Annotated in this window: 99 protein-coding genes (1 of these 99 only partly in view); 76 read left to right on the top strand and 23 right to left on the bottom strand. The window is 35.9% G+C overall.

The features are described 5' to 3' along the window. The first annotated feature begins 5 nt into the window (after positions 1-5). Positions 6-416 (top strand): DUF5684 domain-containing protein, encoded by a 411-nt coding sequence (locus ACTB0X_RS13200; RefSeq protein ID WP_463025508.1) that lies wholly within the window; start codon positions 6-8, stop codon positions 414-416. Positions 417-459: 43 nt separating this feature from the next. On the opposite strand, the gene bshC is transcribed toward ACTB0X_RS13200, so the two are convergent. Further along, positions 460-2,064: a bacillithiol biosynthesis cysteine-adding enzyme BshC gene (gene bshC, locus ACTB0X_RS13195; protein ID WP_463025507.1), complete on the bottom strand. Its 1,605-nt coding sequence runs from the start codon at positions 2,062-2,064 to the stop codon at positions 460-462. An 8-nt stretch (positions 2,065-2,072) separates the two neighbouring features. Beyond that, on the bottom strand, positions 2,073-3,386 hold the full coding sequence (rimO, locus tag ACTB0X_RS13190; RefSeq protein ID WP_463025506.1) for a 30S ribosomal protein S12 methylthiotransferase RimO: 1,314 nt from the start codon (positions 3,384-3,386) through the stop codon (positions 2,073-2,075). Between the two features lie 244 nt (positions 3,387-3,630). On the opposite strand from rimO, the gene ACTB0X_RS13185 reads away from it, so the two are divergent. From ACTB0X_RS13185 to ACTB0X_RS13165, 5 genes are all read left to right on the top strand, one after another. Continuing rightward, positions 3,631-4,080, top strand: coding sequence for a hypothetical protein (locus tag ACTB0X_RS13185; protein ID WP_463025505.1), 450 nt, complete (start codon positions 3,631-3,633; stop codon positions 4,078-4,080). A 99-nt stretch (positions 4,081-4,179) separates the two neighbouring features. Then, positions 4,180-4,551 (top strand): BlaI/MecI/CopY family transcriptional regulator, encoded by a 372-nt coding sequence (locus ACTB0X_RS13180; protein WP_463025504.1) that lies wholly within the window; start codon positions 4,180-4,182, stop codon positions 4,549-4,551. A 5-nt stretch (positions 4,552-4,556) separates the two neighbouring features. Continuing rightward, positions 4,557-5,990, top strand: a complete 1,434-nt coding sequence (locus ACTB0X_RS13175) for an N-acetylmuramoyl-L-alanine amidase (protein ID WP_463025503.1) — start codon at positions 4,557-4,559, stop codon at positions 5,988-5,990. Between the two features lie 211 nt (positions 5,991-6,201). Continuing rightward, complete coding sequence (locus tag ACTB0X_RS13170) at positions 6,202-9,096, top strand: sensor histidine kinase (protein ID WP_463025502.1); 2,895 nt, start codon at positions 6,202-6,204, stop codon at positions 9,094-9,096. 52 nt (positions 9,097-9,148) lie between these two features. After that, positions 9,149-9,889, top strand: a complete 741-nt coding sequence (locus ACTB0X_RS13165) for a LytR/AlgR family response regulator transcription factor (RefSeq protein ID WP_463025501.1) — start codon at positions 9,149-9,151, stop codon at positions 9,887-9,889. A 51-nt stretch (positions 9,890-9,940) separates the two neighbouring features. On the opposite strand, the gene ACTB0X_RS13160 is transcribed toward ACTB0X_RS13165, so the two are convergent. Beyond that, a complete protein-coding gene (locus tag ACTB0X_RS13160) occupies positions 9,941-15,598 on the bottom strand; it encodes a PKD domain-containing protein (protein WP_463025500.1) in 5,658 nt (1,885 codons plus the stop codon). A gap of 268 nt (positions 15,599-15,866) precedes the next feature. Between ACTB0X_RS13160 and ACTB0X_RS13155 the strand changes: the two genes are divergently transcribed. The 7 genes from ACTB0X_RS13155 (at position 15,867) to ACTB0X_RS13125 (ending at position 32,120) form a co-directional block, all read left to right on the top strand. Beyond that, positions 15,867-20,651: a M4 family metallopeptidase gene (locus ACTB0X_RS13155; protein WP_463025499.1), complete on the top strand. Its 4,785-nt coding sequence runs from the start codon at positions 15,867-15,869 to the stop codon at positions 20,649-20,651. Positions 20,652-21,042: 391 nt separating this feature from the next. Further along, positions 21,043-22,812, top strand: a complete 1,770-nt coding sequence (locus ACTB0X_RS13150) for a tetratricopeptide repeat protein (RefSeq protein ID WP_463025498.1) — start codon at positions 21,043-21,045, stop codon at positions 22,810-22,812. Between the two features lie 140 nt (positions 22,813-22,952). Next, positions 22,953-28,493, top strand: coding sequence for an HYR domain-containing protein (locus ACTB0X_RS13145; protein ID WP_463025497.1), 5,541 nt, complete (start codon positions 22,953-22,955; stop codon positions 28,491-28,493). Positions 28,494-28,511: 18 nt separating this feature from the next. After that, positions 28,512-30,014 carry a PorP/SprF family type IX secretion system membrane protein gene (locus ACTB0X_RS13140; protein WP_463025496.1) on the top strand — a complete coding sequence of 501 codons (1,503 nt, stop codon included), beginning with the start codon at positions 28,512-28,514 and terminating at the stop codon, positions 30,012-30,014. A gap of 380 nt (positions 30,015-30,394) precedes the next feature. Then, entirely contained in the window at positions 30,395-30,766 is a 372-nt protein-coding gene (locus tag ACTB0X_RS13135) for a DUF1304 domain-containing protein (RefSeq protein ID WP_463025495.1), read from the top strand. A 97-nt stretch (positions 30,767-30,863) separates the two neighbouring features. Further along, positions 30,864-31,145 (top strand): hypothetical protein, encoded by a 282-nt coding sequence (locus tag ACTB0X_RS13130; RefSeq protein WP_463025494.1) that lies wholly within the window; start codon positions 30,864-30,866, stop codon positions 31,143-31,145. Positions 31,146-31,148: 3 nt separating this feature from the next. Further along, on the top strand, positions 31,149-32,120 hold the full coding sequence (locus tag ACTB0X_RS13125; protein WP_463025646.1) for a glycosyltransferase 87 family protein: 972 nt from the start codon (positions 31,149-31,151) through the stop codon (positions 32,118-32,120). Positions 32,121-32,207: 87 nt separating this feature from the next. Here ACTB0X_RS13125 and ychF read toward each other — a convergent pair whose 3' ends face one another. After that, positions 32,208-33,299, bottom strand: a complete 1,092-nt coding sequence (gene ychF, locus ACTB0X_RS13120; protein ID WP_463025645.1) for a redox-regulated ATPase YchF — start codon at positions 33,297-33,299, stop codon at positions 32,208-32,210. A gap of 169 nt (positions 33,300-33,468) precedes the next feature. On the opposite strand from ychF, the gene ACTB0X_RS13115 reads away from it, so the two are divergent. The 14 genes from ACTB0X_RS13115 (at position 33,469) to ACTB0X_RS13050 (ending at position 46,748) form a co-directional block, all read left to right on the top strand. Then, the gene (locus tag ACTB0X_RS13115; protein ID WP_463025493.1) at positions 33,469-34,311 is read left to right on the top strand and encodes a transketolase; all 843 of its coding nucleotides are present in this window, start codon (positions 33,469-33,471) and stop codon (positions 34,309-34,311) included. Positions 34,312-34,356: 45 nt separating this feature from the next. Continuing rightward, the gene (locus ACTB0X_RS13110; RefSeq protein ID WP_463025492.1) at positions 34,357-35,751 is read left to right on the top strand and encodes a vWA domain-containing protein; all 1,395 of its coding nucleotides are present in this window, start codon (positions 34,357-34,359) and stop codon (positions 35,749-35,751) included. 7 nt (positions 35,752-35,758) lie between these two features. Further along, positions 35,759-36,712, top strand: coding sequence for a transketolase family protein (locus ACTB0X_RS13105; protein WP_463025491.1), 954 nt, complete (start codon positions 35,759-35,761; stop codon positions 36,710-36,712). A 79-nt stretch (positions 36,713-36,791) separates the two neighbouring features. Then, the gene (locus ACTB0X_RS13100) at positions 36,792-37,343 is read left to right on the top strand and encodes an RNA polymerase sigma factor (RefSeq protein WP_463025490.1); all 552 of its coding nucleotides are present in this window, start codon (positions 36,792-36,794) and stop codon (positions 37,341-37,343) included. A gap of 33 nt (positions 37,344-37,376) precedes the next feature. Continuing rightward, complete coding sequence (locus ACTB0X_RS13095; protein ID WP_463025489.1) at positions 37,377-37,787, top strand: hypothetical protein; 411 nt, start codon at positions 37,377-37,379, stop codon at positions 37,785-37,787. A 19-nt stretch (positions 37,788-37,806) separates the two neighbouring features. Further along, positions 37,807-38,313, top strand: a complete 507-nt coding sequence (locus tag ACTB0X_RS13090) for a hypothetical protein (RefSeq protein ID WP_463025488.1) — start codon at positions 37,807-37,809, stop codon at positions 38,311-38,313. A 502-nt stretch (positions 38,314-38,815) separates the two neighbouring features. Continuing rightward, positions 38,816-39,238, top strand: coding sequence for a VOC family protein (locus ACTB0X_RS13085; protein WP_463025487.1), 423 nt, complete (start codon positions 38,816-38,818; stop codon positions 39,236-39,238). A 90-nt stretch (positions 39,239-39,328) separates the two neighbouring features. Beyond that, entirely contained in the window at positions 39,329-40,438 is a 1,110-nt protein-coding gene (locus tag ACTB0X_RS13080) for a sensor histidine kinase (protein WP_463025486.1), read from the top strand. Then, positions 40,428-41,756: a sigma-54-dependent transcriptional regulator gene (locus ACTB0X_RS13075; protein WP_463025485.1), complete on the top strand. Its 1,329-nt coding sequence runs from the start codon at positions 40,428-40,430 to the stop codon at positions 41,754-41,756. Before ACTB0X_RS13080 ends, ACTB0X_RS13075 begins: the two co-directional genes overlap by 11 nt. Positions 41,757-42,219: 463 nt before the next feature. Then, positions 42,220-43,503, top strand: coding sequence for a Glu/Leu/Phe/Val family dehydrogenase (locus ACTB0X_RS13070; protein ID WP_463025484.1), 1,284 nt, complete (start codon positions 42,220-42,222; stop codon positions 43,501-43,503). A gap of 10 nt (positions 43,504-43,513) precedes the next feature. Beyond that, positions 43,514-44,632: an NAD(P) transhydrogenase subunit alpha gene (locus ACTB0X_RS13065; RefSeq protein ID WP_463025483.1), complete on the top strand. Its 1,119-nt coding sequence runs from the start codon at positions 43,514-43,516 to the stop codon at positions 44,630-44,632. Between the two features lie 9 nt (positions 44,633-44,641). Further along, complete coding sequence (locus ACTB0X_RS13060) at positions 44,642-44,947, top strand: NAD(P) transhydrogenase subunit alpha part 2 (RefSeq protein ID WP_463025482.1); 306 nt, start codon at positions 44,642-44,644, stop codon at positions 44,945-44,947. A 2-nt stretch (positions 44,948-44,949) separates the two neighbouring features. Continuing rightward, entirely contained in the window at positions 44,950-46,341 is a 1,392-nt protein-coding gene (locus tag ACTB0X_RS13055) for an NAD(P)(+) transhydrogenase (Re/Si-specific) subunit beta (RefSeq protein ID WP_463025481.1), read from the top strand. A 2-nt stretch (positions 46,342-46,343) separates the two neighbouring features. Next, on the top strand, positions 46,344-46,748 hold the full coding sequence (locus ACTB0X_RS13050; RefSeq protein ID WP_463025480.1) for a GreA/GreB family elongation factor: 405 nt from the start codon (positions 46,344-46,346) through the stop codon (positions 46,746-46,748). 131 nt (positions 46,749-46,879) lie between these two features. Here ACTB0X_RS13050 and ACTB0X_RS13045 read toward each other — a convergent pair whose 3' ends face one another. After that, complete coding sequence (locus ACTB0X_RS13045) at positions 46,880-47,416, bottom strand: hypothetical protein (RefSeq protein ID WP_463025479.1); 537 nt, start codon at positions 47,414-47,416, stop codon at positions 46,880-46,882. A 386-nt stretch (positions 47,417-47,802) separates the two neighbouring features. Beyond that, the gene (locus tag ACTB0X_RS13040) at positions 47,803-48,612 is read right to left on the bottom strand and encodes a hypothetical protein (RefSeq protein ID WP_463025478.1); all 810 of its coding nucleotides are present in this window, start codon (positions 48,610-48,612) and stop codon (positions 47,803-47,805) included. 186 nt (positions 48,613-48,798) lie between these two features. Here ACTB0X_RS13040 and ACTB0X_RS13035 point away from each other — a divergent pair, with 186 nt between their 5' ends. From ACTB0X_RS13035 to ACTB0X_RS12985, 11 genes are all read left to right on the top strand, one after another. Continuing rightward, positions 48,799-50,271: a vanadium-dependent haloperoxidase gene (locus ACTB0X_RS13035; RefSeq protein ID WP_463025477.1), complete on the top strand. Its 1,473-nt coding sequence runs from the start codon at positions 48,799-48,801 to the stop codon at positions 50,269-50,271. A 279-nt stretch (positions 50,272-50,550) separates the two neighbouring features. After that, a complete protein-coding gene (locus ACTB0X_RS13030) occupies positions 50,551-51,051 on the top strand; it encodes an outer membrane beta-barrel protein (RefSeq protein WP_463025476.1) in 501 nt (166 codons plus the stop codon). A gap of 208 nt (positions 51,052-51,259) precedes the next feature. Continuing rightward, complete coding sequence (locus tag ACTB0X_RS13025) at positions 51,260-51,799, top strand: NADPH-dependent FMN reductase (protein ID WP_463025475.1); 540 nt, start codon at positions 51,260-51,262, stop codon at positions 51,797-51,799. A gap of 150 nt (positions 51,800-51,949) precedes the next feature. Next, positions 51,950-52,987 carry a DUF2846 domain-containing protein gene (locus ACTB0X_RS13020; protein WP_463025474.1) on the top strand — a complete coding sequence of 346 codons (1,038 nt, stop codon included), beginning with the start codon at positions 51,950-51,952 and terminating at the stop codon, positions 52,985-52,987. Between the two features lie 285 nt (positions 52,988-53,272). Then, complete coding sequence (locus tag ACTB0X_RS13015) at positions 53,273-55,891, top strand: DUF5686 family protein (RefSeq protein WP_463025473.1); 2,619 nt, start codon at positions 53,273-53,275, stop codon at positions 55,889-55,891. 118 nt (positions 55,892-56,009) lie between these two features. Continuing rightward, complete coding sequence (locus ACTB0X_RS13010; protein WP_463025472.1) at positions 56,010-56,210, top strand: hypothetical protein; 201 nt, start codon at positions 56,010-56,012, stop codon at positions 56,208-56,210. 146 nt (positions 56,211-56,356) lie between these two features. Next, positions 56,357-56,524 (top strand): hypothetical protein, encoded by a 168-nt coding sequence (locus tag ACTB0X_RS13005; protein WP_463025471.1) that lies wholly within the window; start codon positions 56,357-56,359, stop codon positions 56,522-56,524. Further along, complete coding sequence (locus ACTB0X_RS13000) at positions 56,524-56,769, top strand: death-on-curing protein (RefSeq protein WP_463025470.1); 246 nt, start codon at positions 56,524-56,526, stop codon at positions 56,767-56,769. The genes ACTB0X_RS13005 and ACTB0X_RS13000 overlap by 1 nt, the downstream gene beginning before the upstream one ends. Before the next feature lie 284 nt (positions 56,770-57,053). Next, on the top strand, positions 57,054-57,194 hold the full coding sequence (locus ACTB0X_RS12995; RefSeq protein WP_463025469.1) for a hypothetical protein: 141 nt from the start codon (positions 57,054-57,056) through the stop codon (positions 57,192-57,194). A 369-nt stretch (positions 57,195-57,563) separates the two neighbouring features. Then, entirely contained in the window at positions 57,564-59,297 is a 1,734-nt protein-coding gene (locus ACTB0X_RS12990; protein ID WP_463025468.1) for an AIPR family protein, read from the top strand. Between the two features lie 92 nt (positions 59,298-59,389). Next, on the top strand, positions 59,390-59,848 hold the full coding sequence (locus ACTB0X_RS12985; RefSeq protein WP_463025467.1) for a hypothetical protein: 459 nt from the start codon (positions 59,390-59,392) through the stop codon (positions 59,846-59,848). 142 nt (positions 59,849-59,990) lie between these two features. Here the strand turns inward: ACTB0X_RS12985 and ACTB0X_RS12980 are convergent, their stop codons facing one another. The 5 genes from ACTB0X_RS12980 to ACTB0X_RS12960 all read right to left on the bottom strand — a co-directional run bounded on the left by ACTB0X_RS12980 (position 59,991) and on the right by ACTB0X_RS12960 (position 69,594). Next, the gene (locus ACTB0X_RS12980) at positions 59,991-62,066 is read right to left on the bottom strand and encodes a M16 family metallopeptidase (RefSeq protein ID WP_463025466.1); all 2,076 of its coding nucleotides are present in this window, start codon (positions 62,064-62,066) and stop codon (positions 59,991-59,993) included. Between the two features lie 36 nt (positions 62,067-62,102). Then, positions 62,103-63,431, bottom strand: coding sequence for a M16 family metallopeptidase (locus ACTB0X_RS12975; protein ID WP_463025465.1), 1,329 nt, complete (start codon positions 63,429-63,431; stop codon positions 62,103-62,105). A gap of 530 nt (positions 63,432-63,961) precedes the next feature. Then, positions 63,962-67,246, bottom strand: coding sequence for a tetratricopeptide repeat protein (locus ACTB0X_RS12970; protein ID WP_463025464.1), 3,285 nt, complete (start codon positions 67,244-67,246; stop codon positions 63,962-63,964). Positions 67,247-67,360: 114 nt separating this feature from the next. Then, a complete protein-coding gene (locus ACTB0X_RS12965; protein ID WP_463025463.1) occupies positions 67,361-68,506 on the bottom strand; it encodes a SiaB family protein kinase in 1,146 nt (381 codons plus the stop codon). 131 nt (positions 68,507-68,637) lie between these two features. Beyond that, positions 68,638-69,594 (bottom strand): lysylphosphatidylglycerol synthase transmembrane domain-containing protein, encoded by a 957-nt coding sequence (locus ACTB0X_RS12960; RefSeq protein ID WP_463025462.1) that lies wholly within the window; start codon positions 69,592-69,594, stop codon positions 68,638-68,640. Positions 69,595-69,695: 101 nt separating this feature from the next. Here ACTB0X_RS12960 and ACTB0X_RS12955 point away from each other — a divergent pair, with 101 nt between their 5' ends. Together ACTB0X_RS12955 and ACTB0X_RS12950 are read left to right on the top strand one after the other, a co-directional pair. Further along, positions 69,696-72,131 carry a TonB-dependent receptor gene (locus ACTB0X_RS12955; RefSeq protein ID WP_463025461.1) on the top strand — a complete coding sequence of 812 codons (2,436 nt, stop codon included), beginning with the start codon at positions 69,696-69,698 and terminating at the stop codon, positions 72,129-72,131. 35 nt (positions 72,132-72,166) lie between these two features. Further along, complete coding sequence (locus ACTB0X_RS12950; RefSeq protein ID WP_463025460.1) at positions 72,167-72,967, top strand: RsiV family protein; 801 nt, start codon at positions 72,167-72,169, stop codon at positions 72,965-72,967. On the opposite strand, the gene ruvX is transcribed toward ACTB0X_RS12950, so the two are convergent. Then, positions 72,961-73,377: a Holliday junction resolvase RuvX gene (gene ruvX, locus ACTB0X_RS12945; protein ID WP_463025459.1), complete on the bottom strand. Its 417-nt coding sequence runs from the start codon at positions 73,375-73,377 to the stop codon at positions 72,961-72,963. The two genes, ACTB0X_RS12950 and ruvX, sit on opposite strands and share 7 nt — an antisense overlap. A gap of 117 nt (positions 73,378-73,494) precedes the next feature. On the opposite strand from ruvX, the gene ACTB0X_RS12940 reads away from it, so the two are divergent. The 4 genes from ACTB0X_RS12940 (at position 73,495) to ACTB0X_RS12925 (ending at position 80,236) form a co-directional block, all read left to right on the top strand. Next, a complete protein-coding gene (locus ACTB0X_RS12940) occupies positions 73,495-74,706 on the top strand; it encodes a bifunctional 3,4-dihydroxy-2-butanone-4-phosphate synthase/GTP cyclohydrolase II (RefSeq protein WP_463025458.1) in 1,212 nt (403 codons plus the stop codon). Positions 74,707-74,713: 7 nt separating this feature from the next. After that, the gene (locus ACTB0X_RS12935) at positions 74,714-75,817 is read left to right on the top strand and encodes an endonuclease/exonuclease/phosphatase family protein (RefSeq protein ID WP_463025457.1); all 1,104 of its coding nucleotides are present in this window, start codon (positions 74,714-74,716) and stop codon (positions 75,815-75,817) included. A 266-nt stretch (positions 75,818-76,083) separates the two neighbouring features. After that, on the top strand, positions 76,084-77,694 hold the full coding sequence (locus ACTB0X_RS12930) for a proton-conducting transporter transmembrane domain-containing protein (RefSeq protein WP_463025456.1): 1,611 nt from the start codon (positions 76,084-76,086) through the stop codon (positions 77,692-77,694). A gap of 52 nt (positions 77,695-77,746) precedes the next feature. Continuing rightward, the gene (locus ACTB0X_RS12925) at positions 77,747-80,236 is read left to right on the top strand and encodes a YbcC family protein (protein WP_463025455.1); all 2,490 of its coding nucleotides are present in this window, start codon (positions 77,747-77,749) and stop codon (positions 80,234-80,236) included. 133 nt (positions 80,237-80,369) lie between these two features. Here ACTB0X_RS12925 and ACTB0X_RS12920 read toward each other — a convergent pair whose 3' ends face one another. Continuing rightward, positions 80,370-81,641, bottom strand: a complete 1,272-nt coding sequence (locus tag ACTB0X_RS12920) for an NAD(P)/FAD-dependent oxidoreductase (RefSeq protein WP_463025454.1) — start codon at positions 81,639-81,641, stop codon at positions 80,370-80,372. A gap of 32 nt (positions 81,642-81,673) precedes the next feature. Next, the gene (locus ACTB0X_RS12915) at positions 81,674-82,321 is read right to left on the bottom strand and encodes an NAD-dependent epimerase/dehydratase family protein (protein WP_463025453.1); all 648 of its coding nucleotides are present in this window, start codon (positions 82,319-82,321) and stop codon (positions 81,674-81,676) included. Positions 82,322-82,362: 41 nt separating this feature from the next. Between ACTB0X_RS12915 and ACTB0X_RS12910 the strand changes: the two genes are divergently transcribed. The 14 genes from ACTB0X_RS12910 (at position 82,363) to ACTB0X_RS12845 (ending at position 91,662) form a co-directional block, all read left to right on the top strand. Further along, a complete protein-coding gene (locus tag ACTB0X_RS12910) occupies positions 82,363-82,980 on the top strand; it encodes a tetratricopeptide repeat protein (RefSeq protein WP_463025452.1) in 618 nt (205 codons plus the stop codon). A 17-nt stretch (positions 82,981-82,997) separates the two neighbouring features. Continuing rightward, on the top strand, positions 82,998-83,513 hold the full coding sequence (locus ACTB0X_RS12905) for an outer membrane protein (RefSeq protein ID WP_463025451.1): 516 nt from the start codon (positions 82,998-83,000) through the stop codon (positions 83,511-83,513). Positions 83,514-83,768: 255 nt separating this feature from the next. Next, positions 83,769-84,572 carry an ion transporter gene (locus ACTB0X_RS12900; protein WP_463025450.1) on the top strand — a complete coding sequence of 268 codons (804 nt, stop codon included), beginning with the start codon at positions 83,769-83,771 and terminating at the stop codon, positions 84,570-84,572. 3 nt (positions 84,573-84,575) lie between these two features. Beyond that, positions 84,576-85,487 (top strand): mechanosensitive ion channel family protein, encoded by a 912-nt coding sequence (locus tag ACTB0X_RS12895; RefSeq protein WP_463025449.1) that lies wholly within the window; start codon positions 84,576-84,578, stop codon positions 85,485-85,487. 2 nt (positions 85,488-85,489) lie between these two features. Beyond that, the gene (locus ACTB0X_RS12890; protein ID WP_463025448.1) at positions 85,490-86,107 is read left to right on the top strand and encodes an alpha-ketoglutarate-dependent dioxygenase AlkB family protein; all 618 of its coding nucleotides are present in this window, start codon (positions 85,490-85,492) and stop codon (positions 86,105-86,107) included. Positions 86,108-86,494: 387 nt separating this feature from the next. After that, on the top strand, positions 86,495-86,704 hold the full coding sequence (locus ACTB0X_RS12885; RefSeq protein WP_463025447.1) for a DUF6132 family protein: 210 nt from the start codon (positions 86,495-86,497) through the stop codon (positions 86,702-86,704). Continuing rightward, a complete protein-coding gene (locus ACTB0X_RS12880) occupies positions 86,701-86,982 on the top strand; it encodes a rhodanese-like domain-containing protein (RefSeq protein ID WP_463025446.1) in 282 nt (93 codons plus the stop codon). The genes ACTB0X_RS12885 and ACTB0X_RS12880 overlap by 4 nt, the downstream gene beginning before the upstream one ends. Continuing rightward, a complete protein-coding gene (locus ACTB0X_RS12875; RefSeq protein ID WP_463025445.1) occupies positions 86,979-87,296 on the top strand; it encodes a rhodanese-like domain-containing protein in 318 nt (105 codons plus the stop codon). Before ACTB0X_RS12880 ends, ACTB0X_RS12875 begins: the two co-directional genes overlap by 4 nt. Beyond that, positions 87,293-87,532, top strand: a complete 240-nt coding sequence (locus tag ACTB0X_RS12870; RefSeq protein ID WP_463025444.1) for a hypothetical protein — start codon at positions 87,293-87,295, stop codon at positions 87,530-87,532. The genes ACTB0X_RS12875 and ACTB0X_RS12870 overlap by 4 nt, the downstream gene beginning before the upstream one ends. Before the next feature lie 5 nt (positions 87,533-87,537). Then, positions 87,538-87,840: a thioredoxin gene (gene trxA / locus ACTB0X_RS12865; protein WP_463025443.1), complete on the top strand. Its 303-nt coding sequence runs from the start codon at positions 87,538-87,540 to the stop codon at positions 87,838-87,840. 51 nt (positions 87,841-87,891) lie between these two features. Continuing rightward, a complete protein-coding gene (locus tag ACTB0X_RS12860; protein WP_463025442.1) occupies positions 87,892-88,488 on the top strand; it encodes a Crp/Fnr family transcriptional regulator in 597 nt (198 codons plus the stop codon). 61 nt (positions 88,489-88,549) lie between these two features. After that, positions 88,550-89,428 (top strand): pirin family protein, encoded by an 879-nt coding sequence (locus tag ACTB0X_RS12855; RefSeq protein WP_463025441.1) that lies wholly within the window; start codon positions 88,550-88,552, stop codon positions 89,426-89,428. 85 nt (positions 89,429-89,513) lie between these two features. Next, a complete protein-coding gene (locus ACTB0X_RS12850) occupies positions 89,514-89,975 on the top strand; it encodes an RrF2 family transcriptional regulator (protein ID WP_463025440.1) in 462 nt (153 codons plus the stop codon). A 112-nt stretch (positions 89,976-90,087) separates the two neighbouring features. Next, a complete protein-coding gene (locus ACTB0X_RS12845) occupies positions 90,088-91,662 on the top strand; it encodes a SulP family inorganic anion transporter (RefSeq protein WP_463025439.1) in 1,575 nt (524 codons plus the stop codon). On the opposite strand, the gene ACTB0X_RS12840 is transcribed toward ACTB0X_RS12845, so the two are convergent. Next, entirely contained in the window at positions 91,659-92,582 is a 924-nt protein-coding gene (locus tag ACTB0X_RS12840) for a LysR family transcriptional regulator (protein WP_463025438.1), read from the bottom strand. The two genes, ACTB0X_RS12845 and ACTB0X_RS12840, sit on opposite strands and share 4 nt — an antisense overlap. Positions 92,583-92,678: 96 nt before the next feature. Here ACTB0X_RS12840 and ACTB0X_RS12835 point away from each other — a divergent pair, with 96 nt between their 5' ends. From ACTB0X_RS12835 to ACTB0X_RS12820, 4 genes are read left to right on the top strand one after another with little or no spacing between them, the layout of a single operon-like run. Further along, positions 92,679-94,115, top strand: a complete 1,437-nt coding sequence (locus ACTB0X_RS12835; RefSeq protein WP_463025437.1) for an NADP-dependent isocitrate dehydrogenase — start codon at positions 92,679-92,681, stop codon at positions 94,113-94,115. A gap of 20 nt (positions 94,116-94,135) precedes the next feature. Then, complete coding sequence (locus ACTB0X_RS12830; RefSeq protein ID WP_463025436.1) at positions 94,136-94,330, top strand: hypothetical protein; 195 nt, start codon at positions 94,136-94,138, stop codon at positions 94,328-94,330. After that, a complete protein-coding gene (locus ACTB0X_RS12825; RefSeq protein ID WP_463025435.1) occupies positions 94,320-94,616 on the top strand; it encodes a hypothetical protein in 297 nt (98 codons plus the stop codon). The genes ACTB0X_RS12830 and ACTB0X_RS12825 overlap by 11 nt, the downstream gene beginning before the upstream one ends. 1 nt (position 94,617) lies before the next feature. Further along, positions 94,618-95,574, top strand: coding sequence for an L-threonylcarbamoyladenylate synthase (locus ACTB0X_RS12820; protein ID WP_463025434.1), 957 nt, complete (start codon positions 94,618-94,620; stop codon positions 95,572-95,574). Positions 95,575-95,718: 144 nt separating this feature from the next. On the opposite strand, the gene ACTB0X_RS12815 is transcribed toward ACTB0X_RS12820, so the two are convergent. Continuing rightward, positions 95,719-96,459: a DUF4197 domain-containing protein gene (locus tag ACTB0X_RS12815; protein WP_463025433.1), complete on the bottom strand. Its 741-nt coding sequence runs from the start codon at positions 96,457-96,459 to the stop codon at positions 95,719-95,721. A gap of 192 nt (positions 96,460-96,651) precedes the next feature. Between ACTB0X_RS12815 and ACTB0X_RS12810 the strand changes: the two genes are divergently transcribed. From ACTB0X_RS12810 to ACTB0X_RS12785, 6 genes are all read left to right on the top strand, one after another. Continuing rightward, complete coding sequence (locus ACTB0X_RS12810) at positions 96,652-97,059, top strand: potassium channel family protein (protein WP_463025432.1); 408 nt, start codon at positions 96,652-96,654, stop codon at positions 97,057-97,059. Continuing rightward, positions 97,052-97,921: a LytR/AlgR family response regulator transcription factor gene (locus ACTB0X_RS12805; RefSeq protein WP_463025431.1), complete on the top strand. Its 870-nt coding sequence runs from the start codon at positions 97,052-97,054 to the stop codon at positions 97,919-97,921. The genes ACTB0X_RS12810 and ACTB0X_RS12805 overlap by 8 nt, the downstream gene beginning before the upstream one ends. Positions 97,922-98,031: 110 nt before the next feature. Next, on the top strand, positions 98,032-98,667 hold the full coding sequence (locus tag ACTB0X_RS12800) for a DUF2306 domain-containing protein (RefSeq protein WP_463025430.1): 636 nt from the start codon (positions 98,032-98,034) through the stop codon (positions 98,665-98,667). A gap of 23 nt (positions 98,668-98,690) precedes the next feature. After that, positions 98,691-99,920 (top strand): hypothetical protein, encoded by a 1,230-nt coding sequence (locus tag ACTB0X_RS12795; protein ID WP_463025429.1) that lies wholly within the window; start codon positions 98,691-98,693, stop codon positions 99,918-99,920. A gap of 135 nt (positions 99,921-100,055) precedes the next feature. Beyond that, positions 100,056-100,823: a hypothetical protein gene (locus ACTB0X_RS12790; RefSeq protein ID WP_463025428.1), complete on the top strand. Its 768-nt coding sequence runs from the start codon at positions 100,056-100,058 to the stop codon at positions 100,821-100,823. After that, complete coding sequence (locus ACTB0X_RS12785) at positions 100,820-101,419, top strand: DUF1684 domain-containing protein (protein WP_463025427.1); 600 nt, start codon at positions 100,820-100,822, stop codon at positions 101,417-101,419. Before ACTB0X_RS12790 ends, ACTB0X_RS12785 begins: the two co-directional genes overlap by 4 nt. A gap of 10 nt (positions 101,420-101,429) precedes the next feature. Here the strand turns inward: ACTB0X_RS12785 and ACTB0X_RS12780 are convergent, their stop codons facing one another. Next, positions 101,430-101,678: a DUF4235 domain-containing protein gene (locus tag ACTB0X_RS12780; RefSeq protein WP_463025426.1), complete on the bottom strand. Its 249-nt coding sequence runs from the start codon at positions 101,676-101,678 to the stop codon at positions 101,430-101,432. A gap of 293 nt (positions 101,679-101,971) precedes the next feature. On the opposite strand from ACTB0X_RS12780, the gene ACTB0X_RS12775 reads away from it, so the two are divergent. From ACTB0X_RS12775 to ACTB0X_RS12760, 4 genes are all read left to right on the top strand, one after another. Beyond that, positions 101,972-102,325: a helix-turn-helix domain-containing protein gene (locus tag ACTB0X_RS12775; RefSeq protein WP_463025425.1), complete on the top strand. Its 354-nt coding sequence runs from the start codon at positions 101,972-101,974 to the stop codon at positions 102,323-102,325. Continuing rightward, positions 102,319-103,608 (top strand): type II toxin-antitoxin system HipA family toxin, encoded by a 1,290-nt coding sequence (locus tag ACTB0X_RS12770; RefSeq protein ID WP_463025424.1) that lies wholly within the window; start codon positions 102,319-102,321, stop codon positions 103,606-103,608. The genes ACTB0X_RS12775 and ACTB0X_RS12770 overlap by 7 nt, the downstream gene beginning before the upstream one ends. Then, the gene (locus ACTB0X_RS12765) at positions 103,608-104,147 is read left to right on the top strand and encodes a methylated-DNA--[protein]-cysteine S-methyltransferase (protein ID WP_463025423.1); all 540 of its coding nucleotides are present in this window, start codon (positions 103,608-103,610) and stop codon (positions 104,145-104,147) included. The genes ACTB0X_RS12770 and ACTB0X_RS12765 overlap by 1 nt, the downstream gene beginning before the upstream one ends. Positions 104,148-104,295: 148 nt before the next feature. Further along, on the top strand, positions 104,296-105,372 hold the full coding sequence (locus tag ACTB0X_RS12760; protein WP_463025422.1) for an alkene reductase: 1,077 nt from the start codon (positions 104,296-104,298) through the stop codon (positions 105,370-105,372). A gap of 67 nt (positions 105,373-105,439) precedes the next feature. Here ACTB0X_RS12760 and ACTB0X_RS12755 read toward each other — a convergent pair whose 3' ends face one another. Further along, positions 105,440-105,811, bottom strand: a complete 372-nt coding sequence (locus tag ACTB0X_RS12755; protein ID WP_463025421.1) for a hypothetical protein — start codon at positions 105,809-105,811, stop codon at positions 105,440-105,442. Between the two features lie 140 nt (positions 105,812-105,951). On the opposite strand from ACTB0X_RS12755, the gene ACTB0X_RS12750 reads away from it, so the two are divergent. Further along, positions 105,952-107,550: a peptide chain release factor 3 gene (locus ACTB0X_RS12750; RefSeq protein WP_463025420.1), complete on the top strand. Its 1,599-nt coding sequence runs from the start codon at positions 105,952-105,954 to the stop codon at positions 107,548-107,550. Here the strand turns inward: ACTB0X_RS12750 and ACTB0X_RS12745 are convergent. Then, positions 107,547-108,350: an alpha/beta hydrolase gene (locus tag ACTB0X_RS12745; RefSeq protein ID WP_463025419.1), complete on the bottom strand. Its 804-nt coding sequence runs from the start codon at positions 108,348-108,350 to the stop codon at positions 107,547-107,549. The two genes, ACTB0X_RS12750 and ACTB0X_RS12745, sit on opposite strands and share 4 nt — an antisense overlap. Positions 108,351-108,534: 184 nt before the next feature. Between ACTB0X_RS12745 and ACTB0X_RS12740 the strand changes: the two genes are divergently transcribed. The 3 genes from ACTB0X_RS12740 to ACTB0X_RS12730 are packed head-to-tail and all read left to right on the top strand — an operon-like array spanning position 108,535 to position 110,807. Then, a complete protein-coding gene (locus tag ACTB0X_RS12740; RefSeq protein WP_463025418.1) occupies positions 108,535-109,953 on the top strand; it encodes a thioredoxin-like domain-containing protein in 1,419 nt (472 codons plus the stop codon). Continuing rightward, positions 109,943-110,596, top strand: a complete 654-nt coding sequence (locus tag ACTB0X_RS12735) for an SCO family protein (protein WP_463025417.1) — start codon at positions 109,943-109,945, stop codon at positions 110,594-110,596. The genes ACTB0X_RS12740 and ACTB0X_RS12735 overlap by 11 nt, the downstream gene beginning before the upstream one ends. Next, entirely contained in the window at positions 110,586-110,807 is a 222-nt protein-coding gene (locus ACTB0X_RS12730) for a hypothetical protein (RefSeq protein WP_463025416.1), read from the top strand. The genes ACTB0X_RS12735 and ACTB0X_RS12730 overlap by 11 nt, the downstream gene beginning before the upstream one ends. Here the strand turns inward: ACTB0X_RS12730 and ACTB0X_RS12725 are convergent. The 4 genes in view from ACTB0X_RS12725 to ACTB0X_RS12710 are tightly spaced (at most 2 nt apart) and all read right to left on the bottom strand, a layout consistent with a single transcriptional unit that may run on beyond the window. Then, the gene (locus ACTB0X_RS12725; protein WP_463025415.1) at positions 110,797-111,588 is read right to left on the bottom strand and encodes an ABC transporter ATP-binding protein; all 792 of its coding nucleotides are present in this window, start codon (positions 111,586-111,588) and stop codon (positions 110,797-110,799) included. The genes ACTB0X_RS12730 and ACTB0X_RS12725 overlap by 11 nt on opposite strands. Next, positions 111,585-112,607 (bottom strand): FecCD family ABC transporter permease, encoded by a 1,023-nt coding sequence (locus ACTB0X_RS12720; protein WP_463025414.1) that lies wholly within the window; start codon positions 112,605-112,607, stop codon positions 111,585-111,587. The genes ACTB0X_RS12725 and ACTB0X_RS12720 overlap by 4 nt, the downstream gene beginning before the upstream one ends. A 2-nt stretch (positions 112,608-112,609) precedes the next feature. Then, positions 112,610-113,743 carry an ABC transporter substrate-binding protein gene (locus tag ACTB0X_RS12715; protein ID WP_463025413.1) on the bottom strand — a complete coding sequence of 378 codons (1,134 nt, stop codon included), beginning with the start codon at positions 113,741-113,743 and terminating at the stop codon, positions 112,610-112,612. Between the two features lies 1 nt (position 113,744). After that, positions 113,745-115,343, bottom strand: the end of a protein-coding gene (locus tag ACTB0X_RS12710) for a hypothetical protein (RefSeq protein WP_463025412.1). The gene runs 4,206 nt beyond the window's last position; the window shows 1,599 of its 5,805 coding nt (coding positions 4,207-5,805); its start codon lies off the right edge, out of view; the stop codon is at positions 113,745-113,747.

Genomic DNA, 115,343 nt, shown 5'->3' with positions numbered 1-115,343 from the left:
TAAAAATGGAACCAATTGAAACCCTTATTGCCGGACTAGGAGCTATGTTTCTACTGTTTATATTACTATTCAGTTGCATAGTAGGAATTCTCTTAATTATCTCCCAGTGGAAGATCTTCACGAAAGCAGGTCAACCGGGCTGGGCAAGCATTATTCCTATTTATAATTTTTATATCCTTCTTAAAATCATAGGCAAACCGTCATGGTGGCTCATCTTATTATTCATTCCCATTGCTAATTTTATTATCGCCATATGGTCTGCCAACCTATTGGCAAAGCGTTTCGGAAAAGATGAATTGTACACTGTTGGGTTACTCTTATTGCCTTTTATTTTCTATCCTATTTTAGGATTTGGAAGTGCACAATACATTCCTATTGGAAGCAATCAATCGGGAGATTATTTTGGAAATAAGTAATTAACCAAAAAATTAAAATTCAGTCTTTTATGTTGCGGTTTTTTTATTTCTGCCCGTCTATAAAAACTGAGAAATCAGCCGATGGCAAACTGAAGTTGGTATAAAGCTCAGTAAAAAACGCTTGACCATATTGGTAATAAATGGAAGAGAAATTATCCTTTCGCTCTTGTAATCCTCCATTTGGAAATAAGTCTTGTTTCAATCGCTCAATGCGATCTACCAAAGTAGCTTGCTTGCGTTTTTCAGCGCGCATCAATTTCTTGCTGCTGTGATCTAAGTCATTTAGATGTTTGGCCAATCGCGCTTTAAAATGAGGAATATACGTTTCGTCTAAATCAGCTGCTTTATCCAATAAAGAAGCATACGCCTTTCCAATTAACTCTTTTTCTTTAGAAATGGATAAATCGTAATTGGAATCTCGCTGCACCAATAACTTCACTAAATCCACCGTAGGGGTGAATAATTCAGTCAAGTTGATTGACAATTCTTGGTACAATTTACTTTGTTTATTGTCTAAAACTGCTGCGGAATTTCTCAAAATCAATGCTGGAAATTGAACTTTAAAGTTTTCAAATACAGACTTCAACTGGAACCAATACGCTAACTCACCACCTCCACCTATGTAGGCTAGGTTAGGTAATATGGTTTCTTGGTACAATGGTCGCAATACCACATTGGGGCTGAATCGTTCTGGATTTGTTTCCAACAACTTCATCATTTCTGCTTCTGAAAAAGTTAATTCCGTATCGTTGATTTGGAATCCCTCTTCTGTTTTTACAATCCGTTCACGAATATCGTTCTCGATGTAAAACAAGTTGATGTCTCTGGGATTTACTTGAATCTTATAGTGCTTCGCCAGTTCGATATTGGTCTGCTCTATAGAATCGGAAGACACTTCTTTCAACAATTCTTCTTTAAAAGCAGGAATTACCGCTTTTTTCAATGCAGCGCTATCTCCATCGATAATTACCAATCCTTCCGATTTGAACAACTCATGCACCAATACTCTAGTCGCATCCGCTAGATTAGACTGTTGAAAATAAGCTTTCTTGAACAATTCTTTGATGTAGGTTGTATTCTCGTTGTAATCGCCCAATAAGGTTTCAAACTCAACAAATACTTCCTCTATTCCTTCTAAATGAAACCGTCCCACAGCACCGGTCTGTCCTGAATTCCATTGTAGTTTCTTTCCTTTGAAGTTGAAATGATTGATTTCAGCAAAATCATGATCTTCAGTCGCCATCCAATAAACTGGAACAAAATTTTGTTCTGGATAAGCTGCTTTCAGTTGCTTGCACAAATTAATAATACTGACAATCTTGTAGACAAAATACAACGGCCCAGTGAACAAACACAACTGGTGACCAGTGGTCACAGTGAACGTATTGGATTCACTCAATTGAGCTATTTTCTCAAACGTCTCGGGAGCTTTTTTGATTTTAGCTTTTGCATATTGAGCAGTTAACTCAGCAACTAAGACCTCACGATCTATCGGTTCCTTGCTTTTAGCATCAATAATTCCTTTAAAATTCTCAATACTCGGAAAGACACCATAAAACGGTTTTAGTCGTTCCGATTGATTCAAATAATCAATAACTATTGGCGAAAAATATCCGGTAGCCTGAAAAGGAATGGTTTGATGTAGCATAGTCTCTTTTATGAAATTGGGTCAGCATAAAGGTCAAAATGGTCGGCATCTCTCACCTTAACGGTTACAAAATCACCTACTCTAACAAAATGATCTTTCTTAAGAATCAATACTTCATTGTCTACTTCAGGAGAATCAAATTCAGTACGACCAATAAAATACTCCCCTTCTACCCTATCTATCAATACCTTAAACTCTTTTCCGATTTTCTCTTGGTTCAACTCAAATGAAATTCCACTTTGCAAATCCATGATTCGTTCAGCACGAGATTCTTTTACTTCCTGAGGAACATCGTCCTCCAATAAATGAGCATGTGTATTTTCTTCATGAGAATAAGTAAATGCCCCTAAACGATCAAATCTGCTCTCCTCTACCCACTTCAACATTTCCTCGAAGTTCTCTTCTGTTTCTCCCGGATAACCAACAATTAACGTAGTTCGAATAGCCAAACCTGGAACTTCTTTTCTAAACTTTTCAATCAGTGCTGTTGTCTTCGCTTTGGTCGTTCCTCTACGCATTGATTTCAATACAGAATCACTAATGTGTTGCAACGGAATATCCATGTAATTACAGATATTATCTCGCTCACGAATCACTTCCAATACATCTTCAGGAAATCCTGTTGGGAAAGCATAATGCAAACGAATCCATTCGATTCCTTCCACATCAGACAATTTGCGAAGCAATTCAGCTAAGTTTCTTTTCTTATATATATCTAATCCGTAATAAGTCAAATCTTGAGCAATCAAAATCAACTCTTTTACGCCTTGTGCGGCCAATGATTGTGCATTCTTTACCAATTGTTCGATTGGTGTAGAAACGTGTTTTCCACGCATTAACGGAATCGCACAGAATGAACAAGGGCGATCGCAACCTTCCGCAATCTTAAAATAGGCGTAATGATTTGGAGTCGTCAATAAACGCTCACCAACCAATTCATGCTTGTAATCAGCTTTCAAAGTTTTCAATAAACGAGGCAACTCACGTGTTCCAAAAAATGAATCCACTTCAGGCATTTCTTCTTGCAACTCCTCACGGTAGCGCTCAGACAGGCATCCTGTTACATACACTTTATCAACTCTTCCGTCTTTCTTCGCTTCCACATAACTGATGATGGTATCAATCGACTCTTGCTTTGCATTGTCGATAAATCCACAAGTATTGATGATCACAATCTCTGAATCATCTTGCTTGGCTTCGTGCTCCACCTCAAAATTGTTCGCTTTTAGCTGACCCATCATCACTTCTGAGTCAAATATGTTTTTCGAGCAACCTAGTGTAACTACGTTGACTTTGTTTTTCTTTAATGTCTTTGTCTTCATGTATGCAATTGTAGGCCGCAAAATTACAGAAAAAAGAGGTGCTTACAGAATGGATAAACGCTAGAGTTTCGTTAATGTTTGTTTAATGGGAATGGGTAATTTATCAGTATCTATAATTCTTCCAAATTAATTTTCTTTAACCAAACTAAGCCATATAAATTAAATACCTTTAATCCAACCAATTAATTAAAAGGTAATAGAACATAAAACCCCTCGAGATTAAGAAAGTTAAATACATAGTATCATGAAAAGTCTACTAATTACAATCTTGAGTCTAAACTTGCTGCTTTTAAGTTCTTGTTCCACTGCTATTTTTAGCCGTGAAACGGAATGCTATAAGAAAGTAAACAAATACGCAAAAAAGCATTGGATCTATAAAGGGGAAGAAGGAACTGATGAAAAGATAATTTTAGAAAATAAAGGAATTAATGCATTGGCATTTCAAAATGAAAAACTTGATAACTGTTTATATACATTAGAAAAAAAGCAGATAATTACCATATTTGGACCTCCTCATAAAATTGAAAAATTTAGTGACAGGAAAATACAAATGTTCTACATGTCAACGTTTGGCTGTCAAGAATTCTATCCAGATGGAACTTTTAAGTCCAAAAATTGCAATTTTTATATTTTTGTCTTTGAAAATAATCGTTGTATTGAATTCTCAGTTGGTGGAGTTTCGATAAGCCACTAAAACCCGATCAAAATTTTGCAAAAAAATTAGATAAACCATTCATTACTTTTATTAAACTTTTATTACTACATTTGTAGCCATAAAACTATATTTGTAGAAATGGAACAACTCAATACAACCGAATTGCAAATCATGAAATACTTGTGGAAACTAGAAACCGCATTTATGAAAGACATTGTAGAACAATTTCCTGAACCAAAACCTGCATACACAACGATTTCTACTTTGGTGAGCAGAATGGTCAATAAAAAATACATCGGATTTGAAAAGTTAGGACGCGATAAGCATTACTTCCCTATTTTGAAGAAAAATAACTATTTCGGGTCTCAATTAAATGGAATGATTAAGAATTTCTTCAACGACTCTTCTTCCCAGTTTGCCTCATTCTTCACCGATGAAACTGAATTAACTAACGACCAATTAAAGGAATTGCAGCAAATCATATCCAATAAAATAGATCAAAAGAACTAAACGGCATGATTGAATACATTACATACAGCATAGTCTTCTCAGCAATTTCTTATGCTTCGTATAAATTGATCCTAAAGAAAGAAAAGACGTTTCAATTCAATCGTTACTTTTTAATTGGGACACTGCTACTCTCGGTATTTCTTCCGCTTGTGGAAATTGAAAGTAACTTCGCTTTTGATACCAATGTATTGAACACTTCTCCCACTTTTGAAAACTCAACTACAACACATCAACTTAATGGAGTCACCACAAAAACGGTTACCTACTCCGCTATTCAGTACACGGATATTCTAATCTTCATTTATAGTATTATTGCCGCTACCCTGTTGTTCCGGTTTTCGCGAAATCTCTATCGATTATTTCAACTCATCTCTAAAAGTGAGAAACGAAAGAGTACTTTAACCATAGTCTTTACAAACACAAAGACCTTATATAGCTTTTTCCATTACTTAATCATTAACAAGGCGGAATACCAAGAGAAAGAGTTATCGGAAGTTATCATGAAGCACGAATTGATTCACGCCAACGAATGGCACAGTCTTGATATCATTGTGACTGAATTTCTAAAATGTGTTGTCTGGTTTAATCCATTTATATGGTTGATTAAAAATGAAATTTCAGAAAATCATGAATACATCGCTGATGACAAAACGATTCAATCAGGCATTGATAAAGCAAATTATCTCAACACATTAATCAATCAACACACTAAAACTACCTCCAGCATATTGGGTTGTGGATTTAGTTTTATTCAAACTAAAAACAGAATTAAGATGATGAACCAGGCAAAATCCAACACCAAAAAAGTAAGCGTAGAAATCGCAGTCGTATTTGCACTAATCAGTGCCACTTTTGTTTTAATCTCATTCAAGCCCAAAAATGTAAAAACAACCACCATAATTTTAAATGCTGGTCATGGTGGCCATGATTTAGGAGCTGAAAGTAATGGAGTGCTAGAAAAAGACCTCACGCTTAAATTTGTGGAAGCATTTCAAAAATCTGTAAAAGGAAACCGTTCAATTATTCTAAAAGTGGTTCGATCTGAGGATCAATTTATCTCATTAGAAGATAGAGTCACAAAAATCAATTCTCTTAAAGGTAACCTTTTAATTGACTTACACCTTGGTATGGCTCCTATTCAGCATAAAAAGGGCATTGAAATCTTTTATTCAACTAAAAACACTGACACCACTTCTTCAATTATTTATGCCACTGAATTGGCACAAAAACTTGTAACCAAAGATGATCCGAATATAGATTTAAAAGCAGCCAACTATAAATTACTGCACGAATCCAATTGTCCTACAATACTATTGAATTTCGGATTCATAAGTAATGATGAAGATCGCAAAATGCTGCAGTCAGACCAATACATTAATGAGCTTGCAAATAAGACAATAGACGGAATTCTTTCCGCTCTAAACAAATTAGACAAATAGTTTTTTACTTCCATATACTTTCCAAATCGTCAAGTATTAATACTAACAGATTTCTATATCTTGAAGGTTTGGTCCGTTTTTACTTAAAATAATTGTTTTGCTTAATTTAACCTCATTGCATTTTTATTAAATAGATAAAAAAATGGACATTTTTGAGGTCTTCAGGAGATTCTTCCTTTTACTTGTAATTTTTCTTTGCATCCCTTTAGATTTGAGTTCTCAAACTAACCTTACTCCTGTTTTAAGGAACTATACAACTGAAGATGGTTTACCAAGTACACAGATATATCAAATCAAACAAGACAGCAAAGGCTTTATTTGGTTTGCAACAGATTATGGCATTAGCAGATTTGACGGTAATGAATTTAAGAACTTTAATCTTTCTAATGGTTTATGCACTGCTACTTTATTCGGGACATATGAAGATCATCAAGGACTAATCTGGTTTTATTCCTATTTAGGAGAACTTATTTACTATGATTACCGAGACAATAAAATACATTGTCCTTCTTTTAACAGTGAACTAAAAAAAGTTATTAATGTAGATAATTTATTAAATGGAGTTATTCGGGTAAAGGATACTTTATTTGCTTTTAACTATAGTGGACAGACCTATAAAATTATATTACAGAATGATACTGCTATAACTTTCGATAATACTGAAGAAGCTGTATTAATAAAGTCTTATTCGGAAGGAATAATAAGTGGTTTCAGTAACTCATCTTCAGATGCGAATGGTACATTTATAATTAACGATTTTACTTCAGAGAAGTCAATGAGATTTAAAACTAAAATCAAATTGCCAGATCCAAAATTTAGTTTATCATCAGCTATAAAAACTAAAAAATCTGACTATTTAATAAGTGTTGAAATGCATCTTTTTAGATACAATTTTTCCAATCTGGAATTAGAGGTTTTTCCTTTAGGTTTTGGCACAACGCAAAGTTTGTACGAAGACCAAAGCGGTCTAATTTGGATGGGTACATATAGTGATGGAGTTTATGCTTATGAGTTATCAGATAGCTTAAGATTGATACATCATTTCTTAAAAGGATATACCGTTACAAATATCTTACAAGATAATTTTGGTGGATATTGGTTTTCTACCCAAGATAGAGGGGTATTTTACTCCCCAAATCTATCTACTTTTTATCTAAATGACATGAAGTTGGCTTCTACAACTCGGGAGCTTTTATCAGATGGAAAGTTTATCTATTATTCTACTCGTGATGGAGAAATACATGCACTTAATACTTTTACTTTTGAAAAATTTACACTTTACATAAATGAAGATAAAAGAGAGATAAGAAATATTTATATTTACGATAACACACTAATTTTCAGTGTAAAAAACAAACTTCATAAATTCAAAGGTCCTAAAAGTGTTGGATGTTTTCCGTTTCAGAATAAAATTGAATATATACTAGATAGAGGGGCTAAAAACCTAATTTTAGGTTCCGACTCTGGAAATTATTATATAATTCAAGGTACAATTGATAGTTCAACCACTAAGTTCATTTTTACAAATCCAACTGAAGAAAAAATCAGAAACATTACCCTTTCAGAACTTGGCAACATTTATTTCAGTACTAAAAGTTCTCTATTTCATTATGATTCAAAAACTAAAACTACTTCTACAATACTTATTAAAGGGAAGCAAAAAGAAATTAATGTTACTTCTATTAATACTTGGAAAGGAGATTCTTCATGGGTTACTACCCGAAATAGAGGTGTTCTATTAGTCTATAAAGACTCCATTATAAAAACCTTAGATAATTCAAACGGATTAAATAGAAATGATTTCGATTATGTATTTATAGATTCTAATTTCTTGTATTTATCATCTGATAATGGAATCTATCGCATTGAAAACCCTTACAATATAAATTATAAAGTAGCTTCATTTTCAAAATTAAACGGATTAATATCAAATGATGTATCTAAATGTATTCGTTTAAAAAATAAACTTTATGCTACCACAAATAAAGGATTGTGTGTTATAGATAAATCTATTTTTAGTAAAGTAAAAAGCAAAATTGAGTGTAAAATAATTATGGATGAGCACATCTTATCCCATAAAAATGAGGAGAATCAGTTTGTTCTACCCTATAATTTCGATGATTTTACTATAAATTATCGAGCTATCTCATTTGAAAATGCTTTTAATATCCCTTATCGATACCGATTACAAAGTAATAACGAATGGATTTATTCAGATCAACTACAAGTTACCTATTCTAATTTATCTCCTAATGATTATCATTTCGAAGTACAAGCTGCAGATTTAGATAACAATTGGAGTAAATCAGCTATTTTTCATTTCTCAGTTGAGGCCCCATTCTGGCAGAAACCCTATTTCATCATCTTATTTATATTTACATTGGTATCAATTATACTTTTAATTTATACATTAAGAATTAGAAATATTAAACGGATAAACAACTTAAAAACCGCGCTAATTCTTAATCAGAGTAAAGCTATGAGCGCACAAATGAACCCTCATTTTGTTTTCAATTCCCTTAATTCGATATCAAATAGTATTATGAATAATGATTTGAGAACAAGCGTATTATTCCTGGGAAAAATGGGAAAATTAATGAGAATGGTTTTTGAAAATTCTCAAGAAACATTCATTACAATAACAGAAGAATTGGAGGCTTTGCAAATGTATTTTAGTGTGGAGAAAATAAGGTTAAGGGAAAAGTTAACTTACTCCATTGTCATTGAAGATTCTATTGATCCAGATTCCATCTATATTCCTGCATTATTATTACAACCATTTGCTGAAAATGCTATTTGGCATGGAATTGCCCCAAAGGAAGAAGGAGGTTTAGTTAAAATTAATCTTTCTAAAAAAAATAAATATCTACTAATAAGCATAATAGACAATGGAATAGGCATCAAAAATGAGAATTCAAAATATAACTTTGAACAAAAGTCAGGAATTAATACCACTATAAAAAGAATCGAACTGATTAGAAAAATTTACCATCGAGATATTAATTTTAGCATTGAACCAATTAAGTTAGACAACGAAATCTTCGGGACAAGAGTCTTATTAACCATACCTATTATTACAAGTACTACTACAATTCTTGAAACCTGAAATTAAAACTAAACTTTAAGTTAAAAATCTAAACCAAAAAATATTCTTAAAAATGAGAGCAATTATAATTGACGATGAAATAGATGCAATTGAGAACCTAAAGTCCTTACTCCTTCTTTTCGATCAAAAAATTGAAATTATTGAAATAGCTAGTTCTGCGCAAGAGGCAGTTCGAAAGATTGATAAACACAAACCCAATCTTATCTTTCTCGACATTGAGATGCCAAATGGGAATGGTTTTCAAGTTCTTGAGAAGGTAAATTATAACGATTTTCAAATCATCTTTATCACAGCTTTTAGTCAATATAGCATTAAGGCATTAAGAATGAATGCGCTTGACTATATTATGAAACCAATAGATCCAGAAGATTTAATTTCTGCAATTGAGAAAGCAAAGCTTATGCATCAAAACAAAGAAGCCACTGATTTTAGCCATTTAGTTAAGGGACATCAAACTGGTGTATTTGAAAAGCTAGGACTGCCGACATCAAAAGGTACTAGATATGTCCACTTAGACGATATTGTACGATTTCAAGCAGCAAGTAATTATACCTCAATTTATATAAAAGGTGAGAAACCAATTTTAATTTCAAAAACATTAAAAACCTTTGAAAAAACACTTCAAGGAGGGAATTTTATCCGAGTTCATCAGTCACACCTCGTAAACCTTAAATATATTAATGAGTACAATAGAACAGATGGGAGTTATTTAGTACTGAGTAATGGGGATAAAATTACTGTTAGTAAGGTAAATCGTGCCTCTATTAATAAGGCTTTTAAATCATTTAAATAAAAGGGAGTTGATGAATACATCAACTCCCTTATTTTTATTAGTCAGAATAAACTATTGAACTCTTATCAATTCATTCTTTAAAATACCATCCCCAATACATTGAATCGAATATATTCCTGGCTTTAAAGTTTCTACATTAAGTTTCACAACTTGTCTAGAAAGGACATTCTTCTCTTGATTTATCATTAACCTTCCTGATAAATCAAATAGACGTATTTGATAAGTCCCTTCATTAGGCAAAATAATATTCAACTCATTATTTACTGGGTTGGGATAAAACTTAATATCTGATTGAACAGATGATTCAAAAGTAGCTCTTTTTCTCTCACTTCCACCAATTTCACTTGTTCCACATTCAGGAACATCAAAGCAAACAGTCATCTTACATTTACTTCCATCGCATGAATTAGTCAGAATAACATCAAAACAAATTTGTTGACCCGGAACAAAAGCTAAACCTGTCAGCCAAGATCCTCCAATTATATAATTGCCAGAAGTTAAATGACTTGGTGTTGCATAAATTAATGTTATACCATACGGATTTACAATTGAATAGTTATATGCATCACAAGGATCTCCAAAAGGAACAAAATTCATATTTAAAAGAAAGTTATATTGAACTTTTCCATTAACTACACCACAAGAGACATTGTTAATAAAAGCACTCCCTGAATTACATGGTAAGATATCTCCTCCTGTTGATTCATCGCCACAAGGCTCTACATCATAGCAAACTACATAAGAACATTCTGTTAGGTCACAAGTATTCTTAACAATCACTGTAAAACACACTGTTTGCCCAGGAAAGTATGGCACCCCCGTATTCCAAGTTCCAGAAATTACATTTGATCCTGCAGTTAACTGACCTGGAGAAAGATTCATTATTGCTCCAGAAGGTGTAATAATTGAATAGCTAAAGTTATTACAAGGCGTTCCTGATGGATAATAATCCAATGTCAAAATAAAATTATACTGAGCATTACCAGATTCATCTTGGATACACTCCATATATTCCATGTTTGCATGTCCTTCACATGGATTATTAGGTTCATCACCGCCATCATCACAATTTGTTAAGCTGATATCTGCTTCACAAGAAGTACCATCACATCCATTTAAAGTAACAACGTATAACCTTATAATGTAATTGCCAGGAGTTGTCGTTGTAAATGGCAGAACTGCTCCACTGCCGCTTAAAGAAGCAATCGTATTCCAAGAGCCGCCGGAATATTCTTGCCATTCCCAAGAGAGGAAATCTCCTGTAATTCCTGGAAAAGTGAAGGTGGCTCCATTGTCTATGCAATCAGAATAACAACCACACATGAAACCGCAGAAATCAGGAAGTTCAAATACTTCGCCACTAGCTGAACTACTACATCCATTTGCATCAGTTCCAACGGCATAATAAACCCCTGAACTTGTTGTGGTCATAGAAGTACCAGAAGATCCATTTGTCCAGCTGACAGAATTGAAATTTGAAGGATTCGTTACTGTTAACGTTACTGGTGAGCTCGGACAAGCCGGCGTAGGATTAGTGGTAACGATGGGATCTACAGGCAACGAATGAACAGTAACTGGAAACCCAACTGAAATTTTAGTGCAAGGTGTTGCAGATGTTAACTTTATAGTGTACACGTAATTCCCTATTGGTTCAGTAATATTTAAAGTCGTAGAAGTTTCGCCACTTATTGCACTTCCACCTCTATACCATTGATAAGTATAAGCAGTTCCATAATTACATGAGAGCTGGATTTCCTCCCCATCACAGTATTCATCTTTGCCTTGAATGTAAGGATCAGGAATCTCATCGACTTCGACGATAGCAGGACCAAATTCTCTTTTACATGAATTAACATCTGCAACATAGATGTAATTATTAGAGGTTTGTCCAACCGTAATGTTACTTGCCGTAGCTCCTGTTGTCCACAAATAACTATACCCTGAAGAGCCAGAAGCACTAAAGGTAAGGTTGACTGAGGTTCCCGGGCAAATTGCACCTAAAGGAATTCCAGTAAAGCTACCTCCAATGGTATTTGGATGAACATTTATTTGATTTGCCAAAGGAAGAGTTGAACTTGTGCATCCGTATTCATCTGTGACAGTCAAAACAACATTTTTAGTTTCCATACTAGACCCTGACAATTGATATGTTTTTTCAGGATTTTGTGTTGTAATGGTTGATAAATCCCCAAAATCCCAAGACCATGCTACAATGTCTCCTGTAGATGCATCTGTGAACGTAACTGGAAGGTCTTCACAAACATTTGGAGTAGGGCTCACAGTAAATGCAGCAGCAGCTGGATAAGGCATTGTGAAACTTTCTACGATTCTGCATTTTGCATTGATCGTTTGTCCATTCCAAGTATAATTTCTATTTACGAATAATCGAATGCTGTAAGTAACACCAGGTGTCAAGCCAGTTATATTTGTTACATCTTGCGTGTTGTAGGTTGGTCCTACTTGTGAGGCTCCATTAAAAATTTTCCATTGATGATTCCACAGTGACAATGGGCCGTGAACAACATTTGATGTATTTATTAAGTCGATGTTTAATGCATTGCTAACACAGTGTATGTTAATGTCCATATCAGATTGAACAGGAACTAATACATCTTGCGTAAAGGTTTTACCACAATCGCCTGCTTGGTAATTAGTGATTAAGCTCACGGGATATATTCCACTTGCGGGAAATGTAAAAGTTGGATTTGGTCCAGTTAACGTAGCAATATTGGCAATTTGCCAAACATAGTTAGAAGGTGTTGGAGTTCCAAAAGAAATAGCATTAAAATCTAGGTCGGTACACGAGTTAATAACATGCACAGTACTGTCAAATTCAAAATATCCTGGAACGGGATTACAGCCTGGTCCACTTCCGCCTCCCGAACAATTATCAACAACCTTTACTATGTTTGTTCGAGAGCTACAACCATTTGCATCTGTTATAATAACTGACCAAGATCCCGCATCAGTTGGATTAGGTCCAATTGAATAAATATTATTTGGGCTAAATGTTGTAGCCGCAAGTGTGCTATTATTATACCATTGATAAGTATATGGAGGAACCCCTTGCACACTTACCGTAAAGTCGACTCTACTTTGTGAAATACAATTGATATTCCCTTGGTAAGATAAATTGGCAACTGGAGCTGGATTTACTACAACATTGTAACTAGCTACAGCAATACCACTGCAACCTGAAACAGCACCTTCCACAATAAGGACAAAAGATCCATTTTGATTGAAGGTATAATTCACAGGTGTGCCAGTTCCTGATGCAATCACTGAATTGTTTATTGAATTCTTTATGTTCCATGTAAATATTCCACTTAAAGAAGTGCTCCATGTTCCAGCTGTTCCTTCACAAATTGTTGACGGACCGCTAATCGTGAATGGTGTTGGTGGAGTTACAGTTACACCATAAGTAACAGCAGATCCTGTTGAGGTACACACTTTAGGAACTACTGAAATAGTAGCACCTCCAGTAGTATTGTTCCAAATGACACCTATTTGGTCTGTTCCTTGTCCTGATACGACACTTCCTGCTGTCGCTGGTGATATGCTCCAAGTATAATTATCAAAATAATTGGGAGAAGCAGAATAAACCTCCGGAAGCATAGCACTTGTATTCGCACAAACAGAGGTTGGACCAGAAATAGTAGTTGGAGCCAATGATTTAGTTATAATTGAAAGTGAATCGGGAAACGACTCACAATCGTTTTCTTTTGAAACTTGATATAATTTAATCCATTTGGCACCTGCTGACCAATTTACAGTAACACTATTCCCATTTGAAGTCGTCGTTGTTGAATTGTTTAAGACTTCCCATTTCAAATAATAATTTGGTGAAGTTGGCGCTGAAGTATATATATAACTTTCTCCATCACAAATTTGCACTAATCCATTAATTACCGTTGGAGCTGGAGGTGATGGAATAACATTGATTCCATGGACTGCATACTCATTACAATATTCTCTTGGGAGAGCGTCGTATGCAATAACCGTATAGTTCCCCGCTAATAAGGTACTAGGAATTACAAAAGTAGATCCTCCATTTTGCGAGGTACCTGCAGCCGTTAACTGATTTCCGCTATTGTCTTTAATGATCCAGTTGAGGTTGCCTCCATTTGCATCTGTTATAATAGTAGTGGATCCTTCACATATTTTATCAGCACCAATGATCTCAAAAGGTGTAAGAACTTGTACATCGAAACTATTCGAAATACCCGTGCAACCTAAGTAAGTATTGGTATAGCTAACTGACAAGGTGTAAGTACCCGCATTTGGAAATGAGTACCAAATAGAATTTCCCGTTTCACCAATTGGATTGCCGTTTATTTGCCAATCATAAGTAGTTCCAGGAAAGCATTGTACACTAAAATGTTCATCTTCGTCAACACATAAAATATTTTTTCCAGAAAGATTTATAGTTGAAGGAATAATTGGAATATCAACGTTTGTAAATTGAGAACAAACACCGGGACATCCTGATATCCTCAAAGAAATAGTACCAATAGGCCCCGAAGACCAATCCACAGAAATAGAGGTAACTCCAACCGCAGTATGCATGTTTGTTGGCGTTATTGGGTTTCCATTTGCTTCTACAATTTGTCCGTTTCCTGAAACAACCCATTCATATGTTCCATTTTGACATGCACCATTAGGTAAAATGGCATTATAACTGAAAGTTCCATTTTCACAAAGTGCATTCGTACAGACTATATCAGGACCCGGTAATTCAATTACATTAACTCTTATAAAAGACTCGTCAATACAATGACATTCATTCTCAGCAGTTAACTTAACTAAGTAACTCCCTGGGGTGTTGTAGGTCGCACAGTCATTTGCAAGTAAAGAAGTTGTTCCATTGCCAAAATCCCATGAATATAAGCTTTCTCCTGTAGCATCTTCCCCGAAACAAACTTGATCTCCCATGCATATATCTATTGATGGTATAGGGCCAGAAGTAACAGAATACACAGATCCACTTGCATTATTTACATGAAATAAAGACCTCGGTTTAGCAACTATTTCAATACAAATGGTCTCTGTTGTTGAACAACCTTGAGGAGTTGTTTCTGTTAACGTGATGCTAGCTTGTCCGGGACTTCCCCAAGTGACAGTTGCTTGATTCGTTGAGCTATTAGAAATCCCTGTAAAATTACCTGCAACTGTCCATTGATAGGAATTCCCTGCAACTAAGGGCGTAGTATAGGTCACTGCCATTCCCTCGCAAACGGTATGACAGGGGGATAAGGAATCTTTTTCCATGAAAAGCGGTATATCTCCCTTTCGGTCATCTGGTACTATACAATCGCTGTCAAAGTCAGAAGTAATTTGTGGACTAGGTGTTCCATTTATGGTTACACCCAATGTATGTTGAGAAATTAAAGTTCCACTGTTGTATACTTTTAATTCAATAAAGTCTGATCCACCCACTTGACCCCAAGTAACCACATTTGTATTAGAGTTGGTTATGAAACTGTTACCAGAAGATACAGTCCAAACATAGGTATTACTAGAGACCGGAGCTGAATAGGTCTTTACATCTCCTTCACAAACATTAGTTGACCCTGTTATTGGAAATAACGGAGTTATAGAATATACTACTTGTGGAAGAAGGTTAATAAATAACAAGAGTAGCAAGGGGGTAAAAAGTTTTCTGCAAGAAATAATTCTTTGAAAACCTGAGCGATAACTTGATTTTTTCATAATATTTTAATTTTACGGTTTTATCCTAAGTTCCTTGTTAAAGGAAATCATGAAAAGCACTATTTAGTATTTAGGAATGAATCGTTAGTATCTAGACATTATATTTGATTATTTTAAATATTCCTACAAATCAACAAGTTAATATCAAAAAAGTGGAAACTCAAAAAAATAGCCCTCTTACTAATTAATTGAGCCCAAATACTAATTTCAATAGTAAAAAATCAAACTGGCTAAGTAAAATTTGTTAGCTAACTTAAATCTCAATACCATGAAAGTAAAATCATTATTACTTGCTCTACTCTCTACAAGTCTACTTTTTGGACAAGAGCAATCCAAATTGGAAGATTCCTTTTGGAATGAAAAAATGCAAGAAATTGCCAAGCCCGAAAGTAAAGAGGGAGTCGTAAAGCTAAAAAGAAACCTATTTAGTAACCATGAAAGTTTTTTTATAAATAATAAAAAGGCTTTCAGGCTCTCCGAAAAAGATCAAATGGAATATATTTCAACGATGGATTACAAAAAGGGTATTAAGGTTCATAGGTATCAACAATTGTTTAATAATATTCAAGTAGAAGGCAATCAAATGGTTATATTCGAGAAGGAAGGAGAAATTCGATATGTCCTTGGCAAACTAGCAAACGGGTTAGAATTTGAACCAGAGAGCAACTCTATCTCTAAAGAATCAGTTCAAAGTATTGCATTAAAATACTTAAAAGAAAAAGAAATCTTTGAAACTAATTATAAGACTATCTCTCCAAACTTAAACTTAAAGTTTATTAAAAAAAATAACATTTCTTATGAATTAGTCTATGAACTTACGGCTTCCTCAAGCCAAATTGGGCAACCAGATATTTTATTATACATAGATGCTTCCGACGGTAAAGTGGTTAAAGAAAAAGTGATGACTTATCAATGTAATTGTTGCACAGGTAGCACTAATACATTATATAATGGGCCACAAAACATAACTACCCATGAATACGGTGGACTATTTAATGATTTTGAATTATTAGATAATTGCAGGGGAAATGGCATTGAGACTAGATTTTTCAAGATAATTCCGCCTTTTCCTGGTTTTTACGACAAAGTGCGTGACCCCAATAATACTTATGTCAATAATGATAAAGATAAAGCGGCTGGATCTGCTCATTGGGCTGCACAACAGACTTATGATTATTTTCTTAATAATCATGGTCTTAATAGTTATAATGACCAAGGGGCTAAAATCAATATCCGAACAAATATTGGAAGCGATGGAGCATTCACTAAAAGTATATCTGGAGAAATATTTTTTGAGTTTGGAAAGGGAGGGTTTGGTCAAGCGAATGACGACATTGTTTCTTTGGATGTTGTTGGACATGAATTTGCGCATGGCATTATGATAAACTCTTCTCAACTCCCAAATAATAATGAAGGAGGGGCGCTTGGCGAATCATTTGCTGATATATTTGGTACTATGGTAGAATTTTTTGGGCAAAATGAAACAGGAGATTATTTACTTGGTGAAGATTTTCATATCCAAGATGGATTTAGAAGAAGTATGGCCGACCCTGATGCTAAAAATGAAACAACTTCAGTATCTGGATGTCCAAATGGGATTTACAACTACGATCAGGCTGATACTTACTTGGGAAACAATTGGCTCGATTTTAATTCATTTCCTAACTGTGATCAAGGTGGGGTGCATTTGAATGGAGGACCTCAAAACTATTGGTTTTTTCTTTTAGCCGAGGGAGGTACAGGCACTAACGATAATAACGTTGCATATAATGTGCAAAGCATCGGCAGAACCGATGCAGCAGATATTGCATTTTTGGATATGATAAGTTTAACTCCAAATTCCATTTATCCAGATTCAAGAGAAATGTCAATTGCTGCTGCAGAGTTACTTTTTGGCGATTGCTCCAATCAAGTAGTTCAAGTAATCGAAGCATGGAATGCTGTTGGAGTAACTTCTAATGCGGCACTAAATTCTCCTGACCCAAATTTTACAGCTCCTGCTTCAGCCTGTGTAGGAACTAGTTTTACCCTTAATCCAACCGTTACAACAGGAGTTAGCCATAGATGGTGGTTTTATCCTACTGGAGGAAGTCAAGGAAGTCCAAATACGACAACTGCTCCAACTTTTATAGCAAATACCAGTGGGAACTATCAAATAGAACATGAAATGACAACTTCGTGTGGTGTTTTTACAATGACTCAAAACATAGTAGTAAATTCTGTTCCAAATGTTTCCGTATCAAATAAATATTTTTGTGAAACAAATACCGCAGGAGATTTGAACTACAATCCAACAGGAGGAACTATGTTTGGAACAGGAGTGGTTTTGCAAAACGGAGCTTGGAAGTTTAATGCTAGTGTTGCAGGTGTAGGAACACATCAAATAACTTATTACTATAGTTCTGGAGGGTGCTCAGGTGTTGATTATGCTACAATTACTGTAGATCAGAATGTGACTGCCCAGATTGTTAATTTTGAACAATTTTATTGTGAGTCTGATAATAATGTGCCTTTAGTCGGCAATGTTACAAATGGAACTTGGTTTGGGAATGGAGTCAGCGGTATTAATGGGAACTACGTATTTGACCCGACTAATAATGCTGGGGCAAATGTAATACAGTATAGCGTATTAAGTTCAAATTATCAATGCTCTGCAACAGATCAGATCACATTTTATGTTGACGATCCCATAACCTTTGCTCCTTCAATTCCTTTTCCTAATGCATGTGCAGGAGCGAACGAATGTTTCTCAGCAAATCCAAACAACAGTTATTCTCATAACCCAACTTATTCATGGAATTTTGCCAACGGAACAACATCAAATAATCCAATTCAATGTACTCAATTTACAGCTGGAAATTACGCCATACAACTATCAGGAACAAATGAATGTGGAGTTACGAATGTACCCTTGAGTTTGTCAGTTGTTGCACCATTTGCTGGTTTTAGCATCACAACTCCTGATCCAATTTGTGGCAATATTACTTTACAAACCAATTATGCAGGTTCAAGCCCTATTAGCTGGTCAGGCAATGGAGTAAACGCAAATACAGGAGTGCTGAGTAACCCTTCTTCTGATGTGGTCAGCAGAACTATTACTGCAACTATAGAAAATGCTTGCCAGGTAAATACAACCAAAACTTTTAATAACCACTATAAGAAGAAGGATATCACTCCTGACTTATTTTGTTATTATGACGGAATCACCCAACTAGAAGCAGACATTGCGCCGGGTTCATGGTCGTCATTACCATTTACAACTGCATTGAACACTTCTACCGGAGAATTTGATCCTTCATTGGCATCTACGGGTACTTATTCGATAACTCACCAAAGTGTATGCAATAAAACCAATGATATCGTTATACTTCCAGGAGGTCCTTCAGGAACGGAAGTTTGGCCAAAACAGATTGATGACCTTGGTGCCGGAAATGAATCGGGAAGAGGAATTGCTAGAGCTTCTGACGGGTCGTATTATTTAGTGGGATTATTCTCAGGTTCAATCAAAGTGGAACCTTCTGAGCCAACCTTAGTATCCAATGGAGGTACTGATATTTATGTTGCAAAATATAACGAATGCGGAATTGTATGGTCTAAATCATTTGGAAGTACGGCCAATGATTTAAATCCTCAAATTGCAATTGATCATGGCGTGCAGGAAGAGTTCTTATACCTTTCAGGTACGATTGCTGGAAATACCACTATTCCAGGAGCTTGTTTAACATGCAGTTTAACTCCTACCACTGCGGAAAAAGGCTTCGTGGCCAAAATGGATGCCGATGGAGTTGGGATTTGGGCAACCATACCTGCGAATAATGCAGGAGAGCGAAATAACATTAAAGGGATAGATGCTTTTGGTGGAAAAATCGTTACGACTGGAAATTTTGAAGGCGTAATTACCTTAACGTCAAATAACTTACATTATCCTGCTCTAGGAGGTCCGAATGACAGAGATATTCATGCAATCGGTATAGAAGACAATGGGTCAAGCTATGGATCAATGCTATTGAATGGAATAGGCAGTTCCAATATAGACGATGGAAAGGCGATTGCTATTGATATAGGTAGCCAAGAGATTTTCATTACAGGTTATGCAACTTCCGCTGATATGGACGCAAATTTTATTACTTCATTTTCAAATGGAAAAGATGTGTTTGTAGGTTCTTTAAAACAAAATTTTACTTGGAATTGGTCAATGTTACTTGGAGGTGACGCAGATGACGAAGGAAATGGCATTGATGTCGATAACAATTTGATCATTACTGGCATAATGGTAGGAGATATTGAAATGGCCGGAGGAATCCCAGATCAAACAAATAATAATTCGCAAGATGCCTTTATTTTGGGTTTGCAACCTAGTGGACAATATATGTGGCACCAACTTATCGGAAGTGAGTATGATTTAGATAGAGGAGCTGATGTAAGTATTCTAAACCAGCAAGTAACCATGATTGGAGAGTTTTCTGGAATAGCCAGTCTTGGCAATGGAGGAAGTAATGCTATAAATAATTTAATGTCTTCCACTTCAGGTACAGATCGAGATATCTTTTTAATGACTTTTAATACGTATTCCGGGGGAATGAGTTTTGTTAAACCTATTAGGGGACCGTCATCCGACGATTTTGGACATGCAATTAGTTCAGTTCAAGATGTACAACACTATTTTGCGACAGGAGACTTTACATCAGAGCTTGAAATTGGTATTTCACCAAATGCAGGAATAGATATGTATGCATTACGTTATGATCCTCAGCAAGCAAGTGTATTCTTTAAAAAGAAAGGAAATCAGAAAGATGAAAATCTTTCTAGCTTGTCCAAGATAAAGGCTTACCCTAATCCGTTCAAGGATATAATCACTGTTGAGACAATTCACGAAGTTGAATCGTCAATAGAAATTATTGATATTACAGGTAAATTGATTTACAGTGAAGGAAATATTAAAGCAGGAGAATCTAAAATTGAGTTTGATTTCAGTGCATTTACTCCAGGTGTATACATCATAAAGTCAGCTACACCTAAAGATATAGAAGTCTTAAAAGTCATTAAACGCTAATACAATAAAGCTATGATTTAAGGAAAGCCCTGCCTATTAATTTAGACGGGGCTTTTTTTAGCTAAGTGAAAAGCAAGTAAGGCCTTAGTTATTTTAAAAAAATATAATTTAACCACTTCATAAAAAATTTATTTTAAAGCTCTTCATGACTTTTAAAACGATATTTTAGAATGAAAGATTTTCATAAAATTTGTCATCTAAATTAAAATTTTAAAAAAAATAATAAATAAAAAAACACTTCGTTTAGAAAGAGTGCTTTATTCCTTCCCCTCTAACCGTCAAGTGTTAATCCCAGCAGTTTCCTAAACCTTGAAGGTTTTGTCCGTTTTCACTTAAAATAATTGTTTTGCTTAATTTGCACTCCTGTTTAAGTATTCAATTCATCCCCAATATGGATTCCTCTTTAGTTAAAAAAAGCTTTCTACCTCAACTACTAATCTTTATCGTTTATTTTTTCAATCCTTCCCTTTCTTCTGCGCAAGAAAATAAAGAAGATTCAATTTGTAGAGAATGTTTCAACTCTGCTCGAAAATACTTCTATAAAAATCACGATTCAGCGTTCTATTTTTCTCAACTCATTGAAAAAAGGGCCAAAGAAATCAATAATAAAAAATGCTTGGCCATTGCCCTCACTTCATACGGAACCATCTACAGAAATTCAGGAGAATATAAAAAGGCCCTAAGTGCGTTTGATAGTAGTTTAACCCTTTTCAAACAATTAAAGGACAGCATATGGGAAGCAAGAACCACATTAATGATTGGTTCTGTATACAGTGAAAAAGGAGATTACTTGAAAAGCATCGAATTGTTGATGGAATCTTCTAGAAAATATGAAGGATTGAATGACGAATGGAGTGTTCGCAGTAGATCCAGAGTGAAGAATCATATTGGAGTGGCCTATTATGAGCTCGGCGATAAAGAAAATGCACTCGTGTATTTTAAGGAATCATTGGCCGATTCTGAAAGTCTATTGGATACTTCTAGTTTCATTAGTCCATTGAGTAACATTGGAATGATCTATGACGATTTGGGCAACTACAATGAAGCCCTGAAATATTATGAGCTAGCTAGAGCAATAGCCGTCAAAACAAACAATTACTTAAATGAAGCTCAAATTGTAGGCAATATTGGATTCGCCTATTTCCAGTTGGGCGACTATGAGAAGTCCATCCAAAATCGATCGAAGGCTTTAAAAATGGTCAAAGAATTGAATCAACCCGGTGAAATAACCCGACAATACATAGGCATAGCAAAAAGTAGTTTCAGGTTAAAAGAGTTCAACAAAGCACTCCTTTATGCAGACAGCAGTTACACATTGGCTAAACACATTCAAGCAAAGGACCAAATCAAAGAAGCGTTGGAGTTAAAAATTGAGCTACAATTGGCATTAAATAATATAGATTCTTCTATTCCATTGTTTCAAGAGTTAATCCTATACAAAGACAGTTTGCTGACTCAGGAAAAGGTAAAGCAAATTGCTGCTTTGCAGGTTGAGTTTGAAACAGAAAAGAAGGAATTAAAAATTGAAAATCAAGAAAAAGAATTGTTACTCTTATCCAAGGAAAAGCAACTGCAAAAGCTTTATTATATTGGGTTTTCGGCCATTTTTATTTTGGTTTGCCTGTTTTTATTTTTGTTGTATAACCGACAAAAGTTAAAAGCCAAGAATGCTGAAATGAAAGAAAAATTAATCCAGCAAGATTTGGTTCAGTCAGAACTGAAGAATACTCAATTGGAACAGGACATAGCGGTTCACCAGCAGGAAATTGCAGCCATTACCCTTTCTATGATTCGCAAGAATGAACAACTTGACAAGCTAAAAGCACAATTCTCAAAATTAGATCAGAACGATACCAAAGCCATTGAACTGAATCGACAAATGAGGGAAAATGAAATTGCAGACATCGATTGGAACCATTTCAATGCTCACTTCTCCAAAATTCATCCTGAGTTTTACGACAATTTACTGGAAACAAATGGCACTATCACTCAAAGTGAGTTGCGCACTGCAGCATTAATAAAAATGAATTTATCGAATCGAGAAATTGCCAGTATTTCAGGAGTTAATGTCCGATCTGTGGATCAGACAAAATACCGCTTGAAGAAGAAAATTGCTCAAGAATCTGAAAGTAGTCTTGTAGAATTCATCCGATCAATATAGAAGAAATCTACACATAGACATTCGTTTAAGTGTTTGTATTCAATAAAATAACGCCCTGTAGACATATTGTAGACACTGAAAAAGTAGATTACTCAAAATTTATCCAGAGTTTTGATTTCAGAAACTGAATTCTAAATTCTATGAAAAAAGTCACACTGTTTTGTTTTTTGGTATTGAATGTAATTGTCTCAAGCGCTCAATTAAATGCTGATTTTTCGTTAACCCCTACTATGGGATGTTCCGTACCTCACACCGTCTTTTTCACGGATCAATCTACCACGCCAGACACTTGGCTATGGAACTTTGGAGATGGGAGTACTAGTAGGGCTCAGAACCCCATCCATACTTATACTTCTGCAGGAACCTTTAACGTAAGCTTAACCATCACGGATACTGTCGTAGGTGGATCAAGCAATAAAACAATCATCATGGCAGTAGTCGTTGAAGCACCTACTGCTGACTTTAGTGCATCTCCCCAATTTGGATGTGGGCCGCTAACAGTAAACTTTACCAATGCTTCCACATCAGCGGTAAGCTATTTATGGAATTTTGGCGATGGAACTACATCCACATTGCTGAGTCCATCTCATACCTATGACAAATCCGGGCTTTACTCGATTTCCTTAAAAATTACTACTGCAAACGGTTGCACGAACACTAGGACTAAAAGCAACTATATACAAGTCTTTGGACCTGGTGTAAATTTTGGTTTGTCCAGCACTTCACCAACTAGCCCTCCTTATACCTTTAACTTTAAAGATTCAACTATTTTTTCATCTCCTCCTGCTTCTTGGTTTTGGAAATTTGGTGATGGAAATACTTCAACTCTTCAAAACCCAACTCATACCTATACTACAACAGACACATTTGATGTATCACTAAAAGTCATCGATTTTGATGGTTGTTCCAGAACTTTTACAAGACCAAATTTTGTGATCACAAAACTTTTTAATGCAACCGCAGCCCAAACATCTGCAATCTCCTGTAATGGAAATAGTGATGGTGCTGTTACTGTTTCTCCTTCATTAGGAACTGCACCTTATAGCTACAGTTGGTCAAATGGAGCTACTACAGCTTTAAATAGTGGATTATCAGCAGGTACTTATACCGTAACTGTAACAGATGCTAACTCTAATTTTGTCACCTCATCTTTACAAATTGTAGACCCCATAGCAGATAACCCCAATTTCTCTTATTCTGCTGCTGCATTTTGTAAAAATGAAAGCAATCCCACACCAACAATTGCTGGAACAACAGGAGGCATTTTCAAAAGTACTGCAGGTTTGTCCATAGACTCTACTACTGGCGCAATAGATTTATCATTATCCACTATTGGAACCTACAATGTGACCTACACAACATCGAGCCTATGCCCAGAGTCTTCTAGTGTTTCTATAACAATAAACCCAATTCCACAGGTTGTTTTAACTGGCCCTCTAGGAGCATGTCTATCTAGCACCGTGACTTTAACCGCAACAACAGATGCAACAGGATACAACTTTGACTTTATAGATCATTCTTTAGCATCCTTAGGTTCCGGAACAATCTCAGGCGCAAACTCTAACATTACTATCACTTTACCTTCAAGCCCCGGCAATTATACCTATAAAGTGAAAGTACTTAATGTGTCTACATCATGCCTTACTACTGAATCAATCACTATAAATGTTGCTAATCCTGATGATGCAAGCTTTGGTTTTGGAGCATCTTCCTATTGTAATAATGAACCCAACCCTATTCCAACTATTTCGGGAACTACAGGGGGATCATTTTCAAGCTCTGTAGGTTTAAACATTAATTCAACTACAGGTATAATTGACTTGCCAACCTCAACCGTTGGAAGCTATTTGGTAAAATATGTCACTAACGGTTCTTGTCCTGACAGTTCTGATGTTAACTTTACAGTTAAGAGCATCAGTGATTCAACCCTAACAATTTCAAGTTGCGATAGCTACACATGGCCTCAGAATGGAATTACCTATTTCAATTCCGGTCAATTTTTAGACACCATTCCTTCAACTTTAGGTTGTGATTCAATTGTTACACTTGATTTGACCATTAATAGCGTGAATAGCTCTATTACGATTGATTCAAATGAATCTTGTATTGGAGCATATGATGGGATGCTAACAGCAGTTGCCACTGGAGGAACCTCACCCTATACCTACTCTTGGTCAAATAGTGCTCCTAGTTCAGTTATTTTGGGAATTACATCTGCTACCTATACAGTTGGAATTACCGATGCGAATGGTTGCACAAGCTCCAGTTCAGCTACAATAATTGTTTTAGATACGATTAAACCAAAAGTAGTTACTCAGAATGTTTTAGTCTATTTAGATGCTACAGGAAATACAACAATAACTCCCTCAATAATCGATAATGGAAGTTCTGATGCTTGTGGTGCACCTACTTTGAGTTTGAGAAAAGGCACTTTTAATTGTAGCGAAGTTGGTGTAAATACGATTCAATTAATTGCAACAGACGTCAACGGAAATATTGATTCTGCAACTGCGACTGTTACAGTCATCGATACTATTCGACCAACTGTAATTACTCATAACAAAACGATTTATTTAGATGCTTCTGGTGCAGCAACCATCACCTCGTCAGATATAGACAATGGAAGCACAGATATTTGTGGAACTCCAACTTTGTCTTTAAATAAAAGTAGTTTTTCTTGTGCTGATGTTGGAACAAACACTGTTCAATTAATCGCCTTGGATGCAAACAACAACCTAGATTCTGCTAGTGCAATTGTTACTGTAATAGATTCTATTAAACCAACCATCATTACGCAAAACATTACTGTTTATCTAAATGCAACAGGAAATTCAACTATCACTACTTCTGATATTGACAATGGGAGTAATGATGCTTGTGGCGCTGTGGTTTTAAGCCTCGATTCAACTTCATTTAATTGTTCTGAAGTTGGAATTAACACAGTGACTTTAACCGGAATTGATGTCAATGGAAATACTTCGACAAACATGGCGACTGTCACTGTGATAGACTCTATCAAACCAACAGTCATGACACAGAATATCACAGTATATTTAGATGCAACTGGGAATGTAACAATTACACCAGCTGCTATAAACAATGGAAGTTCTGATATATGTGGAACTCCTACTTTAAGTTTGAGAAAAAACACTTTTAATTGCAGTGAAGTCGGAGCCAACACCATCCAATTGATTGCAACAGATATCAACGGGAACATTGATTCAACAGTAGCGATTGTTACAGTTGTAGATACCATTCGACCTACTGTCATTACTCAGAACAAAACAATTTATTTAGATGCTTCTGGTGCAGCAACCATCACCCCGTCAGATATAGACAATGGAAGCACAGATATTTGTGGAACTCCAACGTTGTCTTTAAATAAGAGTAGTTTTTCTTGTGCTGATGTTGGAACCAAGACCATTCAATTAATCGCCTTGGACGCAAACAACAACCTAGATTCTGCTAGTGCAATTATTACTGTAATAGACACTATTAAACCAACCATCATCACGCAAAACATCAACCTATATTTAGATGCCTCCGGAAATGCGACTATTATTCCAGCAGATATAGACAATGGCAGCTCTGACATTTGTGGTGCTGTGATTTTAAGCCTCGATTCAACTTCATTTGATTGTTCTGAAGTTGGAATCAACACCGTGACTTTAACCGGAATTGATGTCAATGGAAATACTTCGACAAACACGGCGACTGTCTCTGTGATAGACTCTATCAAACCAACAGTCATAACACAGAACATCACAGTATATTTAGATGCAACTGGGAATGTAACAATTACACCAGCTGCTATAAACAATGGAAGTTCTGATATTTGTGGAACTCCTACTTTAAGTTTGAGAAAAAACACTTTTAATTGCAGTGAAGTTGGAGCTAATTCGATCCAATTAATTGCAACAGATATCAACGGAAACATTGATTCAACAGGAGCAATTGTTACAGTTGTTGATACCATTCGACCTACTGTCATTACTCAGAACAAAACAATTTATTTAGATGCTACTGGTGCAGCAACCATCACCTCGTCAGATATAGATAATGGAAGCACAGACATTTGTGGAAATCCAACGTTGAGTTTGAGTAAAAGCTCCTTCTCTTGCGCTGATGTTGGAACCAATACCATTCAACTCATTGCAGTTGATGCCAACAATAACATTGACTCTTCTAGTGCTATTGTAACTGTTCTGGATACTATTAAGCCAACAATCATCACCCAGAATGTTTCGGTTTATTTAAATGCGTTAGGAAGTGCAACTGTTTCCGCAACCGACATAGATAATGGTAGCTCTGATATTTGTGGAGCAGTTACGCTAAGTCTTGATTCTACTTTATTTGATTGTGCTGAAGTTGGAATTAACACCGTTACCTTAACAGGAATTGATGTCAATGGAAACACCTCAACAAACTCTGCTACCGTAAGTGTATTCGATACAATTCGTCCATTGATAATGAATTGCCCTTCACCAATTATTCAAACTGCAGATGCAGGAAATTGTAGCGCAGTAGTTTCATGGACAGCTCCAACCGCTCAAGACAATTGTGGAATCGATTCAATAATTTCTAGCCATAATCCAAATGATGTTTTTACATCAGGAACGACAACTGTCACCTATATTGCTTATGATGAATCGTTAAATACAGACACTTGCTCATTTACCATCACCATTACTAATACTGAAAAGCCTGTAATTACCAATTTACCTGCCGATACTGTTCTCAACAATGAGACAGGAACTTGTGGCGCTGTATATATTTGGTCAACCGTAACTGCTAACGATAATTGCCTATTAGATTCATTGGTTGGTAGCCATACTTCAGGTGATGTATTTCCGGTAGGAACAACAACGGTTACTTATACGGCTTATGACAATGCGCTTAACACATTCAGTGCTAGCTTTACGGTTACAGTTAATGATACGGAGGTACCAACGATTGTTTGTCCATCAAACATCAGCCAATGTGATTCCATTGTGTCGTGGACCTCTCCAGTGGGATTAGACAATTGTGCAGGATCCATCACCAACAGAAACGACGGATTTAATTTATTCTCCGGAGATCAATTCCCAAAAGGAATAACAACCATTTCTTACCAAGTAATGGATGCTGCAAACAATCAGGCAACCTGCTCATTCGATGTGGAAGTCTATACTCCACCAACAGCCAATGCAGGCCCAGACTTATCAACACGCGACATTGAACCCATTCAAATATTGGCCAATACTACAAATGCAAATCAAATTTATTGGTCACCTTCTACAGGATTATCTGATCCTACAAAAGAGCAACCTTTTGCTAACCCTAGACAAAACACTACATATACTCTTCGTGTGGTTAGTTCAGATGGTTGTGAAGTTTCAGATGATGTGGAAATAATAGTTGAGTTGGTCACTCAACTTGAGGCTACCACCTTGTTCACTCCCAATGGCGATGGAAGAAATGATCGCTGGGTAGTGAACAAGCCTGAACTCATCACTGGATGCCAACTAGTGATCTTCAACAGAAATGGAACTGAAGTTTATTCCACCAATAACTACAACAATGAATGGGATGGAACCATTCGAGGAGAAGAGCTCCCGGAAGGAACCTATTACTATGTATTTAGCTGCGATGGCAGTCGCCAATACAAAGGACCAATAACCATACTAAGAGAAAGAAGATAACTCCAAAAAACAATAGACATGACGAATAGCAAAAACAAATTAGTCACCGCCACACTTGCCATTTTGGGGTTCATCGCTTTCAATAATTTGGAAGCACAACAAAGCCCAATTAGCAACTTTTATAATTTCAACAATTACTTATTGAATCCTGCAGAAGCAGGCCATCAATACCGATTGGCAGGAACAGCCAGTCACCGGATTCAATGGCAGGGAATTGATGGTGCTCCCAAAACAACTTTTATGGGAATTCAAGGAGCGCTAAATGAAAAAATGGGAATTGGTGGAAAAATAACAGTAGACCAAACTGATATTTTAAAACAATTCAATGCCGCCCTCTCCTATTCTTATGCAATTTCAATCAATGAAAATACGAGTCTTCGATTTGGAGTATCGGGTATGATGGCTCAAAATAGTATCAATTACAACAAAGCAATTATTGGAGATTATGCGGATGAAGTGGCTTTAGGTGGTTCACAAAGCGGTACCACTTTCGATGCTGAAGCCGGACTGATGTTGGCGTATAAAAAAGGAAAAATTGGGATTGCAGCATCAAACCTTTTTGAATCAGATGTTAATTACACGCTACCTAAAAACAGAGGCGACGGAACTTTTGAACGCGTGAGATACCTGAAAGCATATGGATCGTATGAATTCAAATTGTCAGACAACTGGAACCTAGAACCATTTATACTAGCTAGAAACCAAGGAGTAAACAGCTTTCAAGTGGAAGTCAATGTCATGACTTCTTGGAAAGAAACCCTTTACCTTGGAATTGGATATCGGCAAGAAGCCGGATACATTGGAAAACTGGGCTTTCAAATCACTGACAAGCTTATGGCTGCATATGCTTACGAGTTTTCAAATACTGGAATCGCTTCCAATAGCAATGGAACACACGAATTTATGCTTGGATTGAGAATGGGGAAAATAAAGAAAACAACTCCTCCTTCACCGATTGAGGAATATACAACACCAATGGTTACTGAGAAACCATCCCAAAAATCTGAAGAACCAATTGAAGAAAAAGTTAAAATAGAAGAAGAAGTTAAAGTAGAAGAAATTGAGACCCCCATTTCTGAAGAAAATACAGTTGTTAAAACTGAAAAAAAGGAAATTACTCCTGAAAAATTAGAATCAACAACTGTTTCTATTTCTGATGTTGAAAAAGTAACAACAATTAATTCAGAAGTATTTGAACAGAATATACCTTTCGAATTTGAACAAACGATGTTGAATGCGGAAGCGATGGCCTCATTAAATGCCATCGCCACCGAATTAAAACAATTCCCGGAGCAACAAATCATCATCTTAGGACATACTTGCGATATGGGAAGCGATGCGATTAATCAGCAAGTATCTTCAGAAAGAGCAAAAGCAGTAGAAAGTTATTTAATCGCTAAAGGAGTTGATGCAAATCAAATCACCACCAAAGCCATGGCAGATACGAAGCCGATTGCTCCAAACACGACGATTGCGAATAAGCAAAAAAACAGAAGAGTTGAATTTGAATTGGTGAAGTAAAGGCAAGTTTAAATACTTCCATTTAGAACCCTTCAAGGATTAATCCTTGAAGGGTTTTATCCCCTCAAGGTTTTTTATTTTAATAAAGATTATTCTTCAAAGTCCTGAAGGGACGACATATTTAAAAGAATGGGGTAAAACCCATTCAAAATACATTTAGCAAAATAAAAAAACCTGAAAGGGTGACATAATTATTAGTATTAAACTCAACAATCTTTAGTAGAATGATAATTAACTCTTATAAAACCTTTCAAAACTAATACTCGCAAATTATTAAACCAAGAAGGTTTTCTAGTTAACAGAAGAAACCGATACACAATCTACACTACCCTATGCATCCTAGAAAGTAAACATTATCTTTATCCTCTAAAAATAAAATGATGCAAATACTATCGAAGATCTTAATTGGAATTATCGCCTTTGAGCACCTCTACATTCTTTACATGGAAATGTTTGCATGGGAAACTTTAGGAAAAAAAACATTCAAAGGCGCGTTGCCTGATGACCTATTCAAACCCACCAAAGGCATGGCAGGAAACCAAGGATTATACAACGGATTTCTATCGGCAGGATTAATCTGGTCACTCATTATCACAGATCCTCAATGGAGCACCAATGTGGCTTTATTCTTTTTAGGTTGTGTTGTTGTGGCAGGCTGCTATGGAGCAGTTACCGCAAGTAAAAAAATCTTTATAGTTCAAGCAATGCCTGCCATTATTGCATTTATTGTGACTTTGTTATTTAGGGTTTAAAAAAGAGATAAATTTTGACCGAATGATTCCATCCATTTGTTAATTCTATTGGAACCATTACTTTTACTCGGACGCTTAATTGAATGCAGAGAAAAAAATGGATTTTGGAAAACTAAAGCTTAGTCGACTTATTGGCTTATTGTTAATCATCATTTTTATCATTTTTGAATATAGCCGCACAGGCGATTTTTCAATCTATTACAATGCAGCCTCTAATCTTTTTCAATTAAATGATTTATACCATCCACTCTATGGAGAACCTCCAACTCTTTTCTATTTAGGCAATCCACTTATTACCCTATTTTTTTACCCATTCACTTTACTTCCGATTTCCATCGCTGCAATTCTATTGAAGTTCACAGGAGTCTTCTTGCTTTAACGGATTTGGATCATTATTTCATTCTACCTCATTGACTATCGGTATAATAATAAATTAATAAATATCCTTCAACTTTCAATCTTTGGAGCGGGATTTATCAGTATTTATTACAACCTGCACATCGTACAACTTACTATTGTAATGCTCTATTGCTGTTTAGAAGGTATTTTTCAAATCAGCCAAAAACAAAATGTACCCCTTGGTGCACTGTTAATTGCATTTGCTGTTTTAACGAAAATTAGTCCAATTGTGCTGCTACCCTATCTAATTTATCGCAATCACTTGAAAGCATTTATGTGGACTCTTTTATTTCTTGGAGTTTTAGTAGGAAGCACCTTCGTTTTTATTGAGCCTTCAAAGAGTTTGTTTCTTTGGTCCAAATGGTGGTATTTAATCAATCCATTAGATCCTGAATCTATTTTTGACATGAACAATAGAAAAAACCATGGAGTCAGCACATTACTATCCACATTATTTATAAAGGATATTACGGATAACATTGTTGAATTAACCAACAGAAGATACCTTATTGATTTAGGAAGAGAGCAAGTTAAAGTTCTTATTACACTTGCTAGAATTGCATTAATTGGATTGACCTTCTATTTCTTAAGAAGTCGGCCTTTTATAAAGCAAAACGTCAAACTGAATGAATTCTGGGAGTTCAGCTATTTAATGCTAATTATTCCGCTCTTCTTCCCACAACAGAGAATCTATAACTTTATTTTTATACTTCCCGCTTTAGCATACCTAAGTCACCAACTAGTTATCCATTATAAGCAACTAAAAAATTACCAACTAAAGCTCGTTTTTTTTATTTTTTGTGTCTTTTTATTCAATTTTGAGCTATTTTTTGGACAATTGCGGTTGTATTTATGGTATTACAAAACCATCACTTATGCCACTCTATTCATATTGATTTTGTTAATGTGGATCAGACCAACTTCCTCTGAAATGCACACTCAAATGAGTGGATAGAGACTTAAATATAAATTATAGCTTTTGTTCAAAAAAAAATCCCCTTGACTTCGCCAAGAGGATTTCTAAATTAATTTATACTATCGCTTACACATTAAACTTAAAGTGCATGATATCTCCATCTTTCACGATGTATTCTTTTCCTTCCATGCTCATTTTTCCAGCTTCTTTCACCGCAGCTTCTGATTTGTAATGCAAGAAATCAGCATACTTAATTACCTCTGCTTTAATAAATCCTCTTTCAAAATCAGTGTGGATTACTCCTGCCGCTTGTGGTGCAGTCATTCCTTTTCGAATGGTCCAAGCTCTTACTTCTTTAACACCTGCCGTTAAGTAAGTTTCTAAGTTCAACAAACGGTAAGCCGCTTTTATCAATTGATTCACACCTGGTTCTTTCAAACCGGCATCTTCCAAAAATTCTTTACGTTCTTCAGCGCTTTCCAATTCAGCAATATCTGCCTCTAAACCTGCAGCAACTATTATAATTTCTGCATTTTCATCTTTTACTGCCTCTCTAACTTGCTCTACAAATTTGTTTCCCGTTGCAATAGAACCTTCGTCCACATTACAAACGTACAGTACTGGCTTGTCTGTCAATAAAAATAAATCAGCTACATATTTACGATCTTCAGCTTCTACAGGAGTCGAACGAGCAGCTTTCCCAGACTCTAGATGCGCTTTATAGGTGTTCAATACTTCTCTTTCCAGTATCGCTACTTTATCTCCTGTTTTTGCAGCTCTTACTGTTTTTTCCAACTTCTTATCAATTGCTTCTAAATCTTTTAAAATCAATTCGTAGTCGATCGTTTCTTTATCTCTTACAGGATTTACACTTCCATCAACGTGAACAATGTTACCATCTTCAAAACAACGCAAAACGTGAATAATGGCATCTGTTTCTCGAATGTTTCCCAAGAATTTATTTCCTAACCCCTCTCCTTTACTTGCTCCTTTTACCAACCCTGCAATATCAACGATATCGATGGTTGTTGGTAAAATACGTTCAGGATGAATCAAGTCTGCCAAGGCATTCAAACGCTCATCTGGCACAGTAATCACCCCAACATTTGGTTCGATGGTACAAAAAGGAAAGTTCGCCGATTGTGCTTTCGCATTCGACAAACAGTTAAACAAAGTTGATTTTCCTACATTCGGTAAACCGACAATTCCACATTTCAAAGCCATTCTTCTATTGTTTTGGGTGATTAAAAAACGGGCACAAAGATATTTATTATTTAGCGGTTAATTTCGTTTTCAACGAATTTCGAAAGTTATTAACAGAAATCTAGCATTCTTGCTGAATTCAGTTACTTTTGTGACCCAAACAACCTCGCAAAATCGAAACAAAATGGCTGATATAGCAAAACTAGAAAAAGTTGCCTCACAAGTTAGAAGAGACATTGTTAGAATGGTGCATGCCGTAAACTCAGGTCACCCAGGTGGTTCTTTGGGCTGCGCAGATTACTTTACAGCGTTATACTTTGAAGTAATGAAGTATTCAACAGACTTCAAAATGGATGGAAACGGAGAAGATTTATTTTTCCTATCTAACGGCCACATCTCACCAGTTTGGTACAGTACCTTAGCTAGAGCTGAATTTTTCGAAGTAAAAGAATTGGCGACTTTCAGAAAGTTAAACACTCGTTTACAAGGTCACCCAACGACTCATGAAGGCCTTCCAGGTGTTCGTGTAGCTAGTGGATCTCTAGGTCAAGGATTGTCGGTTGCCGTTGGTGCAGCTTTGACTAAAAAATACAACAACGACGATCGCATCGTTTATACCCTTCACGGTGATGGAGAATTACAAGAAGGTCAGATTTGGGAAGCCGCACTATTTGCTGCTCACAATAAAGTAGACAATATTATTTCTGCAATCGATTTCAATGGACGTCAGATTGACGGAGATGTTGAGGATGTAATGGGTTTAGGTGATTTAAGAGGAAAATGGGAAAGCTTTGGTTGGACCGTTACAGAAATGGACGGAAACAACATGCAAGCGGTCATTGATGGTTTGGCTCATGCTAAAACATTAACTGGAAAAGGAAAGCCAGTAATGATCATTATGAAAACCGAAATGGGTGCAGGTGTTGATTTCATGATGGGATCACACAAGTGGCATGGAGTATCTCCGAATGACGAGCAATTGGCTGATGCATTGAGCCAATTACCTGAAACACTAGGAGATTATTAAGAGGCACAGTTGTTGATTTACCGCAGCGAACCGAATCCAACACTCATGAAAAATAGATTAAAAACGCACATGCAACAGTTGATGATGGCACTCTTAATAGGAGTGGCTTTCTTGCTGACGCATGATGTGGCTGCACAAACTCCAAAAAAGACGCGTATTCTATTTGTCCTGGATGGCTCACAGAGCATGTATGCTCGTTGGGAAAATGGACAAAAAATGCAGGTAGCCACTCGCCTACTGGGTGAAATGGTGGATAGTCTGAAGAGTGTGGAGAATGTAGAAGTCGCTTTGCGTGCTTTTGGGCATACCTATCGAGTAGTTCAAGGAGACAGAAGTTGTACCGATACCAAGCTGGAAGTGCCTTTCGGCAAAAACAACCACGATAAAATCATTAGTAAATTAAGAGAAATCAGACCAATGGGAACCACTTTGATTGCTTACTCTTTGGAGCAAGCGGCCAATGATTTTCCTACTTGTACTGATTGTAGAAACATTATTGTGTTGATCACCGATGGAATTGAAGAATGTGATGGTGATCCTTGTGCAGTGTCATTGGCATTGCAGCGAAAAGGGGTTGTTCTAAAACCTTTTGTGATTGGTTTAGGATTGGATCCAAGTATTATGGATGCTTTTAAATGCATTGGTAATTTCTACGATGCACGCAATGAATCGACTTTCAAACAAGTTTTGAATATTGTGATTTCTCAAGCCTTGAACAATACAACGGCTCAAGTGAATTTATTAGACATTTACAACAAACCAACTGAAACAAACGTAGCAATGACCTTCTACGATGCCTTTACAGGAATGCCTCGCTACAACTTCGTGCATACATTAGACAGCAGAGGAAATCCAGATACGATTCCGGTTGATCCATTGGGAAAATACAATTTAGTGGTTCATACGACACCAGAAGTAGAAAAGAAAGACATTGAATTGACGGCAGGAACACATAACTACATTGCAGTAGATGCCGCTCAAGGTAGTTTAGTTTTGCAAATGAATGGCTTCAACGAATACCAAAAATTACAAGCCATAGTGCGGAAATCAGGAGAAATGAACACCTTGTATGCGCATACCTTCGATGAAGAAAAGAAATACTTGGTCGGTAAATACGATTTGGAAATCATGACCTTGCCACGGATTTTATTGCCGGAGGTAAACATTGCTCAAAGCAATGTGACCAAAATCATGATTCCGCAACCTGGTGTTGCGGCTATCGGAATGGGCGTAAAAGGATACGGAACTATCTTCGTAGAAAAAGGCGATCATTTAGAAAAAGTAACCGACTTAAATCTCAACTCAGTAAGAGAATCAATTGTTTTGCAACCGGGAACCTATAAATTAGTGTTCCGACCTTTGAATGCAAGACTCTCCATATACACGAAAGAAATTTCATTTACCATAACCTCAGGACAAACAACTCAAGTAAAATTTTAATCAAGCGATGAAAAAGTATACTTCTACAGGAAATAAAGACACCCGCTCAGGATTTGGAGACGGATTACTCGAAGCAGGAAAGAAAAACGAAAATGTTGTCGCAATGTGTGCCGATTTAACAGGCTCATTAAAGATGGACGCGTTTAAAAATGAGTTTCCTGATCGATTTATACAAGCAGGAATTGCAGAAGCAAACATGATCGGGATGGCCGCAGGAATGACCATCGGTGGGAAAATTCCATTCACAGGAACATTTGCCAACTTTTCTACCGGCCGTGTGTACGACCAAATTCGTCAGTCGGTAGCGTATAGCGATAAGAACGTGAAAATTTGTGCATCCCATGCTGGTTTGACTTTAGGAGAAGATGGAGCCACTCACCAAATCTTGGAAGACATCGGGTTGATGAAAATGTTGCCAGGAATGACAGTGATAAATCCATGTGATTACAACCAAACGAAAGCGGCAACAATTGCGATCGCTGAACACCATGGGCCAGTTTATTTAAGATTTGGTCGTCCGAAAGTGCCGGTATTTATGCCAGAAAATGAAAAGTTTGTGATTGGAGAAGCAATTCATTTAACAGAAGGAACAGATGTCAGCATATTCGCTACTGGACATTTGGTTTGGGAAGCTTTACAAGCCGCTGAGCAATTGGAAGCAAAAGGATTCTCTGCAGAAGTAATAAATATTCATACGATTAAACCTTTAGATGCAAAAGCAGTCTTAGCATCGGTGGCAAAAACCAAATGTGTGGTTACCGCTGAAGAACACATGCGAAATGGTGGTTTGGGTGATTCAATCGCACAATTGTTGTCGAGAGAGAATCCTACTCCAATGGAATATGTTGCTGTGAACGATTCATTCGGCGAAAGCGGAACACCAGAAGAATTGATGACCAAATATGGCTTAGATGCGGCTAACATTGTAAAAGCAGCAGAAACTGTTATTAAACGAAAATAACAGCAATACTTAAGAAGATATTTGGAGCCATTAATTCATTAGAGTTAATGGCTCTTTTTTTAGATAAAATAGAGGAATAGTGGAAGAACACTTAAGCGATACCAAAATAATTGAACTTTGCTTAGACGGCGAAAGTCAGTCGTATGGATTTAATTTATTGGTGCGGAAATACCAAAAACGACTCTATTTTCACATTCGAAAAATGGTAATTGTGCACGACGATGCTGATGATGTGTTGCAGCAGACTTTTATCAAGGCATGGAAAAGCATCACCTTATTTCGTGGCGATAGTCAGCTCTATACGTGGTTGTATCGAATAGCCTCCAATGCATGTATTGATTTTTTGAAAGACAAAAAGAAACGGAGTCACTCTGATATTGAACAGATTTCGGAAAGTTATTTGAATGCATTAGAAGAAGATCCATTGTATTCAGGAGACGATATGGAAAGGGAATTTCAAAAGGCCGTATTGACTTTACCAGACAAACAACGACTGGTGTTTAACCTGAAGTATTTTGAGGAATTGAAATACGAAGAGATTTCTCAAATAACCGGCACATCAGTCGGAGGACTAAAGGCTTCCTACCACCATGCTGTCGAAAAAATTAAAGCTTTTATCAAACAAGATTAAACCATACCAAAGTTAATCAGTCAAACTACCGAGATGAAAACAAATGATCCATTTAATCAAAAAAACAAGCAACCTTTTGAGGTGCCTACTGGATACTTTGAAGCGTTGCCGACAAGAATCCAAAAGGCCATTCTTGAAGACGAAAGTAAAATGACAATTTGGGATAAAATCAAACCAATCCTTGTTGGTCGGTTTACTATTTCGACAAGCATTATGGCCCTATTGGTATTGGTGATTCTGCAACTTTCCAATAGTTCCCACTCCCCTGCCATCAATGCAGATGAAGCCTATGCTTATTTGAATGAGTTGGAAACAGATGAATTAAACGAAAACATCATGTTGGAATACTTTGATGAAATTCCGACCTACACTGTTGAATTCACGCAAGAAGAAATAGAGAGTTATTTATTGAACCAAGAATATATAGAAAACGAAGTGTATTAATCCATTAAATTTAAACAAGATGAAAAAGAAAATCTTAATCGCTTTTATAGCTGTAACTTCAGTTATCGGCGCACAAGCACAGGAGAAAAAACAAGATAGATCTGAGAAAATGCTGGAGTATAAAATCAGTTTTGTAGAAGAACAATTAGCGCTAACAGATAAAGAAAAAGCAGCATTCACTCCGATTTACAAGGAATATTTACAAAAAGAACAAGAATGCAGGAAAGAATTTAGGTCTGAAAAAGGATCCTTACGCGGAGAAAAGCAATTACTCTCTGAAAAATCTGATGCAGAAATTGAAAAAGAATTAGATGCTCACATTGCCCGAAAAGAAAAAGGCTTAGCAGTAGATAAAGAGTACTTGGCTAAATTCAAAAAAGTACTGCCGATTAAAAAGGTGGCACAACTTTATGAAGCAGAAAGAGCTTTCAAAAAAGAATTATTGGACAAGCTAAGAGATAAAAAAGGCGAAGGAAAAAGAATGAAAGGAGAGGAAGGCACTATGCGCCCAAGTTCTGTAGATTAAAATTCCTAGTTTCTAAAAGTTTATTGATTTAGATTAGTTGAAACCTTCAGGGTTTAGTGAGAAATTACTGAGCTTTGGAGGTTTCTTAGTTTTATAAAATGGTTCACAAAGTGGATTCAATAATATAAATCTTGTTTCTATCTTCTATTCTCTACATATAACCACAAAGGGTACAAAATTTTACACAACGGTTCAGAGTTTGATTGATTAACCTACAATTTCAAAGCATAGAAATAAAATAGACCAATTAAATGATAGACATATTAAACATATGAAGAATGCGAAGCATTTTGAGATTAATTGATTCTCTTATTGAACCTTTGACTGATTGACCAATTAATTCACTAATATATTGATCAATTGTGCAATTAATCCATTAATAAATTAGAATAATGCAAAGCATTCTGCAACTCTTTCATTGTTAAATTGATTCATTGATATATTAATCCATTGTTAAATTGATTCCAATTATTAATACATTTGATTCTAAACTAGAAGACAAATGAGTAAAAAAGGACGAGTAACAGGAATTGGCGGTATATTTTTCAAAACCAACGATCCAGATCAAACCAAAGAATGGTACAAAACCAATTTAGGACTAAATACCGATGCTTACGGCACTACTTTCGAATGGAGAGATGCTAATGATGCTGAAAAAAAAGGACATACCCAATGGAGTCCATTTAAATCGGACACCAAGTATTTTGAACCGTCTGCCAAAGAATTTATGATCAACTATCGGGTTGAAAACATTGAAGCGCTGGTGGAGCAACTTAAAGCAAATGGTGTGACTATTCTAGACGAGTTAGAAGTCTTCGATTATGGAAAATTTATTCACATTTTAGATGCAGATAATAACAAGATTGAATTGTGGGAACCTAATAACCCTAAGTACGATGAGATAGTTGAAGGACGTACTTCTTAAGTTAACATTCCATTGGTGATAACATTTGTATTTCTTTCACTTTTTAAATAAAAAGGAAGTCCTACATTTGGGTAAAATCTCCCCGATTTAATGACTACTAATCAGTTAAAAAAATACAGTCTCTCTCGTTCTCTGAATGAGCGCATTAAAGAGCTTAGTTGTCTTTATGAAATCTCTAAAATAGCCCAAAAAGCAGTAGTGGATTTACCCGCTACTATTGAGGAAATAACAAGTGTGATTCCGAAAGGTTGGCAGTATCCATCAAAAATGGCAGCCAACATTGTTTTGGATGGTGAAGTATTTGGTACTTCTACCCCCTCTCAACACTTTCAATTTACTGATTTAGTCATCAACGGAGTGAACCGTGGAAAACTCATTGTTTATTACCTCTCTGAGCCTCCAAAAGATCAAATCATATTCCTAAAAGAAGAAGAAGCATTAATTTATCAAATTGGATTGGAGCTTATTGCAATCTTTGAGTTGCATGAAAAAAGGGAGAATGAAAAAAAAATTCAACAGCGATTACGGCACAACGACCGATTAAATTTATTGGGAGAAATTACTGCTGGTATTGCACATGAACTCAATACGCCATTGGGCAACATCCTTGGTTTTTCAGAATTGCTATTGAGAGGCGAAAATGACCCCAAGAAAGTCGCTGACCTTAAAAAAATCATTAACTCATCCTTGCATGCAAGAAGCATTGTAAAAAAGCTCATGTTTTTTTCATGCGAAATGCCCACCCAATTCAAGCACCATTCTATCAATCAGTTGATTTCTGAAAATCTTGGGTTATTGCAGATTCAGTTGAATGAAAAAGAAATAGAAGTGGTTTTGGATTTATCCTCAACCGACTTGCCGATAAAAGTGGATGCCATTCAGTTTTCTCAAATTCTATTTAACCTGGTCTTAAATGCCATCAGTGCAATGCCAGTAAAAGGAAAGCTAACCATTCAGACTAAAGAGGAAGAAGGAGAAGTTATTTTAACAATTTCAGATAATGGAAAAGGAATCTCCAAAGAGTCCATGACCAAATTGTTTCAACCATTCTATACGACCAAGCCGGTTGGGGAAGGAACGGGACTAGGACTAGCAGTAGTATACGGAATTGTACAAAGCCATGGAGGAAAAATCACCGTAGATTCTGAACTAGAAAAAGGCACTGCATTTACCATAAAACTAAAAAAAGATGTCAACTAAGTCCATCTCAGTTTTGGTAGTGGATGACTCTCACGATATGTTAGAGGTTATCCGAAGAAACCTGAATGAAATGGGGTTGAATCCATTTACATCGGACAATGTGGTTGAGGGCATTGAAATTTTAGAAACAACTGACATCGACTTGGTCATTACAGATTTGAACATGCCAGAAGTCGGCGGCACACAATTGGTCAAATACATATCGCATCACTTTTCGGACACTCCTGTATTGGTCATTACGGGTTATCCTGAAGTTCAAGGTGCAGTAGACGTAATGAAAATGGGAGCTGTAGAGTATTTGATAAAACCATTCACCAATGATGAGTTGAACAAAGCATTGGATCATATAATTGGCGAAAAAATAACAACTCCAACTACTGAAGCACAACCCGAAGAAAAAATAGAGTCTTTTTTTGGAATCATTGGTGTTTCTGAGCCGATGCAATTGTTGTACAAAACCATAGAGCGAATAAAAAATAACAAAGCGACCGTGTTGGTAACTGGTGAAAGTGGAACAGGAAAAGAAATGGTGGCACGCGCCATTCATTATAACAGTTCCTACTCCTCTGCCCCATTTGTAGCCGTTAATTGTGGAGCTATTCCAGATCAATTGTTAGAGAGCGAATTGTTTGGGCATTTGAAAGGAGCATTCACAGGCGCCGCAACTACAAGAGCAGGCTTTTTCCAAGCAGCAGATAAGGGCACCATCTTTTTGGATGAAATCAGTAATTCTTCACACTCAGTGCAAGCAAAATTATTGCGAGTGATACAAGAGAAAGAAATCACCATGCTTGGCGGCACCAAATCACAGAAAATAGATGTACGAATCATTTCTGCTTCAAATGCTGATTTAAAAGAGCAAATAGAGAAGTCTGCTTTTCGAGAAGATTTGTTTTATCGATTGAATGTGGTGACCATACATATCCCACCATTGCGTGAACGAAAAGAAGATATCCCAATATTAATCAATCATTTTAACCAAATATACAGTCAAGAAAATAAGAAGAAGCCCTTGAAATTTCCTTCGGGAATTAAAACCATTCTGAAAGAATATTCTTGGCCAGGTAATGTCAGAGAATTAGAGAATTTCATCCACCGATTGGTAATCATGATAGACAACAGCGTTTCTATTCATGACTTGCCAGATTACATGAAAATGAGTTCGCCTTTAGTGACAAATTCAGCAACGACAATTACCCTAGCTGAAATGGAAAGAAAATACATTTTAAAAGTACTGGCAGAAGTAAACAACAACAAAACAAAAGCTGCCGAGCTATTAAACATAGACCGAAAAACATTGAGAGAGAAAATAAAATAACACTGGTACATTTTGTACCAAGCGGAGAGAAACTCCCCGTTTTTAATATCAATTATAACAATAAAAATTAAAATCAATAAAAAATGAGGAGATCTAAAATACTAACCTAAAATGAATTAACTACAATTAGTCGATTCTAGATTTTAATTGGCATGCACTTCGTAAAGAGCAATAGAAATTGCAATAGAAATGAAAGTGAATACTCAAAATAGAATCTGCACTAATTGTGAAACGAATAATCAGTGTGCCTTGCAAACTGATCATTCGCCAGTCATTTTTTGTGAAGAACACAATGTGGCAGAAAATTCAAAAGAGTTCATTTCACTTCAAAGAAAAAATATTAATGAAGGAAGTTTCTATTTTGGTTTATGTTCCACTTGTGACTTTGTAAAAGACTGCAATTTAAAATCGCAAGATTCAATTATTTTAAACTGTGAACATTATCAATAATTTAATTAATTAGATGGAAGTTAAAGCACAAGACAAGAAGAAAACAGGAATGTATGAGAACGTGATGAATCAGTTCAATCATGCAGCCGATTTAATGAATTTAGACAAAGGTATTCGTAAAATTTTATCATCAACCAACAGTGAAATTGTAGTTCATTTTCCTGTAAAAATGGACGATGGATCAATTGAAACATTTACCGGATATAGAGTACAGCACAACAATGCGCTAGGACCATACAAAGGTGGATTAAGATACCACCCAACAGTAGACATTGATGCTGCAAGAGCTTTGGCTATTTGGATGACATGGAAAACGGCGTTGGCAGGATTGCCTTTCGGCGGTGCTAAAGGAGGAATTGAAATCGATCCAAAGAAATACTCTATGGGCGAATTAGAAAGAATCTCTAGACGTTTTACGTTTGCTTTGGGTGATAACATTGGACCGGACCTAGATATTCCTGCTCCTGATGTAAACACCAATGCTCAAATTATGGCTTGGATTTCAGACACGTTTGCTTCTCAAAAATCACCATCAAACCGATTTAACAATTTACATGTTGTTACAGGAAAACCTTTGGGTTCAGGTGGATTGGAAGGAAGAGATAGAGCAACTGGTTTTGGTGTAGTTGCTACGATCAAATCATGGGCAAAAGTTAGAGGTGTCGATTTAAAAGGAATGAAATACATCGTTCAAGGATACGGAAATGTAGGTTATTGGACTGCCCACTTTTTAAATCAATTGGGTGCTGTAATGATAGCTGCACAAGATGCAAGCGCTACCCTATACAACGAAAACGGAATTGATGTAGAAGCATTGTACCAACACAGTTTAGGTTACAAAAACCAAATTGAAGGATTTGATGGAGCAAAAGAAATGAATGCTGACGAATTCTTTGCATTGGATTGTGACATCATTGTTCCTGCTGCTTTGGGTAACCAGATCACAAAAGACAATGCCTACGATATCAAAGCTAAATTAATTGCTGAAGGTGCAAACGGACCAACAGACACAGATGCAGAAGCAATTTTATTAGAAAGAGGTGTAGATGTTATTCCTGACATTCTTTGTAATTCAGGTGGTGTAATTGGTAGCTACTACGAATGGTTGCAAAACAAGCGTTCTGAAATTTGGAAAATGGATCAAGTATTAGACATGATTCATGACAAAGTGAGCATCGCTTTTGACAAAGTAGTAGAAACTTCAAAAGAGTATGATACACACTGGAGAAACGGCGCTTACCTAGTAGCTCTTAAACGATTAGAGTTAACTTATAAGGAAAGAGGCGTGTTTCCATAATCAAATTGATATGAAACAATTAGGAGTAATTAATGAGAGTCAAGGCGATAAAATTGTCGCCTTGACTCCCAAAAGTGTAGAACAGCTGAAAGGGCATTTTAACATTTGTATTGAAAAAGATGCAGGGTTATTTGCGGGTTTCACCAACGAAGCCTACGAAGATGCTGGAGCGACCATCGTGCCAACCAAGGCCGATATCATTCAGTATTCAGATGTGATCCTCAGCTATGGAAGCGCTTTAGGAAATGAGAAATTGAACCACAATAAAGTATTCATTGGATACTACAATGTGATCAACGACCACTCCATTATTTCTCCTTATATCGGTAAAAAAACAGAGGTATATAGTTTAGACTTAATCCCTCGAACGACAATAGCACAATCAATGGATATTATTTCGTCGGTGGCTTCTATTTCAGGCTATCAAGCTGTTTTGATGGCTGCTGAAATGTCTCCATTGGTTGTTCCTATGGTCACTAGTGCAGGCGGCACCTTGCGCCCAGCCAAATTCTTAATCTTAGGCGCCGGAGTAGCAGGTTTACAAGCCATCGCTACAGCAAAAAGATTAGGTGCTCAAGTAAAAGCTTTCGACATCCGTAAAAACACGAAAACTGAAGTAGAAAGTTTAGGTGCTACTTTTATAGAAGTAGAAGGATCGGTAGAAAGCGAAAAAGCCGGTGGATACGCCGTTGAGCAAACAAAAGATTACATGGATTTAGTAGCAGAACGATTAGCCGAAGAATCCAAAATAGCTGATGTGATAATCACTACTGCAAAAATTCCGGGAAAACCCTCCCCTCGATTGATCGACGAGAAAACGGTCTATTCCATGAAGCCAGGCTCAATCATCATTGATTTAGCGGCAGAAAATGGTGGTAACTGTGCATTGACTAGGAAGAATGAAACCATTGCAGTAAATGGTATAACGATTGCAGGGCCAATTTCTTTGGTAAGTAAATGTTCCAATGCTTCCTCTACTTTAGTCTCCAATAATTTTACTTCCTTCTTATTACACTATTTAAAGAAGTTGGAAGCCAATGAAACCGATGAAATACTGTCTGCAACAAAAGTCGTCGAAGATGGAAAAGTTATTCATGAACGGATCATTTCAGAGATAAACAACCACTAAAATAAACACATGTTAGATTCATTTTATTTGTCACCCTTAGATGGGTGGTACGTCATTGTATTGAGTATTTTGATCGGCTTGGAAGTCATCAAAAACGTTCCATCCGTCCTTCATACGCCTTTAATGTCAGGCGCTAATGCCATCAGTGGGATTATATTAATTGGTGGAGCAATCCAATTATTGTCCACTCCACTGACAGAAGTTTCTACCATCTTAGCCGCTTCATTGGCGGTGCTGATAGGAAGCATTAATGTTTCGGGTGGTTTTTTTGTCACCAATAGAATGTTGTCCATGTTCATCAAAAAGAAAAACTAACTATGGTAGGAATCATCAATCTCGCTTATCTCCTATCAGCCATCGGTTTTATCGGAGGAATTAAATTAATGGCAGCCCCATCATCTGCTCGAAATGGAAACATTTTATCGGCTGTAGCAATGGTAATCGCCATCCTAGCAACTGCTATTCTGATCGTATTTCAGCAAGGACAGTTGAACAACATCTATTTATTGGGAGCTTTACTCTTGGTGGGAACCATTATTGGGAAAGCCTTATCCGAAAGTTATGAAATGACACGGATGCCTGAATTGATTTCTTTATTTAATGCGTTTGGAGGATTGTGCGCTTTAATTATCGGTATCAACGAGTCGTTCATCAACTCATTGACAATAGATCAATCAGTAATTAAGGTCGTGTTGCTATTGGGTGTATTTTTAGGCGGCGCCTCTTTTTCAGGAAGTATTATTGCCTTCTACAAATTGGCCGGTAAATTGAAAAATAATTTTCGCTCGAAAGCATTGACGGCATTGAGTTGGATCATTGTTATTGCATTACCGGCTTGGCACATTATACAACCAGAGACTGCGCTGAGTTTTCAAACGATTTCCATCATTATAGGAGCAATCAGTATCGTCAATGGAATTCAGTTTGCTATGCCAGTAGGTGGAGCAGATATGCCAGTATTGATTTCTGTGTTGAATGCCGTTACCGGAATAGCTACAGCCATTTCAGGGATTTTATTCGACAGCACCATTATGCTTTTAGGAGGAATATTGGTGGGTTCTACAGGTATCTTATTGACGATACAAATGTGTAAAGCCATGAACCGTTCCCTGAAAAAGGTATTGTTGGGACAAACAGCAGCTTTAAAAAGAAGTGGTCACACTGCAGAAGCCTTGCAAGAAATTCAAACGATATCTACTGCAGAGACTGCCTCTATCCTCGCCTTTTCAAAAAATGTCGCCATTATTCCCGGATTTGGAATGGCCGTTTCTCAAGCTCAAAAAGAGTGCTTCGAATTGCAAAAAAGGTTAGAAGGATTAGGCGCCAATGTAAAATACATTATTCATCCAGTAGCAGGAAGAATGCCAGGGCATATGAATGTTTTGCTGGCAGAAGCCAACATAGACTACAACGACATTGTAGAAATGGAAGAAGTAAATCACAATATGGCTCAATTTGATGCCGCCATCATTATAGGTGCCAACGACGTAGTGAATCCTGCGGCTGAAACTGATGCAGACAGCGTTGTATATGGTATGCCGATTATAAAGGCTTATCAGGCCAAACAAGTAATCGTGATGAAACGAGGAATGTCGGCAGGATACTCTGGAGCAAGCAATCCATTGTTTGAGCGTGCCAACTGTAAACTCCTTTTTGGGGATGCAAAGCACAGTTTAAATAAAATTATTGAAGAAGTGAAAATGATATAGATATGGAAGTAACCAATTTAGTTGTCACAGAGAAGGACAAAAAGACATTAATCGATTTGATTCGAAATTCAGAGGCTGTGGACCCAATCGCGGCTAAATGTAGAAAAAAGTTATATGAGGAATTAAAAGTAGCCACTATTATTTCGGAAGAAGAATTTCCAAAGAAAACAGTAAGAATTGGAAGTATAGTTACCATCACTACCCCATTTGGTCGTAAGGCCGGATTGGAAATGGTACTACCTCAAAGAGCAGACATTCAAAAAGGGAAATTATCAGTTCTCTCGCCAATGGGCACAGCTTTAATTGGCTATGAAGAAGGAAGCGATGTGAATTGGCATTTCCCTCAAGGCGATGAGATCATCAATATTGAAAAAGTAGAGAACGACATGGAGGTGTATCCTCATTAATAGAGGTGTCGGCGGATGCTCTGTTTAAACGGGTGAAAGGCGGTCTGTACAGACCGCCTTTCTTTTTTTAACCGAATTATTTTCAGTGACTACAAAATTTTCTTTTTCGACTAATCAGAAATTAGAACAGTTCAATTAACATGATAATCAACCAATCTTCTTTCATAGTGAAAATGGCCAGTACTAAAATAAAAAAACTTTTCAAAAGCTAAGCCTACTCCTTTTGCATAACTCTGCTTGGTATACCTAACTTCAGGATAAGTTGAAGTTCCACCATTTACAGCTTTTACTTTTCCTTGTAACGTTAATACATCGTTAAATGAACCTGCAGGAACAACTAACGGAACACTGTCTTTTACCATCATATATTCAGTGATATAAATATTAGGATTCATGGAATCAACTGCTATTACCCGGTACAAATCTGTTGCCGAAAATACTATTCTACCTCCGTATCGATTCACTATATAGCCAGTTGAGTCCTTCCTATATACATCCGATTTGTTTCTATTCGAACCGATAGGATTTCTCATATTATACACCATATAATCAGTTCCATTAATTTTCTCTTCTCTAACGGTAACCGTGTCTCGACTAACAAACGTTTCAATATAATTGGTATCAACTTGATAGGTTTCGTAAATCCAATAATTGGCAGAATCGGTCAAGAAATAATCAGAATTGGAAACTGATTTAGCTACAGGTGGGACAATAGGAGTTGTTACATCATCATCATCTTTTGAGCAAGAAGTAACAATGAATGCAATTGAACAAATGAGTGTGGCAATTTTTAACTTTCACATATTTAAATAGTTTTTATTGTTGGAGTTATAAAAACTTAATATTTATTCATTTATTGTTCTAGTATAAGCTCCTGAATTAGCAAAGAAAATTTTTAGAAAAAAATAGTGCCCTTCGATACAAATCTTCGTTCCTCAGATTTACTCAGGGTACTATTTAAAAGGCCTATCTATACAAAATCGTTGAGAATTTTAGTTTTATAAAAAGGCCCCTGAGTGACCGACTGAAAAGAGGTTGTATCGAAGGGTACTTTTCAATCCCTAAACTTTAAACTCCCTGAACCAATCTTATTATTGAATACGCCAGTAAAACGGATGTCACAAAAGTCGATTTTTCCAGTTCCAGTACCCGTTGAAATAAAGTAAATGGTTTTGCCTTGTTCGGTATCAAAGTTCTCAAATCTAGTACTATAACCGACCTTAGCTTGATAGTATTCAGAACCGATTACAAACGTTCTATCTGCAGCAGGAAAGGAACTAACAGGAAGTGTCACCAACATTTCCTGTCCACTATAAAATCGAAATGTAATTTGCATTTCACTGTCAGTAATAATCTCAAAAGCAGAACTCAAAACATCATCTGCCCCCACTTGCCAATCAATTTTATCGGTTTTTAAGTTGGCAGCGCATGGAACTTCCATATCTTCACAAGGCGGACAGAATCCTCCACAATCTACTCCAAACTCCTCCTTATCTGCATCAAATTTGCCATTGTAACAATGAGAAATATCCACGTATCCGCCAGGAGCATTTATAACTTTAAAACAATTTTCTATATCAAATAAATAAGTAGCATTAAGGGTGTGAAAGCTACCGACCTTAGTGAGACTTTCTTCATTTCCCTGATTATCATAAGTAATAAATACTTCTCCAAAATCCTTTGTGGTACATTCACCTGGAAATATAGTATCATCTATTTGATTAGTATTCCATGAATACAAAACAATTTGATCCGAAGTTGAATTACATACTTGTAATTGAGCGTTATCACATCGAATATCATCTTTTTTCTTACAAGAAAAGAGTAGAATAGTCAACAAAAAAAGAAAGCTTATTTTTTTCATGCTGTAAAGAAAGAGAAAATAATGATTCTAAAGGATTCAGAATGATTTAAAATTTAGCGATTTATGATAAAAATATTCAAAAAGAACCTTGCAGCAATGCATTTTCATTTTGTTCTTAAAAAGTCTATTATTTTTTATTAGAAAATAAATGGAATCACTAGATTCGTAGCTTCTAAACTTTTCATAATGACACGTACTTTTACACTGTTTGTATCTATCCTATTAATGATAAGCTGCAACCAACCTCAGAACAACGACGAACAAACACTTATTGAAGAAATTAAAGAGCCAATAGGCATCAATAATATAGCCTATAAGTGGGGTCAAATGGCCTTAACCGCTACTGCCTATGATACCGAGCGATTTAAGCCAAAACCAACAATTACATCTCGATACTTAGGGTTGATATTTACCTCTATTTTTGATGCTTGGTCGCGATATGATGAAAAAGCAATTCCTGTATATGCCACAGAAATTCAGAGAAGACCGTCTATTGAACACACCTTGACAAATAAAGAAATTGCCATAAGCTATGCTGCTTTTAGAGCTATGAATGAATATTATTATTCGGATTCCGCAATCTTTTTTAAATTTATGGAAGACCTTGGGTTAGACCCAATGAATAAATCGTTAGATCCGAGCACTCCAGAGGGCATTGGAAATTTAGCGGCAAAAGCGGTCATTGAAGCTCGGAAAAATGACGGATCGAATCAATACGGCGAAGAAAACGATTCGAGTAGGACTCCTTATTTAGACTATACAGGATATACTCCAGTCAACACAGCTGATAAAAACATTGATATTAACCGTTGGCAACCAAAATACTTCTCTGATGGAAAAGGTGGCACGTTTGCTCCAAGTTGTTTAACCCCTTTTTGGGATAAAGTAAAACCAATCGCATTAAAATCGAGCGACCAATTTCGACCCGGCCCACCTCCGATGGTTGGCTCAGAACAATTAAAACAAGAAGTTCAAGAAGTAGTAGACCTTCAGGCCAATCTAACCGATTATCAAAAAGCATTGGTAGAATTTATGAGAGATGGGCCCCAATCGGTTCAGCAAGCAGGACATTGGCTGAAATTTGCACAGGATGTTTCAAGAAGAGACAGTCATAATTTAGACCAAGATGTAAAAATGTATTTCTACAATCAAGTGGTTGCTATGGATGGTTTTATTGCTTGTTGGGATTCCAAAATGTTCTACGATTATGCACGCCCATTCGCATTGGTGCATCAATACTACAAAGGTAAAACCATCAAAGCTTGGGGAGGTGAAGGAAAAGGCATGATGGAAATGGATGGAGTGCATTGGCGACCCTATTCTCCCGAGATCTTTTTATGTCCTCCATTTCCAAGTTATGTTTCAGGTCACAGTACCATTAGTGGTGGATGTGCTGAAGCACTTAAATTATGGACAGGAAGTGATCAGTTTGGATCCGAAGCGACATTAGTAGCAGGTGCAATGACAGAGCCAGGTTATAATGGAGATACCATTACGTTGCAATTTCCAACATTTACAGAAACTGCTGAGATGGCAGGAATTTCTAGAGTGATGGGTGGATATCATATTCAAGCAGAAAACGTTGCCGGATTAGAATTAGGTAGAAATGTAGCCCATGAAGTCTGGCATTTTTACAAGAAACACATTGGAGAAGAGTAATCTTTTATTAATACGAAATAGTAACAATCTGACACTAGAAATAGAAACCCCTTGAATTTTCGATTCAAAGTATATTGCAATCTAAATTAAATTTAAAACTTACTTATTTTTAATCACTTAAAAAATTAAAGGATGAATCAAAAGAGAAAGAAAAAAAGGTAACTTTGAATCGATTGCGTTTATTTTTAAATCACAAAATAATAATAAATGGAGCCCAGAAACCATTAAAAAAAACGGGGCGTTATTGAAAAGCCAAACGAGTAGGACAATAAATAAAATATGAAAAAGCAACTTTTATTATTAAGTTTTTTAGTGGCAACAAATGTTATTTTTGCTCAAAATCCAATTGACAAAGGACAAGCACAATTCAACGCAGGATTAGGATTCTCTTCTTGGGGATTGCCAGTATATTTAGGAGTAGATTATGGTGTTCATGAAGACATCACAATAGGTGGAGAACTTTCGTTTCGCTCTTATCGAGAAGATTATTTTAATAAGCGCTATAGACATTCTGTAATAGGTATTTCTGGAAATGGAAATTACCACTTTAATCGACTTTTAGATATCCCCTCTAACTGGGATTTTTACGCCGGCTTAAATATTGGGTTTTATATTTGGAACTCTTCGAGTGATTACCCAGGATCAAGCTCTTCCGGATTAGGGCTTGGCGCACAAGTGGGTGGACGTTATTACTTTAATGAAAAAATTGGAATCAACTTAGAATTAGGAGGCGGTAATGCATTTTCAGGTGGAAAAATCGGAGTTTCTATCAAACTATAAGAACTTTACAATACGTTTAATACGATTTCAAAATATATAGAAGGCGGCTCCATGAGCCGCCTTTTTGTTTATGATAGTATTAGACTTAACAACACGCCACTTTAAGTATGATTATCCGCAGAACAAAAGAACTATCTGAGACTTAAAGTATACTAAAATGAAATATGATTGAAAGGGGCAACTGTTTTCAACATTAAATAGAAATCAAATGATTAATAAACTAAATATTCTAGGAATTAATGGCAGTGCGAGTCAAAACTCGTCCAACCTTGCCATTTTAAAATACCTCGCTGAACTCGGACAGGCAAATTTCGATTTAACCATTATTGATGATTTGACCGAACTGCCGCACTTTAAAACAGCAATGACTGACCACAATGTTCCTGAAAAAATAATTGAATTCCGTCATCAAATTGAACAAGCAGATGGAGTAATAATCTGTACCCCAGAATATGTCTTTAGCATCCCAAGTGGACTCAAAAACGCCATTGAATGGTGTGTTTCTACTGTTGTATTTTCAGATAAACCCTTAGGATTAATTACAGCTTCTGCAAATGGAGAAAAAGGACATGAAGAATTGAAATTAATCATGAAAACCCTTCAAACAGTATTCACCCCTGAAACGACGCTATTAATTCAAGGCATTAAAGGCAAGATCAATACTGATGGAATGGTTCAAGATGAACAAACAAAAAATCAGTTGGAACAGTTTGTACAAGCATTCATTAAGGTGAATAATAGCAACTAGATTATTCATTAAGATTTAGTAATAATTGAAAAAAATCAACAAAAATTAATTGATCTCAAATCCAAAAAGATGTGCTAATCAAATGATTTTTTTAACTCTTGACACTAAAGATTTGAGATAAATCAACAATACTTTTTTTATTTTTATCCGATGTTTAAAAAATTAAAGTTCATTCTACTACTCTGTTTTCTAGTAAACGTTTTCCACTCCTTTTCTCAACACTTTGCTGTAGGAATTGACGCACTTCATGGTACTTTTAACAAGTTCAAACCATCAATCGAAGGTACGTTTGGCAGTCACTTTTCGGTATTATTGAATTACGAATCAGGTATATATGCTCAAGGATTTTCAAGTGACTTAATCTCACAATCAAAAGTTTATGAATTGAATGGCAATGCAATAATACCTGGCATTCGCTATTATCCGTTTACAAAGAGAAGAATTGCTCCAAAGGGATTGTCTGTTGAATTGTATTACCGACACTTTTGGTTTACAGAAACATACAATGGAGACGATTTTTCAGTTTCAAGGGACCCTTTATTTTTTTTTAATCCGGTACAAGCAAATGTGACTACAAAAGGGACCGCGACCAATGTGGGACTCGCCATTGCCTATAAATTTACAATAGGACCCATTGTAATTGAGCCTTTGCTGGGTTATGGCTCTTTTAGGGGTGAATGGGACTCACCTAATGAAAGAAATAAGATTGATCCATTCTTTACAGAAATGAATGATGTTGTGTTAGCTAGTAGAATTGAAATCAAAGCAGGTTTTTACTTTCCTCAAATCAAACGAAAGATTGAGATCCCATTTGCACAAAATAAAATGGGAACTTATAATGAAACATTAGATTCAAATACATCCCCCGCGAATGATATCAAACTCTATATCTACAGACCAAAAATACCTTATGAACAACAGAACAATTATAATGTAAAAATAAATGATTCATTAACGGTCAATATTAAAAGTGGCAATTTTGAAGTCATCACTCTTAAACAGGCGGGAGAGTATATTATTTCTGCAAAAGTTGGAGGCAAAAAATCCATCAAAGTACCCTTAGAAGCAGGAAGGTCTTATTACCTTAGATGTGGAGTTCGTTTAGGTCTATTTATAGAACGCCCTAAATTTAAGTTTGTTAAGCCCGCTATCGGCAAAACAGATATTGGATATTTAAAAATTCAGTAAGAGACCATTACGTTTACATCGAAGACAGAAAGGCGGCTCCATGAGCCGCCCTTTTTGTGGGCATAATTTCACATACCGTTCTTACTTTCTAAATTAATTAGGGGGTAACTTTATGCTTATCATTTAGTCAATTGGCACAAACCAATTTTTCAAAATAAAACTATTTAAATCTATAATTGTTAATCTTAACTGGGGTCACCTTCATACTTCAATAAATCCATTACATTGTCCATTGGTATCCCACTAAAAACAGTAATTTGGACCTTCTTTTGCTTAAACCAATAAATGAAACAAGCATTCCTTCTCCTTTTTTTAATAACAACCTGTTCGGCAAGCTTTTCGCAAAATAGCTGCACTCTTGAAGGGAGTATTACAAATGAGGAAGGAGAACCCATCCCCTATGCAAACATCTTTATCCAAGAAATTGCATCGGCTTCTATGGCCAATATTAATGGACGATTTGATATTCCGGTAAAATGTGGCAATTACAAATTAAACATTCAAAGTGCCGGTTATGAAAGCAAATCCATTTCGGTAGATGAAAATTCGGAATCCATTCAGATTCAATTAAAGCCCATTAACTATTTGTTTCCTGACCTTTCTGATTCTCCTACCCTTGAAGATCCTTCTTACAACATTATGCGGAAAGCAATTGTAATGGCTCAATATTACAAGAAGCAAATTGAAGGATACCAAACAGATATGTACATTCGGAGCTTTTCTGATGTAGATAACATTCCGAATCTTGTCAAAAAGTTTGCAGAGAAAGAAGGCTTAGGAGAAGTACAAATGGGCGATTTAGTAGAAACCCTATTGAATTATTCTTACACCAATCCAAACACGATAAAAGAAAACTATAGTGCTAAAAAAGCAGAGGAAAAAGACACCACAAAAGCAATTCCTTCCTATATCAATTTGGACTTTTATAAATTGGGGGGAAAGGAAGTCATCAACCCATTGAGCAGAAATGCCTTCAATGTCTATAGATTTGAATACCAAGGTAACTATAAAGAAGACAATCAAATCATTCATAAAATCAAAATCATTCCGAAGCGGAAAGGAAGCTACTTGATTAGTGGATTTTTATACATTAACGAGGGTTTATGGAACATCAATCATGTGGATGTTGTGCTTCAAAAGCAGTATTTCCAAGTGGAATACAAACAGCGGTACAATGAAATTCAGCGGTTGGTTTGGATGCCTACCAACCATAAAATAAAGGTCTCAGGCAAGGGGTTAGGACTGCGGTTTCAATTGAATTATCTAGCAAGTCTCAGTGATTTAACCGTGCAAACGGATTATAAAATTGATGCAAGTATTGATAACAATTATGAAGCTTCAAAAGGCAATTTAGAAAATAGTGAGTCGAATATCATACTAAATAACAGTGCTGAACAGCAAAAAATAGAACAGCTTATATCTAAAGAAACACTGACCAATAGAGAAACATATAAGCTCGTTCGATTAATTAAAAAGCTCCAAAAAAAGAGGGAAAGAAATGATGCCACACGATCGATGGAAGTCAAATTCATCCACACCATCAATTATTCGGATAGCGCATTTAATCAATCGGATAGTGCTTGGAAAGCAATGCGCAAAATCCCACTTTCAGATAAAGAATCAGAAATTTTTGAAGCCATTAATTATAAAGAAAAAGTAGCTAACGAAGAGTCAAAAAAGTCAAACCAATCCGACTTGCTAGAAGATCTATTTCTTTTCAATGAAAAAATTATCAGCAAAAATAAAAAGCACATTTTTGAACCGAAGGGTTTATTCGTTGGGGCTTTCCCCTGCTACAATACGGTCGATGGGTTTTTACCCGTCAAATCACTACTCGATTACACCTGGGATAATCGAGAAGATAAGTTCATCAAAATTACACCCATTGTGGGCTATGCAGTAGCTCGGAAAACCTTTTTGGGAAGGTTGGAAATTGAATCGCAATACAACAAAGAGAAAAGAGGATTGATCAGTATTTCTGGAGGCCGCAGAACGGTTGGATTTAACCAAAACAGCCCTATTTCTGATCGATTGAACACCATTTCTACCACTTTTTTTACGGGAAATGTTAAGAAGCTATTTCAACACGATTTTATAAAGATTGACCATCAGATTGACGTGTTTAACGGATTGGTTTTTAGTGTTGGTGGAGAATATGCCTATCGTCAAGCGCTATCAAATAATTCATACTTTAAATTGCTAGACATTACCAACCGAACGTACACTCCAAATATACCTGAGAACTCAGAAGTATTCAATAATCCGTCTTTAATTAGCAACAATACTGCGGTTACCTTTCGAGCCAAATTGGAATGGACGCCGCGACAGTTTTACACCTTTAAAGACAATAAAAAAGTGCTCTTGGAATCCAACTACCCAACTTTTGGGATAGGTTACCGAAAAGGGATTGATGGCGTGCTAAACAGCCAGGCCGACTATGATTTGATTAAAATTTCTGTGCAGCAGACTTTTCCTTTCCTATTGTTGGATAAGGTGAACTACTATTTTGAAGCAGGACGTTTTTTCAATACCAATTCCATCTATTTTGCCGATTATCAAAATTTCAACACAGCTCCTACTTTTGTGATTGACAACCCAAAAATCAATGGATTCCGATTGTTGGATTACTATGCATTCAATACCAAAGATTATTACCTAGAAAGTCATTTCTCCATTGAAAATGATCACCTATTACTGAAATTCCTTCCAGGTTTGAATAAAACCAATATGGATGAAAAGTTGGAGTTTGGCTACTTATACTCCGATAGAAACATTCATTATTCTGAAATGGGACTCTCATTAACCAAGATCTTTTATTTGATGGATGCAGGAATATTTGCCTCATTTGAGGATGCTCAATTTAAAAGATTAGCGGTGAAAGTTTCTTTCTATTTCTTGCAGTAGCAATTAAGGATTTGGGGTTGTTGAATCCTATAAACCATAAGTAAACTTTCACCTTATGGCTTCTCAACGCATTTGTTTTTTTATTATCTTGTAGCTTACAAACCCTAAAACTTAAATTATGAAAGCAGTTGGAACCATTTTATTAATTATTGGACTTGTTGGAACCCTAGTATTCGGCTTCCAAGCGTTTCAAGATTCAGAAAGCTTTAATTTCTTAGGCATCGACATAGCAGTGAGTAAAGCAAATTGGACACCCCTCATTATTAGTGGAATCGTATTTGTAATTGGTTTAGTTATGACCATTAGAAAAAAGGGGTAATACTTGTTCGTATTTCCTTTAATACTTACATATATTCTCCCAACCCATTAATTTTCATAGCCTCCCACTCTTTTTGTATCATTTTTTATATTATCTTCGAAAATCATAATTCGTTCAATTAAAAGTAGATAGTAATTGATCTGTTTTTGAAAAAATTAAAGATATTGAATAAAAAAATACTAAATGGGGATTTGACACATCCTCCTAGACGAGAAAAGCTGCGTATCATATTAGTAAAAGCTTTTGGTGGAATGCAACATTACACAGCAGCTCATAAAGAATTAGAACAAGAACTATATAAAACAGGAGCATAATGGAAGGTAATTCTCAAATCCTCATATACCAAACGGAAGACGGCTTCACCAAAATTCAAACCCGATTAGAAAACGAAACAGTTTGGTTAACTATCGAGCAGATGGCGGAACTTTTTCAGAAAGAGAAATCAACCATTAACGAGCATATTCTTAATATTTACAAAGAAGGTGAACTGGTTCAAGAGGAATCAATAAGAAAAATCGGGATTTCCGATTTTTCTACGAAACCTACCAATTTTCATTAATGAATGAGGTGGGCTTTCAATTTAACCACCTCTCCCCTTCAACAACTTTGAATTTCACAACAAACCACGAAAAAGCTACTCCTGACAATTGTGTAACCATGCGTCTTTCCTACAAATCTCCCATTTATCCACATAACTCACTAATTTTCATCCCTCCCACTCGTTAGTATCGTTTTTTATATTATCTTCGGGTTTCTGTAATTCGTTCAATTAAAAGTAGATGGTGATTGAACTGTTTTGGATTGAATAATAGATTTAAAGAATTACATAAAAATTATAAAATTATGGAAGCAATCATAGGACTTGTAATAGTATTAGCAATAATTTTAATAACCCGACTATTTGGAGCTTGGATGCTAAGAATAGATGAAGTTATAAAATATCAAAAAGAGATATTAGCTGAATTGAAAAGACGTAATTCTTAGGAAGTATCATGAGGTGACTTTTAATTTAAAATGCAAAGTACTCTCAACCCATTAATTTTCAAACTCTCCCACTCTGTTGTATCATTTTTTATATTATCTTCGAGTTTCGTAATTCGTTCAATTAAAAGTAGATGGTGAATTGTCTGTTTTTCAATGAATAATAGATTTAAAGAAATAATTAAAATTGGAATATGACGCATCCACCAAAAGCGAGATAGGAAGTTCATCTTATCTACTTGTTGTATGCCATTATTGATAGACCTTGATAAGTGCCTTCAAGAAATTGATACATAATTCAAATCATCTTAATGAAAGAGTTAATTAAGACACACTAGTAGAAAATTTAAAATCAACATTACAATTAATAAAATGGACACTATTACTAAAGGATTTCTCAATGATTTTGTTGACAGGAAAGGTTATAAAGACATAATACCAAGTACGCAGTTTGAGTACTTTTGCAACTTTTGTGTTATAAATAAGGAGTTCGATTCAATCTCATTTGATGAGAAATCTATTAGTACTGGAAATTCCGCGCAAGGTATTGACGGAATTGGAATAATAGTAAATAATAAACTCTGCTCTAATACAAGTGAAATAAAACAGATTATGGAGATGAATAGAATGTTAACAGTAACATTTGTTTTTATCCAATCTAAAAGTTCTTCAAGTTTTAATAATCAACATATAGAAAATTTTTGTCGTTGGACAAAAAACTTCTTTAGTGAAGAAGCAACATTGTTTACTACAGATGAAATGAAAAATTTCATTGAGATGCAGAAATTTATATACTCAAATACAAAGTATATGAAAGAGCGAAATCCTATTTGTAAGTTATATTTCTGTACAAATGGTAAGTGGGAAAATGACCCAAATCTTGTTAGTGTAATAGATTCAAACAAAAAAGAAATTGCAGATATCGACTTATTTAACAATGTTGAAATTACACCAATAGACTCAAAGGGACTGCAAAAACTTTATAGAAAAACTAAGGAGCCCGTTGAAGCAACAATCAAATTTGAAAGAAAAGTTAATATTCCTACCATAAGTCAAATTACAGTTGCATACTCAGGGTTACTACCATTTAAAGAATTCAAAAAAATTATCATAGATGAAACAGGAAAAATGAAATCAGTTTTTGATGATAATATTCGTGATTATTTAGAACAAGATGATAATCCGGTAAATAAAGATATTTCTGGAACCATTCAAAAGGGTCAATTAGAGCAATTTTGCATTCTGAATAACGGTGTGACTATTGTAGCGGAGGAAATCACTGGTCCAGGCGAGACAATTACACTTACAAATTACCAAATAGTTAATGGCTGCCAAACGAGCAATGTGCTTTACGAAAATAGAACTATTGAAGGAATTGATGAAATGCATATTCCTGTTAAAATAATTGTAACCACTGATTTCCAAATTAAAAGTGATATTACTCGTGCAACAAATAATCAAACAGCTGTTAATGCTGTTGAATTAGAAGCATTATCTGATTTCCAGAGAAATTTAGAAGATTATTATAATGCTCTGGAAATGGACGATTTTAAACTCTTTTATGAAAGGAGAACTAACCAGTACAAAAGTGTGGATGAGGTTCCGTTATTTCGAATAATAAATAGAGAAAGTCAGATTAAATCTCTGTCTTCAATGTTTTTAAATAATCCTCATCATGTGACAGGATATTATGGGAAATTAATTGAAAAAATAGGTGTTGGTATTTTCAATCCTGACCATGATTACTTTCCTTATTACATTAGCTCTCTTTCATATTATACACTTGAAAAATTATTAGGAGCGGGTAAACTTCTTAAAAATTCCAAAAGATATAGATTTCACATTCTTTTAATATTTAGATTCTTAATAACAAAAAACATCGCTCCCAATTTAAAGGATAAAGGGAAAATGAAAAGAACATGTGATCAAATACTGGATGTATTAAAGGATAATCAAAAATCTCAAGAGTATTTCACTCAAGCAGCAGAATTTATAGAAAGTGGAGACTTATCACTTGATTTTAAAGACCGTAAGACAGTTGAACGAAAAAATACAACAGATTTAATTTTGGAAAAACTGATCGAAATACATTTAAAAGAAAAATAAAGTCGAGTTGGTAAAGCGGAGTCTTACCTCTAAATCTCTCACTGAACTGAACGTGATTTAAATAGTAAAACAAGAGTTAGAAAATTACCTTTATGAGCAAAAAAAATCTAAATAAGCATTTAATAGGTCTTACAGGTGAATACTTTGTGGCAGGTATGATGAGTCTAAAAGGATGGGTTGCGAGTTTAACTTTAAAAAATTATCCCTCTGTTGACATTTTTGGATTAAATCCTGAAACTGATAAGACTGTAAATATTCAAGTAAAAACAACAAAAAATCAATCTAGCTATAACATTGGATTAAGACATGATCAAAGAAGTATAATCTCGGAGAAAATCCCTTGTCCTTATGTTTTTGTGCATATTGACAATAATGATCAAATCAGGTATTTTATACTTTCAAGAATGGAATTTATTCAACTTATTGAAAAAACCGATGATTTGTATTTCAATAGACCAAGAATAAAAGCCATAAAAACTAATTATCCAATCGCAATAAGAGTTTCAGATTTAGAAAAATACGAGGATAATTGGAACAGTATTTGGGATTGATATTGTCAAAACCAAAAGCCAAGTCTTGAAAGGACGAAATACTCAAAGGATGGGTATAACCAATCCTAATTTCCAAAAATCCAAAACAAAAAAAAGGCGACTCTACCGAGTCGCCTTTTCATTTTAGATTTCATTTTAAATCTTATTCCACGCTAAAAGTACCTTTTGGCAATTTCACATTCACTTCCATCGATTCCATTTTCATATCAAATGATTGTGGACCGAACGTTTGCTTGATTACATAAGGAAACTTCACCCCTTGTACCTCTTTGTAGTCAGAAAAGGTTTTAGTCGCTAACATGGCGCCTTGTGGCGTTTCTTCAGTGGCATCCGTTTGCAACAACAACCCACTTTCTAAGTCGTAGAAGTTGGTAATTTTGTCGCCCAATGGATTGGTAATGTTCACCACGAACGCTTCTTTACCTTGCACCTTGTCTACCCCTTTCAATTCAAGGATATAGCTTTCTTTGTTGTAGTTCAATTCCGGAAACAACTGCGCTTCTAAAGCCAAACTCGCCAAATCTTGACCAGTCACTTCTCTTTCGCCTTGCATTCCTGATTCTTTTCCTTTTACACCGTTGTAAACTTGTTTCTGAACCACCATTTCGCCCATCTTCATTTCCATCAAGAATTTGTTAGGCGCTTCAGAAGTTACATTTACATTGATCGCTCTTCCCATCATTTCTGCACTCATCACAGATTTTACAGTTTTCACTTTCAATAAGTTCTCCTTACCACCTATTGCACGAATGTAGCTGTCTACTACTTTCTGAGCGGTCATTCCGGCTGGAGCTGGCTTCAATGTTTCTACTACGTCATTTCCGTAAGTATCTACAAATCTAATCTGTCCTGTTGGGCTCAACTTTTTTACTTTGTCCGCTACTTCGTCTTTGTTTCCCACTACCAAAATGTACGCATTCATTGGTCGGATATACTTCGCTGCCATCGCTTTAATATCGTCTTGAGATACTTTCGCCACGTTCATCAAGTATTTGCTGTAGTAATCAGCTGGCAAGTCATACAATTCTTTGTTGATCGCAAAACGAGCCACCGTCTGTGGGTTCTCTAAACCAATCGCAAAGTTACCAGTGATGTAGTTTTTGATGCCTTGCAATTCTTCAGCAGTAACGCCTTCTTGCATCTTCATCATTTCCTTCATCGTCTCTACCAATGCACTATCGGTTACTTCATTTCTCACTTTTGCAGTCGCATCAAAATAGCCAATGTATTTGTCATCACTCAATGAACTTCTAGCGCCATAGGTGTATGAGTTCGCTTCTCTCAAATTCAAATTCAATCGGGAAGTAAATCCACCACCGAACAATGTATTCATCACAGAAGAAGGAATCTTATCCGCATCAGATGGTTTTAAATCTACTGGATAGTTCACACTAATCACCGATTGAACGGCTCCAGGCTTGTTTACAAATACGATTTCTGTCGCTTCTGGTGCTGTTGGTGTTGGGTAAGTAGCAGTTGGAACTGTTCCCTTTTCCCACGATTTAAATGCAGCTGTAATTAACTTCTTCGTTTTCTTAAAGTTGACATCCCCAACGATTGCCATGTAAGCGATGTTTGGTTTAAAGTAAGTGGAATAGTACTTCTGAGCATCTGCCAATTCAATGTTTTCAATGGTCGCTTCTGTACTCACTTCACCATAAGGGTGATCGCTGCCGTACATCAATACATTTCTTACATTTCTAGCAATTGCATCTGGATCATCTTTTTCTGAAGCCAATCCTGAGAGGTACTGCTTTTTCAACTTGTCCAATTCTTCTTGTGTAAAGTTGGCGTTCATGGCTACGTCAGCCACCATCTCGATCAACTTTGGCTCATACTTGCTCAAACCTGAAGCGTAAAGCGCACTTGAAGTGGTATTGAAGTTGGCGCCAATAAAATCGACTGCTTTATTGAATTCCTCTTTTGACATGCTTTTCGTTCCAGTAGACAATAAGTCTCCGGCGATGTCGGTATACCCTTTCTTGTCTCCTTCGGTGAACGGCTGAACATCAAAACTCAATGAAATGGTTACTCGTGGCAATTTGTGATTTTCTACCACAAACACTTTCAATCCATTGTCTAAGGTAAACAATTGGGTTTCTCCAATCTTAATTTCAGGTGCAGGACCTGCTTGTGGACGCTTACTTCTATCCAACTCTTGTGCAAAAACAGGCACAGTCATCAAAGCGATCAGCGTTAATATGCTAAATTTTTTCATGTGTATCTTTTTATAATTCTTTGATTTCTTTGAGATTTATTTTTGTTGTGCTTTCGGCAAGTAATACAATACCACTCTGTTTTCAGGAGTAAAGTATTTTTTAGCCACTCGCTGAATGTCTTCTCTCGTTACTTTCATGTAGCGATCAATTTCTGTATTCACCAAATCAGCATCCCCAAAATAAACGTGATAGTTGGCCAAGTTTTCCGCCAAACCAGCTACTCTTCCGTTTGCCGATACAAAGTCAGAAGCTGTTTGATTCTTCAATTTGGTCAATTCCTCTTCCGAAATCAATTCGTTTCTCACTTTCTCTACTTCCGCATTGATTGATGTTTCCAACTGCTCAGGAGCGATGCCCATATTCGCAATACCGAACATCAACGCCAAACCTGGATCTTCAGAAGGAATCATGAAAGAACCTACAAATACCGCTTCTTCTTTTTCGTCTTTTACATTTTTCTGCAATCTACTACTCTCTCCTTGAGACAATAAAGTAGACAACATGCTCGCTGCATAATAGTCCGGAGTTCCTTGTGCCGGAATGTGGTATCCTTGCACTACTGCAGGCAATTGGATATTGTCATAAACCGTATCTCTTACCTCTTTCGTTTTGATCGGCTCCACGATGGTTGGCCTTGGAATTGCTTTCGTTCCTTTTGGGATGGTAGAGAAATACTTGTCGATCAACTTTTTTGTTTCTGCTACATCGATGTCACCTGCTATAGAAAGGGTGGCATTGTTCGGCACATAAAACGTCGCATAGAAGTCTAAAAATTCTTCCATTTTCGCTTGGTTGATGTATTCTGGAGATCCACCTGGCGTCCATCGGTAAGGATGTTCCTCAAATGCATGTCCGTATACTTCGTTCAAAATACTACCGTAAGGTGTATTCTCATTTCGTTGCTTCAATTCTTCTTTTACTACGCCTCTTTGAGTTTCTACTCCTACTTGGTCAATTTTGGCGTGCAACATTCTTTCAGATTCTAACCACAAACCTAATTCCAACTGATTAGAAGGAAGAATTTCGTAATAGAACGTTCGGTCAAAAGAGGTGTTGGCGTTCAATGAACCACCATTGTTTTGAACCAATTTAAAATATTCTCCACGCTCTATGTTATCAGAACCTTCGAACAATAAATGCTCAAAAAAGTGAGCGAAACCGGTACGAGAAGGATCTTCATTCTTAGAACCTACATGATACAAAACCGTTACCGCTACGATTGGTGTAGAGTGGTCTTCCTGTAGAATAACATGTAAGCCATTTGGCAAATCATATTCTACAAATTCAATTTTGCTTTCTTTACCTTTTGCAAAACTGCCGTATGACAGTCCCAAGGCTATTGCTGCAATGAAAATTTTCTTCATTCTTTGTCTTTTATAATTTAATTGCGAATTTAATAATTTGAAAAGGGTCTACCTAAAGGAATACAGCAATGGTTGTTTTCTTCGATGAATGGAATTGTTATGCTATTAATTCTTAAAAATGTGTATCGCTATTGTCTGAGGAAATTTTCATTTGACATTCTTCTGTTTTTTATTCGCTTTTTGATGAGTATATTTCGACAAGCTCAATAACCAAATAAGTAAAACAAAACCTGTGCTGAGCTGCGTCGAAGTACGCTCAGCCCTTATCAAAAGGAAATTAAATCCTTGAATTCCCTAAGTTCAGCTGGATGATCTTCTCGGTCCACCTTCGAAGCTTTCCAGTTTCTCTAAGGAAATTCTTCTGATTTACTTACCTTTTGCTAAATGGCAGTCTTAAATAAAAGTATTCGACTTTTAAACAGAATAATGTCAAATTGTAATACAAAATCATATTGAATTAATAATCAAACATTTTTTTTACCTGAAACTTATTGAAAGTTTATTTCGACTAGCATTGAATCTAAAATACTCTAAAACTTAGTTTCTGAAATAATCTCATCATTGTAATAGATTCGTTCTTTTTCCTTTTCACCAGTTTTGGAGTACCAAATAGATTTTCCGTACAATTCTCCCAATAAATAATTCTCGGTAGATTTCACTGTACCAGAAGGGTAATAAGCAGTTACTACTCCATTTTTATTGCCCTTGTTGTATGTTACTTCCTTTCGTTTACTTCCTTCTGTGGTATAATAGACCGCTTCGCCTTCCAACAATCCGTTTTTAAATTTCACATCTCTCAATAGGTTGCCATTGGAGTGATAAATTTTGTACTCCCCTTCTCTCAATCCCTTTTCCAATTCATATTCAATGGATTTATTCCCATTTTTATAATAAGCAAGCACTTTACCTGACTCATTCTTCAATGAAATTTCAGGCAGCAAAACGCCTTCAGAATTCAAATAGCTGTAAGAGTCTAGTGTACCTTCATAATAATTCAACTGAATTTGAGTTTCACCGGCTTCATCATAATAAATGGTTGGTCCATGCAATTCGCCTTCAATGTAATTTTCTTCCAAGTTTTTGTTTCCATTTTCATGATAATCCAACCATTTTCCATTCTTATTGCCCAATAAGTAATCTCCAACCGTTTCCAAGCTGCCATCTTCAAAAAACCATTTCCAAGTGCCTTGCTTATCATTCAAAAGGTAATTACCCCTTGCACTCTGTTTGCCATTTTCATAGAAGTATTCCCAAGTACCCACTTTGTTTCCAAATTCATACTGACCTTTAGTATCCAGTTGATTTAATCCATCATACCACTCAAAAATGCCGTGTAATTCTCCGTGCTTGTAGGCCACTTTTGCGCTTTTATTTCCGTTGATGTGCTTCAATTGAAACTCCGCCGAACCATCTTTTAAAACGATATAATTCAATACATTCGCAGCCGTATCATAGCTAAAATACTCTTCCAACACTCCTTTATCGTAGCAGTATTTGTCTGATATTCTGCCTTTTTCATCATAATACACATCACAACCATTTATTTCTCCACCGAGGTAATAGGTCTTTCTACTGATTGTTCCATTGGAATAATAAACCTCACTTGGACCACCGATTACATTTTTTTGATAAAACCCCTGCTCCTTGAGCTGACCACCAATGTAATGGGTTTCATAATATCCTTCTCTAGCGCCTTCTACATAATTCACTTTACTCTCTAGCTCTCCATTTTTATGGTAATTGAAATCTTCACCTATAATCTGGTCTTTCTTAAATGTCTCTTCAGAGGACAACTCTCCATTGGGATAATAAAATTTCCATTTCCCAACTCTATTTCCTGCTTTATAAGTTCCTTCCGAGGATTTAATGCCATTAAAATGGTAACTCACTGTTTTTAATTTTCCTCTTTTGGATCGGGCTTTAGATTTTACTTCACCGTTTTCACCGTAATTCACATATCCAATAAAGTCACCATTTCGGTATTCAAACTCATTATTTTTAATCCCATTCCGATCGTACCTGGTCAATATGGCATTGAGTTTTCCATTTTCATCTAAGGTACCTTCCTCTTCAATTCTGCCGTCTTGATAGTAATTTTTATAAGCGCCTACTTGATTTCCTTCTTTAAATCTTCTTTCGGCCGAAAGCTGTCCATTCTTATAATAATAAGTGAATGTTCCATCTTGTAATCCATCCTTATAGGCTCCCTTGGAGTACAAATCTCCATCCGAATAATAAGAATAATAAGCTCCATTTCGCTCATTGTCTTTCATTTCGAATTTCTCATCAAGATCTCCGCTAATAAAGTATTTTTTTACTGTTCCATTTACTTCATCCCCTGTATATGGAATTACATATTGAAGTGGTCCTTGATTAAAATACAAATGAGTGGTGTCTTCTTTTTTACCTTTTTTAAACTGAGTGGTTTCTATCAGTTTTCCAAACTGGCTATAAGCTTCATATTTCCCATTTAAAGTATCAGCTTTATATTCCATCAATCGCTTCAGCTTTCCGTCAGGATGAAACAATTTATAAGCTCCCTCCGCCTTTCCATCTATATAATTGCCTTGTTCCGTTTTATTTCCCAATTCGTCAAACCAAACCCATTCGCCTTGACGTTTGCCCTTTTCTGAATACACTCCTTTAGAATTGAGCTCTCCATTATCAAAGTAAAACTCCCAATAACCCACTCTTTCTTCTTGATTGGCATCTACATTGCCAATTGCGCTAATTTCATTGTTAGATCTCAGCCAAAAACGTACGGGTTGAACTTTTCCATCCCATTCCATTTCACGAACCAACAATAAATCCAGCTCTTCTTTACCCCAAACTTTGAAAGATTCAATGTTTTGCTTTTTAGCTTGATTGCTCACTTTAGAATCACTGTAATTCGACATTAAGTAGTTGGAATATGCATCAAATTGTCCTTCAGGAATTATTTTGCCAAAAAAGTTGATGTAACTAGTGTACCAAAAGTTATCATTGCTTTTATCCATTTCTAGCGATTGAAACAATTTTGCGATCGAACGAAGTAATTTGTTGTCAATTTTAGAGTTGATTAAATTTGCTTGTTCGGCAGATAATTCATCTTTCATTTTCTGCTCAAGACTCTTCATCAATTCCTCGGGAGCTCCTGTTTCCAGCTCAATTTTATTATCAGGAACCTTCCCAATCACAATATTTTCTGCTAAATCTAAAGAAAGAGTGCTCAATTGATCATAAGAGTTTATCGTTGCTGCTTGTATGAGGCACAGCATGCCTTCAACTGGTTGTTGTGCTCTTTCTAATAAGGCTCCTAATTTATAGTGAGCCACAGCATAGTAGGGACTTATGGATACGGTAGTTTTGAAATCTTCAAAGGCTTTTTGATAACTTTTTTGCTCTTCATAAACCAAGCCTCTGCCGTAATAAAGTACAGTACTATTCGGAAATCGTTCAATCCCTTCCGTATAAGTTTTTAACGCTTCTTGAATTTGCCCCATTTCTCGTAAGGCTGTCCCTTTATTGTTAATGAAATTCTTGTCATACTTTGTTTTCCCAAGTTCCATTGCAGTTTCAATCACTTCTAACGCTTCAGTGTGTTTTCCATCTTTAATATAGCTCAGCGACAATTCATATTGAGCCAAAACATAATTGGTGTCATTTTCAGAAACGGTTCGGTACTGTTCAATCGCAGCGCTATAGCTCCCAATGTTGTGAAACAATATTCCGAGTTGAATAGAAGAACCACTCGAGGAGTATTTTAGTTTTTCTTGGCCGAGAAGTGAGATGGTAAAAAGTAAAAGAGGGAATAGAAACAGAGATTTAAAATTCATTTTTCGAGTAAATTAGAAAGTTGATCTCTGAGAAAGAGATTTCTTATAAAAATACAAAATGAAATTAAAATGAAGGAAAAAAATGTAAATCGATTTAAAAAGTAGTTGATATTTCTAAGAATACGGCTCACTTGGAGCTTTGAGATTCAACTGCAATGTGAAAAGCGTGTAATTATCATCGAGGCGTTCAAAATAATGATTGAGGTTGTTTTTTGTTCTTTTTCTAAAATTGATTAATCCCAATCCAGTTTTTACCATTCCAGTAGCATCAATGTTATTCTTTAAAAAATAGGCATCTAACTCACTATCCGGCAAAGAGTTTATTGTAATTAATTCATTTCGAAGTGTCTGTTCTTGATTGTTTTTAATGAGGTTAGCTGAAGTAAAAAGCAATTCACTTTTGTCTTCATTCTCGCTCATGATAAAGATCCCAGGCACACCGCCTACCTTTTCTATTACAGCAGCATGATGAATGATATTCATCAACATTTCATACATCAAGGATAAAATTAATTGTCCTCTATTGTCAGTAGTTCCAAGTTTGGATTTTTTGATCGACTCAATGATATCTCCTACATTTTCTAAGGTAAAAACACCTCTTAGCGTCAAGGCAATTCTTTCTTTTAGCAATTTATCATGTAAAGTAGCCAAATCTTCAAAATGTTGAATCACTCCTACTGAATGATTCACGTCAGCAACAAATTCTGAGTCTAAACATATTTTGAGGTAAAAGAACTGGTTGTTCTCATCTAACTTTTTAAAGTTATAATGCAGCTTGCTTTCTGAACGTCGAGCCATATCCACTAGACCTATTCCGGCACCTCCTTTTTCTGAAAAGCTACCATTGTTTAATAGTTCTACATAATACTTTCGAAGTTCTTCCTTATCCATTCCATTTAACTTATCCAACATATTGGTAAGCTTTGCAACATCTTTATTTCCAACTTGATTTCCAGTGGTAATGTAATAACTGCTATTGATTTTTTTTAAACAAAAAATACCAATTTTTTCTACTTCATTTTCTGAATTAATTTGATGTCTGGTTATGTTTTGCAATCCTTCCACCATTACATTGTAGGCCTTTTTACGAATCTTATGCGATTCTCCATTGAATTCTAATTGACGTTCAACAAGGACGAGAATGTGATCAATTACTTCATCTGAGAAATAACCTCTGTAGATATATTCCATATCCACATCTGGCGAATTCAGTAAATGATTTTTTGCGAAATCTACTTTGTAAAGGTCTAAAGGCTTCAAATATCAAGGTTGTAGCGACTAAAAGTAATAAAATTATTGAATCCTATAACATATGTGTTCAACATTTTTTAAGAAAATAAGCTACGTACTTATAATTACAATAGACGAATAGGTCAAAAGAATAGATAAGATTAGGTAAAAAACAATCGCAATCGATCTATAGTTATTGCCACTATACCCAAAGCCAGCAACACCCAAAATTCGAAGAATCGAAAGAGCAAAGTAGAGGCAGCTGACTCTGATGCAGAGTACCCATACTTCATCAATATAAATGTCATGGAAACTTCTATGGCGCCCATCCCTCTTAAAAATGGACTAGCCAACAATAAAATAATCATAGCAATATAAGCTAAAATACAAGCCACAATATCTGGCTCTACTCCTATTGCTTCTAGTGAAATATACATGTGAATTACACCAATGATTTCAATAAAAATACTAGCAATTAATGCCCATATCAATGGTTTAAATTTAAAACGTTCTTCCACAATTCGGTTGATTGTTTGCTCCAATCGTGGACTTTTATTCACCAAAAAGTTGTACATCCATTTTTGTTTCCAAACAGAATAAAACAAGAGAATTAATACTGCTAGAAATAGGATTAACACAATCAATCCAATCAATAACGTATAATCCAAATGCCCCACAAAATACATGATGCCTATAAACGGAATGCCAACAAGAACCACAGAGATTAATCCAATAGTGGCATATAAATAGGAGGCTAAATAAATTTGCTCTGAGCTTAATCCTTTCTTCTTTAATCCTTTGCTAAAAAAACTTAAGGAGGTAAATCCTCCGGCAGGAAGTAAAACACTGATTACATTGCGTTTCAAAAACAAATCAATTAACTCAATATATTTAACCTCTTTGTGAATGGCCCGAAAACTATAAAAATACAACGCAGCATGGCACCCAATTAAGACCACCGTAAATATTAGTCCAATACCTACCATTGTGAGGTCAGCATGAGCTAAATGCTCGACAATGCGCTCTAATTCAAATTGTTGTGTTTGAATAAAGTAAACCGCTAAACCCAACAATGTGATTGCCAATACAAATTGAAAAATAATCTTCCATTTCTTCATCGACTGCAAATTAAGCGAATTCGAATTTAACATTTTCGTTTTTAAACTTTTTAAACAAATTGATGTCTATACTGCAGTAATAAAATCAATAATTTCGCGGAATGAATTTCAGAATCCTCCTAATAACTGCACTCATACTCTTTGGCTACAATTCAATAGCTCAAAATAGACCAGGCACAGATCAAAAATTTACGTTTACCGCGAAAGTGTTAGATGGATCAAACAATGCTCCTCTACCCTACGCTACCATTGCGATTTATAGTATGCGCGATTCAAGTTTGGTAGATGGCGGAATTACCAATGAATCAGGAATTATTACATTACCATTGAATCGGGGAATGTACAAAGTGGAATTCTCTTTTATTTCCTATAAATCTAAAACGGTTAGAGGGGTAAATATGATTAAAGGTGATGCCGATTTAGGAACAATCACCTTATTTCCAGATGTAAAAACACTCAATGAAGTGAATGTGGTTGCCGAAAAGAGTCAGATGGAATTTAAATTGGATAAGAAAGTATTCAATGTAGGTTCTGACCCAACCATGAAGGGTGCAAATGCCTCTGATATACTAGACAATGTTCCTTCTGTGGCGGTAGACGTAGAAGGAAATGTGAGTTTGAGAGGAAGTCAGAATGTTCGAATATTGATCAATGGAAAACCTTCGGGATTGGTGGGAACAAGCACCACAGCTGCACTTAGACAATTACAAGGAAGCATGATTGAGCGTATTGAGGTGATTACTAATCCGTCTTCTAAATATGATGCCGAAGGTGAAGCAGGAATCATCAACATCATTATGAAGGAAGAGAAAAAATCAGGAATAAATGGCTCAGTTGAAGTAAGAGCCGGTTACCCAGAGAATTTTGGCGTGAGTCTGAACTTAAATATGCGTCGAGAGAAATTCAATGCATTTGTGAATTATGGAACTGGATATTCTAAATTTAATCGCGTGGGCAAATCTGAGCAAAATTTTTACCTAGCGGATACTAATTACAGTACAAATTTAGACCGCAACTACGAAAATTCGGGGATCTCACACAATATAATGTTGGGAACTGATATTTACTTGAATGCAAAAAATACCTTAACTTTTTCGACTTTGTATCGACTATCAGATGAAGACAATATTGGAAAAATTACTTATTTAGATTACGATCAAGATGGAAATCTAATCAATGAGAGTATTCGAAAAAGTAATGAAAAAGAAGACGATGAAAATAAAGAGTTCTCACTTTCTTATAAAAAAACGTTTGAGAAAAAAGGGAAGGAATTTACTGCCGATTTTAAATACAATGATGGTGGAGAAACAGAAAAATCAGATATTTCAGAGTATACCATTCAAGGAATAGATATTAACGAACCTGCTCTTAAACAGTTTTCTGACAATAAAGAGAATGAAACCAATTACCTGTTTCAAACCGACTTTGTGCTGCCTTTAAATAAAGGAATGAAATTAGAAACGGGAGCTAAAGCCAATATTCGGTCGATAAACACGGAATATAAAGTAGAACAAGATGATGCTTTTGGAAACCGAACTACCTTAACAGAATTTACAAATATCTTCGGTTATCAAGAGGATGTTTACGCGGCTTATGGAATATTTAGCAAGCAATATGAAAAGTTATCGTATCAATTGGGTTTGCGAATGGAGCATTCTGAAATTGGCACTGAATTAAAAACCACGAATCAAAAAAATCAAAAAAGCTATACCAACTTTTTCCCTTCTGCTGCTTTTACCTACAAATTGAAAAACGATAATTCATTGCAATGGAGCTACAGTAGACGAATAAGTCGACCACGGTTTAGATCCTTGAATCCATTTTTTACTTTTTCAGATGCAAGAAATATCAGAACTGGTAATCCTGATTTGAATCCTGAATATACCAACAGCTTTGAAGTGGGATATTTGAAGTATTGGAAAAAAGCATCGTTTTACGTTGGAACCTATTACAAGCACACAACGGATGTAACTGATCGCATAAGCTTCGCTAACGATACAGGTGTTACCTTCACCCTTCCTGTTAATTTAGCGACTAAAGACGATTATGGAGTGGAAACGAATTTCTCAAAAGACATCACCGCAAATTTAAAAGTAAACGGCTCAGTAAATGTTTTTATTTCTGATCAAAACGGATCTTATAACGGGAAAGATTATGGCGTTTATGCATTCAATTGGAATGCAAGAATGAGTGCAAAATACAGTTTGAATAAACAAACAGACTTGCAAATAAATGGGATGTATAGAGCTCCTAACAAGAGTGCACAAGGGAGAGTGAAATCAATGACAGTCATTAATTTAGCTGCGAGCAAAGACGTCCTTAAAAATAAAGGGACGCTAACTTTTAGTGTTCAAGATGTATTGAATACTAGAAAATGGCGTTCTTATACGGAAACAGAAACCTTTACTTCCGAGTCCGAATTTCAGTGGCGTCCACGAACCTTCTTGCTTTCATTTAGCTACCGATTTAATCAAGCCAAGCAACGACAAAAATCGTCTGGTTATGATGGTGGCGGTGGCGATGATGGTGGATTTTAAAAAAATCAATTACCTTTATTGATTCAAATCGACCTATGAAAATACACTTCATTTTCTCTTTAATTATCATTGCTTTATGCAGTTGTGATAGCTCCTCAGAATCAAAGAAAGCGATTAAAAGTGGTGATTTAGAAATAGTAGAAGTTGATGTAATTGAGAAATCAAAAGAATGTGATACCGAAACTCCCAAAGGTTGCGCTCGATTAAATGTGACTTATCCCATTTTTAAAAGTAAAACAGACAAAGCCACAAATGCTCAATTAAAACCATTAAACAGTGCGATTTACAGCATTTTTTCGCAAACCTTTATTGATTTTATTCCGGAAGGAAATTTAAAAGCAACCGACAATTTGGATCAATTAAAAGCTGGTTTTTTTAATAAGCACAAAAAAAATCAACTCCAGTATAAAGAAGTCATCGGATTCGAACTCATTAATAAGGTCACCGTTCCCTTTTTCAATGAGCAATATGCGAGTGTTGCACAAAATCAACTAACTTTTGCAGGAGGTGCCCACCCAGATACCGAATTGTTGTATTATACCGTGGACTTTAAAACAGGTAAAACCTTAAATCCACTCTCTTGGATTGCCGATACTGTTGAAGTAAAAACAATGCTTTTAACCGTGTTGAAAAAGAAAATGCAAATAGAAACTACTTCTGATCTCGAAGAAAACGGATTCTTTATTGCTGATCAAGAATTGATACTCACTCCTAACATTTTAATTGAGAAAGACACCATTTCATTTGCGTATAACAGTTATGAAATTGCCCCTTACTCTTTTGGTATTTTTGACTTAAAACTACCAAAATCAGCTGTGAAACTGATCAATCAATAAGTGCTGCGCTCCAGATATTCTTGAAGAATAAGTGTGGCACTTAGTTTATCTATATTGCCTTTAACCTGGCGTTGTTTTTTCTTCATCCCACCTTCAACCATTGCTCTTACAGCCAATTTCGAGGTAAATCTCTCGTCTTGTCGTTCTATTTTTAGCTGTGGATATTCATGTGCAATTTTTCGAATGAGTTTTTGGATGCGAGGCTCAATATCAGACAACTCACTATTTAATCGAAGTGGTAATCCTAATACTACCGTATCCACATCTTCTTTTGCGAAATAGGTCACTAAAAAAGACCATAAGTCAGCGTTTTCAACAGTTGTTAAAGCACTAGCAATCATTTTCAAGGAATCAGTCACTGCTATTCCTACTCGTTTGGCTCCATAATCTATGGCAATAACTCTTCCCAATTCTTTTGTTTTGAAGATTGTATAATTTGACAACAAAGGTAGTCTTTATCTGTTTCTTCCTCATCACAACCTGATTTTTTAAGTAAGTTTGTACCCATAATTTAAGAAGCAATTTCTATGAAATTAAATGCGATTGAAGAAGCAATAGAAGACATCAAAAAAGGTAAAGTAATTATCGTTGTTGATGACGAGGACAGAGAAAATGAAGGAGATTTTATTGCTGCTGCAGAAGTAGTTACCCCTGAAATGATCAACTTTATGGCCACTCATGGTAGAGGTTTGATTTGTGCCCCTTTAGTAGAAAGTAGATGTGATGAATTGGGCTTGGACCTGATGGTGACCAACAACACCGTTTTGCATCACACTCAGTTTACAGTTTCTGTAGATTTAATTGGTCACGGATGTACGACTGGTATTTCTGTTCACGACCGGTCAAAAACAATCAAAGCATTAACAGATCCCAACACAAAACCAGAAGACTTAGGTCGCCCAGGTCATATTTTCCCGCTACGAGCAAAGCCAGGTGGGGTTTTAAGAAGAGCTGGTCACACTGAAGCATCCATTGATTTAGCAAGAATGGCAGGATTTTCTCCTGCAGGAATTTTAGTTGAAATTCTGAATGAAGACGGCAGCATGGCACGATTGCCTGAGCTAAAAGTAATTGCAAAGAAATTTGATCTGAAGTTGATTTCTATTAAAGATTTAATCGCTTATAGAATTAAAAACGAGACGTTAATAGAAAGACAAGTACAAGTAAAAATGCCAACTGAACACGGCAATTTCGACTTGATTCACTACAAGCAATTGACAAATGGGCAGGAACATTTAGCCTTGGTAAAAGGAACTTGGGAAAAAGACGAGCCAGTTTTAGTTCGAGTTCATTCCTCTTGCATTACAGGAGATATTTTCGGTTCATGCCGATGTGATTGTGGGCCACAATTGCAAAAGTCGATGGAAATGATCGAAAAAGAAGGTAAAGGTGTTGTTGTTTACATGAATCAAGAAGGTCGAGGAATTGGCTTATTGAATAAATTAAAAGCCTATAAATTACAAGAAGAAGGTTACGACACCGTTGAAGCAAACTTAAAATTAGGTTTCAAAATGGACGAGCGTGATTATGGTATTGGTGCTCAAATATTGCGTGATTTAGGTGTTTCTAAGATGAAGTTGATGACCAACAATCCACAAAAAAGAACTGGTTTAATTGGCTATCAATTAGAAATCGTTGAGAACATAAGCTTAGAAATAGAATCCAACGAGCACAACGAATTGTACCTAAAAACGAAAAAAGAGAAGATGGGCCACAAACTGAGTTTAAATAAGAAATAAACTTAATTTGAAGAAGTTTAAGTTTCTTGGAATCATCTTTTATGGATTAAATATCCTATTCGCCATAGCGCTTTTAACTGGCTATGCAGCGAGTCACATTTCACCGTCCTTCTTTTGGTGGCCGGCATTTTTTGGACTTGCTCTACCCTATCTTGTGGTGATTAATATCCTTTTCCTTTTGGGTTGGATGGTCGTCGGTCGAATTCGATTTGTACTGTCCCTCATTGTATTGATTTTAGGCTATCAAAGTATTCCTAAAATCATTCAAGTCAACAAAATGAAAGAGGCATCATCTGAATCCATAAAGGTGATGAGTCACAATGTAAGGTTGTTCGATTTATACATGTGGCAAGAGGACAAACACACCCGAAATGACATCTTCAAACTGATTCGCACCGAAAAAGCCGACATTCTATGTTTACAAGAATTTTATTTCAGTCAAGATAAAACATACGAATTCAAAACGTTGGATAGTTTAATGACTTTCCCCAACATCAAATACAAACACGACGAATATTCTTTTGTAAAAGGACCTAATAAATGGGGAATCGCCACCTTTAGCAAATATCCCATCATCAGCAAAGGCCGCGTAAAGTTTCAAGATGGAGAGCACAACATTTGTATTTATACGGACATTAGAACAGATAAAGAAATCATTCGGGTTTACAACATGCATTTGGCTTCAATCAAATTAGAGAATGTGGATTATAAAACCATTAATGATGTATATGCCAATAGTTTCTCATCTTATTTAGGCAAAGAAAAGATGCTCATTGGAAAGTTAAAACAGGCCTTTCAGCGAAGAGAAGAGCAAGTGAAACTAATAAAAGAAAGCATCGCCCAATCGCCTTACAAAGTAATTGTATGCGGAGATATGAATGACACCCCTACCTCCTATGCCTATGATGAATTATCTGAAGGCTTAAAAGACTCCTTTTTAGAAGCAGGACGTGGATTAGGTCAAACCTACATTGGAAAGTTTCCTTCCTTTAGAATAGATTACATTCTACATTCAGAGGGACTTATAGCGGAGCAATACCAGACCTTACCTGAGAAACTAAGCGACCACCACCCTATTGTTGCGCGTTTAAATTGGGCGGATTCAGAGTAAATTAGAGCCTAATTAATTATAAAATCGATCCACTCGATTTTAAATTTGCACCACTTTTCCATAATCATCATTTCAGCAAAAACGACTTCAAATATCTGAAGAAAAGAACCTGGAGTAAAGGCTATTTATTCATTTGATGCTAGGAAGTTCAATAATTGGATCGCCATTAATCATAAAATTTATTTATACATTAGATAATAAATATAAATAAAAATATATGAATCTGTTTTTTAAACTTTGCCTCGAATTTAAAACAGATAACCGACATGAACAATCAACTTTTAGCTTTCATCGCTTTTACACCATCACTTGCTTTTATAATTACAGCCATAGTCTCTTGGTTTCAGCCAGGCTTAAGACCAAATTTGGTGAAAAAGATGGGCATTGCATCTGCTTTAATAAGTATTATTTCATCAGGGCTAATTAGCTTTTTAGTGATTCAAAATGGATTAATTGAATCTTCATTAACAGGTTTAGATGAAATTGGACTTACAGGAAGGTTGGATTCAGTGAGTGTGATCATGTTTGCGATGATTGCATTATTGAGCTTTATTGTGATGCGTTTTAGCCTCAATTACTTGGATGGTGACACCAATCAGGGAGCATTTCTTGGAAGAATGGCAGCAACCATTGCTTCGGTTCAACTATTTGTGCTTTCAGGCAATTTGGTTCTTTTGTATCTCTCATGGATACTGACAAGCGTTTCCCTTCATCGATTATTGGTTTTCTACAAGGACCGTCCAAGAGCGATTATAGCTGCACGTAAAAAGTTCATCATGGCAAGATTGGCAGATGCTTGTCTATTGGTGGCTTTTATATTACTCTACAATCAATTCAATACTGGAAATTTAGAGGTTATTTTTCAAGAATTAAAAAGTAGTATTTCTTCTAATCAGTTCATTGAAGGCATAGAAATGATTGCATTGCTCATTGCAACTGCGGCTTTATTAAAATCAGCTCAATTTCCTACTCATGGTTGGCTAATCGAAGTAATGGAGACACCTACACCTGTTTCTGCATTGCTGCACGCTGGATTATTAAATGCAGGGCCATTTTTAATCATCAGAATGGCTTTTGTTATGGAAGCTACTACTGCTGCATCAATGTTGCTCATCATTTTAGGAGGGTTTACTGCCCTTTTTGCTTCCGTAGTTTTCCTCACTCAAACTTCTGTAAAAACAGCATTGGGTTATTCAAGTGTCGCTCACATGGGATTTAGCTTGATGACTTGTGGATTAGGAGTTTATCCAGCAGCCATGCTTCACTTAGTGGCTCATTCATTCTATAAAGCTCATTCATTTTTATCTTCAGGTAGTGTAATTGATACCTTACGGACTTCAAAAATCACTTCTTCAGCAAGAGAAGGAAGCCTCTTCAAAATTTTTGCAGGCATCCTTCTGGCATTGATCGTTTACGCTGCCTTCGCAACCTTATGGGGATTGGACTTAAAAAGAGACATTGCATTGGTCACAATAGGCGCAATCATAATTATGGGCTTATCTCGATTGTTCACTTCGGCAATTGACTCTAAAGCAGGTTTTACACTGATAATCAAAGCCACTGCCTTAGCCATTTTAGTCGCTACTGCTTTCTTCTTATTGGAGTCAGGTGCGCATCATTTAATAGCCTCACAAATTCCAGATTTAATCACTCCGGGTCATTACGAACTCAATATAATCTGTATAATTCTCCTTGTTTTTGGCGCAGTTACTTTTATACAAATTGCTTCTCCTCTATTTTCAAATCGACCGGCTTATCAAGCATTAGCAATCCACATTAGAAACGGACTCTATGTAAATACGCTATTTGACAGAATAGTACGAGCATTGTATTCGCACAATTACAAAACACTGAAACAAAACAAAAAATTGAATTAATTCAGCAACAGAAGTTCATTTAACAAAGAAGACAAATAAAAACCGATAGAAAATGGAACGTAATTTTTTAGATCAAGTTAAAAGCGGAGATGAAGCCATATTGAATGCACTGAGAACCGCGAGTAAAAAAATAGCACCTGTTTGGTCTTTAGAGAACTTTGTAGCTGTTAACCCATATTTGGGATTAACCACAAAAAAGTTTGAGACGGTAGCAGAAGAATTGGCTGCAGCTGGAAATGTTCAAATGACTTTGCCCAAAAGTTTTTATTTAGAAAAAATTCAATCAGGTAAAATAACAGCTAACGACCTTGAGAGTGCACTTTCCAAAAAAGACTTGAATATTCCTGTTGATGAATTTATATCACAGCTTTCGCAGCGTTCAACTCAAGAAACGCCTTTTAAAACCACTCCAATAGTTGCCAATACTGCAACCATGGTGACAGAAAAAGATTGGAATCGTTTTATTATTGGACGAATTACGATTTGGGCAGCTTCCTATTTTGATTCGGGCCAAGCACTTTGGGTAGCTGCAGATCAAAAAGTGGGAGTATTTACGGCCTGGAAAAAGGAAGCTGAAGTTGCATTAACTGCAGAACTTACTGGAGTTAAAAATTTTAGAAAAATCATAAAGAAATACCCAAGTAATCCATTGGAAGCGGCCCAAATGGCATTGACTAAATTGCAAATACCCAAAGAAGGATTAGAGGCCTATTTGCATCGTTTGCTACTTAATATTGGAGGTTGGTCAGCGTATGCTGCTCGATTGGATTGGGAAAGCGAACTGCATGGTGGAAAAGATGGAAAAGTAATTGAGTTTTTAGCCATCTTAGTTTGCTGGGAAGCAGCCTTACTTGAAAGTTTTGAAAGTCCGGTACTAATTAAAGAATGGGAAAATGCAAAAAAAGTATATCTCTCGAAGAGCTATCAAAAAGAAATTCAACAGCAATTGGCTTACAATCTTATTCTTCAAGATGCTTTTGATCTTTCAGCTCAACGAAATATTTTACAAAAAATCAATCAATCAGTACCAGCCATTAGAAACAACGAGCGTGCTAAGGCTCAAGCTATTTTTTGCATTGATGTTCGATCAGAAGTGTATCGAAGAAATTTAGAAATGGTTGATCAACAAATAGAAACAATTGGATTTGCAGGTTTTTTTGCCTTTCCGATTAAATTCATTCCTTTAGCACATCAGGTAGGTGAAGCAAATTGTCCAGTACTTTTACCCACCGGCCCAACGATTATGGAAAATATTACGGACGAATCTCAGCAAGAAAATACGATTTCTAATCGGATCCAAAATCGAGAAATTCAGAAAGTTTGGAAGTCATTCAAATCATCAGCCATAAGCTGTTTTAGTTTCGTAAGTCCAATGGGATTGTCGTATCTACCCAAATTATTTACCGACTCTTTTGGTTGGTCTCGACCTGTGCCTCACCCAGATACTTATGGCCTAAATGATAAGAAAGTAAAGGATAAAAGCATCAGTTTAAAAAGTGAAATTAGGAATGGAGAAGCGGTTGGTATCCCGCTAGCTCAGCAAATTCAAATGGGTAAAAATACCTTGACCGCAATGTCTATCACTGATAATTTTGCTGAATTTGTTTTAATTGTCGGACACGGTTCTACCATGGTAAACAATCCACATGCGACTGGTTACGATTGCGGCGCTTGTGGCGGTCATAGCGGAGAAGCGAATGCAAAAGTTGCTGCAAAAGTGTTAAACAATATTGAGGTTAGAGCGGCACTTAAAAATGAAAATATTGAAATTCCTTCGGATACTATTTTTCTTGCATGCCTGCACGACACAACCACTGATAAGGTCACGATATACAATGAGAGTGATGTAAACCAAAATCAGTCGAAAGCGCTAGACGACTTGAAAAAATCACTAACATTAGCTGGAAAGTCTGCTAGAACAGAACGCTCTATTAAGTTACCATCGGACAATACTACCAACACCGACGAATCCATTATTTTTAGAAGTAAAGATTGGTCTCAAATAAGACCTGAATGGGGATTGGCTGGATGTTCCGCATTTGTAGTGGCACCTAGAAGCAGAACACAGCACATCAACCTAGAAGGACATTCTTTTTTACATTCGTATGATTGGAAAAAAGACAGTGGTTTCGGCGTATTGGAGTTAATTATGACTGCACCCATGGTGGTAACCACTTGGATTAATCTGCAGTATTATGGATCAACAGTTGATAATAAAGTATTTGGGTCAGGAAATAAAACATTGCACAACATCACCGCAGGAATTGGGGTATTGGAAGGGTATTCAGGTGACTTGAGACAAGGGTTGCCACTGCAATCAATACATGACGGCGAAAAGTTTCAACATGAGCCACTGAAGCTCAATGTGATTATAGAAGCTCCAATTGATGAAATGAACCGCATTCTGAGCAAACATTCAGCAGTTAAAGATTTATGCGACAACGGGTGGATGTACCTGATGGCCATGAATGAAGAAGGAAAAGTCAGTCATAAATACATTGGGAATTTGATTTGGGAAGAAGTTAAATCTGTCGCTGCCTAATTTTTGGTTTTTAAATTCACACAAGAGTAGTATTTCGAAAGAGATACTGCTCTTTTTTATTTAAGAAATACATTGAAAATCAAACTTAATTCAAAATAAAGTTTACGACCTATGAAACAAAAGGGAAACTGAACTATTTCTTCCTAGTGTAAGGTCGAATGATTAAACGAACACCTTTCTCAAAAACGAAATAGTTGTACACCCAATTAAAAAACGTCACAATCTTATTTCTAAAACCCACTAAAGAAATTAGATGGATAAACATCCATACAAACCATGCAAAGGTTCCTTGAAATCTAAAATTTGGTAAATCTACCACCGCTCTATTTCTTCCGATCGTCGCCATTGAACCTTTATCAAAATATTTAAAAGGAGTCGTTTTTTTGCCTTTTGCAATCGCCACAATATTTTTAGCTAACACAGCCGCTTGCTGATTCGCTACTGGTGCCACCATCGGATGTCCTTTTGGATAGGCTTCGGTTTTCATGAGTGCTACATCGCCGACAGCAAAAATATTGGTCTGATTTTTCACCAAACTAAATTCATTCACTTGCAGTCGACCTCTTTCCACAATGTCATCAGCAAGTCCTTCTACAATGGCTCCTTTTACACCTGCTGACCAAATGAGCGTCTTACTTCTGAAATTTTTACCATTCTTAATTTTAACCAACTCTCCATCGTAATCTTCGACAGCTGTATTTAGCCATACATTTACGCCCAATTTCTTTAAGTAGATTTCGGCTTTCGCTGATGCCTGCTTAGACATCGGTGGCAATACTTTATCTGCAGCTTCCACCAAATTTATTTTCATTCTCCTCAAATCCAAATCTGGATAATCCCCTGGCAAAATTTGATTCTTTAACTCTGCCAATGCTCCGGCCAACTCCACTCCTGTTGGACCTGCACCTACAATCACAAAGTTCATGTAGCTATTCTGCTCCTCCAAATCTGAGGTCAATAAGGCACTTTCAAAGTTTTGTAGAATGTAACTTCTCAAATCCAATGCTTCAGAAACACTTTTCATCGTCATTGAGACTTTTTGCAATTGATTCAACCCAAAAAAGTTGGTATCAGAACCACTAGCTATCACTAAATAGTCATAAGATATTGGCCCTATATTGGTCTCCACCTGATTATTGGCTGCATCTATGCGCTTCGCCTCTGCCCATCTAAAAAATAAGTTGGGTTGATCTTCAAACAATTTTCGCAGTGGATAGGCAATTGAATCAGGCTCTAACCCTGCTGTTGCAACTTGGTATAAAAGCGGTTGAAAAGTGTGGTAATTGTTTTTATCCAACAACACCACTTGAAAGTTTTTACTTCTTAGGTCTTGAGCCAGAGTTACTCCACCGAACCCTCCACCTATTATCACAATTCTGGGAATTTCTACGTCTGGAATATTCATATTCATGCCTTTGAGTCAGTAAATGTAAGCCTTTAAACTCCTAATAACTCATCATTTTCATGAATTATTTTGGTCGTTTTCTCGTTTGAAAAGTAAATCATGGCTTTAGCAACTTGATCAGCGGAAATAGAACGATACTTTTTCAATGGGCCTATTAAAATATAGTTTAATACAGAAAATGCCACTTGACCGATCCGCTCACCCAGTCTAAATTCTTCTCGATCGCCGGTCAGTAATGAAGGACGAAGAATGATTAGTTTGTCAATATTAAATGCCATTAATTGTTCCTCCATTTTACCTTTGATGCTGGAGTAGAAATTGCCACTTTTAGAATTTGCACCCAAAGCAGAAATTACTGCAAAGTTTGACCAATTGTTTTGTTTGGCCAATTTTCCAAATAGTACAGGAATATCCAAATCCACTGATTTAAACTTTTCCTTGCTCCCAGCTGTTTTAATAGTTGTACCAATGCAGCAAAACACATCATCCACATTGAAGGCATTTAGTTCGGTATTGAGATCAGAGAAATCAACAATGATTTCGTCTACTTTAGGATGTTTGGGATTCGTATCTCTTCTATTGATTAGAATAATCTTACTGTATCGTGAATCAGACTTTAACTGTTCCACTATTTTTGATCCGACCAATCCGGTAGAACCTAATATTAATGCTGTTTTCATATTCTGGAGTTAGTGCTTAATTTTGAATTCAAATTACAATTATGGACAGTAGAAAATATCACACCAAAGCAATAGAATTACTAAAAGAACAAAGATACGAAGCGGCTTTAGAAGTGCTTAATAAAGCAATCAATAGTTTCCCTGAATCGGCAGAATTAATCAGTGAGCGAGGCGTTGTATTTCTGCATTTACGGAAAAAGAAGGATTCATTGAGGGATATGGACAAAGCTGTGGAACTACAACCCCAAAATGGTTACAGGTATTCCAGTCGTGCTTTTGTAAAAGATAGTTTTGGAGACACAGAAGGAGCAATCAGTGATTATAAAAAATCAATCGAAATTGACCCGGAGGATGATGTATCATTCAACAATTTAGGCTTATTGGAAGAAAAATTGGGTTATATAGAAAGTGCGAAAGAAAAATTTGCAAAAGCTGATGAACTAAGTGCGCTTAAAGAAGGCAAAGAACTTGTAGGTGGAAGACACGACCACGAATTGCAAGGTGAGAAAATTGAGCCTCGAAATATTCAGCGTGAAATAGACTTAGAGAAACGAAACAAAAAAGGACTAATTCAACAGTTTTTCAGTGTCTTTACATCAAAAGAAGAAAGAGATTCATTCATCAACTTTGTACGTTCTGGTTTTAAACTAAAAGAGTAGAAACCAAAACTAACAACATGAAAAAGTTAAGATTATTAGGATTAACAGGATTACTAGTAGTAATGACTACTACTGCAAAAGCACAATTTAGTGCCGGATTAGGAATAGACTATGGATCTGAGGTGGAAGAAGTAGGTTTAGACTTAAGAGCAGGCTTGACACTTTCAGATCATGTCACATTAGCAGCTGACTTCTCTTTTTTCAATAAAGACAATAATGGAGCATTTATAAAACGTCGATTCTGGAATGATTTTAATGTGAACATGAACTACTATTTTCTATCCCCTGAAGAAATGGTTCAGCCATATGCATTAGTAGGTTTAAACATTACAAGTGTTGGAACTAAATATGACAATGATCCTTTCTTTGGAGATGACAGAAAAAGTGATACAGAATTGGGTGTAAATGTAGGTGGTGGATTAGATATCAAAGCAACTGAAAATTTAAGGCCTTTTGCAGAAGTTAAATATTTAATCATAGACAAATACGATCAAGGTGTAATTACTTTTGGATTGAAATATTTCTTCAATTAGAATATAAGATACAACAAGAGGGTAGATTTTTTCTACCCTATTTTTATGTCCAACAATTATTGTTCTTTTCTAAACACTTATTAAATAAAACTGAACTTTGTTGTTGATTATCCTGTTACTTTGATGTAAAATTGCATGGAATACAACTATTGTATAAGAAATAGATAGAGACTCATTTGGGATGAATCGTTTTTTCCAAATCAACAAAAGTTGAAAATAGGATTGTGCAAGGGTGTTAAAAATGAAAATAAATAAATGACAATAAGACAGCAGCTTAATCGAATTGTATTTGGCACAGACACTCGCGCTGGAAGGAATTTTGACATTATTCTACTTTGGATAATTTTACTTTCGGTTATTGTAGTAATGTTAGAAAGTGTACCGGATTTGGGTATACAATTCAAATCTGAATTCTATGTATTAGAATGGATTCTAACTATTATTTTTACAGCAGAGTACCTTATTCGTTTATGGATCAGCCCTAAACCCTTTAAATATGTCATCAGTTTCTGGGGCATAATTGATTTATTATCCATTTTACCAACTTATTTAAGTTTCTTCTTAGTAGGCTATCATTACTTGCTTGTCGTTCGAATTTTCAGACTTCTGCGGGTATTTAGAGTATTAAAATTAGTTCGGTTCAGTACAGAAGCACAAGGTTTAATTGAAGCATTAAAATCAAGCTTATACAAGATTAGCATCTTTTTCATGGCATTGATTGCAATTGTTACCTTGATGGGTACCATCATTTATGTAGTAGAAGGCGGAGAAGAAGGATTTACCAGTATACCTCAAAGTATTTATTGGGCCATAGTAACCATTACAACTGTTGGTTATGGTGATCTGGTTCCACATACAATTTTAGGTAAATTTGTTTCTTCTGCAGCTATGATTATTGGTTATGCGATAATAGCTGTTCCTACAGGAATTGTAACAGTAGCAATGACGAATGCAAAAGAAGTTGGAAAAGACTGTGAAAATTGCGGGGCAAAAAATAGATTAGCAGCAGAATTTTGCGACAATTGTGGACAAAAATTCAAGTCCATTGAAGAAATTTAAAATATGGAAGTACAAGAATATATAAAGACAATTTTGTATGATCCAACTGTGAGTAAGATTATTACAATCGCAATCGGTGTCGCCATTATTTGGATCATTATCAAGTGGATTCAACGTCGATTATTTACAAAGATTCAAGACAATGAAAATAGATACAAGGCCAAAAAAGTAAGCACTTTCTTAGGTTACATCTTCACCATAATACTTTTAACGGTTGTTTTTAGCGATAAATTAGGTGGTTTAACAGTTGCCCTTGGTGTCGCAGGAGCCGGAGTTGCTTTTGCATTGCAAGAAGTAATCGCCTCATTTGCTGGATGGATTGCCATCATGTTTGGCAGTTTTTACAAAACGGGCGATCGGGTTCAATTAGGAGGAATCAAAGGAGACGTAATGGACATTGGCGTTCTCAGAACTACTGTAATGGAAACTGGAGAATGGGTGAATGGAGATTTATACAATGGTAGAATCGTATTCATTGCCAATAGTTTTGTGCTGAAAGAGCCTGTTTTCAACTACTCAGGTGATTTTCCTTTTTTGTGGGATGAAATAATAGTTCCCATTGATTACGGAAGTAATTATGACAAGACGGAACAAATTTTAATGGAGATAGGCAATAAATTCGCAGAAGACTTGAGTCTTCAGTCTCATGAACAATGGGATTCGCTTAGAAACAAATATCGTTTGGAAGTAGCACAGACAGAACCAATGGTTTCTATCGCAGCTAAAGACAGTTGGGTTGAATTTACGCTAAGGTATGTAGTTACATATAACCGAAGAAGAGGAATGAAATCTAAACTGTTCAAGGAAATCCTTAAAGAAATAGATGCAACCAATGGTGAAATTAATTTCTCTAATAACAATGTGTACATCAAAGAGACTCCTAAAATCAACGTAGAAACAACAACCTCCAAATAAACGTGCTTTCCCTCTTCCCTATTGATCCTGAAATAAATATATTACCATATAATGGTGAAGCATATTATCACGAAGCAGTCATTGAAGAATCGCTGCAAGAGGTCTATTTCAATCAACTTTTGAAAGAAATAGACTGGCAACAGGATGAGCTAATCATGTTTGGAAAGAAAATAACAACTGCAAGAGAAGTGGCTTGGTATGCAGCAGAGAATTTTTCATACACCTACTCAAATACAGTCAAGGTTGCTCAACCTTGGACACCCACTCTTTTAAAAATAAAAGAGTTATTAGAATCAGTAACTCATTCTAAATACAACAGTTGTTTATTGAACCTTTACCACCATGGTGGTGAAGGAATGGGATGGCACACTGATAATGAACCTGAATTGATAAAGAACAGCTCAATCGCTTCAGTTAGTTTAGGAGCTTCAAGAAAATTTGCATTTAAACATCAACAAACCAACGAAAAAAGGGAACTGATACTATCTTCTGGAAGTATCCTCGATATGAAAGGAGAAATTCAACAATTTTGGAAACACACCTTACCAAAATCAAAAAAAGTTCATCAACCAAGAATTAATTTAACTTTTAGACTTTTCCACAATCGACTCATTACTTAATTTAAAATCAACCTATTAAATCTTTAATTTCACAAAACAACCGTTAGTCTAAAGTCAATTTATTGTTAAATGTATGTTAAATTAACTAATTGAATAGACGTTTCTTCATTTTCTATCGTCTTGTTACTTTAGAATGGCATTTAATAATTGGTTCAATAGTAACATTTGTTTTTTCCATTCCAGAAAAACTACAACTGCATTCACAATCTAGAAGTTGTGAATGAATAGCCTTATCATTTTTTGATAAGGCTATTTTTATTTAACGACCGACATTCCTAATATCAGAGAGCAAAGTAGACCTCTTATTGTATTTAGTATTGCATCTGTAACATTTGTAACAATGTTTAAGGATAAATGCATTTAACTTTGCTTTAAAATAAAAACTAAATGAAATTTGTGCGAACCCATATATTGTCAATAGTTGGTATAGTAGTAGGAAGCCTGATTGGCTATCTATACTATTATTACATAGGATGTGAAAGCGGTAGCTGCAGCATCACTTCAAGCCCTATTAATAGCAGTATCTATGGAGCCGCGATGGGTGGTTTAGTTTTAAGTCTATTTAAAAAAGAAGCAACAGAAAAAACAGAAGCATGAATATAGAAGAAATTATCAAAGCAGGAAAAGGCACCATTGTAGACGTTAGAACAACTGCAGAATTTGCAGGTGGTCATGTAGCAGGTTCTATCAATATCCCTTTGCAAGAAATTGTAACACGAATTGAGGAAGTCAATTCATTACCAACCCCACTAGTACTTTGTTGTGCTTCTGGTGGACGAAGTGGACAAGCAGCTCAATACCTTTCTCAAACTGGATTGGAATGTGTGAATGCCGGTTCTTGGATGGATGTTAATTTTATACAATCTCAAAAATGATAGAAGGTTTAAAAAAATTATTCGGATTGGGCCCTAAAGCTGATTACAAACAATTAGTTAGTGACGGAGCCACAATAATAGATGTCAGAACAAAAGGAGAATATGCTCAAGGACATATTAAAGGCGCTTTAAATATTCCATTGGATCAGATTTCGAGTAAACTGAAAACAATAAAAGACAAAAATAATCCAATTATTACTTGTTGTGCCTCTGGAATGAGAAGTGCTTCCGCAAAAGGCATTTTGAAATCAAATGGTTTTCAAGAAGTACACAATGGTGGTGGATGGATGAGTTTGAACAATAAATTAAGATGATAAAACTCATCAATTTAAAGCAATGGAATTGGATCCGATTGGTACGATTAGCTTTGACAATCATTGTAGGAATCGAAGCCTATCAATCTGGAGAAGTGGTGTTTTACATTATTGCGATCGTGCTATTATTTCAGACCTTATTTGGTGGAACATGTAGTGTAAATAGCAGCTGTGCAGTAAGTAATAAATCTAACAATCAATCGTTGGATTCTGTTGAATATGAAGAAATAAAGTAAACAATATGGCCAGTAAATTTTCAGAATTAATAAACAGTGATCAACCAGTATTGGTCGATTTCTATGCAGAATGGTGTGGACCATGTAAAATGATGAAACCAATTTTAGATGATTTAAAAACCATAATTGGGGATAAAGCGAAAATCATTAAAATAGATGTGGATAAGAACCCACAGGCCTCAGCTAAGTATCATGTTCAAGGTGTTCCAACATTGATCATTTTTCAAAATGGAGAAATTAAATGGAGACAGTCCGGCGTTGTTCCTGCCGATCAATTGGCACAATTAATTTCGCAATATTCAAAATAGTTTGCTTCAATCATTTCCCTAACTGAATGAAATAATTAGGAAATTGCGGCAATGTATTTATCTTTTCAATCGTATTTGGTGGAGCGTTCTGGAATTTCAGAGCTAGAGTTTCAGAGTCTACTCCCCTACCTTAAAGAAAAAGAAATTCCGAAAGGCACTCTTTTGCTTCAAAAAGGAGCAGTTTGTACGCATTCGTTTTTTGTAGAAAGTGGATTGCTTCGTTCCTACAGCATTGATGCTTCGGGAAAAGAACATGTCATACAGTTTGCTCCTGAAGGGTGGATTATTTCCGACAGAAGCAGTGTATTTTTTAATCAGCCTTCCGACTATTTCATAGAAACCATAGAAACATCTAAAGTGATTTACTTCAGTCATGATTTTATTAATCAAGCTTCTGAAATCAGTCTATCCTTTAGAAATTACAACGAACGATTATTGCAAAACCACATACGTCAGTTGCAGCATCGGATTCAATATCTATTGGAAGCAACTGCAGAGGAACGTTACCTCGATTTCATTTCCATTTATCCAGATTTACTATTAAGAGTCCCTCAATGGATGATTGCCTCCTATTTAGGAATTACACCTGAAAGTTTAAGTAGAGTTCGGAAGGAATTAGCGAGCCGGAACTTTAATCCAAAAAGATAAATTACTTATCATAGGTCAATGCGCACCTCAATACTCAGCGCTAACTTTGAAATAAAAAATCATGAAAACGAAAACAGTAGAACGAGTATACGCCCCTTCCGCACCACATTTTGTAGGTGATGGTTTTAGAGTACACAATTTTATCCCTAGTGCTTATCAGTTGGATATGCAACGAATGGATCCATTCATCATGTTGGACTACAACAGCAAACACTACTTTTCAGCAACAGATAAACCTCGAGGAGTTGGAGTTCATCCACATAGAGGCTTCGAAACGGTGACCATCGCTTACAAAGGAAAAGTAGCGCATCACGATAGCGCAGGAAACAGTGGAATAATTGGTGAAGGTGATGTACAATGGATGACAGCGGCTTCCGGAATATTGCATAAAGAATACCATGAAAGAGAATTCAGTAAAAAAGGTGGAGACTTTCAAATGGTGCAGTTATGGGTAAATCTTCCTGCGAAAGATAAAATGTCAGCACCGAAGTATCAAGAAGTAGTGAATCAAACCATGTCTAAAGTTGAGTTACCTCAAAATTCAGGAACGGTTGAGATTATTTCAGGTGAATTCGAAGGGGTAAAAGGATCGGCCTCTACTTTTACTCCAGTGCATTTGCAAAATGTAAAACTGAATACAGGTGGTAAAGCAACATTCAATTTTCCTTCTCACTACAACACCGCATTGGTTGTCATCGAAGGAGAAATAAATGTAAACGGAGGTGAAACTGTAAAGACAGATCATTTTGTATTGATGAGCAATGATGGCGAAAGTTTTGAAATTGAAGCTGCATCTAATGCCTTGGTATTGGTATTGAGCGGAGAACCTATCAATGAGCCAATTGCATCGCATGGTCCTTTTGTAATGAATTCAAAAGCTGAATTATTGCAAGCATTTGATGACTATAATACAGGAAAATTTGGATACCTAGAAGATTAATCCAAGATAGTGCTATAAAAAAAGGCTCGAGTAATCGAGTCTTTTTTTTTGAATTGACTACAATTCGATATTCAATTTTTATTTAATGTCTAATTTCGCATCCATGTTATCTAAAAAGACCAAATACGCCATCAACGCGTTAGTTTATCTAGCAAAAAACAATGATGGCTCTCCTATCCCAATTGGTCAAATAAGTGCAGATCAAAACATTCCACACAAATTTCTAGAATCAATATTATTGGCACTGAAGAATGCCACTATATTGAATAGCAAAAAAGGAAAATCTGGTGGTTACTTGCTCAATAAATCTCCAGAAGAAATCGACATGGCTGAAATAACTCGCTTGTTCGATGGAGCTGTCGCTTTACTTCCCTGCGTCACCTATCGATTTTATGAACGATGTGAAGAATGTGTGGACGAAGAAACCTGTGGCATTCGAGAAGTATTCTTAGAAATCCGAAACGAAACAGTGAATCGATTAAAAGGTGCGACACTTTCAGATATAATCGCCAGAGAAAATCGATTAAAAACTCTACCTAAAGGTTAAACGTTAATAAAGGAACGTTTAAGGTTAAAAAAAAGAAATCACTTCACTTTTTTTAACTATATTCATTAACTTGTTTACATGATATTTGTAAAAATGAAAACCCCTAAGAACTATGATTAATTCAAAATACTTTAAAACTGATATACTTTCTGGTCTAGTGGTTTTCTTAGTTGCACTGCCTTTATGTTTGGGAATTGCATTGGCTTCTGGTGCACCTTTATTTTCAGGAATTATTGCAGGAGTTATAGGAGGAATTGTTGTTGGCGTTTTTAGTAATTCTCAAATTAGTGTCTCAGGCCCTGCTGCCGGTTTAACTGCGATTGTTCTAACAGCCATAGCCACCTTAGGTGGTTTTGAAGCATTTCTTTTATCAGTTGTATTAGCTGGAGTATTCCAATTGCTATTGGGATTTTTAAAAGCAGGTTCTATCTCTAACTATTTCCCTTCCAATGTCATTGAAGGCATGTTAGCAGCAATTGGGATCATTATCATTTTAACTCAATTGCCTCATGCAGTTGGATATGACATTGAACATGAAGGGGATTTCTTTTTCATTGACAAGACTATGAGCCACAATATTTTCTCAGATATCATTGATGCAGTTAACTTTTCGCATCCAGGAGCGATGGCTGTGAGTATTATCTCTGTTTTGATATTAATTGCTTTTGCAAACATAGAATCATTAAAGCGACTAAAACTATTGCCTGGGGCTTTAGTTGTGGTAGTAGCAGGAACTTTAATCAACCAAGCCTTCACAGCATTCTCTCCTGAGTTTGCGATCAGTCAAGAACATTTAGTAAACCTTCCAGTACCGGAATCATTTAGTGCGTTTATTGGACAATTTAGAACACCTGATTTTTCAGCAATTACCAATATTGATGTATGGATTGTAGCCATTACCATTGCCATAGTTGCAAGTATTGAAACCTTATTATGCATTGAGGCGGCTGTTAAAATGGATCCTTTAAAGCGATTTACCAATTCGAATACAGAACTAAAGGCCCAAGGAATTGGAAACATTCTTAGCGGTTTAATTGGTGGAATACCAATGACATCTGTTATTGTAAGAACTTCAGCCAATGTAAACTCAGGCGGTAAAACAAAGGTTTCAGCGATTGCTCACGGAATCTTTTTATTCAGCGCAGTAGTTGCTATTCCATTCATATTAAATAAAATACCTTTGGCTAGTTTAGCGGGTGTTCTAATTATGATTGGATACAAGTTGGCTAGCCCATCCATTTTCAAAAAGATGTGGAAAAATGGGAAGTATCAATTCATTCCATTTGCGGTTACGGTAATAGCTATAATTTCAACCGATCTATTAAAGGGAATTGGTATTGGTTTGGTGGTTAGTGTTTTCTTCATTCTAAGAGACAATTTAAAGCTCGCATACTTCTTCAATAAGGAAGACCACCAAGAAGGAGAAACAATTCACATCAAACTAGCTCAAGAGGTTTCCTTCCTAAATAAGGCGGCCATTAAACAAACTTTATATGAAGTCCCTAAAGGATCTAAAGTAGTAATTGATGCTGAGCAAACAGTTTATATTGACCACGATGTATTGAATCTAATTGATGATTACTTGGAATTTGGATCTAAGGACAAAGAAGTGACCGTTGAATTAAAGGGATTAAAAAAGGAATACAGCATTGAGAATACTTCTCATATCACCTTGATAGAAAACTAATACCTTTCGTACCAATCAAAGTAGTTCGTAATAATATCACTCTTGTGAAGTCGAATATAATCGACAAAAGCTTGGGCAGTTGGAGAGAAATTTTTTCCTTTTAACCAGATTAAATTCCAATTAGAAATAATCGGGAAATGCTTGACTGGAATAATTTGAAGAGTCTCATTTTTAAGCTCATTCTTAATCCCAATTAAAGGCATTATCGAATACCCCAAACCTGCAATTACAGCTTGCTTAACAGCCTCATTGGATGTTAACTCCATTGTTTTTCGAACTGGTAGGTTGTTCTGCTTAATAAACTTTTCCATCACACTTCTCGTACCGGAACCTTCCTCTCTATAAATTAATGGCAATTCGTTCAGAATATCATAGGAATAGGGCTTTTTTCTAAAAGTCTTTTCTGTATTCCCTATTAAGTACAATTTATTTTGCATCAATTCAACCGATTCAATTTTGAGATTTTCTGGCAAAACAGAAACCAAGGAAAAATCAACTGAATTTTGCTCTAAACTTTGAATTACCTTCGACTTATTGGTAACATCTAAAGACAATTCTATGCCGGGATTTTCTTTCAGGAATTGAGTTAAAAAGAAAGGCATTACATATTTTCCAGTGGAGACAATGGACAAAATCAGTCGACCTGCTAATTGGCCTTTGTGAGCCATCGTTTTATAATTAATGGCGTTGACTTCATTAATAATATTTTGAGCAGCTATAGCAATCTCTTTTCCAAATTCGGTCACAAATAGTTTCCTTCCGACTACCTCTGTAAGTGGAATATCAAATTGGTCTTGAAAATTTTTTAACTGAATTGAGACCGCTGGTTGAGTTAAATGAAGCTCTTCAGATGCCTTCGTAATACTCTCAAATTGTGTCACTTTTAGGAATACTTGCAATTGATGCAATGTATAGTTCATAAATAATTTTTATAGTTTTCATTACAAATATAAATAAAATTATATGATTAGTTTATCCAATATTTGCACCATCAAATTAATCTAAAAATAGACACAATGACAAGAATCACCATTGCAAAAGGAGATGGAATCGGACCAGAAATAATGGATGCAACCGTAAACATTTTGAAAGCTGCCGGCGCTCAAATTGAATTGGATGAAATTGAAGTCGGTGAAAAAGTTTACTTATCCGGAATTACCTCAGGAATAAGAAATGAGTCTTGGGATATCATTCGCAAAAATAAAGTATTCTTAAAAGCACCCATCACCACTCCACAGGGTGGTGGTTACAAAAGCTTGAATGTGACCACCCGCAAATTTTTAGGATTGTATGCCAATGTAAGGCCTTGCATGAGTTTGCACCCATTCGTATCGACCAAGCACCCGAAAATGGATGTGGTGATTGTGCGAGAAAATGAAGAAGATTTATACGCAGGAATAGAGCATCAGCAAACGGATGAAGTCGTTCAATGTTTAAAACTAATCAGCCGACCAGGCTGCGAAAAGATAGTTCGATATGCTTTTGAATATGCCAAGCAATATGGTAGAAAAAAAGTGACTTGCATGACCAAAGATAACATCATGAAGCAAACAGATGGACTTTTCAGAGCCGTGTTTAATGAAGTTGCTTTGGAGTATCCTGAAATAGAAAACGAACATTGGATTGTAGACATAGGATCAGCGAAACTCGCCGATACTCCTGAGGACTTTGAAGTAATAGTGACGCTAAACCTTTATGGCGATATGATTTCAGACATTGCCGCTCAAATTACTGGCTCAGTTGGCTTAGCGGGCTCATCTAATATTGGTGAAGAGTGCGCCATGTTCGAAGCCATCCATGGTTCTGCACCTATGATTGCCGGTCAAGGAATAGCTAACCCAACAGGTTTAATCGAAGGAGCTATTTTAATGCTTAACCACATCGGCCAATCTAATGTAGCACAGAAAATTAAAAACGCATTACTTACAACTATTGAACAAGGAATTCATACTGCAGATATCTATAAAGAGAACATCAGCAAGAAGAAGGTTGGAACCAACGAATTTGCTGAAGCAGTCATTCAGAATTTAGGCAAGTTACCTTCTACCCTAACTCCGGTCGATTTTAAAAATGGAGCAGCGTTAGTATTGCCTGCCTATGTGAAGAAACCATCAAAAGCCAAAACGCTACTAGGAATAGATGCCTTTGTGCATTGGAATGGATTGGATCCAAATGAGATTGCTGAAAGTCTTCAAAAATTAGATGGAGGATTATTGCAACTAAAAATGATTACCAACCGAGGAATCAAGGTGTGGCCTGATGGATTTAAAGAAACCTTTTGCACAGACCACTGGAGGTGCAGGTTCCAAAATGAAAATCAAACTGATGTAGGTAATGAAGAAATCTTAAAGCTTCTTCAAAGTGCAATGGAGAATCAAATTGACGTCGTTAAAACTGAAAACCTTTACGCTTTTGAAGGCCAACCTGCCTTCTCATTGGGTCAAGGACAATAATTCATTTAAAAACAAGCAATATGCCATTTAGAAAAGAATTAAAAAGGATGAAAATCGCAGTTTCTTGGGTTATCGGAGGGTTATTACTCACCTTCTATGATCCTCAAAACTTAGTTTTTCAAGCATTCCTAGGAATGGGAATATTATTCATCGCAATGATGTGGAAACGATTACAATTTAAAACAACTTCAAAAATAAACAACCATGGAAAGTAATAGAACATTTAAGTTAATTGAGGGACAATATGACACTGATGATGCAGGAAGAATATTAGTGGCGCTAATCAGCAATAAAATAAAATACCACGATGTAGAAGCTTTTAGAATTCAAGAACGATCTAATGGTAATGTGAGTCATTCAGAAAAAAGAGTGAAAGAACTCACAGTCATAAAAGATGAAATAAAACAATTAGTGATAGATGCAGCAGAAAAAGGATTAGACTTTAAAATAAATTGCAACATCAATATTGAACTTGTACCCGCAAAACAGTTGGCTGAATAAGATGGCAGCCCTCATCTCTAATTCAATTGAACAAGCTGCGGAAGTATTAAATAATGGAGGCGTTGTTGGAATCCCAACAGAAACGGTTTATGGGTTAGGCGCCTCCATCTATAACGAAAGTGCATTAAGGCAAATTTTTCGATTGAAAAAGCGTCCATCTAACAACCCATTGATTGTGCATATTTCAAGTTACGATCAGCTAATGAGTGTGGTGGAGGTATTTCCTGAAAAAGCTAAAATACTAACTGATGAATTTTGGCCAGGTGGACTAACCATTGTGCTGCCAAAGCAAAAATCAATCAACTCCATTATTTCAGCAGGCAATGAAACCGTTGCAGTTAGAATGCCTAATCACCAAATGACCAAAGAATTAATAAAGTTGGTGGGTCCAATTGCGGCACCAAGTGCCAACCCGTATGAACGAATTAGTCCAACCACTGCAAATCAAGTAGCTAAGTACTTTCCGTCAGGATTGCCGCTAGTTTTAGATGGTGGTGACTGCGAAAAGGGATTGGAATCTACTATTGTGGGATTCGAAAACGATGAAGCGGTAATTTATCGTTTAGGAGCGGTAACCATTGAAGATATAGAGAAAATCATTGGTAAGGTAAAAATATATACCGATTCTTCAGCTAAAATAGTGACTCCAGGGATGTCTAAAAAACACTACGCTCCCATCACCAAAACAATTGTTTCTAAAGAAATTGAAAGTATCATTGAAGAGTTTAAAGAACAAAAAATTGGTGTACTACACTTTAGCGAAATGACTTTATCTGATCATGTCATCGCGAAACAACTTTCTCAGAAACAATGTATAGAAGAAGCTGCTAGCAATTTGTATCAGTGCCTTCAATATTTAGATGGCTTAAATTTGGACTTCATTTTAATAGAACCACTACCTGACAAAGGTTTAGGAAAAACCATCAACGATCGTCTGAATAGAGCCGCACATCTGTAATCTTTTCAATTTAAATTGATGTTTTTATTGACAATCAAATTACTAAATTAGAATTCACTCTTCTAATTCACATACCTGTTACTCCATTCATCAGAAATTAAACTCAAGGTTGGGCTCCTTTTGCGGACTCACTTCATTTTTTAATTATTCCGCTTTACTTGCAGCATAATCAAACACTTTTTTCAAAATAGAAGTAGTTCTTTCCAACGGATTTTCTCGTATAGCTTCTTCTTCTTTTGCGATGTTTAAAAATAAACCATCTACAGTTTTGTTCGTCACGTAATTGGTTAAATCTCCATTTACTTTAGTTACAAAAGGGATTTTATTGTAGATATCAGTGACATCAGACCAATATTTGGTGGCATTTACTTTATCTAAGGATGCGCTAATCTTGGGCGAAAACTTTGCCACCAGTTCTGCTGTAGTTTTACTTTGTAAATACAAGGTCGCTGCATTTTTTCCGCCAAACAAAATGTTCTGAGCATCAGCAATAGTCATAGAAGTGATGGCATTCACAAACAATGGAGAGGCCTCAATAACGGCATCCTCTGCGGCTCTATTTAAGGTAGTTTCTACTTGATCAATTTGATTGCCTAGGCCAATATCTCTTAGCGTATTGGCTACTTTTTCATACTCCTCCGGAAAAGGAATTCGAACCGCAGGATTATCCAAAAATCCGCCTTCTTTGCCCAATTTAGCTACTCCTTCCTTTGTTCCTTTAATTAAGGCCTCTTTCAAACCATTACCCATTTCCAATTCTGTTGGGATTACAGAAGTAGGCTCTTCTAAAACTGCTCTACCTAGTTCACCTACTAGGGGCTGCAAAGTCTCACAACTCACTAAAAATAAGGAAGAAATACCAAAAACAATAACACTCTTTTTCATGGGTGCAAGATATGTAGTTTTTATTAATCGATTCATTAGAAATCTATCAATGGCAATACAGAGCGGATAAAGCGCATGTTAAAGTTTCATTGCTATTATTTACTCTTAAAATCTATTTAAAACTTTTTTTTCTGTTGCTTGCAACACTGGAATCACTGAATTACATTTGAAACTCACTATTAGAATTTCTAAATGATCTTTTTCCGAACTCTCGTTTCCTTTTTAAAAAATGACGATTACAGAGATTTATTAATTACCACATTTATAATATTAGCTGCTGGTACAGTTGTTTATCATTTTCTTGAAGGTTGGGATTGGATAGACAGCATCTATTTCTCCATCATCACACTTACCACAGTTGGATATGGTGATTTCTCTCCTCAAACAGCAGAAGGTAAAATATTTACTATCTTTTATATTATTGTAGGTATAGGAATCATTTTGAGTTTTATCAATACAGTTTACAACCACTACAGTGATGTAAAATCTGAAGACAAAGACAAAAAGAAGAAGCGCTATCGACGTCGACGTTCTTCTTCAAGTGAAAATTATAAAGACACTAATTATAACCATTCAGATACTAAAATAAAGCATGATTAAAACGCTCAAGGCTCCTTATCCTATTGAAACCTCAAAGACTAAAAAATGGAAACAGTCTATATTGATGAGCAGTTTTGTTTTTCTTTTTCTCTATTTTTTTCAACCCTTTGGATTGAATACTTTACCTTCAGGAATTCTTGAATTAACATTGGGATACGGTTTTACGTGTTTTATCACAATGGCCTTTTTAAACATCTTATTTCCTACTCTTTTTCGAAACTACTTTAGTGAAGAAAAATGGAATGTTGGTAAACAGTTGTTTTGGTCTATTGTAAATGTTGCAGTAATTGGCTTAGCCAACCTACTCTATTCCAACTATGCAGGAATTGCCAATCTTTCTATTTCGAATTTAATGACATTTGAAGGTTACACGATTGCCTTAGCCGTCTTTCCATTGATCTTATTCATTTTTGGTAACCAAAAGATTCTTAATACTAAATTTGAAAAATCGGCATCACTCATTAACTCCGAAATAATTGAATTTCCAAAAGTTAACAATCACTCTAACGACAATCTAATCACATTAGAGTCTGAAACAAAGGCGGACAATTTAATATTAGATCCGACTGATTTATTTTACATTCAGTCTACAGATAATTACCTCACTGTTTTTTATCTAAAAAACAATCAACTGACTTCTACTCTTATTCGCAACACGCTAAAAACCGTTGATGAACAATTGAAAGATTACAGTCTATTTTTTAGGTGCCATAAAAGCTACCTGATAAACCTTGAAAAGGTCAACCATATTTCAGGTAATGCACAAGGTTTTAAACTACACTTGCAAAACATTAAGGAGTTAATTCCGGTGAGTAGATCACACAACAATACCATTAAAGATCGCCTTACCATTCGTCCCTAAACTTTGCATTTGAGTATTTTCATTTGCTATACCTCCCTAAAATTGCAGTTCACCCCAAAAGACTTGTCAGGTGATTAAATCACTTCCATATTTGCTAAAAACATACAAATATGGAAACCATTGTAAACATTTCACTCATCTTCCACATTGCTTCTGGCTTCACAGCATTAGGCAGTGGACTAATTATCTTCATTCTAAAAAAGGGGAATAAACAACATCGAAAAATTGGTAGCGTTTTTTTCTTTTCAATGCTAATGGTTGTTTTAACAGCATTCATCATTTCAATTTTAAAAAACAACCCATTCTTGTTTATGATAGGGATCTTTTCATTGTTCATGAATTACAGTGGATATAGAAGTATCAAAAATAAAACACTCAAGCCAAACAAACTAGATTGGTTTGTTTTATTGCTGGGTTCAATCAATATGATTGTGATGATATACACGCTAAACATTATCTTGATGATATTCGGAGGAATTAGTATCAGCTTGGTGATTGGAGATCTCAGAATATTTATAAAAACAACTCGTGGTCAAGAAATTCCAAAAATGACTTGGTTGAGAAGGCACATTGGTATGATGATGGGAACTTATATTGCTACCATTACAGCATTCATTGTTACTGCAGGTCCAAGAACTGATTGGTATGCTAGTATAAATCCACAGTGGTTGCCTTGGGTTTTACCTTCTATTATCCTGACTCCAATGATCATCTACTATTCAAGAAAGTACGCAGGTAAAAATTAATATAACTCTTAAAACTTCACATCATGAAAAGTTTGCATTTCGTTCTATTTTTTCTGCTTATTTATTCTGCTCAATCACAGACTTATATTGAGGGTGGAAAAACACGTCATCGTTTTGCACAAATGACCGTAGGATTTGACTCTAAAGTCAATATAGGGAATGGCACCTCCTCTTATCGACTGAATTCTAAAAATGAATTGGAAAAATTTAAACTAAATGATCAATATAGTTCTAGACTGGTCATAGGGGGAACACACTTTTGGGGGCATGCCGATTTTTATATTGCAATACCAATAGCTAATTGGAATTCAAGTGGTTTTGATGCAGGAGTAGAAACTGGATTTCGATATTTCCCTTGGCAAATTAAACACAATAAAATCCGACCATTTGTTGGTACAGCTTTTTTAAGTCACAATTACCAACAAGGAAATGGAGTCACTTTAACACGATTCAAGTTTCCACTAACTGCAGGTTTAATCTACAATAAAGGCAATCATCTTTTCGAAATTGGAGCTGGGTATAATTTTCAATCAAAAGAAAAATACTACATCAGCACAGCACAAACTGCACAAGTTTCAACTCATCGTGTTTGGTTGTCTATAGGTTATAAATGGATGATAGAAACCACTGTTAGCGCTGAAAAAGACTGGGAAAGTGGTCGAACTAAAATGGTGACTGATACATTGGCTAGAAGAAAAAAATTGAATGGATTCACTTTCGGCGTTGGTCCTTCGTCTGCATTTTATACAAAAACTTCTGATCATAATAAGTTTGCAGCTCCATATGCAGATAATCATAAAGTAACTGTATTTGCTGAATTTGGATTGGGTTATTATTGGCACAAGCCCGACCTGCACGTTCAATTAGCTTACAGACAAAATAAGAGTGAACTAGAAGCTTATGATTTTAATCAAACTGTTAGTCGAAGAGCATTCACATTAGAAGCCTATAAATTCATTGGTGATTACCACGGTTTTGCCCCATTTATTGGACCTGCAATTAGTTATGAGCAACTTACAGTTAATCAAACTCAAGCGAATAAAAAAACAACTGGTGATTTTAACGGAATTAAACCCGGTATCACAGTCGGTTGGGATATTCGACCAAATCGTTTGCAAATGTTTTACCTGCGAACTCATTTGAGGTATTTCCCAAATTTGAATGTAGGAATGAATACAGGTAAAACAGTTTCATTGGATCAATTTGAATTTAACTTTATTGAATTAGTAGTATTTCCAGGTCGTTTGTTCTAAAAAGTTTAAGCTGCTATATTTCGACTTTAAACTGAAATTCGACTTACATAATTGATGTTTCACAGAATTTATAAGTGGAATTAATTGGATTTGATTTAACTTTGAATTCACTATTAGTTAAATAAAGCTCATTCTTTGAATATATTTCGCAAGTTTTTCACTCTCGTATTTTTTTCACTCTTCATCCATCAAATAGGAATCTGTCAATCCGTTCTAATCAATAAGGACGGTGGAAACCCTGAGAACTCATCTATCTTAGAATTGCGCTCAACTGACAAAGGTTTTCTAGCGCCAAGAATGCTCGATTCAGAAAGACTTTCCATTTCTGCTCCTGCAACTGGATTATTGGTTTTTCAAACCAATGGATATAAAGGTTTTTATTTTTACAATGGAGCTGTTTGGGATACCCTCGGAGGTGCTACTAATGTCACCTATGTTAGTAATGTTGTCAATGTATCTAATTCGGGAATTACTTTGATTAGTGATATAAAACCTGTTAGCACCAATGGAGGAAAATTCACGAGTGGAGCGTGGCAGAAAAGAGATTTAAATGCCATAAGTGGTGACCTTGCAAATGTTAGTTTACTCAACGACACTATAAGTATTGATTCTGGTATTTACTTGATCACCATTAGTGCACCTGCATTTGAGGTTGATGAGCATCAAGCTAGATTATTCAACGCTACAAAAAACTCGGTATCCGGATCAGGTACCATGAGTTATTCCAATAAGTTTGCCTCATCTTCCAGTCAATTATCTATTATTGTGGAAGTCGGCATTGGCGGAGAGCTATTCATAGTGCAACACAAGTGCACAACAACTAGTCTTCTAAACACTGGATTTGGTAAAGGAAGTACTTGGAGTGAAAACGTTTACACACAGGTTCAAATTCAAAAATTATGAAAATTGTTTGTCTAGGAGTTTTGACTCTTTTCTCATCATTTGTTTTTTCTCAATCCAAATTTGATGGTGCAAAAGCCTTTCAAGACAAACTAAATATAGAGTATGCCGACTCATTGCATTCCCCGCTTAAACCAGAAGATCGTTCAAAATTCACAGAACTTCCCTTCTATCCTATTGATACCAATTGGGTAATTAATGCAGCGATAGAACGAATTATAGATGAGGATGCATTTGAAATGGAAACAACTACTGATCGTTTGCCAGTGTATTCTCCCTATTATAGAGCTACTTTCAGTATTGATTCCATCCCGGTTTCATTAATGATTTACCAATCTGAAGATTTAAAAACTCGAGAAGGATATGAGAATTACCTATTCCTTCCATTTACCGACGCTACCAATGGTTCAGAAACCTATGGAGGAGGCCGCTACATTGATTTAAAAACGGTTGAATCAGATTCTATATTGATCGATTTTAATCGAGCGTATAATCCTTATTGTGCCTACAACAGCAAATATTCTTGCCCGATTCCTCCTCGAGAGAACGACATTAATATTCCGATTAAAGCAGGTGTGAAATATGTTGCAAAAGATTAAACTCCCTTTTCTAATCGTATATTTTCTCTAATTGCTGATTGGCTGTTCGTTCAGTAATTAGTTTAAAAACTCCCAATACTGCTCCAGCTGCTGCTGCATATGCAATTGCCTGCGGCCATGTTTGATTGTTCAAAGGATTATCGGGCTCCTCCGGTATTGGTCTTTTCTTTTCTATTAATTTTTCGGCTACTTTTTTCAAGGCAAATGCACTTAATATGGCAATCCCATTTACTAGTATCTTCTTGGTGTCTTTATCCATGATGCGTTTCTTTTTGTTTCTATATTAACTATAAAAGTTAAACCAAAAACAAAAATCCCTTATAAAATACTGATTACTATTAAATTAATTATTTCTACCCGATTAAGGTTTGGCAAATGATGTGGAATAATTGGTACAGCTATAGACACACTTTTCTTGCATTATAAATCATACATTAAGTCATTAAAATAATCATTACGAATGACTACTCATTCATATTGCATAATTAAATTTAAGAATATTATGCGTATCTTTGAATGAGAAATAATTCACTAGAAAGTTAAAGTTTAATAATGAACGATAATTCATACATAAATTGGAATGCCTATACCGATAAAGGGCTCTTAGAACATATTGGTCAGTTTATCAGATATCAGCGTCTACAACAAAACAAAACTCAGTCAGAAGTTTCTACTGCTGCTGGAATTAGCCGGTCTACGCTTAGTTTGTTAGAACGAGGAGAAACAGTAACAACGACTACTCTACTTCAAGTGTTGAGAGTCTTGAATTTATTGCACTTACTATCTATTTTCAATATTGAGAAAACAGTTAGTCCTATTGCCATTGCGAAAGCACAAGAAAAAGAGCGTCAGCGAGCATCAGGAGGCAATATTGCTGAAGAACCTAAAGGAGAATGGGAATGGTAACAGCTGCATTTGTATCTATTTGGGGAAAACGCGTTGGGGCAATCAGTTGGAATCCTGAGGAAGGAATTGGAAGTTTTCAATATGAGGCCAACTTTTTAAAAACGAATCAAGATTTAGCGCCTATACTTATGCCAATCAGCCAAGGTCGGAGCGTATATTCATTTCCTAGTTTGAGAAAAAATGAAACCTTTAAGGGATTGCCTGGATTGATAGCAGACACTCTACCTGATAATTATGGAAACCAACTAATCAATGCTTGGTTAGTTAAAAACAATCGACCAGTAGATAGTATGAATCCTGTGGAACAGCTCTGTTTTATTGGTGAACGAGGAATGGGTGCGCTTACCTTTGAACCAAGTAAAATGCCAAAACTCACAAATAACTTCGACTTAGAGGTAGATAGTTTGGTGAATATGGCTCAAAAGGTATTGGGACAACGCCAATCATTTTTGACCAATTTACAAGAAGATGAACTGAAAGCATTACAAGATTTATTGAAAATTGGTACTTCTGCTGGTGGTGCTCGACCAAAGGCCATTATTTCATTTAACGAGACTACTGGCGAAATAAAGTCAGGTCAAGCTAAAACTGACGAAGGTTTTGAACATTGGTTATTGAAGTTAGATGGTGTTAGCGACGCTCAATTTGGCAATACCAAAGGATACGGACGAGTAGAAATGGCTTACTATTTAATGGCTAAGGCTTGCGGAATTGAAATGATGGAATGTCGTTTACTAGAAGAAAATGGCAGAGCACATTTTATGACAAAACGGTTTGACCGAAGCATAGATGGAGAAAAGCACCACATTCAAACCTTTTGTGCGATGCGACATTTCGATTTTAATGAGGTCAATAGTTTTAGCTACGAACAGCTTTTTGAAACCATGAGAATGTTGCGTCTCCCCTATCCACAAGCGGAACAATTGTTTAGAAGAATGGTATTTAATATTTTGTCTAGAAATTGTGACGATCACACCAAAAACTTTGCATTTAGACTCAAACAAAATCAAGCATGGGAGTTAGCTCCAGCTTATGATATTTGCCACGCTTATCGGCCTGGAAGTATTTGGGTTAGCCAACATGCGCTAAGCATTAATGGAAAACGATCTGACTTTACTAGAGCTGACATTTTAACCATTGCCGAATCAATGAATATTAAAAAGCCGAATCTCATTATTGATGAAATCAATGCGGTTGTTCAAGATTGGTCTAAATATGCTAAATTGGTTAAAATATCTGCTCCTTTAAGAAAAGCAATCGAGCAGACTTTAATCCAATTGTAATGACCCAATCCATTCAAGTACAAGAATACCAATCTCCTTTTGGAACGTTGTTAATTGGCTCTTTTAAGGAAGAACTTGTGCTCTGCGATTGGAAATATCGTAAAATGCGAGCGGTAATTGACCAGCGGATTCAAACTGCTACGAATGCAACATTTGAAGACTCAACTTCCGATTTAATTCAATTAACAATCAGACAATTAAAAGAATATTTTGATGGAAATCGAAAAGAACTTGATATTCCAGTAAAGTTGATTGGGACACCTTTCCAACAAACTGTTTGGAGAGAATTACTTCAAATTCCATACGGTAAGACTCAATCCTACATTCAATTATCCAACCAATTGAAAAACCCTAAAGCGATCCGTGCGGTGGCCTCTGCAAATGGGGCAAATGCCATCTCTATTATTGTTCCTTGTCACCGAATAATTGGCAGTGACGGAAAATTAGTGGGTTACGCAGGTGGATTAGCTGCAAAGAAAAAACTGCTAACTCTTGAAAATGAGCACTTATTTTCCAAACAGATCTCATTGTTTGAATAGGTTCTGACATTTTTATTACAACCTTATTTTCATTGTATTTATAAATAAAGTTCACTTAACAAAATTTAATACCAAATAGATTATCAGCTGATGTAAAATTTATATGTTTGTACAATAAATGTATATACATATAAATTAAAACACAGATATGACGCTTTTTAGTAAATATAAAAAAGACAATTTAGAATTAAAGAATAAGGTAGTGATGGCTCCAATGACGAGAAGTCGATCAACAGCAAGTCACATACCTACAGATATAATGACCACGTATTATGAGCAACGTTCAGGAGCTGGTTTAATCATTACCGAAGGAACTGCACCATCTCCAAATGGTGCAGGCTATCCTAGAATCCCCGGCATATATAATGAAGCACAAGTAAAAGAGTGGAAGAATGTGACTGAAGCTGTTCACAAAAGTGGTAGTAAGATATTTGTACAGCTGATGCACACTGGTCGAGTGTCGCACCCCGGTAATATGGAACAAGGAACCACTATACTTTCAGCCTCTGCAATCGCCCCAACCGAAACAAAAATGTATGTTGACGGTGAAGGACAAATGGAAATGCCAGCGCCGAAAGAAATGACGGAAGCCGAAATTGAAAGTACGATAGAAGAATACGTATCTGCATCCAAGAATGCTATAAAAGCAGGTTTTGATGGTGTTGAAATACATGGAGCGAATGGTTATCTAATTGAACAATTCACAAATGCAGGAAGTAACCTAAGAACGGATAAATGGGGTGGCTCTTTAGAGAATAGAAGTCGATTTGCAATAGAAGTAACAAGACGAACTATTGAAGCTATTGGGAAAGAAAAAGTAGGAATTCGATTTTCCCCGAATGGAGCAATGAATGATATAGCACCATTTGAAGGGCAAGAAGAAACTTACAAATACTTAGCAGACAAAATGAATGAACTGGGAGTTACATATGTTCACCTAGTGAACCATGAAGCAATGGGAGCTCCAGCACTACCTATTGAAATTAGAGACTACTTTAGATCCAATTTCAATGGAACGTTAATTTTATCTGGAGGCTATGATAAGAAAAGTGCAGAAGCAGATTTAGATTCAAATAAAGGAGACTTAATTGCTTTTGGACGCCCATTTATTTCTAACCCTGACTTAGTTGAACGAATGAAGAATGATCAAAAGCTTTCTGATCCAAATTTCGATACTTTCTACACTCCGGGGGCAGAAGGATATATTGATTATCCAAAAGCTTAAAAAAGTAGATGAATAAAAAATCAACGGCTCTTTTAGAATTTAAAAGAGCCGTTTTTAGTTTAAATATTTATTGTTTTTTAATTCGATAAGCATATTGTTTATCTACTCCATCAATTATCACATTTTCAACGATAAGTGCCTCTCCTCCTATTATTTCTGAAAATTGATTCATGCAATCCTCAACGACACTTTGTTCACTAAAGCAATACACTTCAAATTTTGCTTCACCAGTTTCGTTATTCATTACATCTACCCCTTTTGAAATCAAATCTTCTGTAATGAATTTATATTCTTGACTAGTTAATTTAGGTAATTCGAAATTGACCTCTTCCACTACTTGAACTTCTTCCTTCACTTCTTGATTAGTTGCTTTGTCACCACATGAAGACATCACAACAATAGCCGCTAATACTAGCGTTTTTCCTAAATACTTTACCATAGTTAATTTTTTTTCGAAAATAATAAATTTTACTCCATTTATAGTGATGGCTTTTTACCTTTTATTAAACAAGTTTTTCATTCATTTGGTTAACAAACTCCTTTTCAAATTTCGTAATTTTGCGTCCTCAAAATAGCCACATGAAGTTACAAGAAGAAATCAGTAAAAGAAAAACGTTTGGAATTATTAGTCACCCTGATGCAGGGAAAACGACTTTGACTGAAAAATTGTTGCTTTTTGGTGGGGCGATTCAAACAGCGGGAGCTGTAAAAAACAATAAAATTACCAAGTCTGCTACTTCGGATTTCATGGAAATTGAAAAACAGAGAGGAATTTCTGTCGCTACCTCTGTGATGGGATTTGAGTACAAAGGCAAATTAATCAATTTATTAGATACTCCTGGTCACAAGGATTTTGCGGAAGACACTTACCGAACATTAACAGCCGTAGATAGCGTAATACTTGTAATTGACTGTGTGAAAGGTGTAGAAACACAAACTGAACGATTGATGGAAGTTTGTCGGATGCGTAACACTCCGGTAATCGTGTACATCAATAAAATGGACTTGGATGGACAAGATCCTTTTGATTTATTGGATGAATTGGAAGAGAAATTAGACATCAACGTACGTCCGCTAAGCTGGCCAATTAGTATTGGACCTACTTTTAAAGGAGTGTATAATTTGGTAGATAAAAATGTAAACTTATTTAGCTCAAATAAAACTAAAATAGAACGTGACATCGTTACCATTAGCGATTTGTCTGATCCTAAACTGGATGAGTTAGTGGGTAAATATGCCAATCAATTGCGAGAAGACGTGGAGTTGATTGAAGGCGTATATGAACCGTTCGATAAAAACGAGTATTTAGAAGGTCGAATTGCACCAGTGTTTTTCGGAAGTGCGGTGAACAATTTCGGAATTCGTGAAATGTTAGACACTTTTATAGAAATTGCTCCTAATCCAAAAGCAAGAGAAGCAGAAGGAAAAGAAGTGTTGCCAACTGATGAAAATTTTAGCGGATTTGTGTTTAAGATTCATGCCAATTTAGATCCAAATCACCGTGACCGTATCGCGTTTTTAAGGGTTTGCTCAGGTACATTTGAGCGGAATAAATTCTTTCACCACGTTCGATTGGATAAGAAAATGCGGTTCAATAACCCGACGAGTTTCATGGCTCAAGAAAAAAACTTGATTGAGAAAGCTTTCCCAGGAGACGTAATCGGATTGTACGATACGGGTAATTTTAAAATTGGTGACACATTAACAGAAGGAGAAAATTTTATGTTCCAAGGTATCCCTTCTTTCTCTCCTGAAATATTCAAGGAAGTAATCAACGCAGATCCAATGAAAACAAAACAGTTGGAGAAAGGAATTGCGCAATTAACAGATGAAGGTGTAGCCCAATTATTTACTCAACGAATGGGAAATAAAAAATACATCGGAACTGTTGGTGAATTGCAATTTGAGGTAATTCAGTATCGTTTAAAGCACGAGTATGGTGCGACTTGTAACTTCCATCCAATGAACTTTTACAAAGCATGTTGGATCACTTGTGATAAAAAAGATATTCTAGAAGAATTTGTTCGATTGAAGTCCAACTACATCGTTTACGATAAGGATGAAAATTTGGTGTTTTTAGCACAAACTAGAGGAGTATTACAAATTACCATGGACAATTATCCAGACATTAACTTCCACTTTACCTCTGAAATGAATAAAGCGGCTTTATACGCTTAATTTAAAACTGTTGCTATAGCCTTTTTGTACTCAGGAAAACTCATCAAATCATTGTGAGTGCCACCATCAATGGACACAAAAGTCGCTTTTGGGTGCAATGTACTTAATTTCAATGCTGAGTTATACGGAACTTGTTTGTCTTCCGTACCGTGAAATAAATAGATCGGGCAATTCACTTGATCCAAATAACGATCAGTTCTGAATTTGTATTTTGTAATTAGATCAGCAGGCAAGTAGGCTTTATGGCAACGAATTAAGTCAATAAAGTTGTAATAAGGAGTTTCTAAAATTAGGGCTTTGGGCTGATTTCTGTTGGCCAATCTAGCCGCAATACCCGTCCCAAGAGAATAGCCATAAATAATTATATTGGCTTCATCGTATTCCTTCATCATTTCTTGGTAGATGATTTTTGCATCACGTTGCAAGTCTCGCTCTCTTCTTATTTTCCCATCACTTTTCCCAAAACCTCTGTAATCAAAAAGTAGAATATCATAGCCATATTGAGTTAAATGTTGAATTTCCTCCCCATAATATTTTACATTTTCAGCATTTCCATGTAAATAAAATATCAACCCCTTTGGTTGATCAACCTTAAAGTGAATCGCATTTAATTGAACGGTCTCACTAACCCTAAACCAACGTTCAATAAATGGGAGTTCAAAATGAAATTTAAACTCTTTATTTAGTTTTACTGGATTGAATATTAAGGCCTCTTGCAACAAATAGAATCCAAATATAATCCCAAAAATAATTGCGATAATGCAGCCAATAATAAGTGTAATCCAAAGGGGCGTAGCCATGATTCAATAATACTGATTAAATGTGAAATTGGTCGTCAAATAGTGCATCCAATTGGAATTATTAAGGACATCAATTGTGCCATTCCTTATGAACTCCTCTACTCCAACAAATCAGCTGTTAACGTTCGTTAATTTGGCAATATAGAACTGATAAATCGTAAATTTGGTTGTAAATGAATTTTCTATGATGAACTCAAAAGCACTACTATCATTCATTCTTGTGGCATTTTCGATACAGCTCTCTGCCCAAGACTCCTACAAATTGGATTTTAAGATCAAAGGCCTTCAAGATTCTATAATATACCTTTCTAATTATTATGGTGGTGGGCAATATTATAAAGATACCGCATTAGTAAAAGACGGTAGTTTCACCTTTACCGGAAATAAGCCATTAAAAGAGGGCATGTATTCTTTGGTTGCTAATAATAGGCGGTATTTTGATTTTTTTGTTGACAAGCAAAAATTCAGTATGTCAACAGATACAGCCAATATGATTCAAAATATGAAGATTCAAGGCAGTCCTGAAAACACCTTGTTTTACGAATACATGAATTATTTGACAAGCCGTCAAAAGTTAATGGCCAATTATCGAACACAAGCTATTGATTCCTCATTAACTAAAAAAGAAAAGTCGAAAATTGAAAGTCAAATGACCGATTTAGACAAAGAAGTGAACACTTATCGAAGTACTTTCTTCGAAAAAAATAAGGATGCTTTTACTGTTAAATTTCTATTGGCTATGGAGTACCCAACTGTTCCTGAGGCACCCAAAAACAAAAAAGGAGAAATAGATAGTTCATTTGCTTACCATTATACTAAATCTCATTTATTTGATCACATAGATTTTAATGACGAGCGGTTTTTAAATAGTCCTGCTTACCATGAAAAAATGGAGTATTACATCAGTAAACTAACTCCTCAAATACCTGACAGTATAATTGTTGCCGGTGATTATTTATTGAGCAAAGCGACAAATCCTGAAATTTTTCGATACACCTTGAGTTACATCACTTCCACCTATGAGAAGTCTGATTATATCGGTATGGATGCCATTTTTGTGCACATGGCCCGAAAGTACTACTTAACCGGAAAAGCAGACTGGGTAAATGAAAAGCAATTAAAAAAGATAGAAGAAAGAACAGATGCTTTGGAACCTTTATTAATTGGAAAAAAGGCGCCCAACATTATTGTGAAAGATCCTTCTCAACAGAAGTATTTACAATTGTATGATGTAAAAGCAAAATATACCATAGTATACATTTGGTCTCCTGACTGCGGACATTGTAAAAAATCGACACCAGTGCTCAAAAAAATCTATGACAAATATAAAAGTGAAGGCTTAGAAGTATTTGCAGTTGGAAATGATTTTGAAAATGAAAAGTGGTTGGAGTATATCAAAGACAATAACTTGGATTGGATTAATGGATCTGACGGTGGTGAATTCACGAGTAATTTTAGACACCTTTATGATGTATACAGCACGCCTCAAACTTATTTATTAGATAAGGACAAGAAAATATTGATTAAGAAGATTGAAGTAGAAGCATTAGATGATTATATCGGACAATTGATCAAACAGGATAAAAAGGTTGATGGGAAATAAAGCAGGATTACTAATTAGTGTAGGGATCATGGTTATTGGTATGTTCATCGCCTACTTTATGTTAGACAAAGAACAACCGCTAAAAATATACAGTCCGAAAGATTTAAACCCTAAATTAGTAGACGAAGATCAGCGTGATACCTTTCGAAATCATAAAATTCGTGATTTCAAATTAGTGAATCAAGACGGCGATACTGTAACCAATAGCTTCCTTGAAAATAAGATTTATGTAGCAGATTTCTTTTTTACCACCTGCCCTACTATATGCCCTGTGATGAGCAACCAATTGGAGCGGGTTCAGAAAGCCTTTGCTGAAGATACCAACTTCAAAATCGTATCCCATACCGTTCAGCCTGAATATGATTCTGCTAAAATATTGAAGGAATATGCCAACTTACATCAAGCAAATCTTGACCAATGGACTTTTTTAACTGGCGACAAAGCAGAGATTTATAGTCTGGCAAGAAAGTCGTATTTTGCAGTTACCACAGAAGGTACTGGAGGAGTGAATGACTTTATTCATACCGAGAATTTTATATTAATAGATCAAAAAAAACGAATTCGAGGGTTTTATGATGGAACTTCTGAAACGGATGTGGATCGATTAATTTCGGATATCAAAAAACTAAAAAATGAAGGCTAAAACCATCGGAATTTTTATTGCCATTGCTTCTCTCTTATTTAGTTGTAATCCTTACAAAGGATTTAAAGGTGTGGACAAAAAAGGAATGGGAAGAAAACCACCAAGCGTGGAAGTATCTGATGGATATCAAAAGGATCAGAAAATAGGAAAGCGTAAATATAAGCGTGAAATGAAGCGCAGAAGGCGAGACTATGGTGCTCCTACAAAGTAGTTTTTAATTGGAAGGTTCTGGAAATCGGATCGAATCTTACCTTATCACTAATAAAAGCCTGTTCAAATAATTTATTCTTAATCGCTTCGTTGGGTGTAGTTTCTATCAATTGATGATTGGAATTAATCAACCAGATTTTGTCTGCAGCTTGGAGGGCTAATTCCACTTGATGTGTAGAAATAACAATTGTTTTATTCTGCTCGGTGCACAACCGCATCAATAAACTAAATATTTCAGCCTTGTTGATTAAATCCAAATGATTCAAAGGCTCATCCAACAGTATTAATGGGGTTTGTTGAGCTATTGCTCGAGCGATAGAAACCTTTTGTTTTTCTCCATCACTCAAATTGCTATAAAAACGATCTTTTAGATGAAGTACACCGCAACTTTCCATCGCTTCATGGACTATTTGATTGTCTTTTCCGGTCATTTTCGCCAACCAATTGGTGAACGGATAACGTCCAAAAGCCACCAAATCAAAAACAGAAATTAATCCAATTTGAATTCGATCAGTCAACACCAAACTCATCTGCGCAGCCAAGTCGCGAGTAGAGATAGTAGAAAGCATATACCCATTGATCAATATTTCTCCAGAAATAATTGGAATTTCTCCTGAAATAGATTTTAAAAGGGTCGACTTCCCCATTCCATTTTCACCAATTAAGCAAATAAATTCACCTTCAGAAACCGTGACATTTATAGGAGCCATAATTGCACAAGCACCTTTCTTGTGACCGTATCCCACTAAAGTAGATTTCAATTGAATGACTGGCGTTTTCATAGGCTATTTGATATTTTTTTCTGCCCTAAAACCATCCAAAATATTATTGGCACACCTAAGATAGCAGTAACTGAATTAATAGGCAAAACCAAGTCTGAACTAGGCACATGAGCGATAAAATCACTCAATAACATAAAATTGATGCCCATTAAGATCGAGGCTGGAAAAAGCAGTTTAGAATTCGCCGTTTGAAACCAGATTCGACACAAATGAGGCACCACAATTCCAATAAACCCAATTGGCCCGCAAAATGCCGTAATACAACCAGCCAATAAGCCCGTGCTTAGTATAATCCATAATCTACTGCGAGATAAGTTCAATCCCATGCTTTTGGCGTATCCTTCTCCTAATAACAATAAGTTTAATGCCTTAATATTAAAAGTCCCAATCAATAAACCAATGAGTACAACAATTGAAATGACAGTAATTTCTTCATAGTTCACTGCATCCAAACTTCCCATTGTCCATATAATAAAAGTCTTCAGTTGATCAGCAGAACTAAAATACTGCATGACTCCTATTAAAGCTGTTGTAAATGATCCCAACATTATTCCCACAATCAATACGGTCATTATATCTTTCACTTTCACAGAAATCATGAAAACAATCAACAAAATTAGCAAAGCACCAATCGTAGAAGCTAAAGCCAATGTCCAACTGCTGTAGACAAATGTAGTCACTGAAAAGAGCCCTGCACCCATTACCAACAGTGAGATTCCTAGGCTTGCCCCAGAACTTATTCCCAATATATAAGGACCAGCCAAAGGATTTCGAAACAGTACTTGCATTTGTAATCCACTGATTGAAATAGCAGTTCCGCACAATATAGCAGTTAGGATTCTTGGAATTCGACTATTCCAAATGATGGCATCAAAAGCGATAAACTCACTCCCAGATCCGGAAAGCACAGATAAAACATCGGAAAAAGGAATGGTCACTGATCCAAATGTTACATTCAAAACCATTAGGATTGGAAGTAACCCAATTAGCAATCCCCATTTTATACCGTTGGATTTCAAGACTAATTTAGTTTTTGGTAGTAATTAAACACATGATTTGGATTGATGTCGGGATGAAATATATGTACCAAATCTGCTAGAATATAATCAGGGCGAGCTGCACCAGTCTCCCAATAATCGTTTCCATAGTATGAAGTCAATGTTTTGGTATTGTTGTAAATTTGTTTATTGAGATATGCTTCAAACAATTCAAATCGTTCATCCGCCTCAGAGATCTCTTGAAGTGTTTGAAAATTTGACACATTCAACCAATAATCTGCGGTTAACGCTTTTGACAAAACGACCTCAAAGTCCAAGGAAAGACTTACATTTTCTTTGTTATCTTTCCATAAATATTCAGCTCCAGCATCCTTAAACAAAGTTGCTTGAAAGGAGTTTCCACCCGGAACAAACCAAGTTCCTTTCCATGGCGCAGAAGAAAATACAGTTGGTTTTTTCGCTACACCTTCTACCTCTTTTACTAACTTCAAGTAATTCGATTCTATCACAGCAAAAATACTATCCGCTTGTTTTTGCTTATTGTAGATTAATCCAAACACTTTGATCCACTCTGCTTTTGCTAAGGGAGTTTCTTCCATGTATTCGGCATTGATAAGTAGTTTTTGCCCAAAGCGCTCCAACTCCATTAACTGCTTCATTGATTTCGCATCTATGGCAAATCCCATGATTAAATCAGGATTCAATAACACTGTTTGCTCTACATTCAAGGTTGGTTCGCCCAAATCTTTTATGTGTCCTTCATTTGTTCGATTGTAAATTAAACTGTCATAGATTGTATTTTTTCCACTGATCGCAACGATGGAATTGCGTTCCTCCAAAAGCTTTATAAACGGGATATAAGTGGAGGAAAGCGCCGCCATTCGTTTTACCGGCGATTGAATTAAAACAGCTTCGTTAGATGGCAATTGAAATGAATCAGTATAAACGATGTATTCAAATTGTTGATTGTTTCCTTTGAAAGAATTCAAAATTTTCAACTTCGAGTAACCATTAAAATGAATTATCTCAAAACCTTTGGCATATTTAATAGATTCAGAAACTCCATTTGAATCAGTTCCAGAATCTATTTTTTTCTCAACAGTAGAACTACAACCATAAATGAAGGTGATGCAACAAAAAATAAAAAAACGATTCATTTTATTTTTTTGTTTCTCTTGTCCACATTTCTTCTTCAACGTTAGAGCCATTTTTTGTGTAATAAATGGCACCCCAAGAGTAGAAAGTCTTCTCATAAATATCCACTTGAGTTCCGGTCACCACAATTCTTCTAATGGTCGTGCTATTCTGATCGCCATCTATAATTTCTTCAGTAACACCTTGAGCATATTTATTCGCTAATTCTGCATCGTTTCTAGGTCGTTTCTCCCCTCTGTAAAAGGCCTCCAAATCAACATCATTGATTCGTTGATTTTGCTTGTCAATGTTTTGCTCAAATGCTTCTTCTCGCGCAACATGCCCCTCTCTAAATTCACTTGACTTGCGCTCCATTGCTTGATTGTATTGCGCTTGAGCGTCCTCTTTGGCTTTTAATAAAGCTTCTATTTTCGCTTGATTACTTTCAATGATTTGATTGGCTTCTTTCACATTGGATGTATTGAAATCTTCCATGTATTCTGCCTGCGCTGTTGGTAAACCCGAGGTAGAAGCAAGTCGTTGTTTTGCATTTTCAGCACGATACGTTTGAATTTTTTGATCTAGTGCAACCAATACATCGCGAGTAGCATTGATTCTTTTATCCTGCTCCGCTTTTTTCTTCGCTAATAATTCTTCGTTCGCTAGCGTATTCGTTTTAACTATTTCATAGTTGTCATTTACATTCTGAATGGTTTTAGCTTCATTTCCTGCTGTTACTCCCTCTTGTAAATCGTCGAGCTCCATTTGCTTTTCTTCACGAGATCGTTTAGCAGCCATCATTCTACCTTCCTCTCCATCCTTCATTCCGTCAGCCAATGAATTTACTTCATCTAAATTTTGAAGGTAACGTTCGCTGTTTGCAGGTTTATTTTCATTCAAACTAACCGTAATGTCTTGTAAACGTCTTAATTCTTCTTGTCTTTTAGCTTCGTCTGCATCTACTTGCACTTGTTTTTTCTGAGCTAAAAGCTCTGCTTCATCATTTTTTAATTCTGCTTTTTGACTATTTTTCTTCGACCACATTTCGCGATACATTGCCTCAATTTCAGCTTCTGTTTTTCCGCTTACATTAATATTGCTGGCTTCTTGTTGTTGCTTTCTTTTTTCTTGCGCCAATCGAAGTGCTTCCTCTTCTTTCAATCTTCTTTCAGAATCCAACTGATCAGCTATTAACTTTAACTGAGTTTCAGGGTAAGACTCACCCGGCTTCAATCTCAATGCTGATTGGTAATCGCTTTTTGCGTTTTGTAAATCCTTTGCTTTAAAAGCTATATCAGCCGTTTTAATGTATTCATTGAATGCAGCTTCATTTTGTGCCGCTTGTTCTTTAGCAGCTAACTGTCTTTCTTTTGCCAATCGAGCTTCTTCTGCTTTTGCATCAGCCATCGCTAGTTGATCCTTAATTTCTTTTATTCGCTCTTTTGGGAGTTGCTCATTTGGCTTTAAGCTAGAGGCAAATTCATAAGCTGCAAGCGCTGATTCCATTTTTTTCACATCATAGAAAGCATTTGCTTTATCCAGTGCAATTTGATAATCCTGATCCAACTTTGCTTTCACCTTAGCAGCATCAGCTTTTGCTAATGCCTCAGCATCAGCTTTTGC

Source organism: Acidiluteibacter sp., assembly GCF_055129545.1.
This window is presented reverse-complemented; position numbering and strand designations above follow the sequence as displayed.

Coding starts and splice junctions, on each gene's coding strand:
- rimO (WP_463025506.1), bottom strand. CDS start 3,386: ATGAAGACAAAGACATTAAAGAAAAACAAAGTCAACGTAGTTACACTA.
- ACTB0X_RS12995 (WP_463025469.1), top strand. CDS start 57,054: ATGGAAGCAATCATAGGACTTGTAATAGTATTAGCAATAATTTTAATA.
- ACTB0X_RS12745 (WP_463025419.1), bottom strand. CDS start 108,350: ATGGCTACGCCCCTTTGGATTACACTTATTATTGGCTGCATTATCGCA.
- ACTB0X_RS13105 (WP_463025491.1), top strand. CDS start 35,759: ATGAAAAAGTATACTTCTACAGGAAATAAAGACACCCGCTCAGGATTT.
- ACTB0X_RS13020 (WP_463025474.1), top strand. CDS start 51,950: ATGTTTAAAAAATTAAAGTTCATTCTACTACTCTGTTTTCTAGTAAAC.
- ACTB0X_RS13185 (WP_463025505.1), top strand. CDS start 3,631: ATGAAAAGTCTACTAATTACAATCTTGAGTCTAAACTTGCTGCTTTTA.
- ACTB0X_RS13075 (WP_463025485.1), top strand. CDS start 40,428: ATGTCAACTAAGTCCATCTCAGTTTTGGTAGTGGATGACTCTCACGAT.
- ACTB0X_RS12870 (WP_463025444.1), top strand. CDS start 87,293: ATGATAAAACTCATCAATTTAAAGCAATGGAATTGGATCCGATTGGTA.
- ACTB0X_RS12950 (WP_463025460.1), top strand. CDS start 72,167: ATGAAAATACACTTCATTTTCTCTTTAATTATCATTGCTTTATGCAGT.
- ACTB0X_RS12735 (WP_463025417.1), top strand. CDS start 109,943: ATGGGAAATAAAGCAGGATTACTAATTAGTGTAGGGATCATGGTTATT.
- ACTB0X_RS13110 (WP_463025492.1), top strand. CDS start 34,357: ATGAAAAATAGATTAAAAACGCACATGCAACAGTTGATGATGGCACTC.
- ACTB0X_RS12760 (WP_463025422.1), top strand. CDS start 104,296: ATGACGCTTTTTAGTAAATATAAAAAAGACAATTTAGAATTAAAGAAT.
- ACTB0X_RS13085 (WP_463025487.1), top strand. CDS start 38,816: ATGAGTAAAAAAGGACGAGTAACAGGAATTGGCGGTATATTTTTCAAA.
- ACTB0X_RS13090 (WP_463025488.1), top strand. CDS start 37,807: ATGAAAAAGAAAATCTTAATCGCTTTTATAGCTGTAACTTCAGTTATC.
- ACTB0X_RS13140 (WP_463025496.1), top strand. CDS start 28,512: ATGACGAATAGCAAAAACAAATTAGTCACCGCCACACTTGCCATTTTG.
- ACTB0X_RS12885 (WP_463025447.1), top strand. CDS start 86,495: ATGAAATTTGTGCGAACCCATATATTGTCAATAGTTGGTATAGTAGTA.
- ACTB0X_RS12900 (WP_463025450.1), top strand. CDS start 83,769: ATGACAATAAGACAGCAGCTTAATCGAATTGTATTTGGCACAGACACT.
- ACTB0X_RS12860 (WP_463025442.1), top strand. CDS start 87,892: ATGTATTTATCTTTTCAATCGTATTTGGTGGAGCGTTCTGGAATTTCA.
- ACTB0X_RS12795 (WP_463025429.1), top strand. CDS start 98,691: ATGAAAAGTTTGCATTTCGTTCTATTTTTTCTGCTTATTTATTCTGCT.
- ACTB0X_RS12895 (WP_463025449.1), top strand. CDS start 84,576: ATGGAAGTACAAGAATATATAAAGACAATTTTGTATGATCCAACTGTG.
- ACTB0X_RS12975 (WP_463025465.1), bottom strand. CDS start 63,431: ATGAAGAAAATTTTCATTGCAGCAATAGCCTTGGGACTGTCATACGGC.
- ACTB0X_RS12780 (WP_463025426.1), bottom strand. CDS start 101,678: ATGGATAAAGACACCAAGAAGATACTAGTAAATGGGATTGCCATATTA.
- ACTB0X_RS12715 (WP_463025413.1), bottom strand. CDS start 113,743: ATGAATCGTTTTTTTATTTTTTGTTGCATCACCTTCATTTATGGTTGT.
- ACTB0X_RS12765 (WP_463025423.1), top strand. CDS start 103,608: ATGACCCAATCCATTCAAGTACAAGAATACCAATCTCCTTTTGGAACG.
- ACTB0X_RS12775 (WP_463025425.1), top strand. CDS start 101,972: ATGAACGATAATTCATACATAAATTGGAATGCCTATACCGATAAAGGG.
- ACTB0X_RS12800 (WP_463025430.1), top strand. CDS start 98,032: ATGGAAACCATTGTAAACATTTCACTCATCTTCCACATTGCTTCTGGC.
- ACTB0X_RS12960 (WP_463025462.1), bottom strand. CDS start 69,594: ATGAAGAAATGGAAGATTATTTTTCAATTTGTATTGGCAATCACATTG.
- ACTB0X_RS13115 (WP_463025493.1), top strand. CDS start 33,469: ATGGCTGATATAGCAAAACTAGAAAAAGTTGCCTCACAAGTTAGAAGA.
- ACTB0X_RS12805 (WP_463025431.1), top strand. CDS start 97,052: ATGATTAAAACGCTCAAGGCTCCTTATCCTATTGAAACCTCAAAGACT.
- ACTB0X_RS12880 (WP_463025446.1), top strand. CDS start 86,701: ATGAATATAGAAGAAATTATCAAAGCAGGAAAAGGCACCATTGTAGAC.
- ACTB0X_RS12905 (WP_463025451.1), top strand. CDS start 82,998: ATGAAAAAGTTAAGATTATTAGGATTAACAGGATTACTAGTAGTAATG.
- ACTB0X_RS12815 (WP_463025433.1), bottom strand. CDS start 96,459: ATGAAAAAGAGTGTTATTGTTTTTGGTATTTCTTCCTTATTTTTAGTG.
- ACTB0X_RS12915 (WP_463025453.1), bottom strand. CDS start 82,321: ATGAAAACAGCATTAATATTAGGTTCTACCGGATTGGTCGGATCAAAA.
- ACTB0X_RS12740 (WP_463025418.1), top strand. CDS start 108,535: ATGATGAACTCAAAAGCACTACTATCATTCATTCTTGTGGCATTTTCG.
- ACTB0X_RS12920 (WP_463025454.1), bottom strand. CDS start 81,641: ATGAATATTCCAGACGTAGAAATTCCCAGAATTGTGATAATAGGTGGA.
- ACTB0X_RS12850 (WP_463025440.1), top strand. CDS start 89,514: ATGTCTAATTTCGCATCCATGTTATCTAAAAAGACCAAATACGCCATC.
- ACTB0X_RS13160 (WP_463025500.1), bottom strand. CDS start 15,598: ATGAAAAAATCAAGTTATCGCTCAGGTTTTCAAAGAATTATTTCTTGC.
- ACTB0X_RS12980 (WP_463025466.1), bottom strand. CDS start 62,066: ATGAAAAAATTTAGCATATTAACGCTGATCGCTTTGATGACTGTGCCT.
- ACTB0X_RS12985 (WP_463025467.1), top strand. CDS start 59,390: ATGAGCAAAAAAAATCTAAATAAGCATTTAATAGGTCTTACAGGTGAA.
- trxA (WP_463025443.1), top strand. CDS start 87,538: ATGGCCAGTAAATTTTCAGAATTAATAAACAGTGATCAACCAGTATTG.
- bshC (WP_463025507.1), bottom strand. CDS start 2,064: ATGCTACATCAAACCATTCCTTTTCAGGCTACCGGATATTTTTCGCCA.
- ACTB0X_RS13060 (WP_463025482.1), top strand. CDS start 44,642: ATGTTAGATTCATTTTATTTGTCACCCTTAGATGGGTGGTACGTCATT.
- ACTB0X_RS13155 (WP_463025499.1), top strand. CDS start 15,867: ATGAAAGTAAAATCATTATTACTTGCTCTACTCTCTACAAGTCTACTT.
- ACTB0X_RS12825 (WP_463025435.1), top strand. CDS start 94,320: ATGGAAAGTAATAGAACATTTAAGTTAATTGAGGGACAATATGACACT.
- ACTB0X_RS12845 (WP_463025439.1), top strand. CDS start 90,088: ATGATTAATTCAAAATACTTTAAAACTGATATACTTTCTGGTCTAGTG.
- ACTB0X_RS13200 (WP_463025508.1), top strand. CDS start 6: ATGGAACCAATTGAAACCCTTATTGCCGGACTAGGAGCTATGTTTCTA.
- ACTB0X_RS12785 (WP_463025427.1), top strand. CDS start 100,820: ATGAAAATTGTTTGTCTAGGAGTTTTGACTCTTTTCTCATCATTTGTT.
- ACTB0X_RS12750 (WP_463025420.1), top strand. CDS start 105,952: ATGAAGTTACAAGAAGAAATCAGTAAAAGAAAAACGTTTGGAATTATT.
- ACTB0X_RS12910 (WP_463025452.1), top strand. CDS start 82,363: ATGGACAGTAGAAAATATCACACCAAAGCAATAGAATTACTAAAAGAA.
- ACTB0X_RS12730 (WP_463025416.1), top strand. CDS start 110,586: ATGAAGGCTAAAACCATCGGAATTTTTATTGCCATTGCTTCTCTCTTA.
- ACTB0X_RS12970 (WP_463025464.1), bottom strand. CDS start 67,246: ATGAATTTTAAATCTCTGTTTCTATTCCCTCTTTTACTTTTTACCATC.
- ACTB0X_RS13010 (WP_463025472.1), top strand. CDS start 56,010: ATGAAAGCAGTTGGAACCATTTTATTAATTATTGGACTTGTTGGAACC.
- ACTB0X_RS12770 (WP_463025424.1), top strand. CDS start 102,319: ATGGTAACAGCTGCATTTGTATCTATTTGGGGAAAACGCGTTGGGGCA.
- ACTB0X_RS13015 (WP_463025473.1), top strand. CDS start 53,273: ATGAAACAAGCATTCCTTCTCCTTTTTTTAATAACAACCTGTTCGGCA.
- ACTB0X_RS13070 (WP_463025484.1), top strand. CDS start 42,220: ATGGAAGTTAAAGCACAAGACAAGAAGAAAACAGGAATGTATGAGAAC.
- ACTB0X_RS13145 (WP_463025497.1), top strand. CDS start 22,953: ATGAAAAAAGTCACACTGTTTTGTTTTTTGGTATTGAATGTAATTGTC.
- ACTB0X_RS13025 (WP_463025475.1), top strand. CDS start 51,260: ATGATTAATAAACTAAATATTCTAGGAATTAATGGCAGTGCGAGTCAA.
- ACTB0X_RS13095 (WP_463025489.1), top strand. CDS start 37,377: ATGAAAACAAATGATCCATTTAATCAAAAAAACAAGCAACCTTTTGAG.
- ACTB0X_RS12725 (WP_463025415.1), bottom strand. CDS start 111,588: ATGAAAACGCCAGTCATTCAATTGAAATCTACTTTAGTGGGATACGGT.
- ACTB0X_RS12955 (WP_463025461.1), top strand. CDS start 69,696: ATGAATTTCAGAATCCTCCTAATAACTGCACTCATACTCTTTGGCTAC.
- ACTB0X_RS13035 (WP_463025477.1), top strand. CDS start 48,799: ATGACACGTACTTTTACACTGTTTGTATCTATCCTATTAATGATAAGC.
- ACTB0X_RS13030 (WP_463025476.1), top strand. CDS start 50,551: ATGAAAAAGCAACTTTTATTATTAAGTTTTTTAGTGGCAACAAATGTT.
- ACTB0X_RS13050 (WP_463025480.1), top strand. CDS start 46,344: ATGGAAGTAACCAATTTAGTTGTCACAGAGAAGGACAAAAAGACATTA.
- ACTB0X_RS13000 (WP_463025470.1), top strand. CDS start 56,524: ATGGAAGGTAATTCTCAAATCCTCATATACCAAACGGAAGACGGCTTC.
- ACTB0X_RS13055 (WP_463025481.1), top strand. CDS start 44,950: ATGGTAGGAATCATCAATCTCGCTTATCTCCTATCAGCCATCGGTTTT.
- ACTB0X_RS13135 (WP_463025495.1), top strand. CDS start 30,395: ATGCAAATACTATCGAAGATCTTAATTGGAATTATCGCCTTTGAGCAC.
- ACTB0X_RS13065 (WP_463025483.1), top strand. CDS start 43,514: ATGAAACAATTAGGAGTAATTAATGAGAGTCAAGGCGATAAAATTGTC.
- ACTB0X_RS12820 (WP_463025434.1), top strand. CDS start 94,618: ATGGCAGCCCTCATCTCTAATTCAATTGAACAAGCTGCGGAAGTATTA.
- ACTB0X_RS13175 (WP_463025503.1), top strand. CDS start 4,557: ATGATTGAATACATTACATACAGCATAGTCTTCTCAGCAATTTCTTAT.
- ACTB0X_RS12840 (WP_463025438.1), bottom strand. CDS start 92,582: ATGAACTATACATTGCATCAATTGCAAGTATTCCTAAAAGTGACACAA.
- ACTB0X_RS12925 (WP_463025455.1), top strand. CDS start 77,747: ATGGAACGTAATTTTTTAGATCAAGTTAAAAGCGGAGATGAAGCCATA.
- ACTB0X_RS13150 (WP_463025498.1), top strand. CDS start 21,043: ATGGATTCCTCTTTAGTTAAAAAAAGCTTTCTACCTCAACTACTAATC.
- ACTB0X_RS13040 (WP_463025478.1), bottom strand. CDS start 48,612: ATGAAAAAAATAAGCTTTCTTTTTTTGTTGACTATTCTACTCTTTTCT.
- ACTB0X_RS13080 (WP_463025486.1), top strand. CDS start 39,329: ATGACTACTAATCAGTTAAAAAAATACAGTCTCTCTCGTTCTCTGAAT.
- ACTB0X_RS12755 (WP_463025421.1), bottom strand. CDS start 105,811: ATGGTAAAGTATTTAGGAAAAACGCTAGTATTAGCGGCTATTGTTGTG.
- ACTB0X_RS13165 (WP_463025501.1), top strand. CDS start 9,149: ATGAGAGCAATTATAATTGACGATGAAATAGATGCAATTGAGAACCTA.
- ACTB0X_RS12810 (WP_463025432.1), top strand. CDS start 96,652: ATGATCTTTTTCCGAACTCTCGTTTCCTTTTTAAAAAATGACGATTAC.
- ACTB0X_RS12835 (WP_463025437.1), top strand. CDS start 92,679: ATGACAAGAATCACCATTGCAAAAGGAGATGGAATCGGACCAGAAATA.
- ACTB0X_RS12940 (WP_463025458.1), top strand. CDS start 73,495: ATGAAATTAAATGCGATTGAAGAAGCAATAGAAGACATCAAAAAAGGT.
- ACTB0X_RS12875 (WP_463025445.1), top strand. CDS start 86,979: ATGATAGAAGGTTTAAAAAAATTATTCGGATTGGGCCCTAAAGCTGAT.
- ACTB0X_RS12855 (WP_463025441.1), top strand. CDS start 88,550: ATGAAAACGAAAACAGTAGAACGAGTATACGCCCCTTCCGCACCACAT.
- ACTB0X_RS13180 (WP_463025504.1), top strand. CDS start 4,180: ATGGAACAACTCAATACAACCGAATTGCAAATCATGAAATACTTGTGG.
- ACTB0X_RS12930 (WP_463025456.1), top strand. CDS start 76,084: ATGAACAATCAACTTTTAGCTTTCATCGCTTTTACACCATCACTTGCT.
- ACTB0X_RS12830 (WP_463025436.1), top strand. CDS start 94,136: ATGCCATTTAGAAAAGAATTAAAAAGGATGAAAATCGCAGTTTCTTGG.
- ACTB0X_RS12990 (WP_463025468.1), top strand. CDS start 57,564: ATGGACACTATTACTAAAGGATTTCTCAATGATTTTGTTGACAGGAAA.
- ACTB0X_RS13130 (WP_463025494.1), top strand. CDS start 30,864: ATGGATTTTGGAAAACTAAAGCTTAGTCGACTTATTGGCTTATTGTTA.